Origin of the sequence: Deinococcus detaillensis (assembly GCF_007280555.1) — a bacterium.
In the GTDB taxonomy this organism is placed as follows: Bacteria; Deinococcota; Deinococci; order Deinococcales; family Deinococcaceae; genus Deinococcus; species Deinococcus detaillensis.
The window spans coordinates 1-105,767 of the sequence record NZ_VKDB01000011.1; the positions used below are offsets into that span (position 1 = coordinate 1).

A 105,767-nucleotide genomic window follows, 5' to 3' on the forward strand; every position below is an offset into this window, starting at 1 on the left:
TGCGCTACTCCAGCGAAAAGGCCAATCCCAACCCCACCCTGACCAGCGTTCCTATTACCCTGACCGCCGTGAAGTACGGGCTCTCGGCTCCTTCCAGCGCCAAAGCAGGCAGCAGTATTCAGGTCAAGTGGACGGGGCCGAATAATCCTGGCGATTACGTCACGGTGGTGCCCAGAGGCACGCCTGTCGGACAATACAAGGATTACTTCTACACCAGAAATGGCAATCCCGGCACGCTCAAAATTCCTGCACAGCCGGGCAGCTACGAAATCCGCTATTCCAGCGAGAAGGCCAGTCCCAATCCCACGCTGAGCACCATTCCCATCGAAGTGCGCTGAACGCGTCAGCACCCCACATCCAAAGTAAGCGGCCCAAGACAGGAGGAACACCATGTCCAGACCGGAGATTCTTGTTCTGACGCTGGCTCTGGGGACATCGGCAGCTGCCGCCCAGAGCGTCACGAATGTCCAACTGATCTTGGACGCCTCGGGCAGTATGCTCGGCAAATTGCCGGACGGTCAGACCCGCATCGCCTCGGCCAAGAGCACGCTCACGCAGTTTTTAAGTGGCCTCAACGCCGATTCCGGCTTGAATGTCGGGATGCGGATTTACGGCGCAGGCCTCAAAGCGGGCCAGCAGTGCGAAGACTCGGTACTCGTGACGCCAATGAAGGGCTTTGACAAAACGGCCCTGCAAGTGCAGGTGAGCGCCGCCAAACCTAAAGGTGCTACTCCGATTGTGTATTCGCTGATGCAAGCGGCTGCCGATTTTCCAAAAGACAACAGCCAAAAAGTCATTGTGCTGGTGACAGACGGTGAAGAATCCTGCGGCGGCAAGCTCAATGATGCCGTGGCCCTCTTCAAAAAACTGGGTATTGAAGTAGATATCCGCATCATTGGCATAGATCTGAATGCAAAAGCCCGCAAGAGTTTTGAAGGCGTGGGAATTTTTGAAAATACCCGCAGCGGTGCGGAGTTGGGCGCGGCGCTCAGTCGGGCGACGGCCAGCGCTCAAACCGGAAGATATGGAGTGTCAGCGGCCAAAACAGCCACTGCAGGTGACACCATTGAAGTGAAATGGACGGGGCCGAATAATCCTAGAGATTACATCACCGTGGTCAAAAAGGGCGAGGCAGAAGGCAAACCCAGTGGCAAATCTGTACTGACCAAAGACGGCAATCCGGCCAAACTGCTGCTGCCACCACAAGCGGGTGAGTATGAACTTCGTTACTCCAATTTCAACGCTCTCCCCAATCCTACCCTTGCCAGCTCGCCCATTACACTCAAACCAGCGACGTATGGATTATCGGCCCCCAGCAGTGCCAAGGCGGGCAGCACCATCGAAGTGAAGTGGACGGGGCCGAACAATCCCAGAGACTATGTCACCGTGGTCAAAAAGGGCGAGAGAGAAGGTCAGTACAGCGGCAAATCCGCATTGACCAGAGATGGCAATCCTCTCAAGCTCAAATTGCCCGATCAGCCGGGAACATACGAACTCCGTTATTCCAATTTCAACACTATTCCCAATCCCACGTTGTTCAGCGTCGTCATTGAGGTGAAATGATGAAACGCCTTCTGACGCTGCTCCTCTGCGCACTGCTGGGTCAGGCCGCCGCTGACCGCGCCGCGCCAGAGTTTTACGGCTTTTCGCCGGATGGACGCTACGCAGCTCTTGCTCAGCACGGCATTCAGGAGGGCAGCGGCTTTGCTTACACCGAACTCTGGGTGGTGGACAGTGCCAAGAATACCTTGCTGGAGCGCTTTTATAAGCAAACTGAACAGGACGACGGTGTAGGGCGGGCCGGGTTACTGAATATGCAGCAGGTCTATGCTCAAGCTGCGCCGATCCTCAACCGCCTCGGCATCAGCGATTTGCGGCGCGGTAGTGTGATTTGGAAGCGCACGCCGCCCAACTTGCGTCCGCAGCCAAGCGGCCCCGATGTCTTTCCCGCCGAAATGCCGGGCAGGCCAAATATGCCGCCCCCTCAAAACTATCCGGTGGAGGTGGGAGGAGCGCTGTGGCTGTTTCATCTCTGGCAACTTCCTTTTGGCCCGAGTCAAGCTTGTCCGCCTGCTGGCGAAGTTTCAGGCTTCTCACGTGGACTGAAACTCACGGTCACGTCTAGATCCAAGCCCAATACCGAAGTCACCACTACGCTGCAAGAAGACGCGCGTGTGCCCACCAGCCGCCGCTGCGCCTTTCATTACGATCTGGCGGAAGTGAGGGTGCAGGGCAACTTTATGGCCGTCACGGTGGCGATGTACCGCGATTCAGGATTTGAGGCCACGACCGATATTCGTTACCTCCTTGTCACGGGGCGCAGGCCAGACCGATGAACGGCCAACCCAAACCTCATTTCTCAGGGGAGAGCTGCTTAACTAAAGCGCGGCGCAGTGTGGGCGGCAACCCTTGACCGGCCCGCGCCGCCGCCTTCAGGTACAGCTGCCACGTCTGGGTGCTGCCCTCCAAGCGGTTCAGGAGACGTGCGGCGTGCAGCGCATACAAAAACGGTTCGCGGGCGAGGCGGCGCAGCACTGAGCGCTTCACGGGCCGCTGTTCGCGCCAAGCCAGCTGGCAGCGAATCAGTTCCAGGCGGGCCAAGCGGTTGGGAGTGCGGGCCAGTTGTCCAGAAGTGTTGAATTGGCTGAGTGCCTCCAGGTGGCGGCGGATCTGCTCAGGAGCAGTGAGAAAGAGCGCCGCGTCTAAGCGGCCTTCCACCAGCAGTTCCTGATAGCTGGCCGCTTCAGCTTGTGCCAGGAGCGCCAAAAGTGGCTGTTGATCTTGATATTGCAGAATGCTCAAAATCCCCAAATGGAGTGCCACCTGTTGCCCGATGCGGTCAAGCTGTCCGGCGGGAACAGTCGCCAGCCGCGCTTCTAAGCGCTGCCGGGCCGCGCCGAGAGCGCCGCAGTGCCACTCAACTTCTGCCAACACCAGATCGGGCAGGGCCGCGTGGGCAGCGTCGGGAATGGGCAGGTCTTGCAAATCTTGGGCGGTGTTCCACGCCAAGCCCAGTGCGCCGCGCCGTAGGTGCAAGGTGGCGAGATTGCGGTAAGCCATGTGGAGGCTGGGAATGTGGTTCAGTTCCCGCGCCAAGCTGAGCGTTTCTTGGTTGCCGCTGATGGCGGCTGTGGTATCACCCAACTTTTCAGCGGTCACGGCGAGGTTCAGCACGATGCCGAGGGCGCTCGGCAATTGGCCCAGCGAGCGGGCCAGACTCAGGGCGTCTTCCAGGGTGTGGCGGGCTTCGACCAGACGTTCTTCTTGACCGTAGACTGCACCCAGATTGCCCAGAAAGCGGACCTTCAGTTCGGGCGGCGGTTGACATGCCAAGCCCGCTTGATAAGCGGCGCGGGCCTCAGCGTAGCGCCCTGCTCTTAAGCGTAAGTTGCCACGGAGCAGATGCAGGCGGCAGCGTAAATTGAGATCCACCGTGATGTTGGCTCGCTCTAAGCGCTCCACGACGCCGAGCGCCGCGTTGATGGAGAGGTCGGCTTGGCTGAGTTCACCGCGCAGCAGCTTGGCGGTGGCGGTACTCAGGTGAGCGGTCAGCAGCGCCGCGTCGCTTTGCCACCGCTGGGCATACGCATGGAGGGCCTGTGCGTTTTGTTCTAAGCCCGGCGCGTCGGCGAGCAGTTCTTGAAGTCCGGCCAGCTCACTCAGCAGTGGCAAGCGGGCTTCGTCGTCGAGCAAGCTCAGCGCCTGCGTGTAGTGCTGCCGCGCCGCCGCATAAGCACCGATGCGCTGGGCTTGTTGTGCTGCGCGGGTGAGGCTCTGAGCGGCTTGATCGCAGCGGCCCGCTGCTTGCCAGTGCTGAGCGATCAGCGCCCAAAAGGTGTGAAGAGGCGTTCCCACTGGGCGTTCATTCAATTCGCTGAGCCAGTGGGCCAGACGGCCCTGCCAAAGGGTTGCCAGCGGCGGTGAGAGAGGAGGTACAGCCTCAAGTTCCGTTGAGTTGTGTTCTGCTCCAGACAGCCACTGCGCCACTTCGAGTTCGGGCAGGCCCACCACTTTGCTCCACAGCGCGGCGCTGCCCGGAGAAAGTTCGGGAGGCAGCAAGCGGCGGGCTTGGGCCAGCAACTCAGCGTAGTCCTGCTCGGTTCCCAGCAGCGCGGTAGTGCGTGGGTGCAGCTCGCTGCCCAATGATTTCAGTTCACGTTTGAGCGCGTTGTACACGGCGCTGGCCTGATCACGCCGCCCACTTTGCACATACAAACTCATCAGGCGTTGGGCAGCGTCTTCGTCTGAGGGATCATCGTTGAGGAGGGCCTTAAGGTAAAGCTCCGCGTCCTCCACTTTGCCTGCTTGGGCACAGTAAGCGGCCTGGGCACGCCGAGCGCGTTGCAGCAGTTCTGACAATCGGCGGCGTTCGTCTTGCTGCCACGCTTCCAGGTCGGGTAATTCGGTGGCGTCCAGCGGCAAAAAGGGAGCGGTAGCCAGCGCCAGGGCTGCGCTGTGATCGGCGCTCCCTAGGGGTTGCTTGCTCAGCGTGTTCACCAAGCCCTCAAACTCGGCGGTATCGATCTTGGCCTTGACATGGACGCCGCTGCCCTGATCCCAGAGCCACTCGCCAGCACCTGGCAATCGCCGCAGGCTGCCCAGGGCTTGGCGCAGATTATGAGGGCGTCCACTGGGCCAGAACAGCCGCATCAACTCGCTCCTGGCCGTCTCCCGCCCAAGGTGAGCCAAATACGCCAACAGCAAGCGCGTTTTGCCGCGCACCCGCAGCACTTCACCGCCGTAAGCGAAATGGGGTGAGCCGAACAGCCGCACGCTGAGCATGAAGGTATTATGCCCCGGTTTCATAAAGATAACGCTCAGATGAAATAATCAACAGGGAAGGAGGGTTGGTTAGGCTGAAGTCAAAGCTGGCCTCGCCCGTTATTGTGCAAGAAAAAATTCTTGTCCAGCACAGTATCCAGCAGCGTAACCCAGGCATTTGACAGCGCCCTCGGCGGCGTGCCACCATAGCTGACCCACATCGTTTAACGTCGCCGTTTTTCAGGCACAGCTTGTCCCACCATTGTTTTGGCACTTTCTGGGACGCGGCGACTTTTTGAATCGGAGGTTCATTATGAAGCAATTACGCTCTTTTGGTATCGCTCTTCTCGGTATTTCGCTGCTCGGTATGGCGGCCGCCGACAAAGTGGTCAGCATCGGCTACAGCGGCCCGCTTTCCGGCGGCGCGGCGTTTTACGGCAAAGACGTGCAGTCGGGCCTCGATATGGCCATTGACGAACTCAACAAATCGGGCGGCGTGACCGTTAAAGGCGAGAAAGTCACCTTCAAGTTGGTGGCCCTCGACGACAAGTACCTGCCCAACGAAACCGCCACCAACGTCAAGCGACTGACCTCACAGGGCATCGATGTCATCTTTGTGCCGCACGCTGGCGGCATTTTGACGGTGCAGGCCTTCAACACCCGTGATCCGCAGTTTTTGTTGGCGGCCTACTCTTCTGAACCCAAGATTTTGGAAGCCAACAACCCACTGACCTTCATGTTGCCGCCGCGCTACGACGTGTACGTCGCGCCGTTCGTGCAAAAGGAAATCACCACCTTCGGCAAGAAGTTGGGCATGGTCGGTACCACCTCGGCTTACGGCAAGGCTTGGGGCGATGTGGTGTCGGCAGAGTGGAAAAAGCAGGGCGGCACCATCGGCACCAACAACGGCGTGGACTACGGCACCACCGTGGACTATTCCAGCGCCGTGACCAAAGCGCTTTCCGAGAAACCCGACGTGCTGTTTATCGGCGGGCCGTCGCAGCCCACCGCCTTGGTGGTCAAAGCGGCCCGTGAGCAAGGCTTTAAAGGCGGATTCATCGTCATGGATCAGGCCAAGTTCGAGCAGATGAGCCAAATCGTGCCGCAGAGTTACCTCAACGGCGCGGTGGGCGTGCTGCCGGTGGCCGAGTTCCCCGGCACTCAGGTGTTCAGCGCTCAGTATCAGCGCCTCTACAAAAAAATCCCCACCAGCGAGGCGGCCCTCAACTACATGGGCATGAACGTGATCGCCAAAGCGATGGAACTGGCCGGAACCACCGAAGATCCAATGGCGATCCGTGCCAAGCTAGGGCAGGCCGCCACCTCGCTGCCGCGCAACAAAACCGTCTACAGCCTCAAGAGTGTCACGCCCCAGGGCCACATGGACGCCGACGTGCTGGCCGGATTTATTCAGGACGGCAAATACACCCGCCTGCGCCTGACCAGCCTCAAGTAAATTCTCCTCAAATGCGTCCTCCACCCCTTAACGGCGGTGGGGGCGCTTTGTTTATGCGCTTTTCTCGCTAACCACCTTTTACGGCCCGTTTCCTTTTCTAGTGGCACTGGTTGACGGCTGTAGCTGCCGCGCCAAAGCCCTGCGCTTCAAAGGTGTAGTTCAGCGGTTCAGTCAGCACGCCGGTTTTGAGTGGTTTGAGCTGAAGACGCAGCGTTTTGCCTGCCGTCAATCCGGCGGCGATGGCCGCGTTGGCCGCTGGATCGAGGAACGTGAACGCCGACAGATCCAGTTTGCCCGCCACTTCATACGAGCGCAGCGTTTTGACTGCCAGCGGCCCAGCGCTGCCGACTTGATACATCACTCGGTACAGCTTGTCCAAGTCGTTGCGCTGACCCTTGTCAAACAAGGCATATTTGCTGCTGAGGCTGGCCAAATAGCCGCCACCGATGCAGCGCAAACTCAAATAGCTCTTGCTGGTGTCGGTGTACCGCTCGTCCAGATAAATGACGCTGTTGTTTTGTTTCTTGGCGTCTTGAGAAACCTCATACGACACTTTGCTGTCCGGCACCCGCACTTCGGCGGCGAGGCCGGTGGTCAAAAGAGCTGCCGTCAAACTGGATGTGGCGAGCAGCAAAGAATGTGAAGGAGACATGGGGCAGTTTAGAGGATTACCCCAAGTCTTGGAGTTCGCAGGCGATCTGGGCGGCCACCACCGCGTTGTTTTTGACGAGGGCGATATTGGCCGTTAAGCTGCGCCCACCGGTGATCTCCACGATTCTGCCCAGCAAATAAGGCGTGGTGTCTTTGCCTTTGATGCCCTGCGCCGCCATGTCCGAGAGCGCTTGCTCAATGACGGGGGCAATTTCGGCGTGAGGGATTTCGGCTTCGAGTGGAATCGGGTTGGCGATCAGTGCGCCGCCTGCGGACTGGCCCGGCAGAGCCAGCGACCACTGGGCATGCAGGGCGCGGGCCACTTCTGCGGCGTCCTTGGCCATCAGCGGCGCGGCGTAGCCCGATTCACGACTGTAAAAAGCTGGAAAGGCCGGCACACCGTAGCTGATCACCGGCACACCCTGCGTCTCCAGGTATTCCAGCGTCAGGCCGATGTCCAGAATGCTCTTGACTCCGGCACTCACCACCGCGACGGGCGTGCGGGAGAGTTCGGTCAGGTCGGCGCTGATGTCGTAGCTCTGCTCGGCTCCCCGGTGAACGCCGCCGGTACCGCCAGTGGCAAACACCCGGATGCCAGCCAGCGCGGCGATCCGCATGGTGGTGGCCACCGTCGTGGCTCCGTGCCCGCCCGAGGCCACCGTGAACGGCAGATCGCGCACGCTGATCTTCTGCACGGTTTTGTCTGTGCCTAAAATCTCCAATTCTTCATCGTTGAGGCCCGCTTTGAGTCGCCCGCCGATGACGGCGATGGTGGCCGGCACGGCTCCAGCGAGGCGAATCAGGCTCTCGACCTCGCGGGCGGTTTCTACATTCTGTGGGTAGGGCATGCCGTGGCTGATGATGGTGCTTTCCAAGGCCACCAGTGGGCGACCATCATAAATGGCCTGAGCCACTTCCGGCGTGAAATCGAGGAGAGGGTGAGACATACCTTTAAGGTAACGTGTTTGAAGCGGCGTCAAGCGTGGGCCGCTCAAGATGGGCTTCTAACAGAGCGGGTGACAGACCAGCCCGAACTGCGCCGGGCGCTTCGATGGTCAGCGCGGCGCACAGGTGAGCCTGAGCCAGCGCGGCGGGCCAGGTCAGGCCATGCCACAAACCCGCCAGCAGTCCTGAGAGCAGAGCGTCACCCGCTCCAGTCACGTCCAGCACCTCAGCCTGGCGGGCGGGTGTACACAGCAGTTCGCCGCCCACCAACAAGCTGCCGCGTTTGCCCAGCGTCAGCAGCACCCACTCGGCTCCCCGTTGCCGGAGCTGCTGAGCGGCGTCAATCAAGGCGCTGTCACCTTCGAGTTCGGCCAAGTCCATTCCACTCAGCGCCGCCAGCTCGGCCCGATCAGGGCTCAGCAGCCAGACGGGGCGGGCGGGGGAGAGGAGCGGGCGCAGCCGCTCCGCTTTGGGAGCGCTGACCGGCTCGAGCGCTACCGGCAGGCCGCGCAGGGCAGCTTCGTCCAGCAAAAAGGCCACCACGTCCGGCGGCAAATTGGCGTCCACGATCAGGGCGCTGGCTCCCGTCAGCGGCTCGGCCCACCCGCTGACATCGGCGGCGCTGAGCTGAGCGGTCAGGGCCATGCTGCTCAGGCCCGCGTGCAACTCGCCGCTTTCTTCCAGCACCGCCGTATAACTTCCGGTGGGGCCGCTGCGCCGCAGCACACCTGAGACGTCTACACCGCTTTGCTCGGTGAGGCTGAGCAGGCCAGTGCCGAACAGATCGTCGCCCACCACGCCTAGGAGCTTGGTCGGCACACCGAGTTGCGCCAGATTCTGCGCCAAGTTGCGGCCTACCCCGCCCGCCGAAAACGTCGTGTGGGCCGGATTGCTGGTGCCGAGGCGCAGCGGCGCGTGTGAGCGGCTGAGAATGTCGGTGTTGAGGCCGCCCGCCACCACGAGGGGGCCACCGGACGAAATGAAGGCTGGAGGTTGACGCGGCATGGGCCTCAGCTTAGCGCCGCCGAACCGTGTTGCTCTGGCTTCTTGTCCAGCCGCAATACCTCTAGGCTATTTCGTAAAGAGCAGAATTGCGTTACACTGAGGGCATGTCCCAGCCCGAAGGCAACAACGACGCCGCCCTGCGGCCCAAGACCCTCAGCGAATATGTCGGCCAAGTCAAACTCAAAGACAAGCTCAGCGTGTATTTGCAGGCCGCCCGTAACCGCCGCGAAGCGCTGGATCATACGCTGCTGTTCGGGCCGCCTGGACTCGGCAAGACCACGCTGGCGCACATCATCGCCCACGAGCTCGGCGTCAATATCCGCGTGACCTCTGGCCCGGCCATCGAAAAGCCCGGCGACCTCGCGGCCATCCTCACCAACAGCCTCGAAGAAGGCGACGTGTTGTTCATTGACGAAATTCACCGGCTGGGCCGCATTGCCGAAGAGCACCTGTATCCGGCGATGGAAGATTACAAACTCGACATCGTGCTGGGACAAGGCCCCGCCGCCCGCACCATCGAGCTGCCGCTGCCGCGCTTTACTTTGGTCGGCGCGACCACCCGCCCCGGCTTGATCAGCGCCCCGATGCGCTCACGCTTTGGCATCATCGAGCATTTGGAGTACTACACCCCCCAAGAAATCGCCCTCAACTTGCTGAGAGACGCCCGCTTGATGGGGTTCGGTTTAGCGGACGAGGCGGCCTTAGAAATCGGCGCACGTTCACGCGGTACCATGCGGATCGCCAAGCGGCTGCTGCGGCGGGTGCGCGACTACGCCGAAGTGGCGGGCGAAAGTGTCATCGGCATGGAGCGCACCTACAGCGCCCTTGAAAAGCTGGGCTTAGACACGGCGGGGCTGGATGACCGCGATAAGAAATACCTCGAAACCCTGATTCACCGCTTTGCGGGCGGGCCGGTGGGCGTCGATACGCTCGCCACCGCCATCAGCGAGGACGGCCTGACGCTCGAAGACGTCTACGAGCCGTACCTCATTCAGCTCGGGTTCATCAAGCGCACGCCGAGGGGACGGGTCGCCACCGCGCACGCCTATCAGCATTTGGGCTTGCCGGTGGTGGGCCACCCAGACGACGATTTGCCGCTGTTTATTAACTGAAAGCCGATGTTTGAACACTGAAGGCGGCCCCCAGTTGTGTTGGTGGGCCGCTTCCTTTCATACTGGTTTCATGACTTCCAACTTGAACCGCACACGGCTCTTTACGGCGCTCGGCTTGGCGGCACTGGCTTCCAGCAGTTTAGCGGGTGGCGGTTCCCCGTTGCTCTCATATACTCGTATCTTGGTGACGTGGAACACCCAGCTCTTTCCGCAGGCCGGATCTCTCAAGCTCGTCGCAGGTGAGGCCCGCCGCGAAGAACCCAGCTTTTTTGCGCCGACACATTTTCGTCTGCTGCTGCAAGCCGCGCCCTCGGCCTACGGCATAGAGACTGAACTCAACATTTATCCGCTCGCGGATCTGCTGCATCAGTACCCTGAAACAACGGACGGCAGCGTGCGGCAGCAAATCCAAAAGCTGCGCTCGCTGATCGCTAAGCCTGCCACGCTCAACACGGCTGACGTCTTTCATTTACCGGCGGTGGAAGTCGTCAACAGTTCGCTGACGGTGGCGAGCGCACGCAAGAGCCTCAGCACGGCCAGCCTCAGCGGAGTGCGCTATCTCGGTACCTTTTCGCAGGACGTGAGCCGCTTTGCCAATACTGACGTGCGCTACTTGTTTCAGGGCCTCAGCCGCGACGGTCAGTACCTAATTACGCTCAACGCTTCGTTCGCTGGCAACAAGCTGCCCAGCCGTAGCGCATTGGAAGCGCAAGGCTATGACGTGGCCCCGCAACCCAACGGCACCGCCGCCGACCAAGCCCGCTACGAGCGTGCGGTGAAAGCTTACTTTCAGCAGACGGCCCAAATTCTGAGCGAGAGCGGTACTGCGCCCGAGGTGCGGCGCTTAGATCAGCTGGTGCTGTCGTTGAAGTTCAACTAAACTTCCCGCCCTAAAACCGTGCGGCTGAGCGTCCCGTCTGCCCGGTGCGGCGCGGCGTCAGCCACCTTGAGGCCAGCACGCCCGCCAAAAAGCCGAACAAATGGCTTTCCCAGGAAATGTGCGGGTCACGCGGCAGCACGCCCCACAGCGCTCCGCCGTAGAGCAGCAGAGCCAGCGCCGCCGTGAGAATGGAAACGGGGCGGCGGTCGTGCCAAGCGCTGGCCAGCAGCAGCCCAAAGTAACCGAACACCAGTTCGCTGGCCCCCAGATGGTCGCCGCCGCGTGCCAGCAGCCACACCAGCAGGCCGCCCACCACCACAATGATCAGGGTGGACAGCAAAAACCGGCCCACTCCGCGCAGCGCCGTCAGGAAGGCCAGTACCGCCAGCGGCAGCGTGTTGCTGATCAGGTGGGTAAAGTCGCCATGCAAAAACGGAGCGGTGAAAATATGACTCAGGCTGCTGAGATGACGTGGCTCGATGCCGTAAGCGTTCAGCGAGCCGCCGAAAATGAGTTGATCCACGATTTCTTGTAGCCAAATGATGCCGATCAGTGCCGCCGTAACGCCGCCCGCGCCGCGCAGTTGGTTTCGGGTGGCCAGCCGCAATTGCTCAGACTTGACGGGTTTGTCCATCACTGGCTCTGGCAACTCAGTTGCTCACCCTCCGGCTGACATGAGACGTTCAGGGTTTGCTTGCCGCTCAGCGTGACGCCTAGCCAGGCGGCTTTGAGTCCCGCACTCAGCGGCGTGATGGTCAGATCGTAGTCTCCGGCGGGGAGGTCGGCGCTCAGCGGTGTCGCGCCGCGCAGTTCGCCGTTCTTACCCAACACCTGCACCCGCGCCGCCATGCTGCTGCTGACGCTCAGGCGGCCTTTCGGCGGGCTGTAGCGCAGCGCTGCCTTGACTTGCAGCGTCTGGTCGGCGGGCACCTGCACCGTTTTGGTCAGCGATTCAAAGTTGGTGCGCTCCAGCCGCAAAGTCGCGCTGCCTGCTGGTACGTCGCTCAAAGTCAGTGGGGTGGTGCCCCGGTAAGTGCCGTCAAGATAAACGCTCACTTCGGAAGGATCGGTCAGCACCTTGAGGCTGCCGTAATCGCCGACCCGGTAGACTTGCGTCACCACATTCCAACTGTTGCTGGGCAACTCCGCCGCCGCCAATTTGACCGTCTCGGCCAGCTTGTTCACGCTGCTGCCGAGGACTGGGAAGGTCAGCGGGCGTGGGCTGCCCACCACGAAGACCTGGGTGTAGCCGGTCACGGGCGGCAAGTTGAAGAGCGCCGTTTGCTGAGCCGGCTGGACACTGGGCGTCAGCAGCTGCGCGGCGGCTTGCTTGGGGAGCAGCAGCGCGTAAAGATAAGTCGGAGCTTGCGTGCCCGCCACTTGCACACTGAGCTGCACCGGCCCGGGGCGGCGGTAATGTCCGTCTGAAACTTTGGAGCCGTTGTCTATTAAACGCGCCGACAAGGCGAGATCGGAGCCGAAGCGGGTTTGCAGCGGGGCGGGCACGCAAGCGGTGAGCAGCAGCGGCAGTGTCAGGAGTGGCAAGGTCAACAATGGGGTCAGCAGCGAGAAGGAGGAGCGCTTCATAGCCTCAGTGTAGAGAGGTGCGGTCGGGGAAACGTCACCCGAAAGTCAAACTCAGTGCGGCGTCGAGGGTGAGAAAGACTCAGTGGTGCGCCGTTCTCACTCCGTCCCGTCATGAGCGCCCAGCTGCAAATAAGCGTTCACCACTTCGGGATCAAAGGCCAGTCCGCGCTCCCATACCAAACGCTGCGCCCGCACGTCCGGCGGCAGGTGGCCCCAGTGGTCTAGGGCATTGGCCACCGCCAGCACGCGGGCGAGGCGTGAAATGGCCGGGCCGCGCAGCCCGCACGGAAAGCCGCGTCCGTCCCAGCGCTCGTGGTGCTGGCGAACGGCGTCTAAAGTGCCGCTGGGCAGGTCTTGGCCGATCAGCAGATCAGCGCCCACCCTTGGATGCGCTCTGGCGTCACCGCCCGGCGGGATCAGCGAGCGCCCGATGTCGTGCAGCAGTGCGGCTCTGCTCAGCGCTTCCAGCTCTGGGCCGCTCAGGTCAAGTATCTTGCCCAAGTTCAGCGCCAAGTCCCGCACCCGCTCAGGATGTCCGGCGCGGACAAAACTGGCTTCACGCCGCGCCAGCGCCCGCGAGCCTTGCCAAACGATCAATTGACGAGAAAGCATAAGCGCAGTTAAGCGTTCGCTGCTGATGCGGCTCTTTCTGATGATGAACTGCTGCTCATCTAGACAGCATGACGCTCTCAATCAGCTTCGGAGGCGGGCTTCAAGTCAGGGGCAGCGGCCATTCCGCTTGAATGTGCCAGTGGGTGTCCTCAGCGGGTTTGACACACAGCGCCAAGCTGGCGACTTCAAGGCGTTCAAAAGGCCGCGTGAGCGCTTCGAGCCGCTCCCGTAAGCCGTCTGGGTCGTGGCCGCCGTAAGGCTGAACCAAAGTGAAGTGCGGCTGGTAGGTGTCTAAGCCCCTCGGTGTGCGGAGAAGCTGCATTCTGGCAACCTCGAAGGGCCGCTGCCATTTGCCCGCCGCCACTTCCGCGTCAAACGGTGAGGCGGTCACGAAGGGCGCGAGCCGTGCGGAAAGCAGGGTGTGCAGCATCAGAAAAGCGGGGGACGCTTCAAAGCGCTGCACCCAAACGCGCCCGTCTTCCCAGACTGCGAGGTGGCCGCCTCCAAGCGTCAAGTCCGCGCCCGGCGAGGAGCAGCCCAAACACAACCTGGCCTCTTGCTCAATGGCGCTCAGTCTGTCGGGATCGGTGTAAAAGCCTTCCACCACCGTCAGGTGAAAGCCGTAGGGCGCGGCGCTCTCTTGCCATTCGGGGCGCAGAAACTCGGGCAGCGGCAGCACCTGCTGGGCGCGGACATCGTAGCCCAGAAGCTGGCTGCCGAGTTGATAAAACGGGCTGCTGGCGGGCGGCACCAGATAAACGGCAAAGCGGGCGGCGTCGGGGAAGTCGGTCATGGTTTAGCTTGACACGGCAAAGTCAGATCTGCTTAAGACCAGTGCTGGAAGCGTTACACTGCGGCGCGTGAACTTAGCCGACTTCGGGCACTGGTCAGACGCGCAGCAACTCCGTGAACTGCAAACGGCGGTTCCGGCGCAGGGGCAGCATGCTCAGGCGGCAGCGCTGGCCCTGCGTGCGGGCGTGCCGGACGCGGCGCTGCGCTGGGCCTTGATGGCCGGTGAGCGGCAACTGGCAGCGGCAGCAGCGCTGCGGCTCGGCCAAACCGCGCAGGCTTTAGAACTGATCGCCCCGCTGCCGCCCACCGCCCGCCGCGCCGTGCTGCTGGCCCGCGCCCACGCGCTCGACGGTCAAACAGAGCTGAGTTGGGCCGAGCAAGCCCGTCAGCAGGCCCGCTCCGAGGGAGACGCTTCCGCGCTGGTGGCCGCCGTGACCTTGCTGGGCGAATTGCAACTGGCCCAGCCTTACGCCGCCCTCAGAACACTGGCCGAGGGGCTGAAAGTGGCGGAACTGGTGGGCGGTGCTGCCGACGCGCACTTGCTGGCGGTGCTGGCCTACGCTCAGCGGTTGGTGGGCGGTTCTGGCAGCACGGCCAAAGCCGAGCGCACCGCCCACAAAGCCTTGGAGCGCTCCACGCCGCGCAGTCCGGCCCGAATCTGGGCGCTGCTGGCACTGGACCTTGTGTCCGAAGCGCAAGCCGAAAGGGAAGCCGGGCAATTGGGAGCGGCGTGGTGGCCGCGCTCAAGTTGAAGCGGCAAAACGAAGCGGCGCACCTTAAATTTTGGTGCGCCGCTCTGGTCGTAGAAAACTGAAAGTTACTTATCTAATGGGTCAGGGTTGCGCTCGGCCCGTTCGCCTTCGGTCAAGGTAATCGGGTGGCGGCGCATCTTGTCGCGTTCGGCTTCGTCACCGACGCCGCTGTAGTCCTTGCGGTCCGGCAGTTCTTTGCCCAAATCGGTCATCACGGCTTCACCGTCTGGGCCGTCCGGTTTCACCGGTGCAGTGGGCTGTTGGTCGTCGTTCATTCTGGCTTCCTCCTTGGCCCGCCAAATCCGCGAGGCGGCAGTGGAAGGCGCGGTGACGGACGGGGTGGCTGAACGCTCCACGAACTGCGGGGCGTTGCCGCTGGCGGCGGGCTGAACTGGCGCAGACGGCTGCGGGCTGGGGCGCGGCGCGTCTGAAGGCGGCACCGGATGAGCCGCGCTCTGGCCCAAGTCGGGCAAGTCGCCGAGGTTGGGTTCCGAGCCGTCACTGGCCGCAGTCTTCGTGAGGAACACCGGATTGGCGGAGACGATCTCCAGCACCTCGGCCGTGCGGGTGCGGGCCGCCGCCGCCTGAACCGCCTCGCTGTGGGTTTGTTCCTCTTCCGCTTCACCGAGTTCGAGGATGAGTTGCTCGCGGCTGGCGATTTCTTCGTTGAGCCGCTCCACATCGCCCCTCAGCTCATCCAGCACGCCCTGATCGGCGTCGGCATGGTAAGCGCGGCCCAAACGGGCATACAGGCCGTCGAGTTCGCGGGCAAGCTGGTAGATTTCTACGCGCAGCTTGGCGCTCTGGGCCACTTCTTCGCCCCGCCGCTGCACCTTTTCGGCTCCGCGTTTTACAGAATTGAAGATGTTATCAAGCATATGTGCTTCAGTCTGTACTGACCCAGGGGATATTGGGTGAAGGACGGCTGAGCGCGGCCTTCACGTTCTCGCGCTCCAGGCGGGCGGCTTCTTCGGCGTCTTCGCGGCGCACTTGCAAGTCTTCCAGCGTTTGAGACAGCACGTTTTTGAGTTGCCCCAAACCCTGACCGCTGTGGGCGCTGATCGGCACGCCGCCGAGTCTGGCCCGCTCGTGTTCCAGCGTCTCGGCGTCGGCCTGATCGGCTTTGTTGAGGGCCACCACCGTCGGCAGGTCGCCGATCTCCAAGTCTTGCAAAATGCGCGTGACGGCGGCGTGGCGGGCCTCGGCTCCCGGCGCGGCAGCGTCCACCACATGCAGCAAGATGTCTGCATCGCCGATTTCTTCCAAGGTAGCCCGGAAGGCGCGGGTCAAATCGGTGGGCAGATCACGGATAAAGCCCACCGTGTCTGTAAAGACCACCGGCCCGACGCCTTCCAGAAAGCCCTGACGGCTGGTGGGGCGCAGCGTGGCAAACAGTTTGTTCTCGGCCAGCACCTTGCGCGGCTCCTCGGCGGCGTGGGTAAAGGCGTTGAGCAAAGTGGACTTGCCCGCGTTGGTGTAGCCGACGATGCTGATGACTGGCACGTCGTTGCGGCCACGCTGCTTGCGGCGTTCTTCGCGCCGAACCGCGACTTCCTTGAGCTGGTTTTCCAGGAACGACAGCCGGTCGTTGATCCGGCGGCGGTCAAGCTCCAGCTTGGTTTCGCCGGGGCCGCGTGTGCCGATGGCTCCGCCCGCTGCCGAGCCGCCCGAGGCCCCGATGCGCGAGAGCCGGGTGCCCGCGCCCAACAGACGCGGCTTCATGTAGCGCAGTTGGGCCAGTTCGACTTGCAGGCGCGACTCCACGCCCTGCGCGTGCAGCGCAAAAATATCGAGGATCAGTTGGGTGCGGTCGAGCACTTTGAGGCCAGTGGCTTCCTCGATTTCACGGGCCTGCGCCGCGCCGAGTTCCTGGCCGAAGATCAGCAGTTCGGCGTCCTCGTGGTAAGCCTTGCTGGTCAATTCTTCCAGCTTGCCCGCGCCGATCAGCGTGCCGGGCTTGAGGTGCCGTCTGAAAATCAGTTCGCGGTAGACCACCTCGGCCCCGGCGGTGCGGGCGAGCTCGCCAAGCTCGGCGAGGCGCTCCTCGGCGTCCACTTCGCCCTGATCGATTTGCACCAAGATGGCCCGTTCGCGGCCTTTTTTGGCTTCGCGGGTGCGCTGGGAGCGGGCAATTTCTTCTTCGAGGGCGCTGACCTGCGCCGCGAGGTCGAAATTCTCCATCTCGGCGGGGCTGGCCGGCGGATACACGCGCCAGTCTTCTTCCTCACCCACCGTGCCGGGTGGGGTCAGGTGGGCCAGATGCACGTTGCCGGGCAGGCCGTCTGGACGCACCTCAATGGCCGCCACCGCGTCGAGGCGGCTCAGAAACAGCGCCGAGAGGTCGCCTTTGCTCAGGCCGCCGCCTTTGGGGTGGGTGTGCAGCAAATGAAAGCCCGACAAGCGGGTTTCGCCTTTGCGCAGCGGCGGCAGCTCGGCAGCCTTGGCATCGGCCACCGACACGCTGATGACCCGTCCGCGCCGGTCAATCAGCACGCTGATCTCACGCCGGATTTCCTGCGAGAGTTCGCTGAGGTTGCGGGCCAGCTCCGGGCTGGTGACGCTGCCGGGCGCGAGGCGGCGGCGGTACAAGTTGCTGAGGCTCTTTTGCTGGCCGGTTTTGAGGCCGGATAGATTACCGTGGACTTTCTCTATGTTGATTCACTTCCTTGTGGGGTGAGCAGGAATGGAAAGCGCCCGCCTGAATAAAGGCAAAAGCGCGAACTGAAAACGTGCCTGTAGGTTAGCGCAGGGGAGCGAAGTCAATCGTAAGAAGGGCTTGTGGGGCAAGAGGCGTGCGGTTTGTTTTTTTTCCGAGCAGCTCCGTGTGCCCGCCAAATTCAGTTCCAGATCATGCCCTTACTATCGCTCCCGCTCGGCCCCGCCGCATCCGCCGAATGGCCTGCTGAGGTATCCAGCGACCAAAAAAGTTGGCCCACGCTTTCACACGGGCCACATGGAGCAAACCTTCCTCAGTCCAGCACCTGCGTTGCCAGCCAGCGCTCGAATTCAGCCAGCGCCATCGGCGGCGAGTAGAAAAAGCCTTGAGCAGCGTGGCAACCAGCTTTTTCCAGAATCTTGGCTTGGGCCTGCGTTTCCACACCCACCGCGATGACTTCCAAGCTCAGTTTGCGGGCCAAGTCCACCGTGCCTTCCAAGAGAGCCAGGTGGCGTGGGCCGCTGAGCAAATTGGCCACGAACGAGGGGTGTAGCTTGACGCCGCTGAGCGGAAAGCGCTCCAGGGCAGTCAGGCTCGACGCGCCGTCACCGAAATCGTCGACCCAGATGTGCGCTCCGTGCTGGCGTAGCTCGGCGAGGGCCGCGCTGGTGTGGGCGGCGGCTTTGCTGTGCAGCGCCGAGGCGGAGTCCGGTTGAATCAGGCTGCTGGCGCTGAGTTCGAGGTCTAAGCCGCCGACTTCGCGCACCTGTTGCCCGAACTCGCTCAGCACGTCTTCGTCGAGCAGCTCGGCGGCGCTGAAGTTGATGGCAAGGCGGAGTTTGGGGTGCGGGCCTTGCCAGCGCTGCCGCTGGGCGCTGACCTCGGCCACCACCCAGCGCCCCAGGGCGGGCAACATCCCGGTGCGTGAGGCCAGCGGCAAAAACTGAGCGGGCGAGAGCAGGCCGCGTGTGGGGTGCTTCCAGCGCAGCAACACCTCCGCGCCCTGCACCCTGCCGCCGTGCAAATTGATGACCGGCTGAAACAAGAGGGTCATCTGTGAGGGCAGTGCGCCGCGCAGGTCGTGTTCGAGTTCGAGCAGGCCCGCTTCGGCGCTCATCATCTCGGGCCGGTAGGACTGCCGCCCGGCGCGGCCCGTGCGCCTGGCCGAGAGCAGCGCGGTGCGGGCATGTTCGAGGAGTTGTTCGGCGGTGTCCGCGCCGCAGGCCACGCCCACGCTGGCGCTGATGCGCATCTCGCGCCCGCCGACCCTCAGCGGCATGGTCAGGAGGTGCTGCACTTCGTCGGCCAGCACTAGGGCCGAAGCGCTTTCTATTTCCGGCAGCACCAGCGCGAAGTGTTCGCCTTCCAAGCGGGCCACTTGAGCGTCTTTGCGCCAGTGGTGCAGCCTCGCGGCGACCTGAATCAGCAAGTGATCGCCCGCTGAGCGCCCCAAAGCCGACTGCAACACCCCGAAGTCGTCCACGCTGAGGCTGAGGACGCAAAGCTGTTTGTGGGCTTGCTGGACGAGTTTGGCCCGCAGGCCCGGCCAGTTGGGCAGGCCGGTGAGCGGATCGTGGGCCGCGTCGTGCTTGAGGCGGTCTTCGAGGTTTTTGAGGGTGGTGACGTCGTGCAAATACAGCGCCAGCGGCTCGTTGCGTTGCGGCGCACCTTCGCCCGTACTCAGCCGTGCGCCGGTGATTTGCAGCGAGCGGCGCAGGCCGTCCGAGCGGGTCAGCACTGCCGAAAGAACTCCGCCGTCTAGGCTGGCCTGGGTGGTCAGCGTGACTGTCGAAAGCGGCGTGAGATCGGGGCGCGAGAGCTGCACATTGAGCGCTTTGAGGAGCCGGCCCAGCGGCACGCCGCCCGGCACACTTAGGGCGCTGCGCTCGACGCCCAGCAAGGTGGCGGCGGCTTCGCTGGCCAGCCAGACCGGGCGCTCACCGCTGTCGTCCGCCGCGCCGAGCAGCAAGGTGGCCTGCGGGCTATGGGCGATCACGCCGCTGAGCAGGCGGTGCTGGGCGCTGTCCATTTCTTGGCGTTCGTGAAAATGAAACTCGGCCACCACCAGCGCTTCACCTTCCGTGAACAGAGGCTCAGGCGTGGCGGCGTCTTCGGGCGGCGCGTCGTCATTGCCGAGGGCGTCTTCCAATTGATCGCCGCAGTACAGCGAAATGATGGCCCGCTCGCCGCCCAAAACTTGCAAGGTGCACTCAAAGCGCTGCTGAGGCTGCGAGAGCGCTTCGGTGAGCGCTTCGGTGAGCTGGCGCTCGACTTCTGCGGGGTCATGCCAAATCGGCCATTGCCACAGCAAGGCGTTTTGCGGGTCAGCCGTACCCGGCAAGCTGCGGCGTAGCGACTCACTGCGCTCCAGCACTTCGCCGCTGCTGCTCAGTACAGCGGTGGGCAACCGGGCACCCAACAGCAGCGCATTGATCCGTGCCGAGAGCGCGATCTCCTGCGTGATGTCGTACATCGTCCACAGCACGCCCGCCGCCGCGCCGCCGTAATAAGGCCGCATCTGTGAGCGCAGCCAAAAGCCGCGCCCGCCAGGCGAGCCGGGCAGCCACTCGCGCTCCTGATAAGCCGCCCGCCCCGCCGCCACTTGCCGCAGCAGCAGCGATGTGTGGCTGCGTGCCGGAAAAACCGCGTCAAAACTCTGGCCGAGCACCTGCGCGGCGCTGAGATGATGAAGCTCCAAGAATCTGCGGCTGACTTGCTGAAACACCAAATCGCCGCTGAGCCAAGCCGCGCCTTCGGGCAACTGGGTAATCAGCACGTTGGCCTCGCGCTGGCTGCTGTCGCTGCGGGCAGCCGAAAGCAGCATGGTCAGCAGCTGCACGGTGCTTTCCGGCACCGCCTGCTGCGACCACATCAGGCCCAGCAGTGCGCCGTCACGGGTGAGCCAGGTTAACTCGCCGCTGTCAAACCACTCGTCGGGCGGCGTGAGGTCGCGCACCAGCAGCGGCGACGTATCGGCGCTCATCAGCAGGGTCTGGCTGCCCAAGCTGGCCAGCAAGGTGCAGTCGGGAGCGTGGCTTCGCAGCAGTTCTCTGAGGGTATTTGGCAACGTAGTGTCTACGGTTAAAGTCATGGATGAGTCAACCTCTCTGCTCTGTATTCTCCTCAGTTTGTCTTACAAGCCCCATGCAAATGCACGTTTTCAAGCAGTTGTGTGCAGGGGGGGCTAGGGGGGATAGACAACTGAGCACCCACTGAAAACGATGACCGGTGGTCAGAAACAAGAAGACGAAAATTCGCCAAAGGGGTGGAGGTTACACTTTTTCGGCTAAGATTTAGAATGTGCAGCGTCTCGAAAATCTGTTCGAGACACTAACTTTCGTCAGCTCAGCGCTCAGTATCCAAAAAGCCTGCCAGAATTTCCTTATCTGACCTTTAGCCTACAGATTGCCTCTGGGTATATAAAATTGACCTTGCAGAAAAGCACATCAGCTCTGCTGTAGGCCGGAGGTATGATTCCGTTTCCTAGACTTCTTCCAGCCGAAAAGTAAATCTACAATCCATCCAAAAAAAGCCGCACTCTCTTGAGGAGGTGCGGCTCTTCTGATATTGGAGCGAATACTTTTTGGTTCTTAGCGGTGGCGGAGAGGGTGGGATTTGAACCCACGGTACAGTTGCCCGTACTTCAGTTTTCGAGACTGACCCATTCAACCGCTCTGGCACCTCTCCACACGCTCGGCACTCACGCCGAGCACGTGAGCGAGGCGAAGTGTAGCACGCGCTCAGGACGCCTTCAAGGGGACACGCCGAAACGGAGGGCGCAGTCAGCGCTCTTCATCGTTTTGGCAGGAAGCGGCGCTACAGTAGGGCCGATGCTTCGTTTTCCTTTCCCCCCGGTCAGTTCGCGCCGATGAGCGCTCCCGAAACCGCTGAAACGCCCGCTTCCGAAGCGACCTTACCGCCTGCCCCGGTTCCCCGCTCGGCAGCCCGCAACACGCTCATTGTGATGGCGGGCACGCTGGGTTCGCGCTTATCCGGGGTGGTGCGCCAGCAGCTCATCAACGGCTTTGGCAACGAACTGCTCGACGCTTTTACCATCGCCTCGCGGGTGCCCAACCTGTTCCGCGAACTGCTGGCCGAGGGCGCACTGGTCAACTCGTTTATTCCCGTCTACAAGTCGCTCGGCAGTGATGAGAAATCCCAACTCGCCCGCACTTTTTCCGGCGCACTGATCGGCATCAACTTGATCTTGATGGTGTTGGGCATCTTGGCCGCGCCGTGGATCGTTGACCTTTTGGTGGCCAAAAACGCCAATATCGACACCGGCTTGGCTATTTATATGACCCGCCTGGTGATGCCGTTCCTTACGCTAATCAGCCTGGCATCGATTGCCATGGGCCTGCTCAACGCCGACGAGCATTTTCGCGAATCGAGTTTTGCACCAATTGCCTTCAACGCCGTCTCTATCGTCATTTTGCTGGTGGCTACAGTGCTATTTCCGCACTCGGCGACCTGGCTGGCGCTGAGTTGGCTGCTCGGCGGGCTGGCGCAACTGCTGGTGCAGCTTCCGGCACTGGGCAAGTACGGCCTGCTGCCCACTCCGCAGCTGATGACCCACCCGGCGCTGGGGCGGGTGCTGGTGCAGATGGCCCCGTTTACCCTGACGACGGGCGCACGGCAGATTCTCAATATCTATGTGCAGCGTCTGCTGACCAACGCCGCCTTTTTTCCGTCGGGCACCGCCTTTGCCTACAGCAATGCCGAAACTTTGTTCACGATGGTCAACGGGCTGTTCGTGGTGAGTCCGGCGCTGGCGCTGTTTCCGAGATTCTCGCAACTGGCCGCCGACAACGATTGGCCGAGCTTCAAGGAGCTGACGTACAGCACCCTCAAAACCGTCACCTTTCTGGCGGCTCCAGCCAGCGCCCTGCTGGTGGCGCTCTCAGGCTACGCCATCGGCATTTTCGATTTGCGCGGCAACATGCCGCTCGACCGCTTCACCTCCGGCACGCTGATTCTGACCGGCTGGGCAATAGCGTTGGTGCCGTGGGCGATCAATACCGTCTTGCTGCGAACCTTTTACGCCCGGCAGCGCACCCGCGAGGCGGTGGTGGTCAGTGCGGTGGGCTTTTTATTGGAAGTGCTGCTCTACAATGTGGTGGTGCCGCGCCTCGGCCTGATCGGCTTCGGGATTTCCACGACGATTTCGGGTGTGGTGGTGTGCTTCTCACTGATTTACCTCTACGGACGCCAGCTCGGATTCTCAGTGCCGAACTTGGCCTTTTACTTGGCCCGCGTGGTGGGGTTATCGGTCATCGCGGGCATCGTGGCCAAGTTGGTCTCGCTGCCGCTGCCCAACCCCGGCCCCCATCAATTGCTGCTGAGCATCTTCGTGCTGGCGCTGGCGGGCGGTTTGGGGCTGGCGAGCTACTTGGGCCTCGCGGCGGCGCTCAATGTCGGGCAGGCCAGAGGACTGATCAGCGGCGTCCGGAGGCGAATGGGGCGCTGAGAGAAGCGAACTCCAGAGTGCCATTTCATCCTCTCAGGCCAGCCGCAGCACGCTTTGATTGCCGCGCAGCACATACACCAGCACCCCGGCGTCGGCCAGTACACCGGCTCGGCGCTCCAAGTCGCGCACCGTGCTGGAAAGTCCGACCCACTGGCGGCGCGGCGACTCGCCGGGTTCGAGGTAAAAGCCCTCGGGCATCACCACGATGACCACCCGTTTGGCGCGGGTTCTGGCCCGCAGCGCCGCCGTCAGTACGTCGCTGGGCGCGTGTTGGGTCAGCACGATCACGTTGCTGCCCGCCGCTTGCTCGCTCAAATCGGGCAAGGCGGTCTCGGCGGGCTGAGCTTGCAAGGTGGCCAGCTTAGAGAGGGCGGCTTGCAGGGCCAGCGGCGTGCGGCCTGGAGGGGTCGCGCCCTGCGGCGTGCTGAGCGAGATCGGCAACTCGGATTTGAGCGCCTCGCTGATCAAGCTGGCCGAGAGCCGCACCGCGCTTTCCAAAAAAACGTCGTCGCCACGGGTATCCACGAACACCAAGAGGCGGCTGCTGGCGGTGCGTTCCAGTTCGCGCACGGTCAGCTCGCCGGTGCGGGCCGAGAGTCGCCAGTGAATCCGGCTGGGCGGGTCGCCGGGCGAGTAAGGCCGCGCCCCGCGCAGGCTCAGCGGATCGTCCAGCCCCAGCGTGCGGGAAAGTGCGCCTTCCGAGAGCAGCGGGCGCAGCAAGTCCGGCAGCGCCAAGCCGTGAATGCCGGGGTAGACTTCCATGCGCGTGCCAAAACGGAGCCGGGTGCTGCGCCAGAACAGCCCGAACGGATCGGCCCAGCGCAGCGTGGTGGCGGGCCAATGGTACTCCCCTCTGGCATTGAGGTGCAGCGAGCCGCTGAGTTCGGCTTCTCCGCTTTGCCACAGCCAGCCTGCCCAGCGCCACTGCCGATCCGCAATGATGGTCAGCGGCGGCGCGTCCTCAATGACGTAGCGCAGCGGCAGGCGGGAAGAGAGCTTGATGTGAATGCGGCAACCCACATCGCGGCCCACGAATCCGGCGGGCGGCACCTCGCGGCTGAGTTCGAGCTGCGGTGCTCGGCGGTAGGCGGCCCAGATCAGACCAAAGAGCAGCAGCAGCAAAGCCGCCCAAGCCAGTACCCAGACATCCAGAATCATGCTCGGCCCGCTGCCCCCTCACTTCCCGCTGTTTCCTTCGGAATTGTCTCTGCCGGAACGGGCACGCTGCGCATCACTTCTTCCACCACCTGCACGTCGCGCAGTCCCAGCAAGCGGGCTTCAGTGCCTAAAGTCAGGCGGTGGGCCAGCACGGCGGGAGCGACTTCCTTGACATCGTCGGGCAGCACGTAGGCGCGTCCACTCAGTGCCGCCAGCGCCTGAGCCACGCCTTGCAGGGCGAGGCTGGCACGCGGCCCGCCGCCGAGCAGCACCTGCGGGTGGGCGCGGGTGGCCGCCGTGAGCTGGGCAATGTAGCGCCGCAGCGCCGCGTCCACGTACACCTCACGGGACGCTTGACGGGCGCTGAGAAGTTCCTCTGGCGTAGCGACAGCCTCCAGCGTGTTGATCGGGTGAGTGCTCTGCAAGCGGTCGAGGAGAGCCACCTCCTCGTCCAGCGTGGGGTAGCCCACCGAGAGGCGCAGCAAAAAGCGGTCGAGTTGCGCTTCGGGCAATCGGTAAGTGCCCTCGTGTTCGACGGGGTTCTGGGTGGCCATCACGAAAAAGGGCTGCTCAAGCGTGTGGGTCACGCCGGACTCGGTGACTTGGCTCTCGCCCATGGCCTCCAGCAGCGCCGACTGGGTTTTGGGGGTGGCGCGGTTGATCTCGTCGGCCAGCAGCACGCCCGCAAAAATCGGCCCCGGCACGAACACGAATTCGCCGCCCTTGTAAATGCTCACGCCGGTCACGTCGCTGGGCAGCAAATCGGGCGTGAACTGCACCCGCTTGAATTTCAGGCCCAGCGAGGCGGCGACGGCGCGGGCCAGCATGGTTTTGCCGGTGCCGGGCGCGTCTTCCAGGAGGACGTGACCGCCTGCCAGCGCCGCCGCCAGAACAAGGCGGGTGACGCGCTGCTTACCGACCAGCACGCGGGCCACGTTGGTTTCTAAGCGCTCGGCCCAGCGCTGCAAGTCTTGAAGGGGAAGGGGGGGTGTGATTTGAGTCATGCGGGCCTCTGGGGTGAAGGGGTGGGGGCTTGGTCTAAAGGATGCAGGAGGCGCTGGACTTCGGCGGCGCTCTGCTCGGCGGCCTCGGCTTGCTGGTCGCCGACCTCGCCGCCGTAGCGCACCGGACGGTAAGCTTCGGTAAGCTGGGCGAGCGGCAGCGCGGTTTCGGGCCAGCGGGCAGCGGCGCGGCGCAGCAGTTCGTCGGGGGTTTCGCTTTCCAAGCGGCCCAGGCCCTGAGCGGCCATGAAGCGCAAAGTGGCGGCGTAAGCGGCGCGAACCCGTCCCAGCGGCTCGCCATAAGCGTGGGGACTGGGTGGGGTGAGTGCCGCCTCGGTGGGTTCATCTTCGGGAGCTTCCTTGAGCCTCAGGACCAACCAGGCCGCGCCCGCCAGCAGCACGAAGCTCAGCGCGGCCACCGTCCAAATCAGCCAAGTCGGAATGAAAAGGGGCTGGAAGGGCGGCCTCTGGTGGGCGCTACCAGCCGCCTGAACTTGCTGCGCCGCCTGCGGTTCAATCACGGTGCCCACCACCCGGTAGATGGCTTCCGGTTGCAGCAGCAAGCCCAAGATAAACAGACCGGCGGCGGCAAGCAGCACCAGCGGCACCACCCAGAACAGCGGGTGAATGCGCCCCCAACCTATTTTCCAGCCGCGCCGCAAAATCGTTAAGCACAGCAGCAGCATCCCCATCAGCGGCAAGTTGGCGGCGTTGAGCAAGGTGGCGACAGTGGCGGCTTCGCGGATTCGAGCGGGCGTGGGCGGCTTAGGCACCCTGCTGACTGGAGTGCCGGGTAACGCAGTCGGCGGGGCGGCGGGCCGGGTGATGCGCTGCACTACATCAATCGGCGTGCGGTTAAGGTGCAGCGGCGCGGGGCGGGGCAAGGTGGCCACCGCCAGCAGTACGGCCAGCAGCGCCGCACCTGCAATTCCCAAGGGCCGGTTGAAGCGTGGAGCAGTCGGCGGCCTGAGCGCCTGCGCTTCCCCGAGCTGTTCGCGGCCACCCAGTCCGACTGCGCCGATCAGCAGGCCCAGCAACCCCAGCGGGGTCGGCGCGAGCAGCAACACCCCCGCCGGAAGCAGCAGCGCCCAGCGTTGCCCGCCGCGCAGGCTGTGAATGCCCGCCGCCAAGACCAGCGACAGCGGGCCAGTGATGACGAATGTCAGCGCGGCGCTGCGCAGGTCGGGCAACTGCAGGAGCGCTGCCAGTAAAGCCAGCGGCAGCAAACTCAGGGCCAGCGTCGCCGCCGATTTCGCAGAACTCCTGATGATGAGGCCCACGGCCACGCTCTGCGCCAAGCACAGCCACCAAGCTTGTAATCCCAGCGCCGTCCACGGCAAAGCGGCGAGAAAAAGGGCGGGCGTCACGCTCTTAGTATGCGGCGCGGCGGCCCAAAGTTCCCTGAGCGCTGACCTGACTAAACCGTAGGCCTGACCAAACCGCAGCCCTGAATAAACCGCAAGCCAAAGACCAGCAAAAAGCGCCCGAGTCGCCCCGGACGCTTCGGCTCACTGCTCAGGCCTTACTTTTCTTCTTCGGCGTCGCCGCCCATGTTGCTGCTGGGCGGATCAGAGGTGATCATGCTGCCGATTTCCGCAACGTCGTGGGCATCTAAGCCCTTTTTCTGAGCGCTTTCTGGAGCGGGGGGCAGGTTCTGTTCTTCGGGAGGGCCGGGATTGATGCCGTGTTTGTCGGTCATACTTTGATTCTCCTTGTGCTGCTTAGCCTAACGCCTGAGCCCGGTCACGGTCTTAAAGGGACGTTTAGACGTGGTTTCATGAGGTCTGACGTTCGTAGTCTTTCAGCGCCCGGTTCTCGGCGGGAATACGGATCAGCAGCAGTAAAGCAGCGTTCAGCAAGCTGGCCCAAAAAGCGGTACGGGTCGCCCCCACGCTCAACGGGACGCTCAGGAGTTCGGCGACCACCACCATGTAATTGGGGTGCTTCAAGTACCGAAACGGCCCGCCGGTGACGCGCTCCGCATTTGGCACAATCAAAATGCGGGTGTTCCACTGCTTGCCCAGCGTGTGCATGATCCAGTAGCGCAGCGGCTGAAGCGCGAGTGCTGTGAGCAGCCAGCCCCAGCGCACCTCACCTTTGTTGGCGCGGCCCTCGACCCAGAATCCCAGCAGCCACGCCGGATGCAGCACGAAAAAGAGCGGGTAATGCTCACGGCCGTATTCGGTTGCGCCGCCCTCGCGTGCCCACGCTTCGTTCTGGCGGGCGCGGCGCACTTCGAGGAGGCGCTGGGCAATCAGGGCGGTGACCAGATACGGCGTCAGCTTGGCGGCTTTCATGCGCTGTCTTTAGGAAATTCCACCAGCACGTGCTCCGCTGCAAAGCCTGGCCCCATGGCGCTGAGCAGCCCCTTGCCCTGCGGCTGACCCCTGAGCGCTTCATCCAGCACGAACAGCACGGTGGCGCTGCTCATGTTGCCGTGTTCGCGCAGCACTTTGCGCGAGGTGTCGAGCGCTCCTCCGGGCAATTCCAGCACCGTTTCGTAAGCGCTCAGCACCTTGACGCCGCCGGGATGCACCACATAAGTGCCGACTTCGTCCTTCGTCCAACCGAAATGGGTCAGCGCTTCTTCCACGTTGCCGCGCATCATCTGCGTCACCAGCGCCGGAATATCGCGCGAAAATCTGACCTTGAGTCCTTCGTCAGCCACGTCCCAGCCCATGATGTCGGCGCTGTCTTCAATCAAGGTGCTGAAGGCCCCGTGGAGCCGCAGCAGCCCGCCGCCCACCTCGCCGAAGTCGCCCAAATCCGGCCCCAGCACCAGCGCCGCGCCGCCGTCTGCAAACAGAGCGGTGCCCACGAAGTTGCTCTTGGACTCGTCGTTTTGCACCAAAGTCAAACTGCACAGCTCCACGGCCAGATACAACACGTTTTTGTATCCGGCCCTGACCAAGTCGGCGGCGCGGGCCAGTCCAGCCGCGCCGCCCGCACAGCCCAGACCCCACAGCGGCAGCCTCGCGGCGTGGCGGTTGATGCCCATGCGCTCCATCAGGGCGCTCTCCAAGCTCGGCGTGCTGATCCCGGTACTGGTCACGAACACGAAGGCGTCCACATCCTGCGCCGTAAGGCCGGCTTGGTCAAGCGCTTTTTGGCACAGCCGCTGACCGAGTTCGAGCGTGACTTCCACATACACGGCATTTTTCTCGGCAAAGCCGTGCGGCTGCAAATACCACTCCGGCGGGCGCGAAATGGCCCGCGTATCGATCTGGGCGTTGTCGAAAACAGCCAGCATGGTCTGGCGCTGGCTCATGCGCGGGAAAAGTTGTTTGACGGCCTCGCGGCTCTCAGCTTGAGTAACGGTGTGCGGTGGTGTTCCAACGGCCAGCGAGCGCACCACCGGCAAGGGATAAACAGACATTCGGGCATTGTGCCGCCTGTTTGGACCAGCAAACAAACTGCGCGGCCCAATTGCCCCGCTGCTTCCCCAGAGTGTTGAGAAAAGGTCAAGCAAGCTGACGGCGCTGATCAGAAAATGGCGTGCTGAGCCAAAAAATCCCCCGCCTCAGCAATGAAGCTGGAGCGGGGGCAGAGGGCGAGTGAGGCGGTTAACCTTCGCTGCTGCCCTTGTCGTTTTCGGGAATGCTCTGCAAGTCGCCGCGCCTGGCCGCCCGCTTGTCTTGCTCGGCGTTTTCGGCTTGCTCGTAGGCCCGAATAATTTTGCCCACCAAGGGGTGGCGCACCACGTCCACGTCTGTGAACTCGTGCCAGGCGATGCCCTCGATCTGGCTGAGGATGCGCTTGGAAATGGCCAGGCCGCTGGTGACGTGTCTGGGCAAATCGATCTGGGTCACGTCGCCGGTGACCACCACTTTGCTGCTGAAGCCCATGCGGGTCAGAAACATCTTCATCTGCTCGCCGGTGGTGTTTTGGGCTTCGTCTAAAATCACAAAGGCGTCATTGAGCGTACGGCCCCGCATGAAGGCCAGTGGAGCCACTTCAATCACGCCGCTGGTCAAATACGCTTCGAACTTCTCTTGGTCGAGCATATCGTAGAGCGCGTCATAAAGTGGGCGCAAATAAGGATCAATTTTAGCCTGTAAATCACCCGGCAAGAAGCCCAGTTTCTCGCCTGCTTCGACGGCGGGGCGTGTCAAGATGATTCGCTTGACTTTCTTGGATTTCAGCGCATTGACGGCCATTGCCACCGCCAAATACGTCTTGCCAGTTCCGGCAGGACCAATTCCAAAGGTAATATCGCTGCTTTCGACTTTTTCGAGGTAAATCTTTTGGCCCGGCGTCTTGGGTTTGATGCCTCTGGGCAAAACGGGAGCGCTGCTGGTTTCGGCAGCGAGGCTGCGGCCCTCGCCGTTGAGATTGGCAATCCGGTCGACCGCTTCGGGCGTGACTTCGTGGCCGCCTCTGACCAGTTCCAGCGCGTCTTTGACCATTCGCTCTGCCGAGGCGACCTGCGCCGCGTCCTGACCGCTGATGGTGACGGTGTCGCCCCGCGCAGTCAGGCGTGCGGGTGTGCGCTCACGCATCCGGCGCAAATTGACGTCGCCCGTACCGAGCAAGTTGAGCGCTTCTTCCGGTGAGTTAAGGCGAATTTGGGCAGTAATCAGCGTTTGTTCGTTCAAGGGAACTCCTGTGAGAGCTGAGGTGGGCAAAGCTGTGTTTCAGAAATAGAGAAGTCTCCACAAGGCAAAATTCCCCCTCACACACGGCGGGGAGGAGGGAACAGGAAACCGTTTCTGATGTCTCTATTTTCAGGGCTCTGCTCTGCGCTAGCCGTGCGCTGGTCTACATTGTGTCTTTAGAGTCTTGGAGGCAAATCAGCGGGCGGTAAGCTGCTGGGGGAGCAGCCGCGAAGAGCGCTCCAGCAAGAGGCTCAGAGTGTTCAGGTCAGCCGTTCATCCCCCAATTCTGACAAGAAGGTAAACCCCAGCGAAAGCGCCAATTGGCTTAAGCCAGCGCCGCAAAGCCCACTGAGCCAGTAAACTGACCCCTAATGAACGACGCAGGCGAACGTAAAACACAAAGCAAAGCGCCGCAGCGGGCCTACCTGTTCGCTGATCCGGTGTCGCACACCTTGTCGCCGGCCATGCACAACGCGGCCTTCGCGGCGTGCGGCCTGGTGGCCCACTACGCGGCGCGGCACGTCCGGCCCGCTGAGCTGGGCGCGGCTGTTGCCAGCTTGCGCCAAGTTGACGTGCTGGGTGCAAACCTGACTTTGCCCCACAAAGAAGCGGTTTTGCCTTTCTTGGATTCGCTGAGCGCGGCGGCCCGCTCCATCGGAGCCGTCAACACCATCATCAACCGGGGCGGCCAGCTTCACGGCGACAACACCGACGCGCCGGGATTTTTGGCGGCGCTGGCAGCCGCGCAGGCGGGCAACTCGGATACGGCCGCAGGCAGCGCGGTGGTGTTGGGTGCGGGCGGCGCGGCGCGGGCCGCCGTCTACGCGCTGCGCTCACAGGGCCGCCGAGTCTACGTCATCAACCGCACGCTCAGCAAAGCCCAGTCGCTGTGCGGCGATTTGGGCGGCGAGGCACGCGAGCGCCAAAACGTGCCCTGGGCCGAGGTCAACCTGATCGTCAACGCTTCGAGTGCGGGCCTCGGCAACCCGCAGGAGACGCCGCTGCCCGACTTTGAGTTCAGCAGTTTGCCGCCTTCGGCCCTGATTTACGACATGGTCTACAAGCCCGCTGAAACCCGCTTGTTGCGTAAAGCCAGAGCAGCCGGCCTGAGCACCGAAAACGGACTGGGAATGCTGGCGCAGCAAGCACGGCTGGCTTTCATGGCTTGGACAAACTGCCAGCCTGCTATCGAAGTCTTTTTAGACGCGCTCTCTGAAAACCAGCCTCAGGCCCGCGTGGAGGATTCACCGCCTTGAGCACTTCCACTGAGCCCCGCTCTCCCAAACAGCGCTGGTCGCTGCGGATCACCCCGTTGGCGCTGCTGCTGACGGTGCTGCTCCTCTCTGCGTTTTTGGCGGCGCTGGTGGCCTACTTCGTGGGCGATCAGCAGCGGGCCCGCTTTCAGCGCGAGGTGGCCACCTTCGATGCCAGCTTGATGCGGCGGCTCGACAGCTACGTCAACGTGATGGTGTCCACGCGGGCGCTGTGGAGTACTGGCGCGGACATCGACCGTGCCACCTTCGGGCGCTACGTCGAAGACCTTGATTTACCTCAGCGCCTTCCCGGCGCACAGAGCATGGGGTTTGGCCGCTGGGTGCCGCCCGCGCTGCTGAGCACCTACACCCAAGATCAGCGCCGCAGCGTTCCAGATTTCAATGTTCATCCGCTGAGCCCCGGCACAGGCGGCGTGAAGATCCCGGTGACGTTTTCTGCGCCTTCCAGCACCATCAGAAGCGCCGTGTTAGGCTTTGACATGTACAGCGAAAGTGTGCGCCGCGCCGCCATCGACCAAGCCCGGCTGAGCAATCAACCCAGCGTCACCGCGCCGCTGCAACTCGTTAATGATCAGGGCCGCCCAGATCAACCTGCCGTGATTTTTTACTTGCCGGTGCAGCGCGGTGGGCTGCTCTACGGCTTCGTGTACGTGCCGGTTCGGATGAGCGATTTGCTGGGCAGTTTGGACTTGGAGCGGCGCGGCGCACCCAACCTCAACTTGGAATTGCAGATCAGTGACGGCTCAGCGCCGCTCTACGGCACTTTATCGCCGGGCGCGGTTTTTCAAGACACCTCGAAAATCGAAGTGGGCGGGCGTGTCTGGACGGTCAAGCACGCCGCGCCTGCCGACTTTGGGCGCGACTGGGCGGTGGCCGCGCCCTGGCTGGTGATGCTGGCCGGCACCTTGGTCGGCATCTTCTCTTACCTTTCGTTTCAAGCTCAGGTGCGTGCCCGCCTGCGGGCCGAGGAAGTCAGCCGCTCGCTGGCGCTGTCGCGCTCGAGTCTGGAGCGGGCGCGGGCCGAGTTCGAAGCGATCTTCAGGGCCATGCAGGACACCGCCGTGTTTACCGACACCAACAACTTGGTGCTGTACGCCAACGACGCGTTGGAGCGGCAGTTCGGCTACGCGCCCCACGAACTGCGCGGCCAGAGTATCGCTGCCCTCCACGCCGACGGGCGCATTGACCGCAGCCCGAGCTTGGAGCGCGTCACCACTGCTTACCGCCGCCGCAGTGGGCAGCTTTTTTACGGGGAAATGCAGCGCAGCGCCGTCAAAGGCGAGCGCGGCGAGGTGATCGGGCACCTCGAAGTCATTCACGACATCACTGGGCGCATCGACGCCGAGCGTGCCCTCAAAGCCGGGGAGCGACGCTACCGGGGCGTGCTGGAAGCCGTGCCGTATCCGCTGTGGGTCACGGACGGCGGTGAGATCGGCAGCGGTGCGATTGACAGCGGAGAGAGTGGCAGCAGCGAGATCGGCAACACGGACACGGGCAACGGCGGCGCGGTGGAGTACCGCAACGCCAAGTACCAGCAGACGTTCGGTGAGGCCATGCTGCGCGACGTGCTGCACCCGCAAGACCGCCCGGCCCTCGAAGCGGCGTGGCAGGAATCGCTCAGCAGCGGGAAGCCGCTGCAACTCGAGTTGAGCCTTAACGTGCTCGGCGAATTTCGCTACTTCGTGATGGTGGGTGCGCCGATTTTGGACGCGGTCGGGCGGGTCAGCGAGTGGGTCTTTTCGGTCAGTGACATTCATGACCGCTTGCAAGCCGAGCGGCGAGCCGTTCACAACGAGGAGCGCTACCGGGGCGTGCTGGAAGGCATGCCGCAGATGGTCTGGCTGACCGACGAGGAAGGTCAGCCGACCTATTTTAACCGCCGCTGGTACGATTATGTGGGCCGTGAACGCGCCCAGAGCGGTTTTTTGGCGGCCCTGCACCCCGACGACCGCCACGAATTCAGCCGCCGCTGGATGCAGGCCCTTGAACGCCGCCAACCGTTTGAATTCGAGCACCGTTTGCTCGGCGCGGGCGGTGTTTACCGGACGTTCATGACCCGCAGCGTGGCGATTCACGGCGCGGCGGGCCAACTGCCCGAATGGGTCGGCACCAGCACCGATATTGACGATCAGGTCTACGCCGAGTGGAGCTCTCGTTTGGTGGCGGCCATCAGCGGGCACCTGATCGGCGGCGAGGGCCAGACGCCCGACAGCGGTGTTCCTGGCTTGCGGGCGGCCCTGAGCTTGATGAACGAGCGCTTTACCTCAATGTCGGCGCTGTGGGTGCGCCGAAACGGTGGCCAACTGACCTCACCAATCAGTCAGGTGCGCGGCCACGTGCGTGAAGTGCGGCTGCTCTCTCACCCGGACGTAGTGCGCGGCGCGGAACAAGCGCTACTGAGTGCCGACCCTATGATTGTTGAAGGAGAGGCGCTGCTGGAAAGCAACTTATCGGGCTTGCTGCTGCTGCCACTCGGCGGCAAGCGGGTGGGCCTGACAAGTCTGGGCGGTGGCGACAGCCCGCTGCTGGCCTTCGGGTTCCGGCAAAATGTGCGTGACCGCGACCTTGAACTTGCCCAAGAACTCGCCAGCCGCCTGAGCGTGGCGTTCGAGAGCGCCCAACTCTCGCGGCGGGTGCGTGAAGCGCAAGAAGAACTGCGCGAACTCAACGTGTCGCTTGAGCAGCGCGTCAAGCAGCGCACCGCCGAGTTGGAAGAAGCCAACAGCGAATTAGAGGCTTTTAGCTACAGCGTTTCGCACGACCTGCGCACCCCGCTGCGCCACATCGTCGGGTTTGCCGACTTGTTGCAAAAAGACCCCGGCAGCACCGTCAGCGTGCGCGGCCAGCGCTACATGGGCATCATCGGCGACGCAGCTTCACGGATGGGCCAGCTCATCGACGACCTCCTCGAATTTTCGCGGATGGGCCGTCAGGAAATGCGGCAGGGCGAGGTGGCGCTGAGCACCTTGGTGGCCGAGGTGATTGCCGAGTTGCGCCTGAGTTCGCCGGGCCGCGAGGCCACTTGGGACATTAGTGAGCTGCCGCAGGTGCGCGGCGACGCGTCTTTGCTGCGCCAAGTGCTGCTCAATTTGCTGGGCAACGCCGCCAAATATAGTGCTAAGTCCGAGTCGCCCACCATTACTATGCGGGCCAACCGAACCGGCAGCGAAACCGTGCTGGAAGTGCGAGACAACGGCGTGGGCTTCGATTCGCGCTACGCCGATAAGCTGTTCGGGGTCTTTCAGCGCCTGCACCGCGCCGACGAATTTGAGGGCAGCGGCATAGGACTGGCCAACGTTCGGCGCATCGTGACCCGGCATGGTGGGCGCGTCTGGGCCGAGAGCGAGCTGGGAACCGGAGCGGTATTCTTCGTGGCCTTGCCGCACCTGACCGAGAACGCCGCGCCCGCCGGAGCGGTAGCCGAAGAAGCACTGGGGGATTAAAGGTAAGGGGTTGTAAAGTCCGCGCTCAACAAAGCGTCTCTGGCGCACTTCACGCTTGCTCGGTGAGTGGTTTACGGCTGCAAAAAGTGCTGGACTTCTTCCTGATTTCCGCTTCTGGCTTGGGCGGCGACCACCGCGTTGGAGTCCCGGCTGAGCCGCTCACGCCACTCGCCGGGCAGATTGGCGCGGGAAGCCACGTTCAGGCGCACGCCCGCATCCAAGTCGGCGGCCAGCAAAGCGAGTTGGTCGGCGCTCATCAGGGCGTGCAGCGCGGCGGCGCGGCGCACTCCAGCGTTCGCATCGGTGCAGAGCCGGGCCAGCACCGCTAAGCTCGACTGCGGACTAAGCGCGGTGGCGCGGCGCACTTCGGCATTGGCGTCCTTCGTCAGCCGCAGCAGCCGCGCTTCGCCCAGATCGGGCCGCACCGCCAGCACCGTCCTCACGGCGGCGTCTTCGTCGGTCATCAAGATGTCGATGGCCTGCTCGGGTAAGTTCATGGCGCTCGCCACATGCAGACGGATGTCTTGTTCGGGAGCGCGGGCCAGCAGCGCCACCGCTTCGTCCGGTAAATCGTCGCGTTCCAAAAGGGCGCGGCGCACCGTTTCGGCTTCGTCCTGAGCGAGGCGCAGCAGCATGTCCGGACTCAGATTGGGCCGGCGGGCCAGCGCGGCGCGGACTTCGGGGCTGGGGTCTTGCTCGGCCCTGGAGAGCCACGCCTGCGGCACCGCCCACGCCTGCAAGCTGGCTTCCCGCACCCCTTCAGTTTCGTGGGCCATCAGGGTTTGACGCACCTGGGGCGGCAAGTCGATGCGCCGCGCCAGCACCGAGAGCACGTCGGAATCGTCGTCGTCGGCCAGCAGCAGCATCAGCGGCAGCGGCAAGTCCAAACGGCGGGCCACGTGCGCCCTGACCATGCTGTGCGTGTCGCGCACGAGGCCGGCGAGGAGGCCTTCCGGCACATCGTCTCGCAGCGCCACCGCCTTCCTGACGTCATAGTCGTCGTCACTGGCGAGCTGACTCAGGAGTTCTGCGGGTAAATCTGCTCGGGCGGCGGCGGCCTCGCGCACCTGCCACAGCCCGCTTCCGGCCAGCATCCGAATCCGCCCTGCACTCAGCGACTTGCGGCGGGCCACCGCCAGCACCGCGCTGACGCTTTCGTGCCGCAGCGCCGCGTCAATCACCCAGTCCGGTGCGCCGGGCAAGCTGGCCAGCGCCGCCACGCCCACATCTGGAAACTCGGAGAGCAGGTGCGGGCGGGCCAGGCGCAACAAAGTCATGGCCGGATTGCTGAGCACTTCTTCGGGAAAGCGCTCGGAGAGCAGGCCCAAGGTGTGGGGCGGCGTATTGGGGTGGCGGGCCACCGCTGAGCGGACACGGACATCCGGGTGAACAGACAGCGTGCCGAGCAGTTCGGCAGTGGCGCGGGGCTGCTGCGCGGCGGTGAGCGCCTCGGTAGCGTCGGGCGCGGGGCGGGTGTGGGGTTCGGCGGTCATGCAGGCATTCTAGAGGGTGGGGACAGGAGAACGGATTCCCGCTGCGGCGGGGTGTGGGAAGACCACCAGAGCCGGCACTGAAGCGCTCAAGGTTCGGGGCAAGGCGCTGGGATGCTTACCGGTTTACTTCGTTGCCGAGGTGTTGGCCGCCGCGTGACCGGTCGCCGCTGGGGTGGTATTGGCCAGCGTGCTGCCAGTCATCATCAAGCCGAGTTGCGTTTCGGTGGCCTGATCGGCCTGCACCTCACCGACCACCTGGCCCTCGTACATCACCAGAATGCGGTCGGCGAGGTTCATCACTTCACCCAAGTCGGCGCTGATCAGCAGCACGGCCAGCCCCTCGTCCCGCGCTTTGACGATCTGGGCGTGAATAAACTCGATCGCCCCGATGTCCACGCCGCGCGTCGGCTGACTGGCGACCAGAATCTTGGGATTTTTTTTCATTTCGCGGGCCACAATGATCTTCTGGGCGTTGCCGCCGGAATAGCGCCCGGCTTGCAGCGCAGTCGAGCGCGGGCGCACATCGTAGGCTTCACTCAGGTCGCGGGCATTTTTCTCGATCACGTCCAGCTTGAGCAGCCCAAACGGTCCCACGAACGGAGCCTGATCCTGCTCACCCAAAATGAAGTTCTCGGCGGTGGTCATCTCCAGCACCAAGCCGCGCTCGTTGCGGTCTTCGGGGACGTGCGAGACGCCGGCTTGCCCCACCGCTTTGACGCCGTGCGCGGTTTTGCCGTCGTAGGTGATGCTGCCGCTCTGGGGCGTGATCAGGCCGGTGATGGCTTCCACCAACTGACTCTGCCCGTTGCCCTCCACGCCCGCGATGCCCACGATTTCGCCGCGCCGCACCGCGAACGAAACGTGATCGACCACTTTTTTCTTGTGTTCGTTGATCACCACCACGTCTCTCACGTCCAGCGCCACCTCACCGGGCTGGGCCGGGTCCTTGTCGACTTTGAGGGTCACTTCGCGGCCCACCATCATGTTGGCCAGCGTTTCGGTGGTGGCTCCTTTGGTGGGAATGGTGCCGATCATCTTGCCGTCGCGGATTACCGAAATGGCGTCGGAGATGTGCAGCACCTCGTGGAGCTTGTGCGAAATGAACACCACGCTGTTGCCCGCCGCCGCGTACTGGCCCTTGAGAAACTCGAACAACTCGTCGGTTTCACTGGGGGTCAGCACCGCCGTCGGCTCGTCCAAGATCAAAATGCGTGCGCCCCGGTAGAGCGTTTTGAGAATCTCGACTTTTTGCTGCATCCCTACCGGCAGGTCTTCAATTTTAGCGTCGGGGTCGAGGCCGAAGTTAAACTGCTTGATCAGTTCGGCGACTTTTTTCCGTGCTCCAGCGTAGTCGATCGCGCCGCCCTTGGTGGGTTCACTGCCCAGAATCACGTTTTCGGTGACGGTCAGCGGCTCGACCAGCATAAAGTGCTGAAACACCATCCCGATGCCCAGTTTGATGGCGTCGCTGGGGTCTTTCAAGTTGACCACCTGCCCGTCCACCACGATCTCGCCGGAGGTCGGCGGCTGTGCGCCGTAGACGATCTTGACCAGGGTGGATTTGCCCGCGCCGTTTTCGCCGCACAGCGCGTGAACGCTGCCCCATTTGACTTCCATAGAAATGTTGTCGTTGGCCAGCACCAAAGGAAAGCGCTTGGTGATGTTGCGCAGCTCAAGGGCGTAAGGCGAGTTGTGCTTGACGGGCGTCGTCACGCTGGGGGCGCTGAGGGTCATGGGTGCAGTTTAGCGCAGCCGGGAAAAGTGAACGCTCAGGCCCCGTCCCCGTCCTTTACCATGAGATTCCAATGAATCTGGAATCCTTTTGGCTACTGATCACCGCCCTCGGCAACGACCTCATTTTTATCGCGGTGCTGGCGCTTTACGGCTGGCTGGTGCGGCCCAGTGGCATCCGCGCTTTGGGCGTCGCCTTCGCGCTGAGCTACCTCACCAACTCGCTGCTCAAATACGGCCTGAACTTGCCGCGCCCGTTTGCCAATGACCCCAGCGTGGCGAGCGCCGCCGCTCAGGCCACGGCGGGCGGCCCCGGCTTGCCCAGCGGTCACGCCCAGATGAGCGCGGCGCTGTGGGGCGGCGTCGCGGCGCAGCTTAGGCGGCCCTGGGTGTGGGCGGTGTGCCTGCTGCTGATCGTTTTGATTGCCGCCTCGCGCCTTGCCCTTCACGTTCACTATCCTTCGGACGTGCTGGTGGGCTTGCTGCTCGGCGCGATCTTTGCAGGGCTGGCGGGCGCGGGTTTGACAGGCCGTGGACTGTTTGCCCACACCCTCTGGTGGCCGCTGGCACTGCTGGTCGTCGCCTGCTTGCTGCCTTCCAGTTTGCCGGACGAGTACAGCCGGGGGCTGGGAATACTGGCCGGATTCTGGTTCGCTGCGCCGCGCTACTTGCCGTCCAGCAATTGGTTTGGCCGCATTGGGGTGGCGGTGATCGGCCTACTGACTGTGCTGGCCGTTTATTTGGCGCTCGGCGCGTTGGCTGGCCTGCTCCCCGCTGTGCTGGACGGCCCAGCGCGGGCCATTCGCTATTTCGCGTTGGTCTGGGTGGCGATTGGTGGCGTGCCTCAACTGCTCAAAATCTGGCTGCGGCCCGTTGAGGAGCAAAACAGCGCTTCCCAGTCACTCCCGCCGCTTGGTCAGTAAATACAGCCGGACACCATAGGCGATCAGCAGGACGGCGCTGAGGCCCGCCAGCGGCCAGTTGGCTTTTCGCAGAAAGGTGATCAGCAAAATGGCCCACCCCGCGCAGAGGGCCACCGTCAGGTAAGTGTTGAAGGAATTGGGCTTCATGCCCAGCAGCTTAACGTGTTGTCGGTGCGGAGTTGTCCTGAGCGCCCAGCTCAACTGCTTAGCCTAAATATTTAGCGCTGACGGCTCTCCAACTGAGCCGCCCGCAAAGCCGCGCCCGCGTCCAGCAGGCCCGCGCCGCAGGTTCTGGCGGGGTTGGCGTCGCAGCCAAAGGCAAAAGGCTTGGCGGTGCGCTCCAGCAGCGAGATGACTTGGGCGGGCGTCAGCTTGGGACTGAGGCCCATCACCAAACTGGCCACCCCTGCGACCTGCGGCGCAGCAAAGCTGGTGCCGTTGCGCCGCTGCTCGCCCGCAACTGAGCTAAACACCAGGGGGTCATTCGGCTCGCCGCCCGGAGCCGAGAGGGCCACACTCGCGCCGTAGTTGGAATAGCTGGCCCGCCACCCGGTTCTGTTGGTGGCGGCCACCGTCAGCACGCCCCGGCAGCCCGCTGGACTGTAGCTGCCCGCGTCGGCCGCATCGTTGGCCGCTCCGGCGACGATCAGCACGCCCTTTGCCGTCACCTCATCGACGGCTTTCTGGATGCGGGCGTCGCAGCCACTCAGGGCGATAAAGTCGGCGTACAAGCTCAGGTTGATGACTTTGGCCGGACGCGCATTGCTCGGCGCTCCTGACACCCGCAGCCCCGCCGCCCAGCGCAGGCCGTCGATCAAATCTTGCGGAGCGATCAAACCGTCTTCGCCCGCTACCCGCACCGCCAGGATGCGGGCCACCGGATTGATGCCCGCCATGCCCTGATTGTCGTGCGCCGCCGCGATGATGTTGGCCACCCCCTCGCCGTGATAGCTGAACTGCCCCACCCCTGAGGCGTCGTAATCACGCCCGTCGCCGTCGCCGGAACGCTGAGCGTCCGAGACGAAGTCGTAACCGTTGACGAGGCGTCCTGAGAGTTCGGGGTCATTGACGTAGCCGGTGTCCAGCACCGCCACCGTGATGGCCTGCCCGCCCGTAACCGCCCAGCCCGCTGCCATGTTGATGGCATTGAGGTTCCACTGCTGAGGGTACAAGGGGTCGGTGGGCAATTTGGTGAGGGGTAAGTTGGTGATGGGCGAAGCTACCGGAGGAGTTGGGGCAGCAGAAAACGGCACGAGCGGCGCGGCAGCTTTGGGCGCGGCGGGCAGTGGGGCCAGTTCTGGTAGAGCGGGTTTAATCACTGGTTTGGTGGGTGCTGGTGTGGCTGGCTTAGGCGCGGGTACTGGCTTCGGAACCGGACTAATGATTGGTTTGGGCGCGGGCTGGCTGATCGGCGCGGCGGGAACCTTGGCCTGAGCCACTTGGGCTTGACCTATTTGAACTTGGGCCGCCGCGAACGGCAACAGGGCGCAGGAAAGCAGCAGGAGGGCAGGTAAGGAGCGGGTCATCTTCCCAGTCTGAAGGCCCAAACTGATGAGCGGCTGAACAGGGCTTTACCTTTAGCGTGCTTTAGCGTTCGCTCCCCGCCCGCCCGTGATCCTTTACCCTCAAGCATGTCCATTTCCCGCCCCAACCCGCGCCCGGTGGCTGTGCTGACCGGCGCTTCCAGCGGCATCGGCGCGGCCACTGCCCGTGAGCTTTCGCGCCGGGGCTACGCGCTGGTGCTGGCCGCCCGCCGACTGGAAGCGCTGGAAGCCCTCCGCAGCGAACTCGATTCCAGCGGTGAACGGATCATCACCGTGCAGGCCGACGTGACTGAAGATGCCGACCGTAGGCACTTGATGGCAGAAGCTCTGCGGCAGTTTGGCCGAATCGACGCCCTGATCAACAACGCCGGAATCAGCATCGCCCGGGGCATGTGGTGGGACGACCCCGACCCGGTGCGGGTGTTGAAAACCAATTTGGACGCGCCGATTGAGTTGACCCGCTTGGTACTCCCCGCCATGCGGGCCCGCAGGCACGGCCAGATCGTCAACGTGGCTTCGGTGGCGGGCATAGTTGCGTTTCAGGGCATCTACAGCGCCAGCAAATTCGGTCTGCGCGGCTTTTCGCTGGCCCTGCGGCGTGAACTGCTCGGCAGCGGCGTGAATGTCAGCTTGGTGTCGCCGGGATTTATCAAAACCGAGCTGACGGCAGGCGCGAGCATCCCCATGCCGGGTCCGGAGATCGTGGCCAGAGCCATTGCTGACGTGCTGGAGAGGCCCAAACGCGAAGTGCTGGTGCCGAGTTGGTACCGCTTGCCCGCCTTCCTTGAGCAAATCGCCCCCAGTTTGGTGGACAGCGTTACGGCGCTGATGCGCTCCAAGCGTTACCGCTGAGGAGGTTGCAGATTGCTAAGCCGCCGTACAGTGCGCTTCCCGCAACTCTCTAGACTGACTTACATGGGATTTGCCGAGGTCAGCCGATGAATCAGCCCAGCTCCAGCCAGCCTCCAGCAAATCAAGTGGCAAGTTCAGTGCCCGTACTCGGCCCTCGCCAGCAGCTCCGGCAACTCATCAAGCGCCTGTTCACCGGGCTGCGGCAGGTTGTGGCCCAGCAGCTCAGCCTCAAGCAACTGGGCCGCCGCCTTCAACCCGCCTTCGAGCGGCTGGTGGCCGTTGTAGACGCCCGTTTTTCGGCGTTTATTCAGCCGCGCCGCCGCAGGGGCGACATCATCATCACGCCTTACACCGGCTGGGGCACGCCGCAGCACCTCGAACTGACCGGGCGGGTCTTGCTGCCGCGCACCGTACATCCGCCGAGGCGAGGTGATCCGAGGTGGCGCAATTTTTTGAGTATCGTGCGGCGTCTTTTGTCACGTGAAGTCGGCGGTGTGACGGTTCACGGCGTCTTAGAGGGCCACACCGTCAGCGCCGTGTCGAACACCGACGGGTTTTTTACCCTGACTTGGGATCGGCCTGACCAAATAGCCGAAAGCGTTCAAAAAGAAGGCTGGCTGGAGGCCTCGCTCTACATCGAGGGCCGCAGCAAAACCATCTTTGCGCCGCTGCGGGTCATCGCTTCGCCGCGTTTTGCCGTTATCAGCGACCTAGACGACACCGTGCTGAAATCGGACGTGACCAGCTTGCCGCAGATGCTCGGCACAGTGCTGACCGGCAACGCCCGCACCCGCTTGCCGTTTCCTGGGGTCAGTGCCCTCTACCGCGCTCTGGTAAGAGAGCCGGGCGGTTCCAACCCGATTTTTTATGTCTCCAGCAGTCCTTGGAATTTTTACGATTTGCTGTGGACGTTTCTCAGGTACCGCCGCTTGCCGCTGGGGCCGATTTTCCTTCGCCACTGGGGCAGCGAACTGTTTTCCGGTGGAGCGCACCACAAGCACAGCATCATCGAGCGCCTCATGAAAACCTATCCGGCCCTGCCTTTTGTGTTGATCGGCGACAGCGGCGAGCAAGACCCCGAAATTTACGCCGAAGTGGTACGGCGCAATCCGGGGCGGGTGCTGGCGGTGTACATCCGCAGGGTGACAGGTGAGGCGCGGGACGCGGGCGTGCAGCAGCTCAGCGCTGAGGTGAAAAAGGCGGGCGTGGAACTGGTGCTGACCCGCGACTCGCTGGCCGCCGCTTTTCACGCCATGGCGATGGGCCTGATCTCACCCAGCGAACTCAGGAGCGTGATTCAGTCGGTGGAGAAGTCATTTTCGCCGGTTGATTTTTTTCAGGCCAAGCAGGAGCAGTTCAGCCAACGGCCCAAGCTGCCGTGCCGTGAGCGGAGCAAAAGCCAGAAGCCAGAAGCCAGCTGAGCGCCGAGTTGCCCAGCCTTGCCCCGCGCCCTCAGCTCGGCGGCGCGGCACAATACAACCATGACCAAGCCCCCTGCTCCCCACATTCCCCTCAACCGCCCCCGCCTGATCGCCCCCGGCCCGGTGGAAGTCTCGCCCGCGACTTTGCTGGCCCTCGCCCAGCCGCAGATGCACCACCGCACTCCGCAGGCCCGCGCCAAGTTTTTGGAGGTGCGCGGCAAGCTCACTCAGTTGCTCGGTGACGCTTTTGAAGCGGTGATCGTGACCGGCAGCGGCACAGCGGCGTTCGAGGGCGCACTCGTCAGCCTCGTTCCGGCGGGAGCCAAAGTCGTCAACGCTTCGGCGGGCAAGTTCAGTGAGCGCTGGGGTGAGATGGCCGAGCGTCTTGGCTACGCCGTGGTGAAAGTGCAAAAGCCCTGGGGCGAGTTGCTGGACGCTGGCGAAATCGCCGCTGCCTGCCAAGACGCCTACGCCCTGACCATCACCCACTCGGAGACCAGCACCGGAGCGCTGCACGATTTGGAGTCGATTGCGGCGGCGGCCAAAGCCGTCAATCCGGACATCGTGATTATTGCCGACTGCGTCACCAGCTACGGCGTGGCCGAACTGCGCCCGGGGGCCTGGCAAGTGGACGTGATCGTGTCTGGATCGCAAAAAGCGGCGGCCACCCCGCCCGGACTGGGTTTCGTGTTGTTTAGCCCAGAAGCCGAGAGTAAGCTCATCAAAAATACCCCCAAAGGCTTTTACCTCGACCTAGAGCGTGAGCTGCGCGGCCAGAAGGAAGCCAACACGCCGCAGACGCCGGCCATCAATCTGATTTATGCTCTAGATGTCTCGCTAGACCGCTTGCTGAGCGTGCCGTTGGAAGTCTTGTGGGCCGAGAAAAAACGCCAGAACGACGCCCTGATCGCGGCGGGGGACGCGCTGGGCTGCCGCTCTTGGTCGGGCCGCCCCACGCCCGCCGTCGCGGTGCTGATGCCGCCCGCTGGCAGCGGTGTTAAGCGGATCGGGGGTAAACAGGTGGCCGCCGCACTCGCCGATATGAACCAGCGTGCCCTGCCGGGCCAAGCGCCGCATGAGGACACCGTGTTCCGCATCTCCACGCTCGGTTACGCCGACCGCTATGACGCGCTGGCGGTGGCGGGCATCTTGGAAGACGCCTTCAGCGCTTTGGGTCACCCGTTTGAGCGCGGCGCGGCGGTGTCGGCAGCTTGGCAGGTGCTGTCCAAGTAAGTAGAGCAAGATTACCGTTTCGGGATTCCGCGTCTTGGGCAGAGCAGCTTCTTGACCAGAGCAGCGCCGATGACGACGCTTGGTCGCACCTATTGGGCCTGCCCGCTCCGCTCGGTTTATCTAAAGATAAGAGTGTACTTAAAGTCAGCGCTTACCAAGTGTCCCCGCCCCCCGGCGGCGGCCAAGCGCCGATGAGTTGGCGCACCACGATGATTTGCCCGAAGTGGTGGGCGGTGTGCAGCGCGAAATCGGCGAGGAGTTCCCCGATGGTCTCATCGTGGTTGACCGGATTTTGCAGATCGGGCCGCGCCGCATGGCCGTCAATTCGGCTGAGCAGATCGTAAAACTCGTTTTTGAGCTTGTCCCATTCACCTGCCGTAATGTCTGGCCACGTCTCGTCCGCGTGCTTGGGATACGGCATGGGCGCTCCGGTTTCGATGATGTCCAGCATCCAGCGGTTCCACCAATTGACGTGCGCCAGCAAGTTCGCGACGCTGTGCGGCAGGCCGCTGGGCACCTCAACCGCCTGCGCCGACGTGAGGCCCGACAAGGTGGCTTCAACGCCGACGTAAGCTTGCCCGCCCCGGTAAAGGCGCGGCAGCAAGCGGGCGAGGGTGGAGACGGGCGGGGGAGTGGTCATGCTCGCCAGTGTCGCAGAATATAAAGTTCAGGTGGTGATGATCAGTGGCAAACATTAAAACGGCGGCGGAACTGGGCTTGCGGATAGACACGCTGGCCGATATTCCCGACATGATCGGCGCGGGCTTTGGACTAGACGGCCTCATTCTTAGTGAAGCCGAGCTGGGGGACGAGTTTTTTCGGCTGAGTAGCGGCCTGGCGGGTGAACTGTTTCAGAAGTTCGTGAATTACCGCTTGCCGGTGGCGTTGGTGCTGCCCGATTTCTCGGCGCATTGTGAGCGCTTTGCTGAGCTGGCTTATGAGCATTCACGCCACTCGGCGGTGAGGTTCGTGACTTCTCAGGAGGAGGCGCTGGAGTGGCTGAGTCGCCAAGTCAACTCATAAATGGTGAGATAAACCCTCAAGCCACCAGCGCATGAATCCCGGCAACCGCTCACGCCAAGCGCTTTCGTCGTGCCAGTGACCTTCTCCAATTTGCAAATTGACCTCGGCAACGTGCGGGGCGCTGCGAACGGCAAACCACCGCGCTTCACCAACGGCGGCAACGGCGTCTTCCGCCAACACGCCTTCACAAGTGCCCATATCCACATACAAGCGCAGCTCTGGCGCGGGGTGGGCCTGCGCGAAGTCCAGCAGCGCAAAGTCCTGCACCCACAAGCTGGGGCTGAACGCGCCGCAAGTGCCCCACACCTCCGGGCGGGTCAGCGTGCCGTAAAGCGAGGCCGCGCCGCCGAAGCTGCTCCCCGCCTGCGCCGTGAACACCGCCTCTGGGCGGGTGCGAAACTGGGCGTTAATGAGTGGTTTGAGCGTCTGGGTCAAAAAGGTCTGGTGCGCGGGCGCGGTGGACGTGAAGCCGTTGGCCCGAATCGGAAACGGCACGTAATCGTTGGCGCGGTGCTGCTCCCGCACGTAAACGGCCACCACGATGCAGGGCAAGCCTTCTGCTGCCAACTGACTCGCCGCAGAGTCCGCCGCCCAGACTTCACCCGCAAAACTCGTCGCTGAATCAAAAACATTTTGTCCGTCGTGTAAATACAAAACGGGCAATCGCTGCGCCTGCTCAGCATACTCCGGCGGCGTCCAGACCAGCACCTTCAAGTCGTCACTGAGTTCGGGGCTGTAAACCGTAAGCTCCTGAATGCCCACCGCGAGCGTAGACGGCCTCCCCGCGCCGCCGTGCAGATCTCGCCAACTTGTGACTTTGATCTGGTGGCTGGCCGCGCCCTGCACCACCGTTCGGCGCTCAGGTCGGCGCTCTCCCCACAGATCGCCTTCCTCACTTTCAGCACTGCCCCGCGTGACTTTGTAACTCAGCAGCGCTCCAATCGGGAAATCGGCTTTCAATACACCGTCCACAAATTTGTAGTCCGGCAGCGCGGGCGCGTAGTCGCTCAAGTTGGTCTGCAGGTAAAACTCGGCGTCGGCGGGTGTGGTCGGCGGAACGTCCAGCACGAAGGTTTGCTCGGCGGTGGGCATGAAAGGGGAGAAGATCACGGGTTGAGTCTAAGTCAATCCCTTCAATGGCTGGTACCGCAGGCTTGGTCGACCCTTTTGAGCAAACTGGGAAAGCGGTGCGGCCCGGCCATCTGCTTAATCAAGCTGGCGGCCCGCAGCGCACTTATGCCAGCCGCCGTAACAAACAGCGGGCGCTGACTGTTGCCCCGCTGGACTGGCAGCGCGTGCGGCGAGCCTCGGAACGCAGTTTTGCCCACTCCAATCACCGCTACATGTTGCCCAAGCGCCTCAAAAAGATGCCAGCCCAAGCCGGGTTGCCCAGCGGCGTCCAGGGTCACGTAGCCGTCAACGACCACGACCTCAAGCTGGTCAGCCAAAGGCCCAAGCACCGGTAAAAGACACGGCAATTCGCGTAGGTAAAACGCTCGTGGCTGATAGGCAGCCACTTGCGGCGTGGTGTGCAAAATAAGTTTGGTTTCCTGAGCGTCTGACCACGCCTCGAACAGCATGGCAGCGGTGCGGGCGCTGCCATCTGAACGGTAATCGACATCTACGTAGGCCAGCATCTCAACCCGCTCAGACTTGTTTGGGCAAAGTCAGCCGCTTGCCTTCCAGCGGACTGCTCAGCACGATAGAGGTGTCGCAGGTAAAACCCATTTGAATCAGCTCGTCAAGCAGATGTTCGAGCGCGGCCACGTCCGGCAGGGCCACTTTGAGAATGCAGGAATTATCGCCCGTCACCGAGTGGCATTCCAGCACGCCGTCATTGTCCTGCGCCCAGCGCACCAATTCAGGATCGCGCTTGCCGCTGCCCTGCACCCCCACAAAGGCGGTGATGGCGCGGCCTAGCGGCTTGCTGGCGATGCGTGCGCCGTAGCCCAAAATCACGCCGCCCTCTTCCAAGCGCCGCACCCGCTCGGTAACGGCAGGGGCCGACAAGCCCACCCGCCGCCCCAGCTCGCGCATCGACAAGCGGGCGTCTTCCTGAACTTCTTCTAAAATGCGCTGATCCAAGGGGTCAAGGGTTTGGCCGAAGTGCTTCATGCTGCCAGTTTAGCGTGATTGTTTTCAAACGCAAAGCCCCGCGTGCCGTTTGAGAGGGAATGGGGAAATTGGCCGAGCGTTTGGTGTGCGGGGAGTGGAGTTGCGCTTTTGCTCAGCGATAAAGTAAGTTCAGTACTTTCAGCAGATTGCCTTTGGCCGACTCGCCCGTGTGCAAGCGGCGGCGCAACTCGGTGGGCCTCAGCCACTCCGCGCTGGAAAAGTCATCTGGGTTGAGCGTGGGCGTGTCGTCGGTCAGCATTTCGTAGACGTGCATAAAGCTGCTCAGATTGGTGTGATGCGGGCTGAACTCGGCCAGCAGCTTGAAGCCGAGCGCGTCCACATCTACCCCCAATTCTTCGCGTACCTCGCGGCGCAGGGCATCGTCGTACGTTTCACTCGCCTGCACGCCGCCGCCCACACTGAAATCGAGGGCGCTGGGAAAATGGGCTTTGTGGGCGGTGCGCCGTGGAATCAGTAAACCGCCCGCGCTGTTTTTAAGGAAGGCATTCACGCTGCGGATATTTTTGGTGCCGCCTACTTGCGAACGTCAAACCGTGCCGATGGGGTGGCCATTATCGTCCAGCAAATCCAGCAGTTCGTCAGTATTCATAAAATCCCACTCATGCCGTTTCGCTGTCCACGCGCCCATGCTCAGCGAGCCGCTGCCGCATCTTACTCAGCGTCAAGTCGGCGCACTCACTGAGATTGAGATTTGCCGCTTCGGAGAGCAGGGCGAGGTCAACCAGCACGTCGCCGAGTTCTTCTCTGAAGCCGGGCGTGACGCCAAACGCCTGCGTACCGTAAGCACTGGCTTTGATGACTTCCTTGGCGAGTTCGCCCAGTTCCGAAACCAGCATCTGAAAACGGATTTCCACGCCCACCGCCAAATGATTGCCGAATTCTTGCCGCACGCTGGAACCGAGAGCATCTAAATCCATTCGCTCAAAATAGCCCGTTGTCCAGAGCAGCTAACGCCAGGGTTAGATCTCTAGCGTGCCAACTGAGCGCCCACGACCCATCAATCGGCGGTCTGCTCCTCCGCTTCATTTTGCGTCTTGCCTTCCATCTCTTCTTCACTGATGGCATGCTGCTCGGTGTCTTCCTCGAACAGTTCTTTTTTGGCGCGGGCTGTCACGTCAGGAGCTTTGGTTTGCTGAGCAATTTTGGCTTGGTGACCGTGCCGCTGAAAAAAGACCAAAGCGGTGATGACAAGACTTAAAGCTGCCCCAAATTCTAAAGTTTCTAGGGGATTTTGCCAGCGCACCAAATGTTCTAGAAAAGTAACTGCCAGAATCACAATGACCACGCTGACGATCTTTTCTTCCAAATCGTGTAGCGTCTCTACACCCAACGAAACCGTCAAATTGAGCGGCGCAATAAATAAGCTGTACAAACCGACACCGATAATATAGAACACCACTGCTTTAAGCATAGTGCTGACGATTTCCAAAAAAGAAATGGTCAATGTGATCGCTTCAAAGTGCCCTTTGCCGATGCCATTAATCACACTTGTACCTGCTCCCCAGATGCCCATGACAGCTTGCACGATGCCAATTAAAAACAGTGCCAATGCCACCAGCAACACCGAGGCGACCGCCAGCAGCACGATATAGCGCGAACGGCCAATGGCGCGGCTAAATGGGGTGGGGGGACGGTCAGTGCTGGAACTGTTGGAAAAGTGGATTCGGGTTGGGTGGTCATCGGTGTGAGTGTATGTGCAAAGAAGCCAGATATGGGCATGCCGAAAGACAGTCTGAATTGGTGCTCAGCGTAGAAAAAGGCAAAAAACTGCCCTCAACCATAAATTGTCTTTGGAGTTGAGGGCGTCTAAGATTTGATTTTTCTGTTTAAGCGCCCACTTGCTGTGGCAACTGCTTGATGGCGTACTCGCCCATCAATTTGGGAATATTGACGCCGGTGGTGCTGACCGAGTTTTTGAATTCCATGGTGTGATTGATTTCAATAATCAGTAAGCCCCCCCACTCATTAGAAGCACGGGGGTCTTCCACCAAATCAATCGCCACGATTTCGCCGTTCACCGCTTTGGCGGCCCGCAGAGCCAGATCCGCGATCTCCGGCGTGACTTCACACTTGCTGGCTTTTGCACCTCTGGCGGTGTTGGTAATCCAGTGTTCACTGGTGCGGTAAATCGCTCCGATGCACTCGCCGCCCACCACGAAGGCGCGGATGTCGCGTTCAGGCTTTTGGATCAGCTCCTGCACATAGAAAATCTGGTGTTGCGGGCCGCCCAGCACCTCTTTGTGCTCGATCACGGCCTCGGCAGCGTCGCGGTCGTTGAGCTTGCTGACCATCCGGCCCCAACTGCCCACCGTCGGTTTCATGACCACCGGGTAGCCGATTTCGTCAATGAGTGCCAAAGCGCTCTCGGCGGTAAAGGCCACCCCCGTCTTGGGCGTCGGCAGTCCGGCCTGTGCCATCACCGCGTTGGTGGCCAGCTTGTCGCCGCACAGCTCAATGACGTGAGAGGGGTTGATCACCCGCACGCCCAAGCCTTCCAGCGCCCGCGTGATGGCGTGGCCGCGAGACTGCGAAACGCAGCGCTCTAAAGCCACCTTCCACGGCACCGGCTGACCAAAGGTGACGCTCAGTTGCGGCGCGAAAACCTTGTCGTAAGGCACGCCGAGTTCGTCCAGTGCTTCAAACAGCATTTTTTCGTCGGGGCGTACGCGGTCATAAATGATGGCGAGTTCGGCCATAAAAAATGGGCGGTGAGCCGTGAGCCAAAGCAGGTTTCCCGCTTACGGCGCACGGCTCACGGCTTATTCCCCCCAGTCCTCGGCTTCTTGCGGAGCCGGTGCGAGGCGTGGGGGTTCGAGGCTGACGACTTCAAGCTCTGCGCCGGTGTCTTCGTCAATAACCAATTCACCGAGTTCGGGATTTTCGAGTTCAATGATCGCGCCGCTTTCGGGGCTTTCAAATTTGATGGTTGCCATGTTGATTCTCCTTGATCCGCCGCTGATGTGATGCGGCGATCTCTTTGCGCTTGATAGGTTATAGCGCTTTTTGCCTTTCAAACGAAACTAGAAGTGGGATCAAAGCAGAACTTATCTAGACCACTTGGGTTGGACTAGGCTTCCGCTTGCTCCTCGAACGACAGTTCTACTGCCGCTTGGCAGTGCGGGCAGCGCACCAAACTGACCTCCTCGCCGCCCCCGTTTTGCAATGTGGGCGCGGCGGCAAGCATCTCCTCGGTCACGTCGAATTCTTCGGCGCAGTTGGGACAGGTGGTCAAAATGCCCAGCAGTTCCACTTCAAATTCTTGCTCGGCGTTGCGGGTCACTTCCATTTCAGCGTTGCAATTTTCGCAGACAATCGCGTCACCGACTTCGAGCTCGGTTCTGTCCTCGTCGCTGAGTTCCAGCACTTCCCCGCAGATGGGGCAGTCAATTTCCAAAATCGCCATACAACAGTTTAGGGGAAAAGCGGCTCAGGGCCCGGGGAGGCTCAGGCCTTCTCGCCGGGAAAGCGCTGGTGCTTTTTGTAAAAGTCCAGAATGCTGCCTTCGCTCAGCGCCTCGCGCAGAAATTCTGGGGCGGGGGGGAGCTGAAAAACCTCCGCGCCACGCCGGAGTTCGCCGGTGGTCAGGTCTAAGTTCACTTCGTCCCCGTCTTGGAGGACGCTCATCAAATCGGCTTCAAAGGCGGGAATGCCCAGATTCAGCAAATTGCGGTAATGGATGCGGGCAAAACTCGGCGCGATAATGCCGCCGACTTGCAGCTTTTTGAGCGCGGCGGGAGCGTACTCGCGGCTGCTGCCCAGGCCCCAGTTTTTGCCCCCGATCAGGAGGTCGCCGGGCCGGACTTCGGCGGCGAATTCGGGGCGGATATAGTGAAAGGCAAAGGTTTGAAACACGTCCTCGCCGGCCATAAACGGCGCGAATTTGCCGGGGAGGATGTCATCGGTGTTGACCGAGTCGCCAAATTTCCAGATGCGTGGCATGGCGGTATTTTGGCACGGATGTTTGGGAAGCGCGGAAATGGACTGAGGTTCTGCGCCGCCGCTTCACGGCGTTTCCCAATCGATCACCTGCCGGTGGCGGGCAAAAAACAAAAACTGCGAGGCCAGCAGCAGGGCATTGAGCAACACTGCCGACAAGATGCGCCCGGAGAGGCCGTAGAACTTGCCCAGCGGCGTGAAATTGCTATCGGGCGTGACCAGCAAAAAGATCAGCAGTGTCACGACCAGGACAAGTGAAGTCACGTTCAGCGCGTACTTGTTGACCTCATAAAAGCCCCTCAGCGCTCCGCCGCGCCGCACGTTGACCCGCCCCGCCGTCAAATCGGTGGCGAGGCCGTCTAAGTTGATCGCCACCTTGACCCGCACTTCCTCAGGCAAACTAAAGGCCTTTTCCCGCAGCAACTTTTCCGTGAGCTGCTCGCTGCGGCGCTGCACTTCGGTCAGGTGGCTGGCAAACACCCGCAGCGTCACGAAGCGCCCATCGGCGCTCAAATTGACCAGTGCTGGCAAGGTGCCGGAGGCCTGCGGCCAAGTGGCGTACACCAGTAGGCCGCGCCGCACTTCGGCTTGGTGACTTAGCCGAATCAACTCGATCACCCGGTCAAGCGCTTCCAGGTTGTCCGGCTCCTGAAATTGCCAGCCGGTGAACACCCGCGCCCACAGCGCCGGGTCGCGGGCGTCGGCGTCCGGCGTCAGCGGCACGCTGCAGATGCTCCGCAAGTAGGTGGGAGAGGGCATCCCCTCAGCTCTGGGCGGCGGTGTCGTGGGCAGCCGTATTGTGAACAGCCGTGTTGTGGGCAAAGGCCGCTGCCCGCGCCGCTTGCTCAGGGCTGGGCCTCACGCCGGTGTACAGCACGAACTGTTCTAGGGCCTGCAAGCTGGCCACCTCTGCGCCGCTGATGACCCGTTTGCCTGCCGCCCGCGCCGCCCGAATCAGCGGCGTCTCGGCAGGCATAGCCACCACGTCGAACACCAGCTGAGCGTGTTCGACGGCGTCCGCTTTAAAGGCCAGCCGCTCAGCCTCCGCGCCGCCCGCCATGCCGATGGGCGTCACGTTGACGAGCAACTCCGGCCTGAACTCGCCCAGCTCGGCTTGCCAGCTGTACCCGCATTCCTGCGCCAGCGCTGATCCCTTCTCGGCGTGGCGGGCCACGATCACGCCCCGCCCGAAGCCCGCGTCCCGGAACGCCGCCGCCACCGCTTTGGCCATGCCGCCGCTGCCGCGTAGAGCAAACGGCGTCTCAGGTGCAAGCTGGTACTGAGCGATCAACTGCCCAACCGCCAAGTAATCGGTGTTGTAGGCCCGTAAAAAGCCGCCGTCATTGACGATGGTATTGACCGAGCCGATGGCAGCGGCGGAGGGCGTCAGTTCATCCAGCAGCGGAATGCAGGCTTCCTTGAACGGCATCGACACCGCGCAGCCGCGAATTCCTAGCGCCCGCACGCCCCCGATGGCCGCCGCGAGGTCAGTCGTTGTAAACGCTTTGTAGACATAATCGAGGCCGAGTTCAGCGTACAAGAAGTTGTGGAAGCGGGTGCCGAAGTTACCCGGCCTGCCCGCCAGCGAGATGCAGAGTGTGGTGTCTTTGCTGATGGACTGCATGGATCTGGGCTGCGGCATGCTTAGGCCTCAACGTGTTCGTCGGCCAATTCGCCGCTGCGCTCCAGCTTCTCCAGGTACGCTGTGCCGCCTTCCACCTCTGCCGCGAAGCCTGAAGCCGCGCCGAACACCAGCATCTCGGCCAACGTCTCCGACATCAAGTATTCCTGCCAGACTTCAGCGGCTTCTCTGGCCTTGCCGTTCAGCTCTAGGTGCAGGGTGATTCGGTCAGACACCTCGAACCCGGCCTTCTTGCGCCCGTCCTGAATGCCGCGCACCAGATCGCGGGCCAAGCCTTCCAGCTCTAAGTCGTGGGTCAGGGTGGTGTCGAAAGCCACCAAATAACCGGCTTCTTCCATCGCGGCGAAGCCCTCAGGTGACTTGGCGTCCACCAGCACTTCGTCCGGCCCCAGCTCGAAGCGTTGACCGTTCGGGGCAATAACTTCAAATTGCTGTCCGTCGCGCACGGCGCGGGCGATCTCGGAGGCATCGGCGGCACTGAGGGCAGCACGGACTTGCGGCACGGCCTTGCCGAACTTTTTGCCCAGCAGCGGCAAATTGGGCCGCAACTGATAGCTGACCAACTCGGCGTACTGATCCAGCAGCTCCACTTCCTTGACGTTGAGTTCTTCCTTGATCTGCTCGGCAAAGCGGCCCAGTGCCTGCGTCATCTCGCCGCTTCTGGCCCGCAGCATCACGCGCGGCAGGGGTTGGCGCTGACGCATTCCGCTTTGCCCGCGCACCGCCCGCCCGAGGCCGACAACCCGCAGCACCGCGTCCATTTCGCCCACCAAGCTCGGCGCACTCAGCGCTTCGTCTACGATCGGCCAGCTCGCCAGATGCACACTCTCCGGCGCTGAGGCGTCCACGCTCCGCACCAGATTCTGATACAGCGTCTCGGCCAGAAACGGTGTGAACGGCGCGGTCAGCAGCGTCACGGTCTTGAGCGCGGCATGCAAGGTGGCGTAAGCGCTGACGTCCACACCGTCTTGGCTGTAAAAGCGGCGGCGGTTGCGCCTCACGTACCAGTTACTCAAATCCTCGGTGACAAAGTCTTGCAGGGCGCGGCTGGAGCCGGTCGGGTCGTAATGTTCCAGCCGCTCGGTAACGGTGGCGACCAAAGTTTGCAGCTTGGCCATCAGCCAACGGTCCACCTCGGGGCGCTCGGCCACCGGCGGCGCGGCGCTGAGGTCAGGGTTATCCAGATTGGCGTACAGCACGAAGAAACTGTAGGTGTTCCAGAGCGTCAAAAAGTAGCTTCTGAACGCCTCGCCCACCAAGTTCATCCCAAATCGGCGGCTGAGTTCCGGCGGCGCGGACACGTACATGTACCAGCGGGCCGCGTCCGCGCCGTATTGCTCGAACACGTCCCAGGGGTTGACGATATTGCCCTTGCTTTTGGACATCTTGAGGCCTTTTTCATCCAAGATATGCCCCGAACAGATCACCGACTTGTACGCCACCGAATCAAACACCATGGTGCCGATCTGATGCAGACTGTTGAACCAACCCCGCGTCTGGTCAATCGCTTCGGCGATGAAATCAGCCGGGAAGCCGCCTTCCTCAAATTTCTGCTTGTTTTCAAATGGGTAATGGTGCTGCGCGAACGGCATAGAGCCGGAGTCGTACCACACGTCCATCACGTAAGGTACTCGCTTATACGTTTCGCCTTCAAATTCAAACGAAATATCGTCCACGTAAGGGCGGTGAGGATCGAAATCCGGCCCCATCAGTTCGCTGCGGCCACTCAGTTCGGCCAGCTCCTGATAACTGCCGATCACTTTGTATTTGCTGGCGTCTTCATTTTCCCAGATCGGCAGCGGCGTGCCCCAGTAGCGGCTGCGCGAGAGATTCCAATCGATCAAGTTTTCTAGCCAGCCACCATACCGCCCGTTTTTGATGTGCGGCGGGTGCCAGTTGATGGTTTGATTGAGTTCGATCAGGCGTTCTTTAAGCGAAGTGTTGTTCAAATACCAACTTTCGGTGGCGTAATACATCAGCGGTGTACCGCAGCGCCAGCAGTGAGGGTAAGAGTGCAGAAAGTTCTTTTCTTTCCACATCACGCCTCTGGCTCTCAAATCACGGATGATGTCTTGGTTGGCGTCTCTAAAAAACACCCCTTTCCACGGGCCGTAACGGTGTTTGCCTTCGTTATCCACGCCCACGATGACCGGGAAGCCGTAATTGCGGGCCAGACGCATGTCATCTTCGCCAAAGGCGGGCGCAGTATGCACGATGCCGGTGCCGTCAGAATCGGAAACGTAGGTGTCTAAACCGCTCATCCAAACTGTTTTGCCTTCGCCCTCGACTTCATACGCTTCGGTGAATGGGGGAGAGTAAGAAACGCGGTCAAGCTCGCTGCCCTTAAAGGACTTGATGACTTCTGCTTCTTCGCCCAACACTTCAATCAAGAGTGAACGGGCCAAGATTAGAACCTTACCGTCTTTGTCTTTTGCCGCCACATATTCAAAGTTGGGGTGAATCGCTACGCCGACGTTGTAGGGCAAAGTCCACGGCGTTGTCGTCCACACCAAAAAGGCCGCGCCCTCTTCCAACCCCAATTTTTCAGGCTCGGTCAAATCAAAGGTGACATAGATGCTGGGGTCTTGGATGTCTTTGTACCCCTCGCTGACTTCAGCGTTGCTGAGGGTCGTGCCGTCTTTGGGGCAATACGGCGCGACTCTAAAGCCTTTATAGAGCAGCCCCTTTTCTTGAAGCTGTTTGACACTCCACCAGATGCTCTCGACGTAGTCTTTGTTGAGTGTCATGTAGGCGTCGTCCAAATCGACCCAGTAGCCCATTCGTTCGGTAAATTTGCGCCACTCGCCTTCATAGGCAAAAACACTCTGCCGGCACTCGGCATTAAACTTGTCAATGCCGTAAGCTTCCACTTCCCGCTTAGAGTTGAGGCCCAGTTTTTTCTCTACGCCGATTTCCACTGGCAGGCCATGGGTATCCCAGCCCGCTTTGCGCGGTACATGAAAGCCCTGCATGGTTTTAAAGCGTGGAAACAAGTCTTTGAAGCTGCGGGCCTGAACGTGGTGAATACCCGGCTGGCCGTTGGCGGTAGGTGGCCCCTCGTAAAAGGTATACAGCGGCTGGCCTTTGGTTTGCTCAAGCGAGCGCTCAAAGACTTTGTTTTCTGCCCACCACTTTAAGATTTGTTCTTCGAGTTCGGGAAATTTGGGGTTTTGTTGAACGGGCTGGAAGGTTGTTCTGGACGGTGTGGTCATCTCGGCTCCTTTAAAATTGAACTAATCTACGATGAATAATTTGGCTCCGCCCTTTGTGCTGGAGCGGTGGGCTTCGGCTTGGTCGGCGACTTGGTAACTCATGCCCGCCGTCAGCGTGAAAATGCGGCCATCTTCTAACTCAGTTTGCAGTTCACCATCGAGCACCAGTAAAATGTGGCCCTTACTGCACCAGTGATCAGCCAAGTAGTCCGCCGTGTAGTCCACCTGCCGCACCCGAACTATGCCGAACTGCTGGGTGCGGCAGTAGGCCTGACCCGTAATGCCCGCGTGCTGGGTGGCCGGAAGGCTGGCCCAATCGGTGACGCCAAAGGGAATGTCGGTCATGTGCATACTGGACTCTCCTTTCAAGCAACTTGCTGAGCGGCAAACCAAAAAAGCAGCGCTGTCCCTAAACTGCTGGGACGCGCCGCCCTAAGTAGACGTGTGCGTGGTGCCACCCAACTTCGCCGCCCGGTGCGAGCGACCTCGTTGAAGACCCTCTGCCGGGGGGTGTCCGGAGCGTTCTAATCAGCCGCCAGCATCGACGCTTGTGCTCGGTGCTGGCGGCCTTTCTTCGCTCGGCGCGGGAGGTGATGTTCAGCGGAGCGCAGATTCGTCAGGCTTTCACCGTCCCTGACTCGCTGGTGACTCTGCTTGCTCCGCGTACTGTCCTCGCGTTCGCCCTGAGATGGATTCGGCCTTTCCTGCGGGCCTGCCCTCATGGTAAGCGGGCGAGCGGGCTGGGTCAATCCGCACTTTTGGCTTTACCCAGACAACAGCTCTCTTAGGCCAAGCGCAAACCCTTATCCCGTGTTCCGTACCCCCGCCGCGATGCCCTGCACGCTCAGCAGCAGCGGACGCTCATAGGTGTCTAGGCCGCCTTCCTCAGCCCGCGAGCGGCGCAGCAACTCCACTTGAATGCGGTGAATCGGGTCGATGTACGGGTTGCGCAGCCCGATACTTTCTTTCAGGCGCGGCTCGTTGTGCAGCAGCTCGCCGCCCACCACGCTTTCCACCTGCTGCACCGCTTTGGTGTAGGCGGTTTGCAATCTCTCGGCCAGTTCACTGCCCGCGCCGCCGAGGCTCAGGTAATCTTCAAAAATCAGCGGATCGCTCTTGGCCAGCGCCATCTGCGCGTTATCCAGCATGCTGCGGAAAAACGGCCACTGCTGATACATTTCCCGCGCCAGCTCAGGGCCAACCGCTTCAATCGCTTCGGGCAACCCGTACCAGCCCGGCAAGTTGGCGCGGTTTTGCGTCCAGCTCATCACCCACGGAATGGCCCGGAGGTTGCTCAGGGTGGGCGCACCCGGACGGCGAACCGGGCGCGAGGCGATGTTGAGGCGCGAGATTTCGTGAATCGGCGTGACCGCTTCAAAGAACGGCAAAAAGTGCGTGTCTTCCACCAAGTCGCGGTACATCTGGGCGCTGATTTTGCTGGCCCGTGTCAGGGCGTCTGTCCAGGTCGCGGGCAAATCGGCTTTGGGCCGCGCCGCCGAGAGCAGCAGGCCGTAGAGGGCTTGCTCCAAATTGCGGTGAGCCAAAATCGGGTGGCTGTACTTGTCGGACAGCGCTTCGCCCTGCTCAGTGATGCGCAGTCCGGCGTCGATGGTTCCGGCGGGTTGCCCCAATATCGCCCGCGAAGCTGGCCCGCCGCCGCGCCCGATGCTGGTGCCGCGCCCGTGAAAAAACCGCCAAGGCACGCCGGCTTGCTCGCACACTGCGCTGATTTTGCGCTGCGCTTCGTGGAGGGCCCAGTTGGCGGCCAGAAATCCGGCGTCTTTGTTGGAATCCGAGTAGCCCAGCATAATTTCTTGCACGTCGCCTGCCAGCACCGCACGGTATTCCGGCAGCGAGAGCAGCTCCCACATCACGCTGGGAGCGCGTTCCAAATCGCCCAGCGTTTCAAACAGCGGCACCGGTAAAATCCTAAAGCCGACTTCACGGGCCAGCAGCAGCGGCTCCAAAATGTCGCTGACCGACTCGCTCATGCTGATGATGTAGCGGCCAAAAGCGCGGGGGCCGACCAGCGCGACGGCCTGCTGCACCTCGCGGATTGGGCCGATGGTGCGCTCCAGCTCGTCGGGAAACGGGCAATTGGCAGGCCAGAGGGGGCGGCGCGACCTGAGTTCGGCGGCCAACACTTCCAACTTGGTGTGTTCAGGGAGGTCGGCGTAATTGCCCGACACGCCCGCTTCTTTGAGGAGTTCGGCCACCGCCGCCCCGGTCAGTTGGCTGTGTTCGCGCACGTCCAAGCTCACCAGATGCTGCCCAAAGGTTCGGGCCACCGTCAGCAGCGGAGTCAGCAGTTGGTCGGCGCTGCGGGCTTGACCGTCTTGGCGCAGTCTGGCGTCCAAAGCTTCCAAAGTGGGTAGCAGTTCCACCGGCTCTCCGCCGCGCACCGCGTCGTGGAGGTCGCGCAGGGTCTGGCGGTACGGTTCTTCGCCGCCCTCATCCTGAAGATGATCGGCTTGGCTGAGGTCAGTATAGGCCTGACGAATATGAGTCAGCAGCAACTCGCGGGCGCGTTCGCGGTGGAGAGAGAGCGTTTCGCGGGTGGCTTCCGGCGTCACGAACGGGTTACCGTCGCGGTCGCCGCCCATCCACGAGCTGAAACTCAGCGGCAATTTGGCGTCGCTGCGCTGGCCGTACACATGCACAAAAGCCCGCTCCAAATCGCGTTGCAAGCGCGGCAGCGCCTGAGCGATGGTGGGCAGGTAGCTCAGCCCGCCCTTGACTTCATCTTGGACGGTGGGCTTGAGGCGGCGCAGCTCCGGCGTGGCCCACATCGCTTCAATGTGCGCCGCAACGCGGGCGGTGGCTTCCTTGGCGGTGCCGGGGTCGCCCAAATCGGGAATGGTTTCGGCGACTTCGACCAAGTGGTTGCGAACCGTGCGCCGCCGCATCTCGGTGGGATGGGCGGTAAAGGTCAGGCCCAAATCGACGCGCTCGATTAAGGCTTCGGTTTGCTCGGCGCTGAGGCCCAGCACTTTGAGGTCAGTCAAGGCCTGCTCCAAACTCTGTGAACGCACGCCTCTGCGCTCTGATAAGGCCCGTACCCGTTCGTATTCCTCGGCCAAATTGACCAATTGGAAGTACCAGGTAAAAGCCCGCACCAGATTTTCGGCGTCTCCGACCTTGAGATCAGCGATCAGGGTTTGTAATTCGGCTGAACCTTCACCGCTGCGGGCCCGGCGCACCAGCGCCCGAACTTGTTCCACCAAGTTGTAAAAGCCTTCGCCCTCTTGCTCTTTGAGAACTTGTCCGAGGGTGCGGCCCAGTAAATTGACGTCGTCACGAATACCCATGTGTTTCTCCGTAAGTGTTGAGGATCGAAATGGAAGGGGAACGGTTAATAAGAACCGAGAACTTCAGCTTCGCTTACGGATCACTTATTCCTCGTAGTGATATCGCTCAATCGTCAAGGCTTTGCCGTTCTCCAATTCAAGCATCACGCCGTTGAGTTCGGCTGGGCCTTCTTTGACGCCGAAGCGGTGGGGGCGCTCGGTCAGGAACTTCTGGATGGGGCCTTCCGGGTCAGCGCCGATGATGCTGTGTGCCGGGCCAGTGAATCCGGCGTCAGTCTGGAAGGCGGTGCCGCGCGGCAAAATTCGGCTGTCGGCAGTGGGCACGTGGGTATGGGTGCCGATCACGGCGGCGACCCGCCCGTCTAAGTGCCAAGCCAGCGCAGCTTTTTCGCTGGTGGCCTCGGCGTGAAAATCCACAAACACGCTGCCCAGATCGGGCTGCCCCAGCAATCTGTCCATCACCAAAAAGGGATTGTGAACTGCTTCCATAAAGACCCGCCCCAGCAAATTGACCACCGTGACGCGCTCGCTGCCGACCTCAAAGGTGTTCCAGCCGCGTCCGGGCGTACCGGAAGGCATATTCAGTGGGCGAATCAGGCGTGGGTCGTCCAGCAGCCCGTAGACTTCCTTGTGGTGCCAAGCGTGGTTGCCCAGCGTCACCGCGTCCGCGCCCGCGCCGGTGATGAGTTCAAACGATTCGCGGTTGAGGCCAAAGCCGCCCGCCGCGTTTTCGCCGTTGACGATAATGAAATCAAAATTGGAGCGCAGCTTGGGTAATTGTTCGGCCAGCACCCGCCTGCCGGGCTTGCCGTAAACGTCTCCTACAAAAAACACACGCAACATGCCCCGCACTTTAGCGGCAAAGCGTAGAGGCCACGGCAGGTTTGTTTACGCCACTCCTGGTTGCGCTTGGGCCGGGCCAAACACGAACCGTCAGATCCAGTCAGAATTCTGTCAAATAGATTGAGATAGAATAAGGCCATGAACGTCTGGCCCGACAACAAACCAGCACCACGGCCAAGGCGTGATGAGGGTTGAGCGGTCCCTTCAGCCGCTACCCTTTTGACGATCTCGGCGCGACCGAACAGGCGAATCTTCCAGAGCGCTCGTTGGTGCAGGGCCAGCAACCGGACATCGAGGCCAATGACGCCGAGTTGCTGGCCTTGCAGCCATCGGCGCTGTTTTTGCTCGACCAAGCGGGCATCCTGATTCGGCTCGGCGGCAACTGGCAAGGTGTTACCGGCCTGCGGCCCGAGCAGGTGCTGGGCCGCCCGCTGCACCAATTTGTCAAGTTGCCGCCCAGCAGCCACCCCCAAGGCTTGTATGCACAGAGCGGCGTGTGCGAGGAAGCGTCTATCGGGCGCGGCGGCTTGTCGAAGCGGGTTCGGCTCGTTTGGCAGCGCGGCGAGGGCGGCACCGGCGGCAGTCTGGAGCTGCCCGGCCCCAGAGAGCGCGAAATTTATGAGCGCAGCGAGAAGTTGCGTCGCGCCGAGGTCGCTTTGGAGCAGACCATCACCTGTTTGGGCACCGCCCTCGATACGTTCCAGAGCCACCACGTCAAGCGGATGGTGTCTTACGCCGTCCGGCTGGGTCAGGCTTACGGCCTCAGCGAACAAGACCTCAGTGCGCTGCGCTGGGGCGCGGCCCTGCACGACGTGGGCAAAGTGCGTGTTCCCCAACATATCCTGATTAAAACCGGGCCGCTGAGTGCTGACGAATTCGGTGTGGTTCTCCAGCATCCGCAGTGGGGCGCAGAAATTTTGGAACAGCTCGAATTTTTGCCCGCCGCTGCCCGTGACACTGTGCTCCACCACCATGAGCGCTGGGACGGTCAAGGCTACCCCGCCGGACTGCGGGAAGACCAGATTCCCCTTCTCGCCCGCATCGTGATGATCGCCGACGTTTTCGACGCGCTGACCAGTGACCGCTCCTACAAAACGGCTTGGACACCTGCCGCCGCCGGCGAGTACCTGATCCGCGAATCGGGCCGCGCCTTCGAGGGCCACTTGGTGCGCTTGTTTTTGGAACGGGTTATGGATCTGGGCTACCTCTACGGCGATCAGGCGGGCACGCCCTGAGCGGATTGAAAACGCTTTCATCGGCGGGCGGCTTCTCCGTATTGGCCTTTATGAAAGCGCTGCCCTTTTAGCGAATAATCCGCGCCGGCTCGATGCCTGCCGCCCGCCGCGCCGGAAGCAGCGCCGCCAGCAGCGTGGTGCTGATGCCCAGCGCATTGACCCACAGCAGATCGCTCAGGCGCACCTGCACCGGCAGCGCGGTAATGAAATAAAGGTCGCCGGGAATCTGAAAAGGCCGCCAAGTAAAATACAAGCTGATGGCCAGGCCCAGCACATTGCCCAGCAGCAAGCCCGCCGCGCCGAGGGCCGCTCCCTGCCAGACAAATGCCCAGATGATCTGCCGGCGCGACGCGCCCATCGCCCGCAAAATGGCGATCTCTGGCGTTTTTTCAAAGACGGTCAGCGTCAGCACATTGGCAATGCCGAACGCCGCCACGATCACGATCAAAAACACCACGAAGCCGATGACCTGCTTTTGCAACTTGAGTTGGTCGAGCAGCGAGCCGTAGAGATTTTGCCAGGGCAGGCTGCTGTACGGCAGGGCGCTACTGATCGCTTGCCCCACCTGCGGCGCGAGGTCGGGGTCTTTGAGGCGGGCTTGGTAGCCGCTGACGCGGGTGTTGCCCTGAATCTGTTGCAAGGTGCTCAGCGGCACGAAGGCGTAAGCGCTGTCGATCAGGTAATTGCCGCTGCGGAAAATGCCCGCCACTTTGAGGACGCTGCGGCGCTGGGTGCTGCCGGCCAGTAAGCGCAACTCCTGACCCTGAAAGGCTCCGAGGCTCTGGGCAAGGGCGCTGCCCAGCAGCACTTCATTGGGCTTGAGGGTCGCCAGCAACTGACTTTCCTCGGGCGGGAGGCCCAGCACCTTACCTGCTTCGGCGGTGACGCCAAACAGCGTGGCAAAATCCAGCCCCGCGCCGCGTCCGTCTGAGGCCGGCCGGGTCAGTAAGCCTTTGTCGGCCAGAAACGGCATAAAGGCCACGACGTCTTTGTTTTGCCGCAGCGCTTTTTCCATTTCAGGATCAGCGCCGCCGGGCGTGAAACGGGTCAGGCTCAGGTGGGGCGTGGCCCGCAAGGTCGCCTGAATAAGAGCGCCGGTAAAGCCGTTGGTGAGGCTCAGCGCCGCGATCAGCACCATCACGCCGACGGCGATGCCCAGCACGGTGCTTAAGTTTTGGGTGCGCCGCCGCCGCAAATGGGCGCGGGCCAGTGTCAACGGCAGCGAAGTGGGAGCGGGAGGTCGGGAAGGTGCGGGCACGTTCAGCGAGGATAGCAGAAGAGCGCTGGCCCACAGACTTGCGGCGGCAGCGCTCTTTGCGTTGACGTGTTGGTGCGCCCTGCTTTAACGAATGCCTGTAATCGTCACGCTGCGGGCACCCCATTGGTAGGCTTGGGCGCGGCTGCCCATCCAGATGTCAATGGTGTTGGACATTCGCACGTTCATGGTGTCTTCGACGATGAAGGTGCGTCCGTTGAGCAGGCCCGCACTGTCCTGCAAGGTCACGCGGCTGCCGTAGGGGAAAATGCGCAGCAAATCGCGACTGAGCGCAATGACGCCGGGACGTACCCGCGTGCCGGTTGCCGTGACAAAGGGGCTGTTGTCGGTTTGGCCCACGTCGCTGCTGTAGGCGGTGGCCTTGACCACTCGGCTGTAGCCGCGTTGCTGCGGCCTGCTGACGACAGGCGAGTTGGCCGGAGTGCTGACGGCTCTGGGCGCTTTGGCGGGTTGCGGCTTGGGCGCGGCGACTTGGGACTTGGGCGCAGCCACAGGCGCTTTGACTTGAGGCGCAAGTTGAGCTGCCACCGCCGCGACTTGGGTAACGGCGGCACTGACCTCCAGTTGGCGCTGAAGCTGCGCTTGAACGGCTGGCGCGGCATTTAGAGTCGGAGCTTTGGTCGGAGCGGCCTTGACCTGAACGGATGAAGCCTGCACGGGTTTACTTTCTATCGGCCCCGCCGCTTGACTCACCACCTGCCCAATCAAAGTGCTGCTGGGCAGTTGCGGCAACGTGGCGACGCTAAAGGTGGAGAGTGGAGCGCCCGGCGTTCCCTTGGAGACCGCAGCCTTGATGGCCGCAGATTGAGCGGCTGGTGCGGCCTGCGGCGCTGACGCCTTTGCTTTTTCGGGCGTGGCCTTGACTTCTGGCTTTATCTCAGCGGGCCACAGCGGCGCTTGACCGTGAATGATCAGGGCGGCGCGGGTGAGCTGCTGGGTCAAGCTGCCGCTCAAGCTGAGGGGCAGCGGCGTGGCGGCGGCCTTGAGCGCCTGCTTGGGCGGAGTCTGCTCTTTGGGTACTTGGGTGGTATTTTCACCGCTTTGCGCCGCCGCGAGTCCATACAAGCCGAAAGCCACCGCGCTCACCAACTGCATTTTTTTCTGCATTCAACTCCCTGTTGCCGTGCTCCTGAATCATCTTGGTCATTCTCGGCTCGACCTAAAACGGCTGAGCGCTGTCTGAATCTTCGTTTGTCCGGCTCAAAATCTGTTCTGAGCAACCACTCTCAAGCTCTAAATGGTCAATAAGCGGTCTGAGGAGCCAATTCACTCAGCCGCAACGTTTCAAAGCCTAAGGACGCATCATGTATAAAAAATAAGAAAAAAGCCTTTAGATCTCATCTTAGAGAGCGCTTCTGACTGTTCTTTTTGAGCTTGCCGTTGCTTGGCTGCTCGAAGAATGAGAGAAAACCAAGCACGGCGGCTTAGTTCCTCATGAGTGATTGGAGACAGATTTGTGAAATTTTAGGGATTGACCGAAGAATTTAGCGAAGCGCCGTGATTCTGACGGTGCGTGAGCCCCAGGCCAGTGCTTGAGCGCGGCTGCCCATCCAGATGTCAACGGTGTTGGCCATCCGCACGTTCATGGTGTCTTCAACGATAAAAACTCGGCCATTGAGCAGGCCAGCGCTGTCCTGTAAGGTCACGCGGCTGCCGTAAGGGAAGATGCGCAGCAAATCGCGGCTGAGTGCAATGACCCCAGGGCGTACCCGCGTGCCGGTTGCCGTAACAAAGGGGCTGTTGTCGGTTTGGCCGGCTTCGCTGTTGTAGGCGGTGGCCTTGACCGTGCGCGTCGCTCCCCGAGTGCGGCTGGCCGCCACTTCGTCGGGCAGTGCCGGCTCGCCGAGGCCCAGCATGCTTTGCACCGCTGTTTGGGTCAGGCTTGCTTCTGGCAGCTGCGGCAAAATGAGATCGCCCGTCACTTGCGCCGTGCCCAAAGTGCTCAGCGCCAATGCTGCCGCGCCGGCTAGGCCGAGAACCATGACGACAGGCCGCCCAGTCGACACGGTTTGGAGGGGTTTGGACTGGACAGATTTAGTCAAGGCCGAGATGAATTTGAACACCGAACTGAATATCGCCATATGTAAACTCCTTGAGAGCCGCCGAACGCAAAATCCCGCGCTCAGCGAACAGAAAAAAGACTTGCTCTGGTTTTGGTAAGCCTGATCCACCGCCTCGGAGCATCTGTCCGACCAGAGGGCTGAGTCAAAAGCTCAACCAGCTACCCTTTCAAATGCTCCCTTTGCTTCGCTCCCGTTGGTTCTTGGGCAGAACGGCACCTGCTGGGCCTGCCCGCTGTCTTGGGCACAACGGCACCTCTCGGGCCTACCCGCTCAGTCAAAAAAGAAGCTCTTTTTTTGACCACTGCTCTACGACTGGAGTTCAGCATGGAGATGAAGTCAAAAATCGTCTTCAACACGGGAGAAACAAAACTGTCCGCTCTCCCGAGACAACACAAGGTAAAGATGGTTGATGTGAGTATTTTAAGAATTATGACAAAAACTCTCACTAAATTCCCAGAGTCACTCACCGTAAAATTACCTTCAGCTTCTGCTGGAGAACAAAAACTCAGATGAGAGAAGTCCTTTTTGACGACTCCATTTCTTATTTATGAAGAAGTGGTGATGTCTTTAGAAATTCCATTGTTCTGCTGGACTTTTTGGCGATTCCGCGCCTGTTTTTGTCGATTGCTGCGAGATGCTACTGAGCACTAACGGCACAGGAACTTGCGGCTGTCGTCGTATTCCTGCTCGCTGAGGAGACCCGCCTACACGAATCAGCCTCGGAGATCAGAAGTTCCTCAGCGCCCTGCGGCTGCGCCCGTTGGAAAGTTGTACAGAGTAAAGTCAGCCACAGCCCGCTGCTTAAGCCGATTAAACTGGTGATGAAGCGGGGAAGAAATTCGGCTTTTGCTTTTCTTGCTCCCGTCACCCTCCACCTTCCCTCACCCAAGGAGTTTTCATGACCTCACCAACCCCCAACGCCTCTTCCTCACCTTCTCCCTCGGCCATCGTCATCGGCGCGGGGCAAGCGGGTGGGCCGCTGGCAGGCGCGTTGTCTAAAGCGGGCTGGCAAGTCACGCTGATCGAGCGCGAACATGTCGGCGGCACCTGCGTCAACGAAGGTTGCACCCCCACCAAAGCCATGATCGCCAGCGCTCAGGCCGCCCACGTGTCCCGGCACTCGCAGGCGCTGGGTGTGCGGGCTGAGGGAGTCACGGTTGACCTGAGTCAAATCGTTGACCGCGTGCAGGGCATCGTCAGCGACTTCCGGGAAGGCAGCAAAGCGGGCGTGCTCAAAGCGGGCGTGAAGTTGCTGGACGGGCAGGCCAAATTTACCGGCGTACGTGAGGTGGAAGTCAGCCTTAATGACGGCACCGTACAGCAGCTCAGCGCCGATTACGTGTTCATCAACGTTGGAGCGCGTCCCCGCTGGCCGGAGTTGGCGGGCCTGGCCGGTGTAGGGGCGATGACCTCCAAGGACATTTTGCTGCTGCGCGAATTGCCTGCTCACTTGCTCATCTTGGGCGGCGGCTACATCAGCCTTGAGTTTGCTCAGCTCTACGCCCGCTTGGGCAGCCGCGTGACTGTTATCGAACACAGCCCCCGCCTCATTCCCCACGAAGATCAGGACGTGATGAGCGCCCTGCAACAGGTGCTGGAAGATGAGGGCGTGACGTTTATGCTGGGCGCGGAAGCGCTGAAGACCGAGAAAGTCGGCGGCGCAATTCACCTGACAATCGAGCAAGACGGCAAAGAGCAAACCCTCAGCGGCTCACATCTGTTGGTCGCCACTGGGCGGGTTCCCAACACCGACGGTCTCAATGTGGAGGCTACGGGCGCAACTTTAGACAAGGGCGGGTTTATTGTCGTAGACGATCACTTGCTGGCCGCCGAACGGGTGCACGCGCTGGGCGACATCAAAGGCGGGCCCGCTTTTACCCACATCTCCTACGACGATTACCGCATCGTTCGGGACGCCCTGCTGCACGGTAAGGAGCGTAGCATCAGCGGGCGTTACGTGCCGTACACCCTTTTTACCGATCCGCAACTGGGCCGCGTCGGGATCGACCGCCAAGCCGCCCTCAAACTTGGTCGCCCCACCCGCGTTTATACCCTGCCGATGAAAAATGTGGCCCGCGCCATCGAAACCAACGCCACCGCCGGACTGATGCGGGCGGTGGTGGACGACGCCAGCGACGAGTTGCTGGGCGTCACGGTGCTGGGCATGGAGGGCGGCGAAGTGATGAGCGCCCTGCAACTGGCCATGATGGGAAAGCTGACGGCCACAACGCTGAGAAACGCCACGCTGGCTCACCCGACGCTGTGCGAATCCATCAACAATCTGTTTATGGGTCAGCCGGAAGCGCTGAGTGGAATGGAAAACTAAAAAGGAAAGTGCAGCGGCCCGCTGAGGGGGTGCTTATTTTCCAGTGCTGACTTCCGGCTCTGGAGCGGGCAAAGAAGCCGCTTTGCTGATAAAAGCCGCCGTGATGTCGCGGTAAATCGGAGCGGCCAACATCGAGCCGTGATAATCGTATTTGGCTCCGTGAACCATCACCGCAATGGTGATGCGCGGCTCATCGGCGGGGTAAAAGCCCGCGAACACGCTGTCGTAGATGGTGGCGCTGTATTTGCCGTCCACCACCACTTGAGCCGTTCCTGTTTTGCCGGCCAAGTCGTAGCCCTGGATTCCGGCGGCGGCGTGAATGCCGTCGCGGATCACGTTGCGCAGGAGGGTGCGGGTGGTTTGGGCCGAGTTGACCCGAACCACGTTGCGGCTTTCCCCCGCCGGTTCGCTGGCGACCAGCCGGGGCGAGACGTAGCGCCCGTCGTTGGCCAGCGTGTTGTAGGCGGCGGCGAGTTGCAGCGGTGTAGACGACATGCCCTGCCCGAAGGCGTTGGTGATGCGCACCAGATCGTTCCATTTGCTCACCGGCTGCAAACTGCCAGTTGCCGTGATCATGGTGGGCAAGTCCACGTCCTGCCCGAACCCAAAGGCGTGCAGATACGCGTAGAGCTTTTCGTTGGGGAAGTTCTCGACGATATGGGACATGCCCACGTTGCTCGAATAGCGCAAAATGCCCTGAGTCGTCAGCGTCTTGGGGTGATCCACCGCGTCGTGGATGATGCTGCCCCACCGGCCACCGACGAAGCGCTGCATCGGGGTCTGGTAGGTGGTGTCGGCGGTGGTCAGGCCCTCATTGAGTGCGGCGGCCACCGTCAGGCCCTTGACCGTCGAACCCGGCTCGAAGCGGTCTAAAAATGGACGGTTGCGCCTCGCCTCGGCGCTGAAGGTCTTCCAGTTGTTGGGATCAAACGGCGGATAGCTGGCCGCCACCAGCACCTTGCCGGTGCGGACTTCGATGACCACTACAGAGCCGTAGACGCCTTGGTGGGCCTGCACGCCTTTGGCCAGCACACTCTCGGCGGTGGCCTGCAAGGAAGGATCCAGAGTCACCGTGACGTTTTGTCCGGCGGAGAGTTGGGTGTTGTAAGCGGCCTCAATTCCCTCTAAACCGTCTGTCATACCCATCATGCCGAGGACTTGACCGGCCAGTTTGCCCTGCGGATAAACCCGTTTGCCGTCGACGGTGCGGGCCAGCGTCGTGCCGGATTCGGTCAGGATGCTGCCGCGACTTTGCAGCACCGCCCGCTTGATGTTTTGCGGCAGGCCCCATTCGAGCTGGGCATAGGCCCACACCAATGACATAAACGCCAAAAGTGCAATGGCCTGAATAATGCGGGAGCGGTTGCGGATTTTGATTTCCATTGGCAATTCCTTAGGGAAAGTTGAGAGTAAGTTAGGAAAAAGCTCAAGGTTAGCTAAAGAAGAAATGAGTCGTTTAGGGGTGAACGGAGCTCACGGATGCGGCGAAGAGGCGCAGCTACTTCCAACGGGTGCTGATTTGAAACGAAGTCGATTCGGGGGGTAAAGCAGGCAGAGCGGGAAGAGCGGCAATGTCGCTGCTTATTTTCTTGGCTTGGGCGTACGGCACCATGCCCCGGGCGTTGGCCCAGTCGAGCAGGCGCGGGCCGGTGGTCAGCGTCTGGACTTCGAGTTCGAGGTGGTCGCGCTGGGTTTGCAGGGTCAAGATGCTGGCCCGCAAATCGCGCAGTTGCGGGTAAGTCTCGCGCGTGGCGTAGCGGATTCCCAGCAACGCGGCGGCTAGCAGCACGTAAAGGCTGGTGTAGCGCAGCGCCCGCGCCCGCCACACCGCCAAACTGGCTTGCAGGGGCAGAGGACTACTCACTGGCCTGCTGATCTGCCAGTCGCTGATCTGCTGGCTGAGTCTCAACTTTGCGGGCGGCCCGCAATTTGGCGCTGCGGGCGCGGGGATTGCGGCTTTGCTCGTCTTCACTGGCCTCGACGGGGCGCTTGGTCAGCGCTTCGAGCTGCGAATTGGTTTTGAGGAAGCGCTTGACGATGCGGTCTTCCAAGCTGTGAAAACTGATCACCGCCAGCCGCCCGCCCGGCGCGAGGAGAGTGGACGCTGCTTCTAAGCCGCCCCGGAGTGCGCCGAGTTCGTCGTTGACATAAATCCTGAGTGCTTGGAAACTGCGCCTTGCCGGGTGAATGCCGCGTGCGTGTCCGCCCGGATAAGCCCGTTTGATGATCTCGGCGAGTTGGGTGGTGGTGGCAATCGGCGCTTTTTCGCGCTCGGCTTCAATGGCGCGGGCGATGCGGCGCGAGTGGCGCTCCTCGCCGTATTCGAAGATCAGGGCGGCGAGTTCTTCGGTGGGCAGTTCATTGATGACCTCGTAAGCGCTCTCACCTTCCTGACTCATTCGCATATCGAGCGGGGCTTCGGTGTGGTAACTGAAGCCCCGCTGGGCGTCGTCGAGTTGAAAACTGCTGACGCCGATGTCGAGCAGCACACCGCTGACCTGCGTCACGCCTTGCTCGGCCAGCAGCGACACCATGTCGCGGTAATTGCCCTGCAAAATACTCAGGCCTTCCAATTCGCCCAGCCGCGAGAGGGCGTAAGGGTCTTGGTCGATGCCGTAGACCCGCGCTCCGGCTTTGAGCAGGAGTCGGGTGTGGCCCGCGCCGCCGAGCGTGCCGTCGACAAACACCTCGCCGGGCTGCGGGTCGAGCGCTTCTAAGACCTCGGCAGCCAGCACCGGCAAGTGGGTCAGGGCGTCTGAAGAACCGTCCATTTCTGGTTGAGGAGCGGCGATAGTTTTGCGGGAAGCGGATTTGGTCTTGGTCGTGGGCACGGCAAATTTTCCTGACGCGGCGCTAGGCCACGAAATTGATTAAGAGTTCGGGATGCGGCGGATTGTCTTGAACCGCTTGAATCACGGCGTCCCAGCGCTGCGGATTCCACAGCTCCAAGCGCCCCGGTGCGCCGGCGACCACCACTTCGCTTTCCAAAGCAGCGAAACTTCGCAGCGGTTGCGGCACCATCAAACGGCTCTGGGCATCTAAACGGGCTTTGCTGGCCCCCGAATAAAAAAATCTCACGAAGGCCCGGCTGTGGGCGTCGGTGAGCGGCAAGCCTTCAAGCTGCTCCTCGACGCGCTTCCAACCTGAAAGCGGAAAGAGGTACAAGCAGCCTTCCATACCGCGCGTCAAAATGACCCCGTCCTCAACAAATTCACGAAAAGCCGGTGGCATCACCACACGGCCTTTGTCATCTACTGCGTAGGGGTATTCTCCGAATGGCACAGCCGCTGCTCCTGATCCGGCCGAGGAACTGATGCGCCGCTCAGTGCCAAAACATGCGCTCACAGCAGCATTTTCTCGCCGGATAGGGTGAGTCTAACACCGAGTCCCACCTTTTACCACCATTTCCCACTTTTGTGCCCCAATCCGCCCTAAGGCGTTTCTTCTTTCCCACATTGCCGCTCAATTCCTCAGCGAAAGAGCCGGTTTTGGGACATCCGTTGCCACTGCCCGCGCTTAAACTCGGTATATGACTGAACTTGGAAGCCTCAAGACTCAGGCGTTGGCTGCGCCCAAACTCAACTCGGCGCTCAGCGGCGCGGTGCTGGCGGGCACGGCGGTGGCGCTCGGGGCGTTCGGCGCTCACGCCCTCAAAGCCGCCATCAGCGCTGAGAACCTGGCGATTTTTGAAACTGGCGTGCGCTACCAGATGTATCACGGCCTCGCGCTGCTGGTGCTGGGCGCGTACCCGCAGCAGCGGCGCGGCGCGGCTTGGCTGCTAGGCGGCACCCTTATTTTTTCGGGGAGCTTGTACGTTTTGGCCCTGACTGACACCAAATGGCTGGGGGCCATCACGCCCATCGGCGGCGTGCTGCAACTGATCGGCTGGGGCTGGGTGGCGCTCGACGCCCGCAAGCACAGGGCGAGTTGAGCGTTTCACTCGCCGTTCTCTGCGCGTGAGACAATGGCGCTCATGACTGCTCCTACCAAGCCGCCGCGCAAAAAAGCGGGCATTCCCAAAACTGTTTGGGATCTGCTGTTTACCCTAATTATTCCGATTGCCATTCTCAGCCCCAACATTTTGGGCAGCGGCATCAGCATTAGCGAGCAGGTCTTTGGCGGCGGCGTCGCCGGCAACGTGCGGGCGTACATCCTCGCCGCGCTGATTCCGGTGGCGTATGTGCTGGCCGACCTCCTGATCAACCGCACCGTCAGCGGGATCGCCCTCCTCGGCGGCGCAGTGGCGCTGGTGCGCGGGGGGCTGGCGTTTTGGTACTTAGACGGCGGCCCGCTGTTTGCTTTCAAAGACAGTGTGCCCGCGCTGCTGTTCGGCGTGTTGGCGCTGGGCAGTCTGCTGACCAAAACGCCGATTTTCAGAGTGGTGCTCGACGCCTCCACCCTCACCGAAAGCCCCGAAAACCGCGCCGCCACTCAAAAAGCCCTGCACGACAGCCAAGTCAACCAAGCGGTGCGGGCCGCTACCGTTTCCTACGGCATCGTGGAACTGGTTTCGGCGGTCATCAATTATTTCGTGAACCTTCGTCTGGTGGTCGGCAAGTTCGGCAGCGACGATTTCAACGCGCAGGTGGCTCAGGCCAATGCCGTGATGAGGATTCCCAGCTTGGTGCTCAGCGTCATCGGGGTAGGTGTGGGCATCTGGCTGATTCAGTTGGCCGTCAAAAAGCGCTACGGCAAAGAAGCCGACATCTTTTCGCCGGAAAAGCTGGCGAGGTTGCAGGAAGTGGAAAGCTCAAGCGGCATTTGACTGCCGATTTAAGTTGCCCTTCTCGGGTGTCGCCTTTAGAGACAACGAAACCTCGCCACCTCCGGCGGGGTTTTTTGCTGATCCTTCGGCAGCGCCCTGCCTTTTTTTGTGCGGTTTTTTACGCTTTAGGTTGCGTGATTCAAGTTGGACGTGTGAGGGAACTGTAAGCGGCTACAGGTGAGACTAAAGCAAGAAAGCTCGTTTCAAGAGTCTCTGATGCCTGGCACAGTTCACTTGACCCAAAATTCGATATAAAGTTCATGAAGAGTCGCTTATTGCTTTATGAACTGCAATTTATTCACCAAAATGACCTTAAGGGAGCAAAAGCTGATGACTGTCAAAATGAATTTCACTGATCCATCAATGACTGCTGCTTCGGCACCTGATAACCGTGACTTAACAGCACAAAGCGTTCTGCGCCTCGTTCACATTGCACTGGAGGCTAAAGATCTGGGAACCGGCGTGGTGCCGACGTTAGATGAGTTGATTCAACACACGGCTGCGGTGGGGGCGGCTTATTTTCAACTCAAGCTGCCTTCAGGTGAAGTCCAAAACGCTGCGCTGCCGCAAGCCCTGATCTATCAGGTGCGGGCCGCCGCTGGCGAGATGCCCACGACCTCGGGAATGCGGGCAGTGGCCGCGCACGGCCTGCCCTCCGATACGCCCCTCATGCAAGCGCTACTGACGCGCCGCACACCGATGTTTTTTGACAACACGTCGGTTCGTCCGGAAACGATCGGGTTTCCTGAACTGGGGGTGGTGAGCCTCGCTGCCGCGCCCGTGTTGGGCAAGCGGGGAGAGTTGCTCGGCGCGTTTTTGATGCACACCTTTGAAGCCCACACCTGGACGGAGGAAGAAGTCCGGCTGTTTAGCAGTGTGGTGGGCACCATTGCCGCCCTGATGGCGCGGCTGGCAGCCGAGGAGCAAGTCAATGCTGCCCGCGAATCGGCTTTGCGGGCGCTGGGACTGGCCTTGGAGGCCCGTGACCGTGAAACGCAGGGGCACACCGACCGCGTGACTGCGCTGGCCCTGCGCTTGGCCCGTCATTTACACCTCGGTGAAGAGCAGTGCCAAGCGCTGCGCTGGGGCGCATACCTGCATGATATCGGCAAGATCTCCATTCCCGATCATATTTTGCATAAACCCAGCTCGCTCAGTGAGGATGAGTTTGAGCTGATGCGAAGCCACGCGGAAGTGGGCCACCGTTTTGCCAGCTCTTTGGGCTTTTTGCCGTCTGAATCTCTAGAAGTGGTGCTGCACCACCATGAAAAGTGGAATGGCAAAGGCTATCCCCGTCAGCTTGCAGGCGGCGACATTCATCTGCTCGCCCGAATCTTTAGCTTGTGCGATGTCTACGACGCCCTGATCAGCGAACGGCCCTACAAACGGGCCTGGACGCTGGAAGAAACCCACGCCGAGCTGGCCGCCCAAGCGGGCCAACACTTCGACCCGCAAGTGGTCAGCGCTTTTTTTGAATTGCTGCGCGGTGACGCTGCGGGGGCAAGCAGCAACGCGCTGATCAACTGAACGGCTACGGCCTCACGGACTCACTTCACCGCCAAGGCCCGCAGCCGCACATAATCGGCCACCCAGCCCTGAGCCGTGTGCAGCTTGGGGCGGGCCAACTCCTCGGCTCTGGCGATCACGGCGGCCCGCTCGGACTCACTCAGCGGCGCGAGCCAACTGGCCCCGAAACCGTGCAGCCATGCCTGAAAGCCGTCCTCACCGGCCAAAGGCGAGGGGCGTTTGAACAGGTGCAGGCGCTCTACCGTAAAGCCTGCTTCTTCCAGGAGGGCGGCCAACTGAGCCGGACTCGGGAAAATCCAGACATGTTCCAGCGCGGGCAAACTTAAATCGCTCAGGGCTTGCTCGACGGCCCCGCGCACCGCCAGCACGTTCGCGCCGCCGCCCATTTCCAGCGCCAATCGCCCGCCGGGCACCAAGGAGCGCGACACACCCGAGAGGACGTTGTCCAGCGGCTTCATCCAGTGGAGGGCGGCGTTGCTGAAAACCGCCTCAAACTCGGCGTGGTAGGGGAGGGTCTGGGCGTTTTGAACTTCAAAGCTCACAGCGGGATGCTGGCCCCGTGCGGCGGCGATCATAGCCTCCGAGGCGTCCACGCCCGTGACGGTTGCGCCAGTCTGGGCGATCTGGGCGCTGAGTTCGCCGCTGCCGCAACCCAGATCGAGGACGCGCTCACCGACTTGGGGGCGCAGCCAGTCGGCCACCAGATCGCGGCTGGATTCATAGACAAAAGCGTGGCGGTCGCGGTAATGCTCGGCATTCCAGTGATCGGGGGTCGGGGTGGTCATGTGTCTCCTTTTCGTTCGGTTCAAGTTGGTATGGGTCAAATTCATCTGGGTCAAGTTGAAACTCAGCGGCCTTTCTGGAGCCCAAAAAAACCCCAGCGCTCAGGGCGTGGGGGCCGTGTGAAGTGCTGAACTCAGCTTCCCCGAACCCCGCTGAGAAGAAGAAGCGAAAGCGCTGGGGCGTTCATCGTTTCACTTTAGCAGAGGGGAGCGGGCCAGCTCCGAGAGGGCCGCGTCGATCCAATTCACCAGCGCCGGAATCTGGCGCTCCATGTCTTCGGCTTCCAGCGTGCCCGAGCCGTCATTGAAATAAGCGTAAGCGATCCGCTGTCCGCCCACGAGTTCGGCGTAGCCGGTCAGGGTCAGCATCCGCCAGCCGCTGCCCGCTTTGTGGCCCCAGTAGACGGCCTTGAGGCGCGGCTGCTTGGGCTGACAGCACGACTTTGCCAGCCAGCTCCGAAACAGCTTACGCGTCGGCGTTTTGAGGTCGTCTCCGCTCAGAGTGCGGGCCAGAAGATCGGCGTAGCTCTGCGGCGTGCTGGTGTTTTGCAGCGCCAATTCCAGTTCGGGGGCGTAAGCAGGACTGTGAAAATAGCTATCCAGTGCGGCCTCCACCTGCGGCCCAGTCAGTTGCTGAGCGCGGGCATTTAGGCGGCTTGCCCACTTGAGGCGCTCGTTAAATGGCAAGCTGGCCGCGCTCACTGCGCCCCGCACCAGATCGGGGAAGACATCAGGCATCAGGCCTGCCTGTACCGCCCACCAAGCTTTGGTGGTATGCAGCAGGGTGGTGCAGGGGCTGAGCGAATGCACCGCCCGCGCAATTTTTTCAGGCCCGAGGCCCAGATACAGCAGATCGGAAGCGGTGTTGTCGCTGCGCTCTAGGGCACGCTGGGCCAGCGCCGCCACCGTGTTGCGCCCAGCAGGATAAGCTTCAATGCTGCGCTTGGCGGGCGTGGTGGTGATCAGTGCCCGCAGGCTCAGCCGCCCCGCGTCCACCTCTTGCAGCGCGGCCCGCACCACCAGGGGCTTAAAGGCACTCGCCAGTGGAAAGAGGGTATTGACCTGGCCGAGCGCCAGCGCCCTGATGGGTTGAAACTGCTGGTCGTAAATGGCCGCGTAAAAGCCCACCCGCCCGCTGACCCCGCTGGGAAGCGGCTGAGCAGGTGCGGGGTTGGCCGCTGCCGCGCCGCAAGTCGGGGCGAGCGGAGCGCTGAGAGGAGGAACAACCGGAGTGAGAAGGGGTGGATTGAAAACCGGCTGGGCGGGCGCGGGCGTAACAGGACTATATTGAACAGGATTGGGCGTAACGGATTCAGGTGTAAAGGGCGGCGTCGGAATCCTGACAAACACTGGAACGGAATCTGCTCGCCCCGCGCCGCCCAACAAAAGAACGAGACTGAGCAGCATCGCAGGGAGCTTCATAGATGGTCAGCTTAGCGCGGCGGCTTTGCGTCCAGACCCATTAGGAAAATATTTTGGACACTGTTGGGAGGACGCTTCGTCTCACCCCTTCAAGCGGAACAAGCAAAAACCTGAAACGAATACCGCCTTCTAGCTCGCCCAGTATGGGCAGGTCTTTTGCACAGCGCCCACGACTTGATCGCCCCACAGGTTGGCAAGTTGGTGCAATTGACCAACTGAAATGCCGGAAACTCCATGCCGAGCGCAGCAACCTCCTCCCTCGTCAAGGTTGTGAAGACACGTGAACGCAGCCAATTGAGGTGAGGGGCCGCCCCCGAACGTAGGGCCAGCAGTCTTCACTGGGGCGGGGAAAGCCAACGCGAAAGCCCAAAGCTTAAGCCAAGAGCGCAGCGCCTCCTCAAGCCACTTCCCCTTCCCCCCCGTCCAGCACAGTAAAAGCTCCCAGCGCCAGACCCAACAAAATGGTGGCCAGCGCACAAGCCTCGCCTAAATTTTGTGCGCCGGGCCTGCCGAGCCGCTCATATAGGCCGGTGCTGAGGGTGGACCACTCGGGGCGGGTCAGCACCAATGTGGCCCCGAACTCGCCCAGCACCGTGGCGAGCGAGAGCGCTGCGCCGCCGCGCAGGGCGGGCCAGATCAGCGGCAAGGCCACCGTGCGGCTGGCCATCAACGGGCTGGCTCCCAGCGTGCGGGCGGCCTCCAATGCGCGGAGCGGCAGGGCGCGGAGAGCCGGCAACAAGCTGCGGGTAATCAGCGGCGAGGCGATCAGCGTGTAAGCGGCGATCAGCAGCCCGAGTTGCGCCGCCCAAGCCGGATACGTCAGCAAGTAGCCCACCCCCACACTGACTGGAGAGAGCATCAGCGGCAGCAGCGAAAGGGCGTCGAGGGAACGTGAGCGGCTCAGGTACGCGCCCAAAGCGTGTGACGCGCCCAAGACAACCGCGCCCAGCAAGGTAAAGCCCGCGAAGCGCAGCGTGTTGTAGAGCATCAAGCTCAGCGGCGGGTCGTTATCGGGGCTGACGAGGCCGTGCCAAAACGCCAACGTCGGGCCGCCCACGCCGGAAAAGCTGCGAATGACCACCGCCAGCAGTGGCGAAAAGCAGATCAGCAAGGTCAGCGCCAATAAGCTGAACAGTGCCAGCGCCGCCGCGCCCCGCGCCCTCGGCAAGGCGCGGGCGGCTGAGGTCACTGCTCCGCTGGTCAGTCTGGTGTAGAGCAATGTGGCTGCCAGCGTGACCACCAACTGTCCCAGAATCAGGGCGCTGGCCTCTGGCAGCCGCAGTTCGTAAGCGGTCAGGGTATAAATCTCGACTTCCAACGTGGCGTATTTCTCGCCGCCCAGCGTCAGCGGCAAGCCGAACGACAGAGCGCTATACAAAAACACCAAAATTGCTCCCGCTGCCAGACCCGGTAAGGCCAGCGGTAGGGCCACCGTCAGGGCCGCTTGCCAGTGATTGGCTCCCAGCGTGCGGGCCGCTCCGGTCAGGCTCGGCGGCACGCGGGCGAAGCCGCCGTAAGCGAGGCGCAGCATAATCGGCAAATTAAAAAACAAATTGCCCAGAATAATCAGTGCCGGACTGTCTGAGAGGTCTAGGCCAGTCAGCTGGGTGATCCAGCCGCGCGGCCCCAGCAAAGCGGTCAGGCCCAGCACCGCCACCAGCGCCGGCGTGACGAACGGCAACAGCAGTAGCCGCAGCAGGCCCAGTTTGCCCCTCAGGGCGTGGCGCGAAAGCAAGTAGGCCAGCGGCCAAGCGATGGCGGCTCCCAGCAGCACGGTGAGGCCCGCTTGGCTGAGCGTCCAGCCCAATCGGCCCAGAAAATACGGCTCTCGCCAGATGCTGAGATTGATGCCGCCCACCCGCATCACGCTGATGAGCGGCCACACCAAAAAGACACCCAAAAAGCCGAGCGCGGGCAGCGCGATCAGCCAACCGAGAGTAGGAGAAGAAAAACGGCGCACCCGCTTACGGTAAAGCTTTTTCACGGGGCTGGCGGGGGGTATCCTCACGCCCCGTCTTCACATCTCCAGCCTCTAGCATGAGCTTATGAATTTGTTCGGCTTTCTTGGTCACTACCCTTGGCTCGGCTACTTGTCAGGTGCGCTACAACTAATCTTTCTGGTTCACGCCATCATCACCCGCCGCCCCACCTATTGGTTTTTCATCTTGTTGTTCGGCAGTTATATCGGCGTGCTGGCCTACCTCTTTTTGGAAGTGCTGCCCGGAATGCGCGGCAACGCCCGGCGGGTGTCCAGCACCTTGCAGCCTGCGCTGGAAAACCTGCGGCCCCTCGAAAGCCGCATCCGCGAAGTGAGGGAGCGCACCGAGGAGAGTGACACCCTGCAAAACCGCGCCGACCTCGCCGCCTTGCTGGCCCGCGCTGGCCGCGAGGATGAAGCGCAGGGTGTATTGGAGCCGCTGCTGACCGGTATTTACGCCGACGATCCGTTGGTGCTGCTGACCAGCGCGGAGTTGTCGATGGCGAGGCGCGATCCGGCGGCAGCGGCGGCGCACTTGAAGCGGGTTGACCTCAAAACAAGCGCGTCCATCCGCACCCGCACGCTGACGCTGCTGGCGCAGGCACAGGCCGAGCAAACCCTGAACGGTGAAGCTGAGGCCACCTACCAGCAAGCCCTCATCGGCGCGACCAGCGAAGAACCCCGCGTGCGTTACGCCGCTTTTCTGATTGCTCAAAACCGCAGCGCCGACGCGAAGCGCGAACTGGACATTCTGGCCAAAACCGAGCAGCGGGCCAGCCGACTTTATAAGGGCCAGGAGCGCGAGTGGTTCAGCATGGCGGGTAAGCTGCGGCGGGAATTAAACTGAAGCGTGTCTACTTCTAATCCCCTCCTGACCACCAAATTTCAAGAAGCGCTGGTGCTTGCTGCCGAGTGGCACGCCGCCCAAACCCGTAAAGGCAGCGGCGTGCCTTATCTCTCGCACCTCCTGGGCGTGGCTTCGCTGGCCCTCGAATTCGGCGCGAACGAAACCGAGGCCGTCGCTGCTTTGTTGCACGACGCGCTGGAAGACGGCCCCCACAACACCGGGCGCAGCCACCAGGATCTCCGCGCTGAGATCGTGCGGCGTTTTGGCAAAGAGGCGGCCCGCTTGGTGGATGCCGCCACCGACGCGACCCCCGATCCGCACGGCCCCAAACCCGATTGGGCCACCCGCAAACGCGCTTACCTCGGTCATTTATCTCAGGCGTCGGTGTCTGCGCTGCTCGTCTCGGCTTCCGACAAACTCCACAACAGCCGCAGCATTTCGGTGAACGCCTTTACTGATGGCGAAGGTGTGTTTGAGCGCTTCACTGCCGGGAAAAACGGCACGGTGCAGTATTACCGCTTGCTTGCCGACGCTTACCACATGGCCGCCCAGCGGCCCGAAGTCGCCGCCCGCCCGCGTTTGCTGGCTTTGTTCGCTGAGTTGGAACGCACGGTGAGCGCTTTAGAAACGGCTTTGGGGCTCGGTAAAGAAGCGGTGCGGGTCTTTGCGCCGCTGGGGTAAAACAAAAAACACCGCACTAGACGGTGTTTCTGTGGTGGGACGTGTAGGGCTCGAACCTACGACCCGATGATTAAAAGTCATCTGCTCTACCAACTGAGCTAACATCCCTTTCTGGTGTGGCCGCGCTCGTAAGCGGGCGAAAGGGAGTATAGGGGCCAAGTCCCTCCATTGTCAAACGCGGCGCGTACCTGAGCGCACAATCAGCGGCGCGGCAGCTTGGGCGGCAAAACCTGATTGGGCTGCAGGGCCCGCCCGCCCTTCATGCCTGCTCCTTTCATGCCGCCCCCCAGCGCTCCCATGCCTTTGCCGCCGCTCATGCGCTGAAGCATTTTCATCATGTCCTTCATCTGCTCGTGCATTTTGACCAACTTGTTGATCTCGCTGACCTGGGTGCCCGCGCCCGCCGCGATGCGCTTGCGGCGCGAGGCATTCAAAATCTTGGGGTTGCGCCGCTCCTTCATCGTCATGCTGGAGATCATCGAATCAATTTTGTGAATCTGCTTTTCGTCGATGCTAAATCCTTCCGGCAGGGCGCGGCTCATGCCTGGAATCAGTTTGATAAGGTCGCCGAGCGGCCCCATTTTGCGAATCTGGCGCAGTTGATTGAGCAGGTCTTCAAGGTCGAATTCCTCGGCCTTTTTGGTTTCCATGCTCTGCAAATCGGCTTGCTGCGCCCGCTCGATCAGGCCCAGCACGTCGCCCATGCCCAGAATGCGGCCCGCCACGCGGTCAGGATAAAACGGTTCCAAGCCGGTCAATTTTTCGGAGGTGCCCGCGAAATAAATCGGCTTGCCCGTCACGAAGCGTGCGGAAAGGGCTGCACCGCCGCGTGCGTCGCCGTCCATTTTGGTGATGATCAGGCCGGTCAAGTTCACCCGATCGTCGAAGGTTTTGGCGACGCTCAGCGCTTCTTGCCCGGTCATGGCGTCCACCACCAGCAGCGTCTCGGTGGGCTGCAAGGCGGCCTGAAGGTCGGCCAACTGGGTCATCAAATTTTCGTCGATTTGCAGGCGGCCAGCCGTGTCCACAATCACCAGATCGCGGAAATCTTGCTGCTGAAATTCATTCAGGCGCTGTCTGGTCTGGGCGGGCGTTTCGCCGTTGGCGACTTCCAGCACCGGCACGCCGACTTGGTTGCCGAGGGTGCGGAGTTGCTCGCGGGCGGCGGGGCGCTGGGTGTCGGCGGCGATCAGCAGCACCCGGCGGCCTTTTTCCTTGTAGAACTTGGCCAGCTTGCCGGTGGAGGTGGTTTTGCCCGCTCCCTGAAGGCCGACCATAAACACCACATTGCCTTCATTCTTGAGGGTCGGCTGCTTGGACTCGCCGCCGAGCGTCTGGATTAGCTCATCGTGAACCAGCTTGACCACCATCTGACCGGCGTTGAGGCTGCCCAGCACTTCTTGGCCCACCGCCTTCTCGCTGACGCGTGAGACGAACTCTTTGGCCACGCCGAAATTCACGTCGGCCTCGAGGAGGGCCATCCGAATTTCGCGCATGGCGACTTTGACTTGCGCATCGGTCAGGGTTTTTTCGCGCTGGAGGCGTTCCAAAATGTCTTGCAATTTGTTGCCGAGGGTCTCAAACATGCTTTATACGCTAGCAGAACTCAGCCACCAAAAAAGCGGTTTGGTCGCTGCGGCTCTCAGTAAGCCGGGCGCGGCGGGGTGTATCATCAAGCTCAATTCACAGGAGGCTCCGCATGCGTTTTGAGAATGCCCCGTCATGTCCTGTTCAGCGCCCCCAATCGCCCCGCCCATTGGTGCTCAGAGCAAGCGCTGTCTGCGCGGGCGCACTCGGCTTTTTGTCGGTGGGCAGCGCCCTTGCTGGAGCCTGTGACCATCCTTATTTTGCCAACGCCGGCACGTTTACTTACCGCACCACAGCCGCAGGACAAGTCATCACCACCACCAGCACTATCAAGCTTTCCGGCAACACCGTCACGGTAAACGGAGAAACTTCAGGGCAGGCTTACAACGTGGTCTACGACTGTAGAGGCGGCCAAATCAGCGTCAGGGCCGGGAGTCAGCAAAAAACAGCGATGATCATGAGCAGTGTGCCGCCCGCCAGTCAGTGGAAAAACGGTTTTGTTTGGAAGTCGGCCGCGACGATTGGCAGCATGACCAGCCAGACGACCAACCGCATCGTGGGCAGTGAGCAAGTCACCACCCCTGCCGGAACATTCCAAGCCCTCAAGGTGCAGTCCATCACCAGTTTAGATATGAGCAAAATGTTTAAAGGCCAAAAAGTGCCGCCCGAAATGGCCAAAAGCATGAAAGACGTTCAAACCACCGCTTGGTATGCCAAAGGCGTCGGGGTCGTCAAACAGGTGTCGCCGAACTCCAGCTTGGAACTCATCAAGGTCAGCCGCTGAGGAGCGCTTCAAACACCTGTTCAGATCAAAACTGAACACCCACCCACCTCAGCGCCGCCCGCCCATATTCTTTGGCGGGCCTTTTTTGACGCCGGCGAAGCGGTTTTTCTCAGCGCGTTTGGCAATCCGGACTTGCGAGGCCTGCGCCGCCGTCGGCTTCTGGCCGGGCTTGACGGGGCGCGGCGCGGGTTGGCCGACCAAGGTGTCCAGCGTCATCAACTTGAAAAAGGGGATATACACCACCGTGATGAGCAGCAAAGTGCCCCACCACGTTTTGAGATATGCGCCCAGTCCCACCGCGTACACCAGCGCCTGAAGCAGCGTGACCACCAACACGAACAGCAAGGTGCGGGCCAGGATTTTGAGCAGTTTGGTGCGATTAAAGCCGGGAGCGGGGTCGGCGGTGGTGAGCCAAGTCCAAGGATTCATGAAAGCTCCTGTAAAGGGGTGGGGGAGACAGCCAACAACTCGGCGGCAAAAGCGCTGAGCTGCGGCTGGAAGTGGCGCGGCTGCTGAGGGTCGAGCTCGAGCAGCAAAGCAGGCTTGTGGGCCGTCTGCTCAAGGCGGGTCAGGGCGCTGAAGGTGGCGGCGTCGCGCACGGTGCAGGCGTAAATCAGGCCGCGCACCGCGCCTTTGCCTTCCAGCCACTGCTGAGCGCCGTAGAGGTCAGCCTCGCCTGCCGGAAGCGCCTTGCCACTGGGCAAGGTAAACCGCTGGCCGCGCTCGCGCAGTTGCTCACGCGGCAAGTCGCTGGCCCACACCGCAAACAGCCCGGCGCTTTCGAGCTGGTCTCTGAGCGGCCCGATCAAAAATTCGTCGCGCAGCAGACTGGCCGGGCCGATCACCGCCACGCTGGTCTGAGAAGCGCGGCTCAGTGTCGGTACTTGTTCGCGCACCGGCAGCGAGAGCGGCTTGGCTTTGCTGAGCGCCAAGCGAACCTGCCCGGCGTTGTGGGTGAGCTGCTGACCGAGTTCCAGCGCGGCGTCGGTCATGGCTGGGCCGCCGTCCGGCACGGCTCTGAGCGTCGGCAAACCGCTGATCCGGCGTGGCAACAGCTCGGTGAGGTCGCTGGCCCAAGCGTCTTGCCACACCGCTAGGGTTTGCGGCAGCAGCACCAGGTCGACTTGGCCGAGTTCAATGACGCGCCCCAGCACCAACTGCACCTGAGCGGGCGCGTCGGGCAAGCTCTCAAAGCCCAGGGCAAAAGCGCTCTCGGCGGGCAGACGGGGCGTCACCACCTCGAGGCCAAGTTCTTCCAAAAAAGTAGTCCAGTAGCGCGTGTAGCGTGCGCCCAGAACGTCCAACAAACCAACTTTCATCCGCGCAGTCTAGCGGACTTGCGCGGCTGGATTTGCTCGCTTGCTCTCTGCCGCTTCAAAGCGGGACAATGCTGGGCATGATCACACTGACAGTAAACGGCTACGGAGAATTTCAAGTTCAAGACAACGAGCGCTTGGTGCTGGCTTTGGAGCGCAGCGGCGTGGACATTTTGCACCGCTGCGGCGGCGTGGCCCGCTGCACGACTTGCAAGGTTGAATTCAGCGTGGGCGAGCCGTTTCAAATGACGCAGGCCGAACACGACAAACTCGAAGAAAAGGGCCTGAGCGGCGTGCGCTTGTCGTGCCAAATTCTGTGCCAGCACGATATGACGCTCACACCTGTGCAGACTGAGAAAAACAGCGGCTTGGAAGCGGGCAAGACTCCTGCCGAAACAGTCGAGCCGGAACCCGTTTGGATTGAGCGCAGCTGAGGCGCGGCTTTTAAGAAAGTGTGTTCAGCGCCTGTGTGCTGGGCGCATTTTAATCCGGCTAACGTGAGCAGGTAAAAATACTGATTCTGTCCTGCGGAGCTGGAATTGGGCGGAATCAGCATAGAGCTATGTACGAAAATTGCATCTTCATGCAGTTGTATTGCATCTTCATGCGTCGGGCGGTTAAACTGACCGCCTGATGCCGACTTCTTCTCTGCCTTCTCCGACGCTGCTGACCGCCGACACTCTGCCTGCTCCGGTAATGGCGGGGCGCGACTTTTTATCCAACCTCGATATGACCAGCGCCGAGCTCCGCAGCGTTCTGGACACTGCCGCCTCGATGAAGCGCGGTGAGTGGCGCGGTGTCAAGCCGCTTGCGGGGCTGTCACTGGCGCTGGTTTTCGAGAAAGCCAGTTTGAGGACCCGCACCACTTTTGATGTGGGGATGTACCAACTCGGCGGCCACGCCATCACCCTGTCGAATCAAGAAATCGGCCTCGGCCAGCGTGAGCGCGTCAGCGACGTGGCCCGCAACTTGGAGCGCTGGGTAGACGGAATCATGGGCCGGGTTTATTTGCAGCAGACCCTGCAGGAATTGGCCGATCACGCCTGCGTTCCGGTCATCAACGGGCTGTCGGACATGCTCCATCCGGTGCAGCTGCTGGCCGATTACCAGACCATCGAGGAGGAGTTGGGGAGCGCGGCGAGCAAGCGGGTAGTCTACATCGGCGACGGCAACAACCTCGCCAACAGCCACATTCACATGGGCGTGCTGAGCGGCTCCGACGTGACCATCGTGACGCCGGTGGGCTACGAACCCAACGGCGGCGTGCTTCAGGGCGCACTCAAGCGGGGCGCGGCCGTCACGCTGACCAACGACCTCGCAGCGGTGGAAGGCGCGGACGTGCTGTATACCGACGTCTGGATTTCGATGGGCCAGGAAGCCGAAGCCGACATTCGCCGCCGCGCTTTTCAGGGCTATCAAGTCACGCCGCAGATGTTGGAGAGTATCGCCCCAGACGGGATTTTCCTCCACTGCCTACCGGCCCACTATGGCGAAGAAACCGTGCCGGAAGCCACCGAACATCCCAAGAGCCGCGTGTTTGACCAAGCCGAGAACCGCCTGCACGCTCAAAAGGCCCTGCTGTATCACCTGCTGGGCGCGGCCAAACCGAGGTGGTGAAGCGGTCAAGGCGCTGAGAGAGGCCCCCGCTCCCGTGCGTGATCAAATCGAGATCACTTGCTGAAGTGAGGAGTTTCAGTCCACTTTTCCCGCGCTGTTGGGTTAGGCTAGAGACGATGCGGCGGCTTTGGTTTTATTCGGATTGGCTTGTTGATCTGCCCACTCGCTTCTCACAGGGAAGGCCGTGAGCCAGTCCAATGACCTGGAGTCGTTCGATCTCATCGAGCTGCTCTCGGTACTGGCCAAGGGAGCCAAAACGGGTGCGCTCCGCATCTACCGGGGCCAGCAGATTTTTACCTTGTGGCTCCTGAGCGGGCGGGTGCGCCGGATGGATGGGGCGGGCTTTGACACGGGCGCAGCCGTCTTGGCCCAGCTCCTTGAAGACCCGAGCGGACGCTTTCATTTTGAAGCGGATGAAGTGGTTCCCTTTCCCAATCTCAATCAGTCGCACGACGCCTTTGCTTACGCTGCCCTCAAGCGGATGCCGCCTCCGCCGCTGAAATTTGACGGCCCGGGCCGCTTGGAGCCGCCGGAGCGCTTCGCAGAGCTGACCCTAGACTTGTACGAACAAGAAGTCCTGCGCGGCGTGGCCGAGGGCAAGCCCCTCTCAGAATTGGCCGCCGCCCGTGATCCGAGGGCCGCGCCGCTGCTGGGCCGCCTGACCCGCCTGCGCTTAATTGGTGAGCGCCGCACGCGGGTGGCCCGCTTGGTGGTGCAAGTTCAGCGTCAAGCGGGCGGCCGCCAAGGCAGCAGCGCGGCCATAGACGAAACGATCTTCCGGCGCTGGCGCGAGGCGGTGGGCGGTCACATCGAATATATCCAGGTGCGCGAGGAACGCAGCGGCAAGGTGTATCAGATGCCGGTCAGCGCAGCAGCTGACGCCGGCACTTCTTTGCAGCTCAGCCCCGAACTGCTGATCCGGACTGGCCTGAGGGCCGGAGACGCGGTACTGGTGCGCCCGGTGACGGCGCTGATGGGTGCCGAACCGAACTCCAGCTGAAAGCGGCACCAAGCAAAGTTAAATTCGGCTTTAATCAAGTTGAGAAAGCCGGGCAGTGCAGCCGCCACAATACGTCCATGACTTCTTCCTCTGCTGAGGGCTTTACGCTGTCCGGCGACGGCTCGTCCAGCCCTGTGCTGCTCAGCCCACTGCGTATCGCCCAACTGACTCTCAAAAACCGCGTGGTGGTGTCGCCGATGTGCATGTACAGCGCTGAGGACGGCTTTGCTAACGATTTTCATTTGGTGCATCTGGGCCGGTTTGCATTGGGAGGCGCGGCTTTAATCTTTACGGAGGCCGCCGCCGTGAGTCCGGAAGGCCGCATCAGCCCGGACGATTTGGGCCTGTGGAACGATCAGCAGATTGGCTCGCTGGCCCGCATCGCCGACTTTGTGCATCAGCAGGGCGCACTGATCGGGATTCAGTTGGCGCACGCTGGGCGCAAAGCTGGAATGTCCGCACCTTGGAAGGGCGGCGAACTGGTGCCGCCGGAAGCGGGCGGCTGGACGGTGCTGGGGCCAGACGTACACGCTTATTCGCCGCGCTACGGCTCGCCGCACGCCATGAGCCCCGAAGACATCGCGCAGGTGGTCAAAGACTTTACCGCCAGCGCCCGCCGCGCCGTGATCGCCGGATTCGACACCCTCGAAATTCACGCCGCGCACGGCTATTTGCTCCACCAGTTTCTCTCGCCGCTGAGCAACAGCCGCCTCGATCAGTACGGCGGCACTTTAGAGAACCGCGCCCGCTTGCTGCTGGAAGTCACCAGAGCCGTGCGCGGAGTCTGGCCCGACCACCTGCCGCTGTTCGTGCGCCTGTCGGCGACTGACTGGGCACCCGGTGGCTGGGACATTGAGCAGACCGTGGAAATCTCCCGCCAGCTTTCCCGCGAAGGGGTGAACGTCATCGACGTTTCGAGTGGCGGCCTCACGCCAGATCAACAAATTACCGCCGGCCCCGGCTACCAAGTGCCGTTCGCCGAGCGCCTCAAGCAGGACACCGACTTGGTGGTGATGGCGGTAGGTATGATTACCGAGCCGCAGCAAGCCGAGCAGATTTTGCAGGCCAAGCAAGCCGATTTGGTAGCGCTGGCCCGCGAACTGCTGCGCGATCCGCAGTTTGTTCAGCGGACGGCGTGGCAATCTGGCCAAGCGGTAGAGGTGCCGGTGCAGTACCAGCGGGCGTGGCCGAAGCCGGAGTAAGAAAAGGTTTGACAAGATTCCGGACGCTGGGCCAGAAAATTGGAGCGGTCAACGGATGGTGTGCGGGGCGGCGGAGCGGATAAGAACGTTTCACCTCCCCACCGCTCCTACCTCGGCACGTGGCTGGCTTCGATCACGATCTGGCCGTGTTGCAGCCGCGCCACTTCAGATTCCACCCCGCTGCTGAGTTTTCTCATGCTGCTCAGGCTGCTGCCCTCGGGAGCGCGGGCGACCGCTCCGGCAATGCGGATCTGGGGGCTGGCAATCGGTCTGCCCCAGACAATCGCGCTCTCGCGTCCGTCGGCTCCGGCGTGGACGACGCCCCTGAGCGCTCCCAGCACGATCACGTCGCCGCCCGCCACCAATTCAGAGCCGGGATTCACGTCGCCCAACACCACCACGCTGCCCCCGTATTCGCCCCGGAAGCCTGCCCGCACGCTGTTGGGCAGCACGACGGTGTGGTTGTCGAGGCTCTGGGTGATGTTGCCGACTGGCAGGGCCGCTGTGGGCAGCGCGGTGCTGGAAGAGGACGGCGCTGAACCTTGCTCGGCGATCAGAGCGGGGCTGGGGGCCGGGGCCGTCACGCGGGGAGCGCGAACTCGGCTGATACTGCCGCCCGCCGCCGCCACCGCGCCGCGCACCGCGTCGAGGGTGTCGAGGTGGGCTTCAATGTCTATTTCCAGCGTCACCTCGCTGGCCAGCAGCGCGGCGCGGGCAGCCAGCGGCCCCGCCACCGACTGCGGAGTGTCTGAGTCGTCGAGCTGGATATTCAGGCCGCCAAGTGTGCCGCGAAACTTCATGTATCTCACTTTACAGCTTCAGGGGGCGCTGTGCCGCGCCTCCGTGTCGCGTCTCGGCAAGGCAGGTGAGGTCCGAGGGAGCGTGGGCTGCGTCCTGCTGGGCTCCCGGCACAGTTTGCAAGCCCGTTTACACTCACTCCAAAGTGTGCATCTATCCGCAGTGCATCTCGATGGTGTATCATCGGCGCATGCTTCTTTTGGAGGGCACTCTTCGTGCAACTTGATTCCGGCGCGGTCGCTGAAGGCCGCGTTACCCGCGTCACTGACTTCGGGGCGTTCATACAATTCGACAACGGCGAAACTGGGTTGGTTCACATCTCCCAAATTGCCCATTCGTTCGTTCGCAACATCCACGACCATGTCCATGAGGGCGACACCGTGGATGTCAAGGTCTTGGGCCGAGACGAACGCGGCAGACTTGATTTGTCGATCAAGGAACTGCTCGAGGAACCGGAAGAAATTCCGCGCCCCCGCGCCATTGGCCGCCAAAGCCCGCAGTTTGAAGCCAAGCTGCGCTCGTTTATGCGTGACGCCAAAGAGCGCACCACCGCAGGCGGCAAAAAGCCGGCGACGCCCACCAAGCGCAAGAAGTAAGCGCTCTGGTGTAGGTGCCGACAGCAGTGCTGGGCAGCTTTGAAGGCGGCTGAGGAGCAATTGGAGTTCTAGGGTCTGAGCGAAAAGGTGCTCAGACCCTTTCGCTTTGCTCGTTTGGGCCGCTGCCTCCACCTTGCTCTAAACTGGCGGGCATGGACGTTTCAAATGAGGCCCAACCTGCCCTGCGGGGACGCATTGTTTCACTGCTGCTTGTCGACGATCATCCGGTGGTGCGCAAGGGCACCCGCGATCTTTTTGAAGGCCAGAGTGATCTTCAAGTGGTGGGCGAGGCCGACAGCGGCGAAAGTGCTGTGCGGCAGGCCCGCGAACTGCTGCCCGACGTGATTTTGATGGACGTTTCGATGCCCGGCATGAACGGCATCGAGGCCACCAAGCTGATCAAAGCCGAGCGCCCCAGCGTGGGCGTGCTGGTGCTGACCAGTTATGACGACGATGCTTACGTGTTTGCCCTTCTGGAAGCGGGCGCGGCGGGCTACATCCTCAAAAATGCGGGCGAGGAAGAACTGCTCGGCGCGGTGCGGGCAGTGGCGGCGGGTGAAAGTGCTCTGACGCCAGCGGTGGCCCGCAAAGTGCTGACCCGTTTCAGCGCCCAAAGCACCCCGAGTCCGGTGGACGACTCGCTCTCGCCGCGTGAACTCGAAGTGTTGCGAATCGCCGCCTCGGGACGCACCAACAAAGAAATTGCCCGCGACCTCGATATCTCTCCGCGCACCGTCCAAGTTCACCTCGCCAATATCTTTTCCAAGTTGGACGTGGGCAGCCGCACCGAGGCTGTGCTGTACGGCATCAAGCGCGGCTGGATCGACCTGAGTGCAGGGGAGTGATGCTGGGGTTTTCCAGCTTGAGTCAAGGAAAGACCAAAAACTGACTCGGCACTTCGTCCACCAACCAGACGCCGTTTTCGGAGCGGTAAAAGAGGTGTCCTCTGGCGTGCATCAAATCGGAGCGTACCGTCAGAATCATGGCTGGGCCACGCTTCGCGCCCACGCGGCGGGCCGTCTCCACGTCCGGCGAGAGGTGAACGTGGTGGCGCTGCATAGGCCGCAGACCGCTGAACCGAATACTGCTGAGCGCGGCGGCCACCGTGCCGTGATACAGGACGCTTGGCGGCTCGGTGGGCAGCAGCTCTAAATCCACCGGAACGCTGTGGCCCTGATTGGCGCGAATTCGCTCGCCGCGCAGCGAAAAGCGCTGTTTGTCGGACTGGGCCACCACCCGCTCCACTTGCGGGCGGCTGACGCCCAGATGCATCAAGAGCGGCGCTAACGGCACCCAGCCGCCCGCTTCTAAACTCAGGCCCGCTTGGTGCGGCGCGTGCCGGAGCAGATATGAGAGTTGGTGGGAGAGTTGTTTGTCGGTCACTGGACTGTTCATGTTTCCAGTCTTGCCCTCAAGGCGGCGCGGCGCATCGGCCGAACAACGGAGAGAGTTTAAGCTGTTTGGCTGCTAGGCTTACTTCACCGTGATGCTCGCCGCCCTCGCCCAGCTCAGCCAAGCCCAGCACGCCAGCGGATTTTTGCGGGCGCTGACCGCCATCGCCGCCGAGCAGACCAAAGCGCACGGCGCACAGGCGCGGCTGGGCGACTCGCTGAGCGTCATCTGCGCTGAGGGGCGCGGGCTGGGCCTCAGCGACGGCAGCTTGGCCCGCCTCGCCCTGACCACTGGCGCGCCGCAGCGCAGCGCCATGATCTGCGCTTTGCCGCTGCCGTGCGGTTCCGGCGCGGTGCTGGAAGTCATCGGCGGCGCTGAGGCGGCCCTCCTCGAGCTGGAAACCGCGCTGCCGCTGCTGTGCCTCGCTTTTGAGGGCGCACTGGCCAGGGAAGCGCGGCGCGGGCGTGGACGCGTCACCGAGACGCTGGCGCAGCTGAGTACCCGCATCGGCGGCAGCTTGGATTTGGCCGAGGTGCTGACCGCCACGGCCCATAGCGCCGCCCACTCGCTGGGCTTCGAGCGGGCGCTGGTGGGTTTGTTTACCGAGCAGGATGAGAGCGGAGCGCGGGCACGCGAGGTTTTCACCCACGGCTTTGACCAGAGCTTCAGCGGCGACGTGGGGGTGGGGCCGGAGAGCTTCGAGCGCTTGATGGAGCGCGGCGAGGTGATCGTGTATGACCACGAGCGTGACCACGCGACGCCGCTGAGCCGGGGACTGGCCGAGTTCGCGCCGCTCTTGGCCTTGATCGCGCCGCTCAAAGCGCGGGGCAGGGCGCTGGGGATTTTGTACGCCGATGTGCGGGTGCGCCGCCCGCTCAGCGAGGGAGACGACACCTTGCTGCTGGCGCTGGCCGAGCAAGCCAGCCTCGCCATCGACAACGCCCGCCGCTACGCCGACGAAACCCGCAAGCGCCACGTGGCCGAGTCGCTGCGCGAAGTGGGCGCGGCCCTATCGCACAGCCTGCACCTCGCCGATACCCTCGGCAGCGTACTGAGCTACGCCCGTACTTTGTTTGGGGCCGACGCCTGCGCCGTTCACGAGCTGCAACCCGATGGGCGCACGCTGAGCATTCGCAGCGCGGTGGGGCTGAGCAGCGAGTACGTGCTGCGCTCGCGGGCCAAAGTCGGCGCGGGCGTAACCGGGCGGGCCATAGAAAGGGGCCAACTGACTTTTAGCCGCGACGTGAGCGCCGAGAAACAGGGCGGCGGCTCGCGCTACACCCGTCAACTGCTGGCGGCGGGCAAATACCCTTACCGGGGCGTGGTGGGGCTAGCTCTCTCGGCACGCGGGCACGTCTTCGGCGGCCTGACCTTGTATTACAAAGACCCCCTGCCGCTCGACACCGAAGACTTGGCACTCACCGAAGTGTTTGCCGCGCAGGCCGCGCTGGCCATTGAAAACGCCCGCCTCTACGAAGATGAAGTGCGCCGCGAGCGGGAAGGGGCCGTGCTGCTGAGCGTCGCTGCCCGCTTGCAGCCGCCGCTGGCCCGTGACGCCCTGAGTGAAGTGGCCCGCGAGCTCACGGAGGCTTTGGGCGCGGAGCGCGGCCTGCTCATGACCTTAGACGACGCGGGGCGGTTTCACGAGCTGGCCACCGTTAATTTGCCGACCATCCATTTGAGCGCTGCTGTTCAGTCAAACACAACCGTTCTCTCGAGCACTGCTGTCCAATTCAACACAGCTGTTCAATCAAGTGCAGGTATCCAATCAAGTTCAACCGCTCAATTAAGTACAGCCGAGCTGCAAGACGCCGCCGACTCCGAGCCGCTGCACTGGCTGGCCTCGCAACTCGGCAAGGGGCCGCGCCCGCTGACCCGCCGCCACCTGTTTGACGGCGCGTCCAGCGGCCTGCTCGCGCCCGTGCAGCATCAGGGCAGTTTGCTGGGGTTTTTTTACGCCGACCACACCCGCGAAGACCCGCCTAGCGAGCGCCACTTGCATTTGGCCCGCTCACTGACCGATCAGGTGGCCCTCTCGCTGAGCCGGGAGCGGCTGCTCAGCGCTCTGGCCCGCGAGGAAGCCCGCTACCGCTTGCTGGCCCACAGCGCCCACGACCTGATTCTCGCCGCCGACCCCGCCGGACGTGTGACCTACGCCAATCCGGCCAGTCAGCGCCTGCTGGGGCCAGTCGAGGGCCGCGAACTGTGGCCGCTGATGAGCGCCCCCGCTTTTTTGACGGCGTGGCAACTCTGTTTGGCCGAGCCAGAAAGCGGGGGAAGGTGCGAGATCGCCGTCAGCGGCCTGGAGCGCGAGTTGCGCTTGGAGGTGCGCCTGTCTGCCGTGACGGGGGGTGGCGCGGCGGGCGTGCAGGGCATGCTGCTGGTGGCCCGCGACCTTAGCGAACTCCAAACCCTCGCCGCCGAAATCCAGCGGCGCGGCCAGGAACTGGAGGCGGTGTCTGCCCGGCAAGGCGAGTTGCGGCAATTTCTGTCGCTGTTTACCCAGGCGCAGGAAGAAGAACGCCGGCGCATCAGCCGTGAGCTGCACGACGACACCGCGCAGGTGCTGGTGGCGCTGGGCCGCCGAATTGACCGTCTTGGACGTGATTTGACCGGCGAGAGCCGCGAGCGGGCCGCCGACATCCGGGCTGATCTCAACTCGGCCATCGAGAGTGTGCGCCGCTTCGCCCGCAACTTGCGCCCCAGCGTGCTGGACGATCTGGGTTTGCTGCCCGCGCTGGAATGGCTGGTGTCGCAGTCCCGCACCCCCACCCGCTTGGAGGTGCAGGGCGCGGAGAGGCGGCTCAGCGGCTTTGCCGAGCTGACGGTGTACAGGGCAGTCCAAGAAGCGCTGGGCAACGTCGACAAGCACGCGCAGGCCAGCAGCGCCGCCGTCAGGGTGATGTTTCAGGCCGGTGAAGTGGATGTCAGCGTCAGCGACGACGGGCGCGGCTTAGACCGGGCCGAAGCGGAGCGGCAAACCCAGGCGGGTCACATGGGGCTGCTGGGTTTGCGTGAGCGGGTCGCACTTTCCGGCGGCGAACTGAGTGTGGAGAGCAGCGCCGGGCAGGGCACGCAGGTGCGCTTCGCGTTGCCGGGGTGACGTTTAGCCCCTTTCTGAGGGCGGCTCAGCCGCTAAACTTAAAGGATGAAGACCGCTGCTCCCCGTCTGATCGCCTCGCTGGTAGCGGGCCTTGCCACTGCCCTGATTCTCTACGGCGTCTTTTTGTCGGATGGACGGCCCTTTCCCTACCACAACCGCGTCCCCGACGCCGAGCTGGCCTTCAAGATGATCCCGCTGGAACTGCTGATCGGCCTACTCATCGGCTGGCTGGTGTATGGGTTGTTTGGCCGCCGCCAAGCCGCTGCGCCGCGCCGCGACATTCAGGAGCGGATGGTCTACCGTTTTGCTCACCGCCGGGGCGGAGCATTCACCCTGCCCGAGCTGGAAACCCAGTCGCCGCTCAGCGCTGAGCAGGCCCGTCAGGTGGTGGAAAAGCTCTTGGAGGCGGGCCGCCTGAGCCGCGAGGGCGAGACGTACCGTCTCAGCTAAACCGATATGAGCGCTCCCGACGCCCTGTTTGATTTGGCGATCAACCGCGCCGCCAATACCCTGCGTGGCCTGTCCACCGCTGGACGGGAATCGGCGCTTGGCGAGTGGCACGTCCGCACCCGTTTTGCCCGCCGCGTGCCGCTCAGTGAAGTGCGGCGCTGCCTAGAGACCCGGCCTGCTGGTGTGTGGCACTGGCAAGGCGGGCCGGAAGGCGGCTGGGAAGCGGGGAAGGGGGCGTTTCCTTAAGCTCCGTTGCCCTCCTCGGTCAGCTCGCGCAGCCGGGCGATCAAAGGCCGCAGCATCTCGCGCTTGAGTTTGAGCGCCGTGCGGTTGACCACCAATCGGGCGCTGGAGCGCATCACCACGTCGCGCTCCTCTAGGTTGTTGGCGGCTAAGGTGCTGCCGGTCTGCACCAAGTCCACCACCGCGTCAGCCAGTCCGGTGAGGCAGGCCAGCTCGATATTGCCGCTGAGCTTGATGACCTCGGCGCTCAGCCCCCGCTGCGCCAGATACTCGCGGGTCAGGCGCGGGTACTTGCTGGCGACCCGGCCAAGCGGCCCCGCCGCGCCCACCTCGCGGATGAGGCTCAGGCGGCAGGCGCTGAACTTCAGGTCCACCGGCTCGTAGACGCTGCGTCCGCTCTCGGCCAGCACGTCTTTGCCGACCACACCCGCGTCGGCCACGCCCAGATCCACGTACACCGGCACGTCCTGATTTCGCAGCTCCAGAACCTGCACGCCGTTCATATCAAAGCGCAGGGCGCGGCTTTTTTGTGGCAGATACAGTGGCAAGCCTGCCCGCGAGAGCAGGTCTATGGCCTCTTCAAAAATGCGACCTTTGGGCAGGGCCAGTGTCAAACCTGCCGCGCTGAACTCGGGAGCCGGATTCACGCCTTCACCTCAATCAGTTGCTCGCCGCGCACCATCCGCACGATGCCCCGCGCCGCCGCGTAGCGTTGCCAGTCGGCTGGGTCGTTTGTCCAGGCCCGCTCCGCCACCAAGCCCAGCGTTTGGGCGTAGTTCACTCCGGCTTCGTCGAGTGCCAGCACCGCTTCGCGCTCGGGGGGGAGGTGGCGGGCGGCCACTTCGGTGAGGCGCTCGAGGCCCACCGCGAAGCCCGCGCCGGGGAGCGTCTCACCGCGCCCGCCGTAGCGCCCGCCGCCCAAGACCGGCTGCGCGTGGCCCGCCACGTAAGCCCGGAAAGTGTAGCCGCTGTAATAGCCGTAGCGGCGGCTCATGCCCAGGTCAAACAGCAACCGCTCCGGCCCGAAAGCGGCGGCGATGGCCAAGAGATCATCAAGCGCTTGCCGTGCCCGCTCACCCAGAGGCAGGGCGCTGGCTTCACTCAGCACGTCCGGGCCGCCGTACAAGTCCATCACCCGGTAAAGCAGGTGGCCCAGCTCGGCGGGCAAGGCGTGGGCGCTCAGGCCCGCCGCCAGATCAGGGCCGCTTTTTCTATCCATCGCGTCGTGGAGAGTGTCGCGGGCCGCGCCGGTGATGCCCGCGTCTTCCAGGAGGCCGTCCACGAAGCCGGGGTGGCCGACTTCCAAGTGGGCGGCGACCCCCACCGCCGAGAGGGCCGACAGCGCCACTTCCAGCAGTTCAGCGTCGGCCTGTGGGCTGCGGACGCCCAGCAGTTCCACCCCAACTTGGGTAAATTCGCGCAGGTGGCCGAGTTCGCTGGTCTGACCGCGCAGCCACAGCCGCCCAGCGTATTGCAGCCGCAGCGGAAAAGGGCCAGCCGGAAAGCGTCTGTGGGCGAGCTGAGTAATGGCAGTGGTAAATTCGCTGCGCAGCGCCAGCACCGAGCCGCCTACATCAATCAGTTTGAAGGCGGTGGCGTCTTGCGGGTGGTCGTGGTTTTGAAATTCCAGCGTGGGCACGTCCACGCCCCGGTAGCCGTGCTGGGCAAAGTGGGCTGAAAGTTTGGAGCGCAGGTATTCGCGCCAGGCCCATTCGGGCGGCAACACGTCGCGGGTGCCTTCGGGAAGGGTCATGGGGTGTGGGTGGGGGAGAAGGAAAAAAGGAGAGCAAGCATCGCCGGGCATGATAGCGCCGCCCCGAGTGTGCTGGCCTGAGAGCCCCGCCTTCTCACGCGGGCTGCCTTATACTCCGGGCCTATGCCGCGCCTCCGTTTCGCCTTGCTGCTCATTCTTCCGGCGGCGCTCCTCAGTTGCGCCCGCGAAAGCGATCAGTTTAAGCCGCACATCATCATCACCAGTCCTGAAGGCGGCGCGGTCAGCGCCAACAAAAGCTTTACCCTGAAAGGCTACGTCCTCGACGACAAAGCGGTGGCGCTGCTCAAGGTGCAAGGCGAGAAAGTGCCGATCAAGGCCGGCAGCAAAATTGCGCCGTTCAGCTATCAGACCAGTATCAAGGGTGACACCACCACCCTGAGCTTGCTGGCCCTCGACAGCTCCGGCAACAAAACCACTTTGGAGTTGCCGCTGCGGGTAGACAACACCCCGCCGGTCATTCGCGTGACCAAGTTCGAGCGTGACAACAAAATCATCCGGGTCAGCGGCGTCGTCACCGACAACACCAGCGTGGCCCAAGTCTCGGTGGACGGCAGCGTACTCAATATTACGCCGGGCAATAGCACCGAGTTTTATGCTGAAACGACAGGAACTTATGCGGACATTGAGGCCAAAGACGGCGCGGGCAACGTTGCTCAACTGCGGGCCAGGTAAGAGCGGCGCGAAGTGAGCTTGCCGCCTCGAGCCCGTCCAGCGCGGCAACATCTCTCTGAGCAGCAACCCACTGAACAGCAGCCGACCAGAACACCACGCTCCAAACCCAGCCTCGCTGAGCAAGCGCCGCCGCCTGCCGAGTTGCCGGAAGTGGCTCGCCGTCTGGCAAAGCGCTATCTGCCCACGCCGCCCACGCCCCGCAGGGCGGCTGAGCCCCTTGACGGCCTGATCAGCACCATTTTGTCTCAGCAAAACACCGCGCCGATCACGCGGCGGCAGTTCGGAGGACTCAAGGCGGCGTATCCGAGCTGGGAGATGGCACTGGCCGACGGCCCCGACGGCATTGAAACGGTGCTGAAGGCGGCGGGCGGGGGCCTATCGCGCATCAAGGCCAACTACATCTGGAATGTGCTTGACCAACTCGAAACCACACGTGGCGAACTCAGCCTCAAAGACACCCGCCAGATGAACGACGCCGAGGTTCGCACGCTCCTAGAAAGCTTGCCCGGCGTGGGCATGAAAACCGCTTCATGTGTTTTGCTGTTCGATCTGGCGCGGCCCGCCATGCCGGTGGACACCCACATTTTGCGGATTACCCGCCGCTTGGAGTGGCTGCCCGCCCAGTGGAACGCGGTGAAAGTCGAGCGTTGGTATGACGAAGTCTTGCCCGCGACTTGGGCTGAGCGCTACACCTTTCATGTCTCGGCCATCCGGCACGGGCGTGAAACCTGCAAAGCCCAGCGGCCCAAGTGCGGCGAGTGCGTCTTGCAAGAGCTTTGCCCGTCGGCGGGGGTGTTTTTGAAGTGAAGCGTAGGGCTGCTTTTGGTTACTTGCGCCGCCAGAATGTTCCCAAGCGCTGTAAAGCTGACGGTGGTTCAGCAGCGTTCGGCTTTTCAGCGCCCGTTTCAGGTGCCGACCTGAGTTCGCCTGCCATCACCGCGCTCAGCAGCAGCTTGTCGAGTTTGCCCAGCGGTGACTTATCCGGCGGCGGCTCATTTGGTGGCAAGTCATGACCTGTGGGTAGAGAACCCGAACTTGGACTGACTTCAATCCGCAGGGCACCTGCAAAGTTCAGGAGTTTATTGAAAGCAGGTTGACCTCGCTCACTGCCCACGTCCGCGCTGATGATTTGATGGGCGCTGAGTTCTATTTCTCCGAGCCAGCGGGAAGGAGAGGGATGAACGCTGAGATCAGAAAGTTTTACCCGGTAACTCCGGCGGCTCACCGAAAACAGTTGCAAGACATCGGCCAACGGCATATCCGCCGAAGAAGTCAAAAACGCGGTGCGGTGGGCGTCCGGCGGTAGGTCTTGCACCGAATCCAACTCCGCTGAGCTGTCAAAGGTGGTGCCGGAGAGGACGGCGGGGGCGCTACGCTCGTCGCCCTGCGCTGCCAGCGCCATCAGCAGGTTCTCGCCGCTGCCCGACAAACTGCGCCGCCGGATGGGAGCCGCGCTCCGGCTGACGCTAAACTGCCCGCCCTGCTGCTGAAAGAGGGTACGCAGGGCCTTGAGGCCCACGTAAGCGCCGATAGGTCGGCTGGGCCGGAACATGCAGTCGGCGGGCTGACCCTGATCGAACACCACGCTGAACTCGCCCGCCAAGGTCGTGAGCTGCCACACCAGCGTCTCTTGGCGGCGGCACAAATACAAAAACAAATCTTCCAAGATGTCGTAGGTCAGTTGCCCTTCGATGAAAGCAATTTGCCGCTGGTCGGTAGCGGGCGGCAGCGCTGCTCTCAGTCCGCTCCGGTTATCCCGTTGCTGATCCATTCCCGTCTCCTGTGGCCTGCTTGCTGCTGACTGGTCGGCCCGCGTGCTTGGGCGGCCTGCTGTGCATTGTGGCACTTGCTTGCCCCCGAGTGGAGAGGAAAAAGCCGCAAAACCAAGCCGGGTGGTGGGGATGGTGATAAGGGAGCGGCTTCAGCCAGATGCGGGTATGAGAGAATGGAGGTGTGAGCATTGTCATTCTTGATTTCGGCAGCCAGTACACCCGCCTGATCGCCCGGCGCTTCCGTGAACTCGGCACCTACAGCGTTATTTTGCCCGGGAACGCTTCGCTAGAGCGTATCCAACAAGAAAATCCTGCCGGCTTGGTGCTCTCGGGTGGCCCCAGCAGCGTCTACGACGAAGCCGCCCCGCGCCCCGCCGAAGGCGTGCTTGACCTTGATATTCCCATTTTGGGCGTCTGTTACGGCATGCAGTACCTTGCCCACCAAGTCGGCGGCGAAGTCAAGCGGGCAGGCAAGCGCGAGTACGGCAAGGCCGATCTGACGCGCTACGGCGGGCAACTCTTCGAGGGTATTCAGGGCGAGTTCGTGGCGTGGATGAGCCACTCCGACAGCGTGACCCAGTTGCCGCAGGGCTACGAAGTGGTGGCCGAAACAGAGGACACGCCCGTCACCGCCATCGAGAACAGCGTGACCCGGCGCTACGGCGTGCAGTTTCACCCGGAAGTGGTGCATACCCCCAAAGGTGGGCAACTCCTCGCCAACTTCTTGACCATCTGCGGCGCGGCCCGCGACTGGACGGCCCAGCACATCGTCGAAGACCTGATCGCCGGAGTGCAGGCTCAAGTCGGAGACGGGCGGGTGCTGCTCGCCATTTCCGGCGGGGTGGACAGCTCTACGCTGGGTCTGCTGCTGGCCCGCGCCATCGGCGATAAGTTGACGGCTGTCTTTATCGATCACGGCCTCCTGCGCCTCGGCGAGCGCGAACAGGTGGAAGCTGCCCTGACGCCGCTGGGGGTGCATCTGGTGACGGTAGACGCCACAAAGGAATTTCTGGGCGCTCTGGCAGGCGTGTCTGATCCCGAACAAAAGCGCAAGATCATCGGCCGCGAGTTTATTCGGGCGTTTGAACGTGAGGCCCGCGAGTACGGCCCGTTTGATTTTCTGGCGCAGGGCACCCTCTACCCGGACGTGATCGAGTCGGCGGGTGGGCTGAGCAGCGACAAATCCGGTGCGGCCAACATCAAGAGCCACCACAACGTCGGCGGTCTGCCGGACGATCTGGCCTTCAAGCTTGTCGAGCCGTTCCGCACCTTATTTAAAGACGAAGTGCGCGAGATTGCCGCCCTGCTGGGCCTGCCCGACCCCGTGCGGATGCGCCATCCCTTTCCCGGCCCCGGCCTCGGCATTCGCATTCTGGGCGAAGTGACCCCCGAGAAGTTGGACATTCTCAAGCGGGTGGACGACATCTTCATTTCGGGCTTGCGCGAATTTGGCCTCTACGACACCTGCTCGCAGGCGCTGGCGGTGCTAACGCCTATTCAGAGCGTAGGCGTGATGGGCGACGAGCGGACTTACAGCTACACCGTCGCTCTGCGGGCCGTGACCACTGGTGACTTTATGACCGCCGAGTGGGCGCGGCTGCCGTATGACTTTCTCGGCACCATGAGTAGCCGTATCGTCAATCAGGTGCATGAGGTGAACCGTGTGGTCTACGACATCACTGGCAAGCCGCCTGCGACGATTGAGTGGGAGTGAGTAGAAATGGAGTTGGTGCCACTTTGTTTCATTGCATTCATCTGGGACGAAGCGCCGTTATCTCTTGCACCCTTGCCAGACCACCTGATTGACGTACATGCTCAGCACCGAGTCGCCGTGCTCCTCACGCTGATTTCCGTGGCTTTTCAGCCTTGACGGTACTACCCGCTTGAGGCATTCACGCCTTTGATGTGTTTCTACGCCCCCCACTGCCGCTTTGACCCTCGCCTTTGACCCGCTGGGCGTGATAAAACTCCTCTATGGAAAGCGTCGTTGCCCTCTTTAGTGAACCTGCACAGGCCAAGTCAGCTCTGCAAACCTTGGAAGCACGCGGCTTTAACCGCGACAACTTGGGTTTCAGCATCAATGATCCGGTGGCTGAAAACGATATTGCCCAAGACACCGGCATTTCGCCGGAGCAGGGCGCTCCTGCGGGCGTCAGCGGCGTGCTTCGTGGCATGGGCATAGGCATCTTGGCGGGTCTGGCCATCGCCTTGCCGGTCTGGTTTCTCATCTGGGTGTTTCCCGAGACCCGAATCTATTCGATGGGCGGCGCATATACGGCGTTGTTCGGAGTACTGGGCGGCGGCGGCATGGGCGGCATCTTCGGAGCGCTGGCCGGAACCGATCACGGCGATTACGTCAAGTTGCTGCGGCAATTCGGCATCCCTGCCGCCGACGCTGAGGCCTATGACGCGGGCATCCGTTCCGGTCACGTGCTGGTGGTGGCCCGCAGCGAGCGCGGCAGCAAGTCAGACGAAGCTCTGAACATCCTCAAGCGCAGCGGCGCGGTGGATTTGTCGCAGGTGCGCGGCAGCGGCGCTCTGGCCAGTCAACGCGGCACACACTAAGCAAGTTCTTTTTACAAGTGGCCACCTCAGAAACGAGGTGGCCTTTTTTCGTTGCTTCCCGCATATAGCGCGTATGAGCTGGCGTGACTCGTTTCTAACTTCTCGAAAAGGTAAGCCTGAGTTTAAGTAGAAGCGCTGATGCGGCTCACGGGCTGTACTTGTCGGGCCTATCAGAGTGTCGCCGCTCGGCACCTGACTGGCCGTAAAGGCCGCCACGACACAAATGGGGCCGCACGCACAATCGCGGGGCACAACTAAAGCGCCGTACAAAGGCTCGAGTTTCTGAGCACAGACTTGTGATTATACTGCTCTTCAACATGATAACCGATACCCCCGAGCTCGCGCTGCCGAGAGGCTGGCGCACTTTCCTTACACTGTGGGCGTCGCAGTCGCTCAGTTTATTGGCCACCAATGTCGCTTGGTTTGCCATCACTATCTATTTCACCACCGTGGTTTACGCTGCCGACTCGCAGCGCCCGCAGCTCGCGCTGATGGTCGGGGCGCTGGGCCTCCTCACTTCTGGGCCGCAAATCATCTTGGCTCCCCTTGCCGGTTCTATCACCGACCGCTACAGCCGGCGCAGCATCATGCTGATTTGTGACTCAGTCAGCGCTTTGGTGGCCTTGATGGTCACGCTGGTGGTTTGGAGCGGTTCGCTGAATGTGCCGCTGCTGCTGCTGGGCGTGCTGCTGGGGCGGGTCGCGGCAGTGTTTCACGAAAGCGCGTTTGAAGCCAGCTACGCCATGCTGCTGCCCGAAGCGCAACTGGCCCGCGCCAACGGCCTGATGCAGACCAGCTACAGCGCCGGGGCCATTCTCGCGCCCGCGCTGGCGGCGCTGATTATCGCGTTTCCGCAACATCTCAGCGGCGGCTTGTGGGGACTGGGCAACGGCACCGGACTGGTGATGGTGCTGGACACTCTCAGCTTCGTGGTGGCCGCTCTCGTTCTTTTCTGGCTCCGCATTCCCAGTCCGCAGGAGCGCCCCGCTCCCGGCGCAAAAACTGATTTCCGGGCGGATTTCAAGCTGGGCTGGCACTACATCAGCCGCCGCCGCCCGATGCTGCTGCTGGTGCTGCTGGTGGGCGTGACCAACTTCGCTTTGGCAGGTGTCAATCTTTACGAAACCTTGCTGGCCCGCTTTAACCTTGACGCCGACTTTGTCCAGCGCGGGCTGAGCTTCGAATCGGGGTACGCCATCATGACCACCGTGACCGGCGTGGGTACGCTGCTCGGCGGCCTGATCATCAGCAGTTGGGGCGGCCTCAAGCGCAACCGCATTTTTGGTCTGCTGATTCCGCTGCTGGTTCAGTCACTGGCCGTTTTAACGATGGGCTTATCGCGCTCACTGCCGCTGACCTGCGCGGCGCTGCTGATCTTTGGGCTGTCCTATCCGCTGGGCGGAGCGCACTCGGCGGCCATTTGGATGTCGCAGGTGCCGCGTGAGTTGCAGGGGCGGGTCTTCAGCGTGCGGCGGGTGGTGGGGCAGTCGTCCATTCCGCTGGGGATGGTCGTGTTTAGCGTTTTGTCGGCCCGCTTCGTGCCGGGGCCGGTGGTGGCGGTTTTCGGCGTGGTGGCGGTGCTGGCCATCGTGTCTGCGCTGCTCGGCAAGCAGGTGCGGCGCGTGGAAGACAAAACTTACCTCGACGAATTGGCGGCGCAGGCCAGCTAAACGCTTGACCTGACCGCCGCTGGCCCTTAAACTACCCCTTGCCTGTTTGAGTGCGTGATTGCAGCAACGGGAACCGGGCGGTTAGCTCAGTGGTAGAGCTTTCGCTTTACACGCGACGGGTCGGGGGTTCAAGTCCCTCACCGCCCACCACAAGGAAACACCCGCCTAGCGCGGGTTTTTTCGTTTCTAGCCATTGATGAAAACAAGCTCAAAATGGCCTCTGTGCGTAATACGTGCGTAACCGGAGATTTATCCGAGCATGTCACTCGGGTGCAGCGCTTGAACACCCTGAAGCTGCAACTCAAGCTCCTTGCCCTCAGAGCTTTGCTGGAGGTGGAGCGCCAAGCCATCGCGCTGGCACAAACCGGCATCAAATTGGTCGGTCCGGCCAAGAAAGCGCAGGCCAAAGAGCACATCGTCACCAAATACGCCCAGGCCACCGCAGCATTTTCAGCACCTCAGATTCGTTGTAAGAAAGAAGCAAAGTCCGTCCGTTTACCCTGATGCATGAAACGCCCCCACCGGTTGATTATTCCTGCGGCCCTCAGTCTCCTCGTTGCCCTAAGTGCCGCACAAGCGGTGAGCGTCAGTATTGCTACGGTCAGTCCACTGACTGGAGACCAGAGCCCCACCGGAATTGACCTCAGGAGAGGCGTCGAACTCGCCGTGAACGCACGTATAGCCGAACTGAAAACAGCGGGCATTGACCTCACTCTCATTCCCTTCGACGACCAAGCCTCTGCGACCAGAGGCGAACAGATTGCCAAGACGATTCTCGCCACCAAGAGCATCCTCGGTGTGGTCGGTGCCAACAACTCCAGCGTCACCAACGTTCTCGGCGAAGCATTTGCTGCCGAGAAGCTTGCTTTCATATCCCCCAACAGCACCAACGACGCGCTCAGTACACACAACTGGTCGAATTTCAATCGGGTCGTTTCTCCCAACGCTGCTCAAGTTGTCGCCGCTGCCAATTATATTGCCGAAACGCTCCGCTCCACTTCGGTGTATGTGGTGTCAGACAACACTGCCTATGGGAACGGCCTTACCCGAGGACTCATTGAGGGTCTGAAAGCCGCCAAAATTCCTGTCGCGGGTTACGTTGGGGTATCGACGCCTGCTCAAATTGCCAGCGTCATCAAAAAGATCAAAGCCAGTGGTACTCCCCTGGTTTATTTCGGCGGCACGGATGATGTTGGCGGGCAATTCGTCAGAGATCTCAGGGCGGCGGGTGTGACCGCGCAGTTCATGGGTGGTGACGGGCTCGATTCTCCGAGCTTCATTCAACGTGCGGGGAGAGGAACTGTGGGCGTGCTTTACACCAGTGTAAACGGCCCGGTGAATACATTCTCGAATTATCTCGATTTCACTGGGAAGTTCCGTGCTGCTTACAAGACTGAACCGAGCGGCGTGGCTGTGTACGCCTATGATGCGGCAAATGTGATGATATCCGCCCTAAAAAGCAGTATCACCGGCGCGACTTTACCGAGCCGAGCGGTGGTAAGTGCAGCGGTGCGTAAGATTGATCTGCCCGCCTGCTTTGCAAGCGACAAAGCTGATTGCCTAACCATTACCGGCGCTCTGGCATTCACTTCTTCTGGAGAGCGCGTGCGTTCGCGGTTGCTGATTATGAAGTACGACGAGATGTACCAGGCCAAGATGATCAAAATCCAGACGGTAAATGCCGCTGACTTGAAGTAATACTCCGGTAGCGCCGCAGCTACGTAGGAAGACAATTCAGACTCGAGACGGTCCTTCCGGGTGATTCCTGCCTGTCTCCTGAGTCGCGGCTGGTGGCACTGAATCTGAAGCAGAATGCCAAGCAGACCTCCTGAATTAAACAAATACCAAACCCCCGCCCTGACCTAAGCTGGGAGCGGGGGCTTTTTGGTCGCTTGACCTCAGCGCTGTGTGAGTGGAAAGCCCGCCTGTTTCCAGGCGTTGAAGCCGCCTTGTAACTCGCGAACGTTCGAGTAGCCCAGTTTATTCAGGGTGGCGTGGGCAATAGCGCTCATGCTCCCAGAACGGCAGTACAGGACGATCTGGGCCGCATGATCGCGCGGCAACTGAGCGCTGTCCTTGATTGCGTCGAAGGGAATGAAGGCGTCAGTCTCCGGAATTGCCCCCTCAAACGGCACATGCACATTGATCAAGGTAAACGACTTGTGCTTGAGCGCAGTCGCCAGTTCCTGAGGCGTAAGCAGAGCGGGGGCCGCGCTGGCCGATCCCAGGGCCATAATAAGCAGAATAGGAAGAAGACGCATAAGGCAGTTTAAAACCCGGCAGTCCAGATGACTGCATGGTGTGTGCCAGAGCGAAAAATTTTATATTGACGGCTCAGACAAGTTTGCCTCGACATGGTAGGCCTCTTCTTCACCCTCGGCGATCCACAGGTTGTCCGGGCTGCGTTCCCAGACCAGCATCTGTTCGGCGTGTGCAGCGTAGGCGGTGATCTCGTAGAAACCGAGGTCTTTCAGGATCTTGTCGGCGATCGTGTCAATGAGCTGGGCGCGGAGCACAGACCGAGGACAAGACAAACAAAAAGTGCTGACTTGGCTGATGCTGGAGGCGTTTTTGTTGTTTCAGGTCAGCGCTCAGTGCAACTTCGGAGTGAAGTTCTGGAGTGAGCGCCGCCGTTTGACCGTGTACATGCGCTCATCTGCCAAGGCGAGCAATCCCTCTCCCGTCGCCTCGCTGCTGTAAGCCGTTCCCACGCTGGCTCCCCGAAGCGCCCCCACCTGACGTGCGGCCAGTACCGCCGTGTCTACTGCGTCAAGGAGGGTTTCCTCGTCTGCGTTACTCAGCACCACGAACTCGTCGCCGCCCAGCCGGTAGACCTCGCCCGCATCGCCTAGGGTCACTTTAAGGGTTTGGGCAAACACCTGAAGAAGCTTGTCACCCTGGGCGTGCCCCTCCTGGTCATTGAGCGCTTTGAGTCCGTCCAAGTCCAGCCCCGCCAGCAGGAAGGTCGCTGCGCCTGCCTGTCGCCGGAGCAGGTCTTCTTCATACGCTCGGCGGTTGAGCGACCCGGTGAGCGCGTCATGGCGGGCTTCCTGGCGACTCAGCTCAACTTCGAGCCTCTGGTTCAGGGTGCCGCGCACACTGCGCCCCGCCGCTTCAAGCAGGGCACGGTCACTGCCGCGCCAGCAGGCCACCAGGTTGGTTCGTAGCCGCACGGCCATCAAAAGTGAGGTGACACCACTCCGCGTGCCGAGCGGCAACCAGGCGACTTGCTGAACGCCACCTTCCACGCCAGTCGTCAAAGCATCTGGATGACTTGGGTAGTCATTCAGATAGAGCGGTTGGCCGAGCGTTTTCAAAGACCAGGTGACTGAATTGGGCCAGTCAGGTCGTTGGGCGGGAAGATCAGTGGTTGTCTGGGCAAGTCGGGGATTGAGGTGCGCGGCCTCTACTCGCAGGCCTTCCTCCTCAAAGATCAGCAAGCCGATGTAGTCGGCGCTGAGTGCTTCGGCTAGCAGGGCGGATGAACTCAGCGTCATCTCTTCCGGGGTCAGATCCAAGTCCATCAGTGCAGCGATCCCCTCCAGTACCCGGGCGTGATCCAGACCCCGCTGGAGGTCAGCGTTGCGGTGGGCTTGGGCGTTCAACTCACGGCTCAGCTCCAAGTTGCGTGCACGCAGCTCCAGCTCGCCGACCACCAGCGCCGCCAGGTCTTGTAGGGACTGAAGGTCGTCAGCATTCAGTGGGTGGGGCTGATGGTCGGTGACGCAGAGCGTGCCGATGCGGTGGCCTGCCGGGGTGGTCAGGGGAGCGCCCGCGTACATGTGAATGTGCGGCTCGCCCGTGACCATCGGGTTATAGATGAAGCGCGGATCGGTGTGGGCGTTCTCGATCACCATCGGCTCCGATCCTAAGATCGTCCAGGCGCACACGGAGTCCCGGCGCAGCGCGGTGGTGTCGCCCGGACCGCTGGTGGCCTTGCTCCACTGGCGGTGCTGATCCACGAAGTTGATGAAAGCCACTGGGGCGTTGAGCAGGCGGGCGGCCAGCCGGGTGATGCGGTCAAACGCTTCTTCCGGAGGCGTGTCGAGAACCTCGTAGCGGGCCAGATCGAGCAGCCGGGCATACTCGTCGGGTGGAAGTGGTGCAGCGGTCATGAGCTGCACTGTACTCGTTCGTATTCTTCTGAGATCTGACAACTGGATATCTGTGAAGGTGAGGGGCTTTTATGAGCCGTCCTCAGCGAGGTCAGCTGTAGCGTATCCAATATCTGGCGTGAGCCGCTGCACCTGCTTCGGGTGGGTTTACGCCGATGTGCTAAGCCTCTTCTTCGCTCTCAGCAATCCACAAGTCGTCCGGGCTGCGCTCTCAGATTAGTATCTGTCCGGCGTGCGCGGCGCAGACGGTGAATGGCTGTGTGGTTTGTGTTTGCCTGAAGACCTCCCCCTGCACTTCTGAAGAAAGTAACGCTGGGCAGCCCGACCTGGCCCATGATCTTGTCCAGCTTGTGGGCACTTCCAACGCGGGCCACTGAGTATCATGATCGGGTGCAGCAGGTATTTGAAATCGGCGAAGAGGTGCAGTGAAGCCGCCTTTCGCGTGGATGTTGCTGGCGCTGCTCTTCGTCTTCGTGCTGGCGCTGGCTGCTCTGTCAGTGGAAGCGGCCTTAGACGGGGACAGCGGCACGGCCACGCAAGGGGGCAGCGCGGTGCTTGTCCTGTTGGGTTTATCCTGGACGGTCTTCCAGACGATGAGACGGCGGAGGTGAGCGTTGAGCAGCTTGACCCCATGACCGGCAGCGCTTCTCACTGCTCTGAAAGACCCGTGGAATGAACCCCCTAGAGAGGACCAACGGCCAAGCCACTTCGCCCCGACCAGCCGTTAGGCTGATCACAGCGCGAAGGAGCATTCATGCCAGGACG

At 62.0% G+C, this 105,767-nt stretch carries 99 protein-coding genes, 3 tRNA genes and 1 pseudogene; 41 read left to right on the forward strand and 62 right to left on the reverse strand.

What is annotated here, in order from left to right; translation table 11 throughout:
* From FNU79_RS19120 to FNU79_RS10770, 3 genes and pseudogenes are all read left to right on the forward strand, one after another.
* A pseudogene (locus tag FNU79_RS19120) lies at positions 1 to 338 on the forward strand (VWA domain-containing protein); the annotation flags it as partial.
* A 52-nt stretch (positions 339 to 390) separates the two neighbouring features.
* Positions 391 to 1,563, forward strand: coding sequence for a vWA domain-containing protein (locus FNU79_RS10765; protein ID WP_143720859.1), 1,173 nt, complete (start codon positions 391 to 393; stop codon positions 1,561 to 1,563).
* The gene (locus FNU79_RS10770; protein ID WP_143720860.1) at positions 1,560 to 2,336 is read left to right on the forward strand and encodes a DUF2259 domain-containing protein; all 777 of its coding nucleotides are present in this window, start codon (positions 1,560 to 1,562) and stop codon (positions 2,334 to 2,336) included. Before FNU79_RS10765 ends, FNU79_RS10770 begins: the two co-directional genes overlap by 4 nt.
* A gap of 16 nt (positions 2,337 to 2,352) precedes the next feature.
* Here FNU79_RS10770 and FNU79_RS10775 read toward each other — a convergent pair whose 3' ends face one another.
* Entirely contained in the window at positions 2,353 to 4,806 is a 2,454-nt protein-coding gene (locus tag FNU79_RS10775; protein ID WP_143720861.1) for a BTAD domain-containing putative transcriptional regulator, read from the reverse strand.
* A 268-nt stretch (positions 4,807 to 5,074) separates the two neighbouring features.
* Between FNU79_RS10775 and FNU79_RS10780 the strand changes: the two genes are divergently transcribed.
* Entirely contained in the window at positions 5,075 to 6,217 is a 1,143-nt protein-coding gene (locus tag FNU79_RS10780) for an ABC transporter substrate-binding protein (protein ID WP_143720862.1), read from the forward strand.
* Between the two features lie 97 nt (positions 6,218 to 6,314).
* Here FNU79_RS10780 and FNU79_RS10785 read toward each other — a convergent pair whose 3' ends face one another.
* From FNU79_RS10785 to FNU79_RS10795, 3 genes are read right to left on the reverse strand one after another with little or no spacing between them, the layout of a single operon-like run.
* Positions 6,315 to 6,869, reverse strand: a complete 555-nt coding sequence (locus FNU79_RS10785; protein WP_143720863.1) for a hypothetical protein — start codon at positions 6,867 to 6,869, stop codon at positions 6,315 to 6,317.
* Positions 6,870 to 6,885: 16 nt separating this feature from the next.
* On the reverse strand, positions 6,886 to 7,815 hold the full coding sequence (locus tag FNU79_RS10790; RefSeq protein ID WP_143720864.1) for a pseudouridine-5'-phosphate glycosidase: 930 nt from the start codon (positions 7,813 to 7,815) through the stop codon (positions 6,886 to 6,888).
* A gap of 4 nt (positions 7,816 to 7,819) precedes the next feature.
* Positions 7,820 to 8,818, reverse strand: a complete 999-nt coding sequence (locus FNU79_RS10795; protein ID WP_143720865.1) for a carbohydrate kinase family protein — start codon at positions 8,816 to 8,818, stop codon at positions 7,820 to 7,822.
* 104 nt (positions 8,819 to 8,922) lie between these two features.
* On the opposite strand from FNU79_RS10795, the gene ruvB reads away from it, so the two are divergent.
* A complete protein-coding gene (ruvB, locus tag FNU79_RS10800; protein WP_143720866.1) occupies positions 8,923 to 9,930 on the forward strand; it encodes a Holliday junction branch migration DNA helicase RuvB in 1,008 nt (335 codons plus the stop codon).
* A 70-nt stretch (positions 9,931 to 10,000) separates the two neighbouring features.
* Positions 10,001 to 10,810 carry a hypothetical protein gene (locus FNU79_RS10805; protein ID WP_143720867.1) on the forward strand — a complete coding sequence of 270 codons (810 nt, stop codon included), beginning with the start codon at positions 10,001 to 10,003 and terminating at the stop codon, positions 10,808 to 10,810.
* Between the two features lie 10 nt (positions 10,811 to 10,820).
* Here the strand turns inward: FNU79_RS10805 and FNU79_RS10810 are convergent, their stop codons facing one another.
* The 4 genes from FNU79_RS10810 to FNU79_RS10825 all read right to left on the reverse strand — a co-directional run bounded on the left by FNU79_RS10810 (position 10,821) and on the right by FNU79_RS10825 (position 13,802).
* Positions 10,821 to 11,444, reverse strand: coding sequence for a rhomboid family intramembrane serine protease (locus FNU79_RS10810; protein ID WP_143720868.1), 624 nt, complete (start codon positions 11,442 to 11,444; stop codon positions 10,821 to 10,823).
* Positions 11,444 to 12,397, reverse strand: coding sequence for a PEGA domain-containing protein (locus FNU79_RS10815; RefSeq protein ID WP_143720869.1), 954 nt, complete (start codon positions 12,395 to 12,397; stop codon positions 11,444 to 11,446). The genes FNU79_RS10810 and FNU79_RS10815 overlap by 1 nt, the downstream gene beginning before the upstream one ends.
* A gap of 96 nt (positions 12,398 to 12,493) precedes the next feature.
* Positions 12,494 to 13,009 carry an HD-GYP domain-containing protein gene (locus FNU79_RS10820; RefSeq protein WP_143720870.1) on the reverse strand — a complete coding sequence of 172 codons (516 nt, stop codon included), beginning with the start codon at positions 13,007 to 13,009 and terminating at the stop codon, positions 12,494 to 12,496.
* Between the two features lie 100 nt (positions 13,010 to 13,109).
* Complete coding sequence (locus FNU79_RS10825; protein WP_143720871.1) at positions 13,110 to 13,802, reverse strand: hypothetical protein; 693 nt, start codon at positions 13,800 to 13,802, stop codon at positions 13,110 to 13,112.
* A 67-nt stretch (positions 13,803 to 13,869) separates the two neighbouring features.
* Between FNU79_RS10825 and FNU79_RS10830 the strand changes: the two genes are divergently transcribed.
* Complete coding sequence (locus FNU79_RS10830; protein WP_225430019.1) at positions 13,870 to 14,553, forward strand: hypothetical protein; 684 nt, start codon at positions 13,870 to 13,872, stop codon at positions 14,551 to 14,553.
* A gap of 65 nt (positions 14,554 to 14,618) precedes the next feature.
* On the opposite strand, the gene FNU79_RS19125 is transcribed toward FNU79_RS10830, so the two are convergent.
* The 4 genes from FNU79_RS19125 to FNU79_RS10850 form a co-directional block, all read right to left on the reverse strand.
* Positions 14,619 to 15,431 (reverse strand): flagellar biosynthesis protein FlhF, encoded by an 813-nt coding sequence (locus FNU79_RS19125; protein ID WP_185974684.1) that lies wholly within the window; start codon positions 15,429 to 15,431, stop codon positions 14,619 to 14,621.
* A 7-nt stretch (positions 15,432 to 15,438) separates the two neighbouring features.
* A complete protein-coding gene (gene hflX, locus FNU79_RS10840) occupies positions 15,439 to 17,205 on the reverse strand; it encodes a GTPase HflX (RefSeq protein WP_185974686.1) in 1,767 nt (588 codons plus the stop codon).
* Positions 17,206 to 17,522: 317 nt separating this feature from the next.
* Positions 17,523 to 20,300: a sensor domain-containing protein gene (locus FNU79_RS10845; RefSeq protein WP_143720872.1), complete on the reverse strand. Its 2,778-nt coding sequence runs from the start codon at positions 20,298 to 20,300 to the stop codon at positions 17,523 to 17,525.
* A 506-nt stretch (positions 20,301 to 20,806) separates the two neighbouring features.
* Positions 20,807 to 20,896: transfer RNA gene (locus FNU79_RS10850), tRNA-Ser, on the reverse strand.
* 181 nt (positions 20,897 to 21,077) lie between these two features.
* Between FNU79_RS10850 and murJ the strand changes: the two genes are divergently transcribed.
* Positions 21,078 to 22,676: a murein biosynthesis integral membrane protein MurJ gene (gene murJ, locus FNU79_RS10855; protein WP_143720873.1), complete on the forward strand. Its 1,599-nt coding sequence runs from the start codon at positions 21,078 to 21,080 to the stop codon at positions 22,674 to 22,676.
* Between the two features lie 33 nt (positions 22,677 to 22,709).
* Here murJ and FNU79_RS10860 read toward each other — a convergent pair whose 3' ends face one another.
* From FNU79_RS10860 to FNU79_RS10885, 7 genes are all read right to left on the reverse strand, one after another.
* Entirely contained in the window at positions 22,710 to 23,834 is a 1,125-nt protein-coding gene (locus FNU79_RS10860) for a DUF58 domain-containing protein (RefSeq protein ID WP_143720874.1), read from the reverse strand.
* Positions 23,831 to 24,838 (reverse strand): AAA family ATPase, encoded by a 1,008-nt coding sequence (locus tag FNU79_RS10865; protein ID WP_143720875.1) that lies wholly within the window; start codon positions 24,836 to 24,838, stop codon positions 23,831 to 23,833. Before FNU79_RS10865 ends, FNU79_RS10860 begins: the two co-directional genes overlap by 4 nt.
* Positions 24,835 to 26,202, reverse strand: a complete 1,368-nt coding sequence (locus FNU79_RS10870; protein WP_143720876.1) for a DUF4129 domain-containing protein — start codon at positions 26,200 to 26,202, stop codon at positions 24,835 to 24,837. The genes FNU79_RS10865 and FNU79_RS10870 overlap by 4 nt, the downstream gene beginning before the upstream one ends.
* Positions 26,203 to 26,357: 155 nt before the next feature.
* On the reverse strand, positions 26,358 to 26,534 hold the full coding sequence (locus FNU79_RS19130) for a hypothetical protein (RefSeq protein WP_185974685.1): 177 nt from the start codon (positions 26,532 to 26,534) through the stop codon (positions 26,358 to 26,360).
* A 76-nt stretch (positions 26,535 to 26,610) separates the two neighbouring features.
* Entirely contained in the window at positions 26,611 to 27,132 is a 522-nt protein-coding gene (locus FNU79_RS10875) for an isoprenylcysteine carboxyl methyltransferase family protein (RefSeq protein WP_143720877.1), read from the reverse strand.
* Positions 27,129 to 28,211, reverse strand: a complete 1,083-nt coding sequence (locus FNU79_RS10880; protein ID WP_143720878.1) for a type III polyketide synthase — start codon at positions 28,209 to 28,211, stop codon at positions 27,129 to 27,131. The genes FNU79_RS10875 and FNU79_RS10880 overlap by 4 nt, the downstream gene beginning before the upstream one ends.
* Positions 28,212 to 28,398: 187 nt before the next feature.
* On the reverse strand, positions 28,399 to 29,430 hold the full coding sequence (locus tag FNU79_RS10885; protein WP_225430020.1) for a PhoH family protein: 1,032 nt from the start codon (positions 29,428 to 29,430) through the stop codon (positions 28,399 to 28,401).
* 371 nt (positions 29,431 to 29,801) lie between these two features.
* Between FNU79_RS10885 and aroE the strand changes: the two genes are divergently transcribed.
* Entirely contained in the window at positions 29,802 to 30,686 is an 885-nt protein-coding gene (gene aroE / locus FNU79_RS10890) for a shikimate dehydrogenase (protein ID WP_143720880.1), read from the forward strand.
* On the forward strand, positions 30,683 to 34,147 hold the full coding sequence (locus FNU79_RS10895) for a CHASE domain-containing protein (RefSeq protein ID WP_143720881.1): 3,465 nt from the start codon (positions 30,683 to 30,685) through the stop codon (positions 34,145 to 34,147). Before aroE ends, FNU79_RS10895 begins: the two co-directional genes overlap by 4 nt.
* A gap of 71 nt (positions 34,148 to 34,218) precedes the next feature.
* Here the strand turns inward: FNU79_RS10895 and FNU79_RS10900 are convergent, their stop codons facing one another.
* Together FNU79_RS10900 and FNU79_RS10905 are read right to left on the reverse strand one after the other, a co-directional pair.
* Positions 34,219 to 35,640, reverse strand: coding sequence for a hypothetical protein (locus FNU79_RS10900; protein WP_143720882.1), 1,422 nt, complete (start codon positions 35,638 to 35,640; stop codon positions 34,219 to 34,221).
* 123 nt (positions 35,641 to 35,763) lie between these two features.
* Positions 35,764 to 37,374: an ABC transporter ATP-binding protein gene (locus tag FNU79_RS10905; protein ID WP_143720883.1), complete on the reverse strand. Its 1,611-nt coding sequence runs from the start codon at positions 37,372 to 37,374 to the stop codon at positions 35,764 to 35,766.
* Between the two features lie 71 nt (positions 37,375 to 37,445).
* Between FNU79_RS10905 and FNU79_RS10910 the strand changes: the two genes are divergently transcribed.
* Complete coding sequence (locus FNU79_RS10910; protein ID WP_143720884.1) at positions 37,446 to 38,294, forward strand: phosphatase PAP2 family protein; 849 nt, start codon at positions 37,446 to 37,448, stop codon at positions 38,292 to 38,294.
* Here FNU79_RS10910 and FNU79_RS19135 read toward each other — a convergent pair.
* Positions 38,271 to 38,441 carry a hypothetical protein gene (locus FNU79_RS19135; protein WP_164473395.1) on the reverse strand — a complete coding sequence of 57 codons (171 nt, stop codon included), beginning with the start codon at positions 38,439 to 38,441 and terminating at the stop codon, positions 38,271 to 38,273. The two genes, FNU79_RS10910 and FNU79_RS19135, sit on opposite strands and share 24 nt — an antisense overlap.
* Positions 38,442 to 38,512: 71 nt before the next feature.
* The gene (locus FNU79_RS10915; RefSeq protein WP_143720885.1) at positions 38,513 to 39,820 is read right to left on the reverse strand and encodes a S8 family serine peptidase; all 1,308 of its coding nucleotides are present in this window, start codon (positions 39,818 to 39,820) and stop codon (positions 38,513 to 38,515) included.
* Between the two features lie 105 nt (positions 39,821 to 39,925).
* Here FNU79_RS10915 and FNU79_RS10920 point away from each other — a divergent pair, with 105 nt between their 5' ends.
* From FNU79_RS10920 to FNU79_RS10930, 3 genes are all read left to right on the forward strand, one after another.
* Positions 39,926 to 40,690 carry an SDR family NAD(P)-dependent oxidoreductase gene (locus FNU79_RS10920; RefSeq protein WP_143720886.1) on the forward strand — a complete coding sequence of 255 codons (765 nt, stop codon included), beginning with the start codon at positions 39,926 to 39,928 and terminating at the stop codon, positions 40,688 to 40,690.
* A gap of 86 nt (positions 40,691 to 40,776) precedes the next feature.
* On the forward strand, positions 40,777 to 42,111 hold the full coding sequence (locus FNU79_RS10925; protein WP_143720887.1) for an App1 family protein: 1,335 nt from the start codon (positions 40,777 to 40,779) through the stop codon (positions 42,109 to 42,111).
* A gap of 60 nt (positions 42,112 to 42,171) precedes the next feature.
* Complete coding sequence (locus FNU79_RS10930; protein ID WP_143720888.1) at positions 42,172 to 43,344, forward strand: pyridoxal-phosphate-dependent aminotransferase family protein; 1,173 nt, start codon at positions 42,172 to 42,174, stop codon at positions 43,342 to 43,344.
* 151 nt (positions 43,345 to 43,495) lie between these two features.
* On the opposite strand, the gene FNU79_RS10935 is transcribed toward FNU79_RS10930, so the two are convergent.
* Entirely contained in the window at positions 43,496 to 43,984 is a 489-nt protein-coding gene (locus tag FNU79_RS10935; protein WP_143720889.1) for a DinB family protein, read from the reverse strand.
* Between the two features lie 44 nt (positions 43,985 to 44,028).
* On the opposite strand from FNU79_RS10935, the gene FNU79_RS10940 reads away from it, so the two are divergent.
* A complete protein-coding gene (locus FNU79_RS10940) occupies positions 44,029 to 44,367 on the forward strand; it encodes a DUF4180 domain-containing protein (RefSeq protein ID WP_225430021.1) in 339 nt (112 codons plus the stop codon).
* Here the strand turns inward: FNU79_RS10940 and FNU79_RS10945 are convergent.
* The 16 genes from FNU79_RS10945 to FNU79_RS11020 form a co-directional block, all read right to left on the reverse strand.
* Complete coding sequence (locus FNU79_RS10945; RefSeq protein WP_143720890.1) at positions 44,362 to 45,477, reverse strand: alpha/beta hydrolase; 1,116 nt, start codon at positions 45,475 to 45,477, stop codon at positions 44,362 to 44,364. The genes FNU79_RS10940 and FNU79_RS10945 overlap by 6 nt on opposite strands.
* 23 nt (positions 45,478 to 45,500) lie before the next feature.
* Positions 45,501 to 46,004, reverse strand: a complete 504-nt coding sequence (locus tag FNU79_RS10950) for an endonuclease V (RefSeq protein WP_143720891.1) — start codon at positions 46,002 to 46,004, stop codon at positions 45,501 to 45,503.
* Between the two features lie 10 nt (positions 46,005 to 46,014).
* A complete protein-coding gene (locus tag FNU79_RS10955) occupies positions 46,015 to 46,482 on the reverse strand; it encodes an Lrp/AsnC family transcriptional regulator (RefSeq protein WP_143720892.1) in 468 nt (155 codons plus the stop codon).
* 112 nt (positions 46,483 to 46,594) lie between these two features.
* On the reverse strand, positions 46,595 to 46,993 hold the full coding sequence (locus tag FNU79_RS10960) for an NUDIX hydrolase (protein WP_225430022.1): 399 nt from the start codon (positions 46,991 to 46,993) through the stop codon (positions 46,595 to 46,597).
* 109 nt (positions 46,994 to 47,102) lie between these two features.
* A complete protein-coding gene (locus FNU79_RS10965) occupies positions 47,103 to 47,420 on the reverse strand; it encodes a MazG-like family protein (RefSeq protein WP_143720893.1) in 318 nt (105 codons plus the stop codon).
* Positions 47,421 to 47,500: 80 nt separating this feature from the next.
* On the reverse strand, positions 47,501 to 48,214 hold the full coding sequence (locus FNU79_RS10970; RefSeq protein WP_318636143.1) for a YqhA family protein: 714 nt from the start codon (positions 48,212 to 48,214) through the stop codon (positions 47,501 to 47,503).
* Positions 48,215 to 48,329: 115 nt separating this feature from the next.
* The gene (gene lysX / locus FNU79_RS10975) at positions 48,330 to 49,199 is read right to left on the reverse strand and encodes a lysine biosynthesis protein LysX (protein ID WP_143720895.1); all 870 of its coding nucleotides are present in this window, start codon (positions 49,197 to 49,199) and stop codon (positions 48,330 to 48,332) included.
* A gap of 63 nt (positions 49,200 to 49,262) precedes the next feature.
* Positions 49,263 to 49,436 carry a lysine biosynthesis protein LysW gene (gene lysW / locus FNU79_RS10980; RefSeq protein WP_143720896.1) on the reverse strand — a complete coding sequence of 58 codons (174 nt, stop codon included), beginning with the start codon at positions 49,434 to 49,436 and terminating at the stop codon, positions 49,263 to 49,265.
* A gap of 134 nt (positions 49,437 to 49,570) precedes the next feature.
* Positions 49,571 to 49,906: a zinc ribbon domain-containing protein gene (locus tag FNU79_RS10985; RefSeq protein WP_143720897.1), complete on the reverse strand. Its 336-nt coding sequence runs from the start codon at positions 49,904 to 49,906 to the stop codon at positions 49,571 to 49,573.
* Positions 49,907 to 49,947: 41 nt separating this feature from the next.
* The gene (locus FNU79_RS10990; RefSeq protein WP_143720898.1) at positions 49,948 to 50,442 is read right to left on the reverse strand and encodes a LeuD/DmdB family oxidoreductase small subunit; all 495 of its coding nucleotides are present in this window, start codon (positions 50,440 to 50,442) and stop codon (positions 49,948 to 49,950) included.
* A 63-nt stretch (positions 50,443 to 50,505) separates the two neighbouring features.
* On the reverse strand, positions 50,506 to 51,198 hold the full coding sequence (locus tag FNU79_RS10995) for a hypothetical protein (protein ID WP_143720899.1): 693 nt from the start codon (positions 51,196 to 51,198) through the stop codon (positions 50,506 to 50,508).
* 4 nt (positions 51,199 to 51,202) lie between these two features.
* A complete protein-coding gene (locus tag FNU79_RS11000) occupies positions 51,203 to 52,081 on the reverse strand; it encodes a shikimate 5-dehydrogenase (protein WP_143720900.1) in 879 nt (292 codons plus the stop codon).
* 2 nt (positions 52,082 to 52,083) lie between these two features.
* Entirely contained in the window at positions 52,084 to 55,293 is a 3,210-nt protein-coding gene (ileS, locus tag FNU79_RS11005; RefSeq protein WP_143720901.1) for an isoleucine--tRNA ligase, read from the reverse strand.
* Positions 55,294 to 55,314: 21 nt separating this feature from the next.
* On the reverse strand, positions 55,315 to 55,638 hold the full coding sequence (locus tag FNU79_RS11010) for a DHCW motif cupin fold protein (protein WP_225430023.1): 324 nt from the start codon (positions 55,636 to 55,638) through the stop codon (positions 55,315 to 55,317).
* 458 nt (positions 55,639 to 56,096) lie between these two features.
* Positions 56,097 to 58,601 carry a phosphoenolpyruvate carboxylase gene (locus FNU79_RS11015; RefSeq protein WP_143720903.1) on the reverse strand — a complete coding sequence of 835 codons (2,505 nt, stop codon included), beginning with the start codon at positions 58,599 to 58,601 and terminating at the stop codon, positions 56,097 to 56,099.
* A gap of 84 nt (positions 58,602 to 58,685) precedes the next feature.
* Positions 58,686 to 59,444 (reverse strand): TIGR00282 family metallophosphoesterase, encoded by a 759-nt coding sequence (locus tag FNU79_RS11020; protein ID WP_143720904.1) that lies wholly within the window; start codon positions 59,442 to 59,444, stop codon positions 58,686 to 58,688.
* A 191-nt stretch (positions 59,445 to 59,635) separates the two neighbouring features.
* On the opposite strand from FNU79_RS11020, the gene FNU79_RS11025 reads away from it, so the two are divergent.
* Positions 59,636 to 60,679, forward strand: a complete 1,044-nt coding sequence (locus tag FNU79_RS11025) for an HD-GYP domain-containing protein (RefSeq protein WP_143720905.1) — start codon at positions 59,636 to 59,638, stop codon at positions 60,677 to 60,679.
* Between the two features lie 67 nt (positions 60,680 to 60,746).
* Here the strand turns inward: FNU79_RS11025 and FNU79_RS11030 are convergent, their stop codons facing one another.
* The 3 genes from FNU79_RS11030 to FNU79_RS19435 all read right to left on the reverse strand — a co-directional run bounded on the left by FNU79_RS11030 (position 60,747) and on the right by FNU79_RS19435 (position 63,997).
* Positions 60,747 to 61,937: an FtsX-like permease family protein gene (locus tag FNU79_RS11030; protein ID WP_143720906.1), complete on the reverse strand. Its 1,191-nt coding sequence runs from the start codon at positions 61,935 to 61,937 to the stop codon at positions 60,747 to 60,749.
* 84 nt (positions 61,938 to 62,021) lie between these two features.
* A complete protein-coding gene (locus FNU79_RS19430) occupies positions 62,022 to 63,062 on the reverse strand; it encodes a hypothetical protein (RefSeq protein ID WP_225430024.1) in 1,041 nt (346 codons plus the stop codon).
* A gap of 377 nt (positions 63,063 to 63,439) precedes the next feature.
* Positions 63,440 to 63,997, reverse strand: a complete 558-nt coding sequence (locus FNU79_RS19435) for an RlpA-like double-psi beta-barrel domain-containing protein (protein ID WP_225430025.1) — start codon at positions 63,995 to 63,997, stop codon at positions 63,440 to 63,442.
* 919 nt (positions 63,998 to 64,916) lie between these two features.
* Here FNU79_RS19435 and FNU79_RS11045 point away from each other — a divergent pair.
* Positions 64,917 to 66,344, forward strand: coding sequence for a mercuric reductase (locus FNU79_RS11045; protein ID WP_143720907.1), 1,428 nt, complete (start codon positions 64,917 to 64,919; stop codon positions 66,342 to 66,344).
* A gap of 33 nt (positions 66,345 to 66,377) precedes the next feature.
* Here the strand turns inward: FNU79_RS11045 and FNU79_RS11050 are convergent, their stop codons facing one another.
* From FNU79_RS11050 to mraZ, 4 genes are all read right to left on the reverse strand, one after another.
* Positions 66,378 to 67,727, reverse strand: coding sequence for a peptidoglycan D,D-transpeptidase FtsI family protein (locus FNU79_RS11050; protein ID WP_124867889.1), 1,350 nt, complete (start codon positions 67,725 to 67,727; stop codon positions 66,378 to 66,380).
* Positions 67,728 to 67,842: 115 nt separating this feature from the next.
* On the reverse strand, positions 67,843 to 68,208 hold the full coding sequence (locus tag FNU79_RS11055; protein ID WP_124867887.1) for a hypothetical protein: 366 nt from the start codon (positions 68,206 to 68,208) through the stop codon (positions 67,843 to 67,845).
* Positions 68,201 to 69,115: a 16S rRNA (cytosine(1402)-N(4))-methyltransferase RsmH gene (rsmH, locus tag FNU79_RS11060; RefSeq protein WP_143720944.1), complete on the reverse strand. Its 915-nt coding sequence runs from the start codon at positions 69,113 to 69,115 to the stop codon at positions 68,201 to 68,203. Before rsmH ends, FNU79_RS11055 begins: the two co-directional genes overlap by 8 nt.
* Before the next feature lie 82 nt (positions 69,116 to 69,197).
* Positions 69,198 to 69,626 (reverse strand): division/cell wall cluster transcriptional repressor MraZ, encoded by a 429-nt coding sequence (gene mraZ, locus FNU79_RS11065; protein WP_124867885.1) that lies wholly within the window; start codon positions 69,624 to 69,626, stop codon positions 69,198 to 69,200.
* Positions 69,627 to 69,873: 247 nt separating this feature from the next.
* Between mraZ and FNU79_RS11070 the strand changes: the two genes are divergently transcribed.
* The 3 genes from FNU79_RS11070 (at position 69,874) to FNU79_RS11080 (ending at position 72,636) form a co-directional block, all read left to right on the forward strand.
* Positions 69,874 to 70,275, forward strand: coding sequence for a DUF423 domain-containing protein (locus tag FNU79_RS11070; protein ID WP_143720908.1), 402 nt, complete (start codon positions 69,874 to 69,876; stop codon positions 70,273 to 70,275).
* Between the two features lie 42 nt (positions 70,276 to 70,317).
* A complete protein-coding gene (locus FNU79_RS11075) occupies positions 70,318 to 71,109 on the forward strand; it encodes a VC0807 family protein (RefSeq protein ID WP_143720909.1) in 792 nt (263 codons plus the stop codon).
* Positions 71,110 to 71,472: 363 nt separating this feature from the next.
* Positions 71,473 to 72,636: an HD-GYP domain-containing protein gene (locus tag FNU79_RS11080; RefSeq protein ID WP_143720910.1), complete on the forward strand. Its 1,164-nt coding sequence runs from the start codon at positions 71,473 to 71,475 to the stop codon at positions 72,634 to 72,636.
* A 20-nt stretch (positions 72,637 to 72,656) separates the two neighbouring features.
* Here FNU79_RS11080 and FNU79_RS11085 read toward each other — a convergent pair whose 3' ends face one another.
* The 3 genes from FNU79_RS11085 to FNU79_RS11095 form a co-directional block, all read right to left on the reverse strand.
* On the reverse strand, positions 72,657 to 73,421 hold the full coding sequence (locus FNU79_RS11085) for a methyltransferase domain-containing protein (RefSeq protein WP_143720911.1): 765 nt from the start codon (positions 73,419 to 73,421) through the stop codon (positions 72,657 to 72,659).
* Positions 73,422 to 73,610: 189 nt separating this feature from the next.
* Positions 73,611 to 74,840, reverse strand: a complete 1,230-nt coding sequence (locus FNU79_RS11090; protein WP_225430026.1) for a serine hydrolase — start codon at positions 74,838 to 74,840, stop codon at positions 73,611 to 73,613.
* Between the two features lie 397 nt (positions 74,841 to 75,237).
* Positions 75,238 to 76,704 (reverse strand): ABC transporter permease, encoded by a 1,467-nt coding sequence (locus FNU79_RS11095; RefSeq protein WP_143720946.1) that lies wholly within the window; start codon positions 76,702 to 76,704, stop codon positions 75,238 to 75,240.
* A gap of 181 nt (positions 76,705 to 76,885) precedes the next feature.
* Between FNU79_RS11095 and FNU79_RS11100 the strand changes: the two genes are divergently transcribed.
* The gene (locus FNU79_RS11100) at positions 76,886 to 77,665 is read left to right on the forward strand and encodes a hypothetical protein (protein ID WP_143720912.1); all 780 of its coding nucleotides are present in this window, start codon (positions 76,886 to 76,888) and stop codon (positions 77,663 to 77,665) included.
* 3 nt (positions 77,666 to 77,668) lie between these two features.
* Positions 77,669 to 78,346, forward strand: coding sequence for an HD domain-containing protein (locus FNU79_RS11105; protein WP_143720913.1), 678 nt, complete (start codon positions 77,669 to 77,671; stop codon positions 78,344 to 78,346).
* A 32-nt stretch (positions 78,347 to 78,378) separates the two neighbouring features.
* Here the strand turns inward: FNU79_RS11105 and FNU79_RS11110 are convergent.
* Positions 78,379 to 78,454: transfer RNA gene (locus tag FNU79_RS11110), tRNA-Lys, on the reverse strand.
* A gap of 92 nt (positions 78,455 to 78,546) precedes the next feature.
* Positions 78,547 to 79,932: a signal recognition particle protein gene (gene ffh, locus FNU79_RS11115; RefSeq protein WP_143720914.1), complete on the reverse strand. Its 1,386-nt coding sequence runs from the start codon at positions 79,930 to 79,932 to the stop codon at positions 78,547 to 78,549.
* Positions 79,933 to 80,045: 113 nt separating this feature from the next.
* Between ffh and FNU79_RS11120 the strand changes: the two genes are divergently transcribed.
* Positions 80,046 to 80,717 (forward strand): TapB family protein, encoded by a 672-nt coding sequence (locus FNU79_RS11120; protein WP_143720915.1) that lies wholly within the window; start codon positions 80,046 to 80,048, stop codon positions 80,715 to 80,717.
* Positions 80,718 to 80,765: 48 nt separating this feature from the next.
* Here FNU79_RS11120 and FNU79_RS11125 read toward each other — a convergent pair whose 3' ends face one another.
* Together FNU79_RS11125 and FNU79_RS11130 are read right to left on the reverse strand one after the other, a co-directional pair.
* The gene (locus tag FNU79_RS11125; RefSeq protein ID WP_124867867.1) at positions 80,766 to 81,146 is read right to left on the reverse strand and encodes a hypothetical protein; all 381 of its coding nucleotides are present in this window, start codon (positions 81,144 to 81,146) and stop codon (positions 80,766 to 80,768) included.
* The gene (locus FNU79_RS11130; RefSeq protein ID WP_143720916.1) at positions 81,143 to 82,036 is read right to left on the reverse strand and encodes a hypothetical protein; all 894 of its coding nucleotides are present in this window, start codon (positions 82,034 to 82,036) and stop codon (positions 81,143 to 81,145) included. Before FNU79_RS11130 ends, FNU79_RS11125 begins: the two co-directional genes overlap by 4 nt.
* A 77-nt stretch (positions 82,037 to 82,113) precedes the next feature.
* On the opposite strand from FNU79_RS11130, the gene FNU79_RS11135 reads away from it, so the two are divergent.
* The 4 genes from FNU79_RS11135 (at position 82,114) to FNU79_RS11150 (ending at position 85,852) form a co-directional block, all read left to right on the forward strand.
* Positions 82,114 to 82,467 carry a 2Fe-2S iron-sulfur cluster-binding protein gene (locus FNU79_RS11135; RefSeq protein ID WP_124867863.1) on the forward strand — a complete coding sequence of 118 codons (354 nt, stop codon included), beginning with the start codon at positions 82,114 to 82,116 and terminating at the stop codon, positions 82,465 to 82,467.
* 262 nt (positions 82,468 to 82,729) lie between these two features.
* Positions 82,730 to 83,650 carry an ornithine carbamoyltransferase gene (gene argF / locus FNU79_RS11140; protein WP_185974688.1) on the forward strand — a complete coding sequence of 307 codons (921 nt, stop codon included), beginning with the start codon at positions 82,730 to 82,732 and terminating at the stop codon, positions 83,648 to 83,650.
* A gap of 184 nt (positions 83,651 to 83,834) precedes the next feature.
* On the forward strand, positions 83,835 to 84,650 hold the full coding sequence (locus FNU79_RS11145) for a DUF4388 domain-containing protein (RefSeq protein ID WP_143720918.1): 816 nt from the start codon (positions 83,835 to 83,837) through the stop codon (positions 84,648 to 84,650).
* 77 nt (positions 84,651 to 84,727) lie between these two features.
* Complete coding sequence (locus FNU79_RS11150) at positions 84,728 to 85,852, forward strand: NADH:flavin oxidoreductase/NADH oxidase (RefSeq protein ID WP_143720919.1); 1,125 nt, start codon at positions 84,728 to 84,730, stop codon at positions 85,850 to 85,852.
* A gap of 107 nt (positions 85,853 to 85,959) precedes the next feature.
* Here FNU79_RS11150 and FNU79_RS11155 read toward each other — a convergent pair whose 3' ends face one another.
* Positions 85,960 to 86,652: a septum site-determining protein MinC gene (locus FNU79_RS11155; protein ID WP_143720920.1), complete on the reverse strand. Its 693-nt coding sequence runs from the start codon at positions 86,650 to 86,652 to the stop codon at positions 85,960 to 85,962.
* A 213-nt stretch (positions 86,653 to 86,865) separates the two neighbouring features.
* Here FNU79_RS11155 and FNU79_RS11160 point away from each other — a divergent pair, with 213 nt between their 5' ends.
* Both FNU79_RS11160 and FNU79_RS11165 read left to right on the forward strand, forming a co-directional pair.
* Positions 86,866 to 87,246 carry a S1 RNA-binding domain-containing protein gene (locus FNU79_RS11160; protein ID WP_143720921.1) on the forward strand — a complete coding sequence of 127 codons (381 nt, stop codon included), beginning with the start codon at positions 86,866 to 86,868 and terminating at the stop codon, positions 87,244 to 87,246.
* Between the two features lie 152 nt (positions 87,247 to 87,398).
* Positions 87,399 to 88,091, forward strand: coding sequence for a response regulator (locus FNU79_RS11165; RefSeq protein ID WP_143720922.1), 693 nt, complete (start codon positions 87,399 to 87,401; stop codon positions 88,089 to 88,091).
* A 22-nt stretch (positions 88,092 to 88,113) separates the two neighbouring features.
* Here FNU79_RS11165 and FNU79_RS11170 read toward each other — a convergent pair whose 3' ends face one another.
* The gene (locus FNU79_RS11170) at positions 88,114 to 88,641 is read right to left on the reverse strand and encodes an RNA 2'-phosphotransferase (RefSeq protein ID WP_143720923.1); all 528 of its coding nucleotides are present in this window, start codon (positions 88,639 to 88,641) and stop codon (positions 88,114 to 88,116) included.
* Positions 88,642 to 88,732: 91 nt separating this feature from the next.
* On the opposite strand from FNU79_RS11170, the gene FNU79_RS11175 reads away from it, so the two are divergent.
* From FNU79_RS11175 to FNU79_RS11185, 3 genes are read left to right on the forward strand one after another with little or no spacing between them, the layout of a single operon-like run.
* Positions 88,733 to 91,741 (forward strand): GAF domain-containing sensor histidine kinase, encoded by a 3,009-nt coding sequence (locus FNU79_RS11175; protein WP_143720947.1) that lies wholly within the window; start codon positions 88,733 to 88,735, stop codon positions 91,739 to 91,741.
* Positions 91,742 to 91,786: 45 nt separating this feature from the next.
* Entirely contained in the window at positions 91,787 to 92,191 is a 405-nt protein-coding gene (locus FNU79_RS11180) for a hypothetical protein (protein WP_143720924.1), read from the forward strand.
* Between the two features lie 6 nt (positions 92,192 to 92,197).
* Positions 92,198 to 92,437, forward strand: a complete 240-nt coding sequence (locus tag FNU79_RS11185; protein ID WP_143720925.1) for a hypothetical protein — start codon at positions 92,198 to 92,200, stop codon at positions 92,435 to 92,437.
* Here the strand turns inward: FNU79_RS11185 and hisG are convergent.
* Positions 92,434 to 93,081: an ATP phosphoribosyltransferase gene (gene hisG / locus FNU79_RS11190; protein WP_143720926.1), complete on the reverse strand. Its 648-nt coding sequence runs from the start codon at positions 93,079 to 93,081 to the stop codon at positions 92,434 to 92,436. The genes FNU79_RS11185 and hisG overlap by 4 nt on opposite strands.
* The gene (locus tag FNU79_RS11195; protein ID WP_143720927.1) at positions 93,078 to 94,187 is read right to left on the reverse strand and encodes an ATP phosphoribosyltransferase regulatory subunit; all 1,110 of its coding nucleotides are present in this window, start codon (positions 94,185 to 94,187) and stop codon (positions 93,078 to 93,080) included. The genes hisG and FNU79_RS11195 overlap by 4 nt, the downstream gene beginning before the upstream one ends.
* Before the next feature lie 123 nt (positions 94,188 to 94,310).
* On the opposite strand from FNU79_RS11195, the gene FNU79_RS11200 reads away from it, so the two are divergent.
* Together FNU79_RS11200 and FNU79_RS11205 are read left to right on the forward strand one after the other, a co-directional pair.
* Complete coding sequence (locus FNU79_RS11200) at positions 94,311 to 94,880, forward strand: hypothetical protein (protein WP_124867837.1); 570 nt, start codon at positions 94,311 to 94,313, stop codon at positions 94,878 to 94,880.
* 18 nt (positions 94,881 to 94,898) lie between these two features.
* The gene (locus tag FNU79_RS11205; protein WP_143720928.1) at positions 94,899 to 95,687 is read left to right on the forward strand and encodes an endonuclease III domain-containing protein; all 789 of its coding nucleotides are present in this window, start codon (positions 94,899 to 94,901) and stop codon (positions 95,685 to 95,687) included.
* Positions 95,688 to 95,706: 19 nt separating this feature from the next.
* On the opposite strand, the gene FNU79_RS11210 is transcribed toward FNU79_RS11205, so the two are convergent.
* The gene (locus tag FNU79_RS11210; RefSeq protein WP_143720929.1) at positions 95,707 to 96,651 is read right to left on the reverse strand and encodes a DUF4388 domain-containing protein; all 945 of its coding nucleotides are present in this window, start codon (positions 96,649 to 96,651) and stop codon (positions 95,707 to 95,709) included.
* Between the two features lie 182 nt (positions 96,652 to 96,833).
* Between FNU79_RS11210 and guaA the strand changes: the two genes are divergently transcribed.
* From guaA to FNU79_RS11240, 6 genes are all read left to right on the forward strand, one after another.
* Entirely contained in the window at positions 96,834 to 98,366 is a 1,533-nt protein-coding gene (gene guaA / locus FNU79_RS11215) for a glutamine-hydrolyzing GMP synthase (protein WP_143720930.1), read from the forward strand.
* Positions 98,367 to 98,626: 260 nt separating this feature from the next.
* Positions 98,627 to 99,217 (forward strand): hypothetical protein, encoded by a 591-nt coding sequence (locus tag FNU79_RS11220; protein WP_143720931.1) that lies wholly within the window; start codon positions 98,627 to 98,629, stop codon positions 99,215 to 99,217.
* 317 nt (positions 99,218 to 99,534) lie between these two features.
* Positions 99,535 to 100,887 carry an MFS transporter gene (locus FNU79_RS11225; protein ID WP_143720932.1) on the forward strand — a complete coding sequence of 451 codons (1,353 nt, stop codon included), beginning with the start codon at positions 99,535 to 99,537 and terminating at the stop codon, positions 100,885 to 100,887.
* Between the two features lie 75 nt (positions 100,888 to 100,962).
* A tRNA-Val gene (locus FNU79_RS11230) sits at positions 100,963 to 101,037 on the forward strand.
* Between the two features lie 72 nt (positions 101,038 to 101,109).
* Positions 101,110 to 101,391, forward strand: coding sequence for a hypothetical protein (locus FNU79_RS11235; RefSeq protein ID WP_143720933.1), 282 nt, complete (start codon positions 101,110 to 101,112; stop codon positions 101,389 to 101,391).
* A 3-nt stretch (positions 101,392 to 101,394) separates the two neighbouring features.
* The gene (locus FNU79_RS11240; protein WP_143720934.1) at positions 101,395 to 102,585 is read left to right on the forward strand and encodes a branched-chain amino acid ABC transporter substrate-binding protein; all 1,191 of its coding nucleotides are present in this window, start codon (positions 101,395 to 101,397) and stop codon (positions 102,583 to 102,585) included.
* A gap of 200 nt (positions 102,586 to 102,785) precedes the next feature.
* Here the strand turns inward: FNU79_RS11240 and FNU79_RS11245 are convergent, their stop codons facing one another.
* The 3 genes from FNU79_RS11245 to FNU79_RS11255 all read right to left on the reverse strand — a co-directional run bounded on the left by FNU79_RS11245 (position 102,786) and on the right by FNU79_RS11255 (position 105,002).
* A complete protein-coding gene (locus FNU79_RS11245) occupies positions 102,786 to 103,148 on the reverse strand; it encodes a rhodanese-like domain-containing protein (protein WP_143720935.1) in 363 nt (120 codons plus the stop codon).
* Between the two features lie 60 nt (positions 103,149 to 103,208).
* Entirely contained in the window at positions 103,209 to 103,403 is a 195-nt protein-coding gene (locus tag FNU79_RS11250) for a hypothetical protein (protein ID WP_143720936.1), read from the reverse strand.
* A gap of 75 nt (positions 103,404 to 103,478) precedes the next feature.
* On the reverse strand, positions 103,479 to 105,002 hold the full coding sequence (locus tag FNU79_RS11255; RefSeq protein WP_143720937.1) for a sensor domain-containing diguanylate cyclase: 1,524 nt from the start codon (positions 105,000 to 105,002) through the stop codon (positions 103,479 to 103,481).
* Positions 105,003 to 105,427: 425 nt separating this feature from the next.
* On the opposite strand from FNU79_RS11255, the gene FNU79_RS11260 reads away from it, so the two are divergent.
* The gene (locus tag FNU79_RS11260; protein ID WP_143720938.1) at positions 105,428 to 105,613 is read left to right on the forward strand and encodes a hypothetical protein; all 186 of its coding nucleotides are present in this window, start codon (positions 105,428 to 105,430) and stop codon (positions 105,611 to 105,613) included.
* The last annotated feature ends 154 nt before the right edge of the window (positions 105,614 to 105,767 follow it).

Coding starts and splice junctions, on each gene's coding strand:
- FNU79_RS11210 (WP_143720929.1), bottom strand. CDS start 96,651: ATGGATCAGCAACGGGATAACCGGAGCGGACTGAGAGCAGCGCTGCCG.
- FNU79_RS11185 (WP_143720925.1), top strand. CDS start 92,198: ATGAGCGCTCCCGACGCCCTGTTTGATTTGGCGATCAACCGCGCCGCC.
- FNU79_RS11080 (WP_143720910.1), top strand. CDS start 71,473: ATGACTGCTGCTTCGGCACCTGATAACCGTGACTTAACAGCACAAAGC.
- FNU79_RS10995 (WP_143720899.1), bottom strand. CDS start 51,198: ATGCCCTCTCCCACCTACTTGCGGAGCATCTGCAGCGTGCCGCTGACG.
- ileS (WP_143720901.1), bottom strand. CDS start 55,293: ATGACCACACCGTCCAGAACAACCTTCCAGCCCGTTCAACAAAACCCC.
- FNU79_RS11150 (WP_143720919.1), top strand. CDS start 84,728: ATGACTTCTTCCTCTGCTGAGGGCTTTACGCTGTCCGGCGACGGCTCG.
- FNU79_RS11240 (WP_143720934.1), top strand. CDS start 101,395: ATGAAACGCCCCCACCGGTTGATTATTCCTGCGGCCCTCAGTCTCCTC.
- argF (WP_185974688.1), top strand. CDS start 82,730: ATGGCGGGGCGCGACTTTTTATCCAACCTCGATATGACCAGCGCCGAG.
- lysX (WP_143720895.1), bottom strand. CDS start 49,199: ATGGCCGAACTCGCCATCATTTATGACCGCGTACGCCCCGACGAAAAA.
- FNU79_RS11225 (WP_143720932.1), top strand. CDS start 99,535: ATGATAACCGATACCCCCGAGCTCGCGCTGCCGAGAGGCTGGCGCACT.
- FNU79_RS11015 (WP_143720903.1), bottom strand. CDS start 58,601: ATGGGTATTCGTGACGACGTCAATTTACTGGGCCGCACCCTCGGACAA.
- FNU79_RS10865 (WP_143720875.1), bottom strand. CDS start 24,838: ATGACTCAAATCACACCCCCCCTTCCCCTTCAAGACTTGCAGCGCTGG.
- FNU79_RS11090 (WP_225430026.1), bottom strand. CDS start 74,840: ATGAAGCTCCCTGCGATGCTGCTCAGTCTCGTTCTTTTGTTGGGCGGC.
- aroE (WP_143720880.1), top strand. CDS start 29,802: ATGAACGACGCAGGCGAACGTAAAACACAAAGCAAAGCGCCGCAGCGG.
- FNU79_RS11000 (WP_143720900.1), bottom strand. CDS start 52,081: ATGCCGCAGCCCAGATCCATGCAGTCCATCAGCAAAGACACCACACTC.
- FNU79_RS11085 (WP_143720911.1), bottom strand. CDS start 73,421: ATGACCACCCCGACCCCCGATCACTGGAATGCCGAGCATTACCGCGAC.
- FNU79_RS11075 (WP_143720909.1), top strand. CDS start 70,318: ATGACTGCTCCTACCAAGCCGCCGCGCAAAAAAGCGGGCATTCCCAAA.
- FNU79_RS11195 (WP_143720927.1), bottom strand. CDS start 94,187: ATGACCCTTCCCGAAGGCACCCGCGACGTGTTGCCGCCCGAATGGGCC.
- FNU79_RS11050 (WP_124867889.1), bottom strand. CDS start 67,727: ATGGAAATCAAAATCCGCAACCGCTCCCGCATTATTCAGGCCATTGCA.
- FNU79_RS10905 (WP_143720883.1), bottom strand. CDS start 37,374: ATGACCCTCAGCGCCCCCAGCGTGACGACGCCCGTCAAGCACAACTCG.
- FNU79_RS11200 (WP_124867837.1), top strand. CDS start 94,311: ATGCCGCGCCTCCGTTTCGCCTTGCTGCTCATTCTTCCGGCGGCGCTC.
- FNU79_RS11245 (WP_143720935.1), bottom strand. CDS start 103,148: ATGCGTCTTCTTCCTATTCTGCTTATTATGGCCCTGGGATCGGCCAGC.
- FNU79_RS10790 (WP_143720864.1), bottom strand. CDS start 7,815: ATGTCTCACCCTCTCCTCGATTTCACGCCGGAAGTGGCTCAGGCCATT.
- FNU79_RS10820 (WP_143720870.1), bottom strand. CDS start 13,009: ATGCTTTCTCGTCAATTGATCGTTTGGCAAGGCTCGCGGGCGCTGGCG.
- FNU79_RS10985 (WP_143720897.1), bottom strand. CDS start 49,906: ATGGCGATTTTGGAAATTGACTGCCCCATCTGCGGGGAAGTGCTGGAA.
- FNU79_RS10915 (WP_143720885.1), bottom strand. CDS start 39,820: ATGACCCGCTCCTTACCTGCCCTCCTGCTGCTTTCCTGCGCCCTGTTG.
- FNU79_RS10900 (WP_143720882.1), bottom strand. CDS start 35,640: ATGACCGCCGAACCCCACACCCGCCCCGCGCCCGACGCTACCGAGGCG.
- FNU79_RS11130 (WP_143720916.1), bottom strand. CDS start 82,036: ATGAAAGTTGGTTTGTTGGACGTTCTGGGCGCACGCTACACGCGCTAC.
- FNU79_RS11020 (WP_143720904.1), bottom strand. CDS start 59,444: ATGTTGCGTGTGTTTTTTGTAGGAGACGTTTACGGCAAGCCCGGCAGG.
- FNU79_RS11170 (WP_143720923.1), bottom strand. CDS start 88,641: ATGAACAGTCCAGTGACCGACAAACAACTCTCCCACCAACTCTCATAT.
- FNU79_RS19135 (WP_164473395.1), bottom strand. CDS start 38,441: ATGAAGCCCAATTCCTTCAACACTTACCTGACGGTGGCCCTCTGCGCG.
- FNU79_RS10765 (WP_143720859.1), top strand. CDS start 391: ATGTCCAGACCGGAGATTCTTGTTCTGACGCTGGCTCTGGGGACATCG.
- FNU79_RS11120 (WP_143720915.1), top strand. CDS start 80,046: ATGCGTTTTGAGAATGCCCCGTCATGTCCTGTTCAGCGCCCCCAATCG.
- FNU79_RS10845 (WP_143720872.1), bottom strand. CDS start 20,300: ATGACTTTAACCGTAGACACTACGTTGCCAAATACCCTCAGAGAACTG.
- FNU79_RS11175 (WP_143720947.1), top strand. CDS start 88,733: ATGCTCGCCGCCCTCGCCCAGCTCAGCCAAGCCCAGCACGCCAGCGGA.
- FNU79_RS11045 (WP_143720907.1), top strand. CDS start 64,917: ATGACCTCACCAACCCCCAACGCCTCTTCCTCACCTTCTCCCTCGGCC.
- FNU79_RS10795 (WP_143720865.1), bottom strand. CDS start 8,818: ATGCCGCGTCAACCTCCAGCCTTCATTTCGTCCGGTGGCCCCCTCGTG.
- lysW (WP_143720896.1), bottom strand. CDS start 49,436: ATGGCAACCATCAAATTTGAAAGCCCCGAAAGCGGCGCGATCATTGAA.
- FNU79_RS11125 (WP_124867867.1), bottom strand. CDS start 81,146: ATGAATCCTTGGACTTGGCTCACCACCGCCGACCCCGCTCCCGGCTTT.
- ffh (WP_143720914.1), bottom strand. CDS start 79,932: ATGTTTGAGACCCTCGGCAACAAATTGCAAGACATTTTGGAACGCCTC.
- FNU79_RS19430 (WP_225430024.1), bottom strand. CDS start 63,062: ATGCAGAAAAAAATGCAGTTGGTGAGCGCGGTGGCTTTCGGCTTGTAT.
- rsmH (WP_143720944.1), bottom strand. CDS start 69,115: ATGGACGGTTCTTCAGACGCCCTGACCCACTTGCCGGTGCTGGCTGCC.
- FNU79_RS10825 (WP_143720871.1), bottom strand. CDS start 13,802: ATGACCGACTTCCCCGACGCCGCCCGCTTTGCCGTTTATCTGGTGCCG.
- FNU79_RS10950 (WP_143720891.1), bottom strand. CDS start 46,004: ATGCTGGCCTACGTAGATGTCGATTACCGTTCAGATGGCAGCGCCCGC.
- FNU79_RS10880 (WP_143720878.1), bottom strand. CDS start 28,211: ATGTCTGTTTATCCCTTGCCGGTGGTGCGCTCGCTGGCCGTTGGAACA.
- FNU79_RS11010 (WP_225430023.1), bottom strand. CDS start 55,638: ATGACCGACATTCCCTTTGGCGTCACCGATTGGGCCAGCCTTCCGGCC.
- ruvB (WP_143720866.1), top strand. CDS start 8,923: ATGTCCCAGCCCGAAGGCAACAACGACGCCGCCCTGCGGCCCAAGACC.
- FNU79_RS10810 (WP_143720868.1), bottom strand. CDS start 11,444: ATGGACAAACCCGTCAAGTCTGAGCAATTGCGGCTGGCCACCCGAAAC.
- FNU79_RS10875 (WP_143720877.1), bottom strand. CDS start 27,132: ATGAAAGCCGCCAAGCTGACGCCGTATCTGGTCACCGCCCTGATTGCC.
- FNU79_RS10910 (WP_143720884.1), top strand. CDS start 37,446: ATGAATCTGGAATCCTTTTGGCTACTGATCACCGCCCTCGGCAACGAC.
- murJ (WP_143720873.1), top strand. CDS start 21,078: ATGAGCGCTCCCGAAACCGCTGAAACGCCCGCTTCCGAAGCGACCTTA.
- FNU79_RS10785 (WP_143720863.1), bottom strand. CDS start 6,869: ATGTCTCCTTCACATTCTTTGCTGCTCGCCACATCCAGTTTGACGGCA.
- FNU79_RS10770 (WP_143720860.1), top strand. CDS start 1,560: ATGATGAAACGCCTTCTGACGCTGCTCCTCTGCGCACTGCTGGGTCAG.
- FNU79_RS10860 (WP_143720874.1), bottom strand. CDS start 23,834: ATGATTCTGGATGTCTGGGTACTGGCTTGGGCGGCTTTGCTGCTGCTG.
- FNU79_RS19130 (WP_185974685.1), bottom strand. CDS start 26,534: ATGACCGACAAACACGGCATCAATCCCGGCCCTCCCGAAGAACAGAAC.
- FNU79_RS10955 (WP_143720892.1), bottom strand. CDS start 46,482: ATGAAGCACTTCGGCCAAACCCTTGACCCCTTGGATCAGCGCATTTTA.
- FNU79_RS10925 (WP_143720887.1), top strand. CDS start 40,777: ATGAATCAGCCCAGCTCCAGCCAGCCTCCAGCAAATCAAGTGGCAAGT.
- FNU79_RS11180 (WP_143720924.1), top strand. CDS start 91,787: ATGAAGACCGCTGCTCCCCGTCTGATCGCCTCGCTGGTAGCGGGCCTT.
- FNU79_RS10935 (WP_143720889.1), bottom strand. CDS start 43,984: ATGACCACTCCCCCGCCCGTCTCCACCCTCGCCCGCTTGCTGCCGCGC.
- FNU79_RS10780 (WP_143720862.1), top strand. CDS start 5,075: ATGAAGCAATTACGCTCTTTTGGTATCGCTCTTCTCGGTATTTCGCTG.
- FNU79_RS10965 (WP_143720893.1), bottom strand. CDS start 47,420: ATGGATTTAGATGCTCTCGGTTCCAGCGTGCGGCAAGAATTCGGCAAT.
- FNU79_RS11155 (WP_143720920.1), bottom strand. CDS start 86,652: ATGAAGTTTCGCGGCACACTTGGCGGCCTGAATATCCAGCTCGACGAC.
- FNU79_RS11220 (WP_143720931.1), top strand. CDS start 98,627: ATGGAAAGCGTCGTTGCCCTCTTTAGTGAACCTGCACAGGCCAAGTCA.
- FNU79_RS11070 (WP_143720908.1), top strand. CDS start 69,874: ATGACTGAACTTGGAAGCCTCAAGACTCAGGCGTTGGCTGCGCCCAAA.
- FNU79_RS11095 (WP_143720946.1), bottom strand. CDS start 76,704: ATGCGGGTGGGCGGCATCAATCTCAGCATCTGGCGAGAGCCGTATTTT.
- FNU79_RS11255 (WP_143720937.1), bottom strand. CDS start 105,002: ATGACCGCTGCACCACTTCCACCCGACGAGTATGCCCGGCTGCTCGAT.
- FNU79_RS10815 (WP_143720869.1), bottom strand. CDS start 12,397: ATGAAGCGCTCCTCCTTCTCGCTGCTGACCCCATTGTTGACCTTGCCA.
- FNU79_RS10930 (WP_143720888.1), top strand. CDS start 42,172: ATGACCAAGCCCCCTGCTCCCCACATTCCCCTCAACCGCCCCCGCCTG.
- FNU79_RS11100 (WP_143720912.1), top strand. CDS start 76,886: ATGAATTTGTTCGGCTTTCTTGGTCACTACCCTTGGCTCGGCTACTTG.
- FNU79_RS10990 (WP_143720898.1), bottom strand. CDS start 50,442: ATGCCACGCATCTGGAAATTTGGCGACTCGGTCAACACCGATGACATC.
- FNU79_RS11165 (WP_143720922.1), top strand. CDS start 87,399: ATGGACGTTTCAAATGAGGCCCAACCTGCCCTGCGGGGACGCATTGTT.
- FNU79_RS10805 (WP_143720867.1), top strand. CDS start 10,001: ATGACTTCCAACTTGAACCGCACACGGCTCTTTACGGCGCTCGGCTTG.
- FNU79_RS10775 (WP_143720861.1), bottom strand. CDS start 4,806: ATGAAACCGGGGCATAATACCTTCATGCTCAGCGTGCGGCTGTTCGGC.
- FNU79_RS19125 (WP_185974684.1), bottom strand. CDS start 15,431: ATGCTTGATAACATCTTCAATTCTGTAAAACGCGGAGCCGAAAAGGTG.
- FNU79_RS10920 (WP_143720886.1), top strand. CDS start 39,926: ATGTCCATTTCCCGCCCCAACCCGCGCCCGGTGGCTGTGCTGACCGGC.
- FNU79_RS11135 (WP_124867863.1), top strand. CDS start 82,114: ATGATCACACTGACAGTAAACGGCTACGGAGAATTTCAAGTTCAAGAC.